The sequence below is a fragment of the Novosphingobium sp. BL-S-19 genome, assembly GCF_055521675.1.
Genome location: NZ_CM145498.1, coordinates 3,504,487 through 3,614,663, shown reverse-complemented (window position 1 = coordinate 3,614,663; position 110,177 = coordinate 3,504,487). Strand labels below are relative to the sequence as shown.

Annotated in this window: 114 protein-coding genes and 1 tRNA gene (2 of these 115 only partly in view); 64 read left to right on the top strand and 51 right to left on the bottom strand. The window is 65.3% G+C overall.

All coding sequences use genetic code 11. The features are described from left to right. On the bottom strand, nt 1–45 hold the 5' portion of the coding sequence (locus ACZ1JV_RS25295) for a methylated-DNA--[protein]-cysteine S-methyltransferase (protein ID WP_465151023.1). The gene continues 447 nt to the left of window position 1, outside the view; the window shows 45 of its 492 coding nt (coding positions 1–45); the start codon lies at nt 43–45; its stop codon lies off the left edge, out of view. 143 nt (nt 46–188) lie between these two features. Here ACZ1JV_RS25295 and ACZ1JV_RS25290 point away from each other — a divergent pair, with 143 nt between their 5' ends. Continuing rightward, nucleotides 189–611: a GNAT family acetyltransferase gene (locus tag ACZ1JV_RS25290; RefSeq protein ID WP_465151022.1), complete on the top strand. Its 423-nt coding sequence runs from the start codon at nt 189–191 to the stop codon at nt 609–611. A 77-nt stretch (nt 612–688) separates the two neighbouring features. On the opposite strand, the gene ACZ1JV_RS25285 is transcribed toward ACZ1JV_RS25290, so the two are convergent. The 4 genes from ACZ1JV_RS25285 to ACZ1JV_RS25270 form a co-directional block, all read right to left on the bottom strand. Beyond that, complete coding sequence (locus tag ACZ1JV_RS25285; RefSeq protein WP_465151021.1) at nt 689–1,111, bottom strand: hypothetical protein; 423 nt, start codon at nt 1,109–1,111, stop codon at nt 689–691. 117 nt (nt 1,112–1,228) lie between these two features. Further along, entirely contained in the window at nt 1,229–2,647 is a 1,419-nt protein-coding gene (gene tldD, locus ACZ1JV_RS25280; protein ID WP_465151020.1) for a metalloprotease TldD, read from the bottom strand. An 82-nt stretch (nt 2,648–2,729) separates the two neighbouring features. Then, nucleotides 2,730–2,942, bottom strand: a complete 213-nt coding sequence (locus tag ACZ1JV_RS25275; RefSeq protein ID WP_465151019.1) for a zinc-finger domain-containing protein — start codon at nt 2,940–2,942, stop codon at nt 2,730–2,732. Between the two features lie 201 nt (nt 2,943–3,143). Beyond that, the gene (locus ACZ1JV_RS25270; RefSeq protein ID WP_465151018.1) at nt 3,144–3,713 is read right to left on the bottom strand and encodes an FMN-dependent NADH-azoreductase; all 570 of its coding nucleotides are present in this window, start codon (nt 3,711–3,713) and stop codon (nt 3,144–3,146) included. A 129-nt stretch (nt 3,714–3,842) separates the two neighbouring features. On the opposite strand from ACZ1JV_RS25270, the gene ACZ1JV_RS25265 reads away from it, so the two are divergent. Then, nucleotides 3,843–4,268: a winged helix-turn-helix transcriptional regulator gene (locus ACZ1JV_RS25265; protein ID WP_465151017.1), complete on the top strand. Its 426-nt coding sequence runs from the start codon at nt 3,843–3,845 to the stop codon at nt 4,266–4,268. Nucleotides 4,269–4,402: 134 nt separating this feature from the next. Here ACZ1JV_RS25265 and ACZ1JV_RS25260 read toward each other — a convergent pair whose 3' ends face one another. Next, nucleotides 4,403–5,668, bottom strand: coding sequence for a cytochrome P450 (locus ACZ1JV_RS25260; protein WP_465151016.1), 1,266 nt, complete (start codon nt 5,666–5,668; stop codon nt 4,403–4,405). 166 nt (nt 5,669–5,834) lie between these two features. Between ACZ1JV_RS25260 and ACZ1JV_RS25255 the strand changes: the two genes are divergently transcribed. Together ACZ1JV_RS25255 and nadB are read left to right on the top strand one after the other, a co-directional pair. Further along, nucleotides 5,835–6,785: an ABC transporter ATP-binding protein gene (locus ACZ1JV_RS25255; protein ID WP_465152652.1), complete on the top strand. Its 951-nt coding sequence runs from the start codon at nt 5,835–5,837 to the stop codon at nt 6,783–6,785. Between the two features lie 108 nt (nt 6,786–6,893). Next, complete coding sequence (gene nadB / locus ACZ1JV_RS25250) at nt 6,894–8,495, top strand: L-aspartate oxidase (protein WP_465151015.1); 1,602 nt, start codon at nt 6,894–6,896, stop codon at nt 8,493–8,495. A 384-nt stretch (nt 8,496–8,879) separates the two neighbouring features. On the opposite strand, the gene ACZ1JV_RS25245 is transcribed toward nadB, so the two are convergent. Continuing rightward, nucleotides 8,880–9,125: a GlsB/YeaQ/YmgE family stress response membrane protein gene (locus tag ACZ1JV_RS25245; protein ID WP_465137084.1), complete on the bottom strand. Its 246-nt coding sequence runs from the start codon at nt 9,123–9,125 to the stop codon at nt 8,880–8,882. Between the two features lie 905 nt (nt 9,126–10,030). On the opposite strand from ACZ1JV_RS25245, the gene ACZ1JV_RS25240 reads away from it, so the two are divergent. Next, nucleotides 10,031–11,950, top strand: a complete 1,920-nt coding sequence (locus ACZ1JV_RS25240; RefSeq protein WP_465152651.1) for a ribonucleoside-diphosphate reductase subunit alpha — start codon at nt 10,031–10,033, stop codon at nt 11,948–11,950. Between the two features lie 372 nt (nt 11,951–12,322). Further along, on the top strand, nt 12,323–13,474 hold the full coding sequence (locus tag ACZ1JV_RS25235; protein WP_465151014.1) for a glycerophosphodiester phosphodiesterase: 1,152 nt from the start codon (nt 12,323–12,325) through the stop codon (nt 13,472–13,474). Nucleotides 13,475–13,674: 200 nt separating this feature from the next. Here ACZ1JV_RS25235 and ACZ1JV_RS25230 read toward each other — a convergent pair whose 3' ends face one another. The 3 genes from ACZ1JV_RS25230 to ACZ1JV_RS25220 all read right to left on the bottom strand — a co-directional run bounded on the left by ACZ1JV_RS25230 (nt 13,675) and on the right by ACZ1JV_RS25220 (nt 17,974). Beyond that, on the bottom strand, nt 13,675–15,189 hold the full coding sequence (locus tag ACZ1JV_RS25230) for an alginate export family protein (protein ID WP_465151013.1): 1,515 nt from the start codon (nt 15,187–15,189) through the stop codon (nt 13,675–13,677). Nucleotides 15,190–15,322: 133 nt separating this feature from the next. Further along, complete coding sequence (locus ACZ1JV_RS25225) at nt 15,323–16,630, bottom strand: MFS transporter (protein WP_465151012.1); 1,308 nt, start codon at nt 16,628–16,630, stop codon at nt 15,323–15,325. A gap of 81 nt (nt 16,631–16,711) precedes the next feature. Beyond that, nucleotides 16,712–17,974, bottom strand: a complete 1,263-nt coding sequence (locus ACZ1JV_RS25220; RefSeq protein WP_465151011.1) for a gallate dioxygenase — start codon at nt 17,972–17,974, stop codon at nt 16,712–16,714. Between the two features lie 138 nt (nt 17,975–18,112). Here ACZ1JV_RS25220 and ACZ1JV_RS25215 point away from each other — a divergent pair, with 138 nt between their 5' ends. After that, a complete protein-coding gene (locus tag ACZ1JV_RS25215) occupies nt 18,113–19,054 on the top strand; it encodes a helix-turn-helix domain-containing protein (RefSeq protein WP_465137089.1) in 942 nt (313 codons plus the stop codon). 164 nt (nt 19,055–19,218) lie between these two features. On the opposite strand, the gene ACZ1JV_RS25210 is transcribed toward ACZ1JV_RS25215, so the two are convergent. Genes ACZ1JV_RS25210 through ACZ1JV_RS25200 form a run of 3 tightly spaced genes read right to left on the bottom strand, consistent with a single transcriptional unit; the run spans nt 19,219 to nt 21,584 of the window. Further along, on the bottom strand, nt 19,219–20,337 hold the full coding sequence (locus tag ACZ1JV_RS25210; RefSeq protein WP_465151010.1) for an NADH:flavin oxidoreductase/NADH oxidase: 1,119 nt from the start codon (nt 20,335–20,337) through the stop codon (nt 19,219–19,221). A gap of 48 nt (nt 20,338–20,385) precedes the next feature. Beyond that, on the bottom strand, nt 20,386–21,063 hold the full coding sequence (locus tag ACZ1JV_RS25205; RefSeq protein WP_465151009.1) for a type 1 glutamine amidotransferase domain-containing protein: 678 nt from the start codon (nt 21,061–21,063) through the stop codon (nt 20,386–20,388). Between the two features lie 11 nt (nt 21,064–21,074). Then, a complete protein-coding gene (locus ACZ1JV_RS25200; protein WP_465151008.1) occupies nt 21,075–21,584 on the bottom strand; it encodes an SRPBCC family protein in 510 nt (169 codons plus the stop codon). 95 nt (nt 21,585–21,679) lie between these two features. Here ACZ1JV_RS25200 and ACZ1JV_RS25195 point away from each other — a divergent pair, with 95 nt between their 5' ends. After that, nucleotides 21,680–22,576 (top strand): LysR family transcriptional regulator, encoded by an 897-nt coding sequence (locus tag ACZ1JV_RS25195; protein WP_465151007.1) that lies wholly within the window; start codon nt 21,680–21,682, stop codon nt 22,574–22,576. 87 nt (nt 22,577–22,663) lie between these two features. On the opposite strand, the gene ACZ1JV_RS25190 is transcribed toward ACZ1JV_RS25195, so the two are convergent. From ACZ1JV_RS25190 to ACZ1JV_RS25180, 3 genes are all read right to left on the bottom strand, one after another. Next, a complete protein-coding gene (locus ACZ1JV_RS25190; RefSeq protein WP_465151006.1) occupies nt 22,664–25,090 on the bottom strand; it encodes a PQQ-dependent dehydrogenase, methanol/ethanol family in 2,427 nt (808 codons plus the stop codon). Nucleotides 25,091–25,323: 233 nt separating this feature from the next. Continuing rightward, complete coding sequence (locus ACZ1JV_RS25185) at nt 25,324–25,551, bottom strand: DUF2171 domain-containing protein (protein WP_465137095.1); 228 nt, start codon at nt 25,549–25,551, stop codon at nt 25,324–25,326. Nucleotides 25,552–25,700: 149 nt separating this feature from the next. After that, nucleotides 25,701–25,943, bottom strand: a complete 243-nt coding sequence (locus tag ACZ1JV_RS25180) for a DUF2171 domain-containing protein (protein ID WP_465137096.1) — start codon at nt 25,941–25,943, stop codon at nt 25,701–25,703. 317 nt (nt 25,944–26,260) lie between these two features. On the opposite strand from ACZ1JV_RS25180, the gene ACZ1JV_RS25175 reads away from it, so the two are divergent. Then, on the top strand, nt 26,261–27,313 hold the full coding sequence (locus tag ACZ1JV_RS25175; protein WP_395330319.1) for a ribonucleotide-diphosphate reductase subunit beta: 1,053 nt from the start codon (nt 26,261–26,263) through the stop codon (nt 27,311–27,313). Between the two features lie 74 nt (nt 27,314–27,387). Here ACZ1JV_RS25175 and ACZ1JV_RS25170 read toward each other — a convergent pair whose 3' ends face one another. The 4 genes from ACZ1JV_RS25170 to ACZ1JV_RS25155 form a co-directional block, all read right to left on the bottom strand. Beyond that, nucleotides 27,388–27,957, bottom strand: coding sequence for a thermonuclease family protein (locus ACZ1JV_RS25170; protein ID WP_465151005.1), 570 nt, complete (start codon nt 27,955–27,957; stop codon nt 27,388–27,390). 27 nt (nt 27,958–27,984) lie between these two features. Then, nucleotides 27,985–28,341 carry a PilZ domain-containing protein gene (locus ACZ1JV_RS25165; RefSeq protein ID WP_465151004.1) on the bottom strand — a complete coding sequence of 119 codons (357 nt, stop codon included), beginning with the start codon at nt 28,339–28,341 and terminating at the stop codon, nt 27,985–27,987. 155 nt (nt 28,342–28,496) lie between these two features. Next, nucleotides 28,497–29,087 (bottom strand): hypothetical protein, encoded by a 591-nt coding sequence (locus ACZ1JV_RS25160; protein WP_465137099.1) that lies wholly within the window; start codon nt 29,085–29,087, stop codon nt 28,497–28,499. 40 nt (nt 29,088–29,127) lie between these two features. Continuing rightward, the gene (locus tag ACZ1JV_RS25155) at nt 29,128–29,490 is read right to left on the bottom strand and encodes a DUF4870 family protein (RefSeq protein ID WP_465137100.1); all 363 of its coding nucleotides are present in this window, start codon (nt 29,488–29,490) and stop codon (nt 29,128–29,130) included. A gap of 224 nt (nt 29,491–29,714) precedes the next feature. On the opposite strand from ACZ1JV_RS25155, the gene ACZ1JV_RS25150 reads away from it, so the two are divergent. Further along, entirely contained in the window at nt 29,715–31,175 is a 1,461-nt protein-coding gene (locus ACZ1JV_RS25150) for a carboxylesterase/lipase family protein (protein ID WP_465151003.1), read from the top strand. Between the two features lie 176 nt (nt 31,176–31,351). On the opposite strand, the gene ACZ1JV_RS25145 is transcribed toward ACZ1JV_RS25150, so the two are convergent. Continuing rightward, nucleotides 31,352–32,674, bottom strand: a complete 1,323-nt coding sequence (locus ACZ1JV_RS25145; RefSeq protein ID WP_465137102.1) for a NupC/NupG family nucleoside CNT transporter — start codon at nt 32,672–32,674, stop codon at nt 31,352–31,354. Between the two features lie 102 nt (nt 32,675–32,776). Here ACZ1JV_RS25145 and ACZ1JV_RS25140 point away from each other — a divergent pair, with 102 nt between their 5' ends. From ACZ1JV_RS25140 to ACZ1JV_RS25110, 7 genes are all read left to right on the top strand, one after another. Next, entirely contained in the window at nt 32,777–33,454 is a 678-nt protein-coding gene (locus tag ACZ1JV_RS25140) for a queuosine precursor transporter (protein WP_465137103.1), read from the top strand. Nucleotides 33,455–33,638: 184 nt separating this feature from the next. Then, complete coding sequence (argB, locus tag ACZ1JV_RS25135) at nt 33,639–34,538, top strand: acetylglutamate kinase (RefSeq protein ID WP_465137104.1); 900 nt, start codon at nt 33,639–33,641, stop codon at nt 34,536–34,538. 49 nt (nt 34,539–34,587) lie between these two features. Continuing rightward, nucleotides 34,588–35,145: a hypothetical protein gene (locus ACZ1JV_RS25130; protein ID WP_465151002.1), complete on the top strand. Its 558-nt coding sequence runs from the start codon at nt 34,588–34,590 to the stop codon at nt 35,143–35,145. A 190-nt stretch (nt 35,146–35,335) separates the two neighbouring features. Further along, a complete protein-coding gene (locus ACZ1JV_RS25125) occupies nt 35,336–35,629 on the top strand; it encodes a YggT family protein (protein ID WP_465137106.1) in 294 nt (97 codons plus the stop codon). Continuing rightward, on the top strand, nt 35,629–36,525 hold the full coding sequence (gene folD / locus ACZ1JV_RS25120; protein WP_465151001.1) for a bifunctional methylenetetrahydrofolate dehydrogenase/methenyltetrahydrofolate cyclohydrolase FolD: 897 nt from the start codon (nt 35,629–35,631) through the stop codon (nt 36,523–36,525). Before ACZ1JV_RS25125 ends, folD begins: the two co-directional genes overlap by 1 nt. Continuing rightward, entirely contained in the window at nt 36,522–37,226 is a 705-nt protein-coding gene (locus ACZ1JV_RS25115; protein ID WP_465137108.1) for a hypothetical protein, read from the top strand. The genes folD and ACZ1JV_RS25115 overlap by 4 nt, the downstream gene beginning before the upstream one ends. Nucleotides 37,227–37,231: 5 nt before the next feature. Next, nucleotides 37,232–37,864 (top strand): MarC family protein, encoded by a 633-nt coding sequence (locus ACZ1JV_RS25110; RefSeq protein ID WP_465151000.1) that lies wholly within the window; start codon nt 37,232–37,234, stop codon nt 37,862–37,864. A gap of 244 nt (nt 37,865–38,108) precedes the next feature. On the opposite strand, the gene wecC is transcribed toward ACZ1JV_RS25110, so the two are convergent. The 3 genes from wecC to ACZ1JV_RS25095 all read right to left on the bottom strand — a co-directional run bounded on the left by wecC (nt 38,109) and on the right by ACZ1JV_RS25095 (nt 41,332). Next, nucleotides 38,109–39,428, bottom strand: coding sequence for a UDP-N-acetyl-D-mannosamine dehydrogenase (gene wecC, locus ACZ1JV_RS25105; protein ID WP_465150999.1), 1,320 nt, complete (start codon nt 39,426–39,428; stop codon nt 38,109–38,111). Nucleotides 39,429–39,680: 252 nt separating this feature from the next. Continuing rightward, nucleotides 39,681–40,811: a non-hydrolyzing UDP-N-acetylglucosamine 2-epimerase gene (gene wecB, locus ACZ1JV_RS25100; protein ID WP_465150998.1), complete on the bottom strand. Its 1,131-nt coding sequence runs from the start codon at nt 40,809–40,811 to the stop codon at nt 39,681–39,683. A 44-nt stretch (nt 40,812–40,855) separates the two neighbouring features. Further along, nucleotides 40,856–41,332 carry a hypothetical protein gene (locus ACZ1JV_RS25095; RefSeq protein WP_465150997.1) on the bottom strand — a complete coding sequence of 159 codons (477 nt, stop codon included), beginning with the start codon at nt 41,330–41,332 and terminating at the stop codon, nt 40,856–40,858. Nucleotides 41,333–41,484: 152 nt separating this feature from the next. Here ACZ1JV_RS25095 and dcd point away from each other — a divergent pair, with 152 nt between their 5' ends. Continuing rightward, entirely contained in the window at nt 41,485–42,039 is a 555-nt protein-coding gene (gene dcd / locus ACZ1JV_RS25090; RefSeq protein ID WP_465137113.1) for a dCTP deaminase, read from the top strand. A 190-nt stretch (nt 42,040–42,229) separates the two neighbouring features. Here the strand turns inward: dcd and ACZ1JV_RS25085 are convergent, their stop codons facing one another. The 4 genes from ACZ1JV_RS25085 to ACZ1JV_RS25070 all read right to left on the bottom strand — a co-directional run bounded on the left by ACZ1JV_RS25085 (nt 42,230) and on the right by ACZ1JV_RS25070 (nt 46,459). Further along, nucleotides 42,230–43,012: an enoyl-CoA hydratase/isomerase family protein gene (locus ACZ1JV_RS25085; RefSeq protein WP_465150996.1), complete on the bottom strand. Its 783-nt coding sequence runs from the start codon at nt 43,010–43,012 to the stop codon at nt 42,230–42,232. 1 nt (nt 43,013) lies between these two features. Beyond that, complete coding sequence (locus tag ACZ1JV_RS25080; protein WP_465150995.1) at nt 43,014–44,285, bottom strand: acetyl-CoA hydrolase/transferase family protein; 1,272 nt, start codon at nt 44,283–44,285, stop codon at nt 43,014–43,016. A 1-nt stretch (nt 44,286) separates the two neighbouring features. Further along, nucleotides 44,287–45,177 (bottom strand): HpcH/HpaI aldolase/citrate lyase family protein, encoded by an 891-nt coding sequence (locus ACZ1JV_RS25075; protein WP_465150994.1) that lies wholly within the window; start codon nt 45,175–45,177, stop codon nt 44,287–44,289. A gap of 115 nt (nt 45,178–45,292) precedes the next feature. Further along, complete coding sequence (locus ACZ1JV_RS25070; RefSeq protein ID WP_465150993.1) at nt 45,293–46,459, bottom strand: acyl-CoA dehydrogenase family protein; 1,167 nt, start codon at nt 46,457–46,459, stop codon at nt 45,293–45,295. A 151-nt stretch (nt 46,460–46,610) separates the two neighbouring features. Here ACZ1JV_RS25070 and ACZ1JV_RS25065 point away from each other — a divergent pair, with 151 nt between their 5' ends. The 3 genes from ACZ1JV_RS25065 to ACZ1JV_RS25055 all read left to right on the top strand — a co-directional run bounded on the left by ACZ1JV_RS25065 (nt 46,611) and on the right by ACZ1JV_RS25055 (nt 51,246). Next, on the top strand, nt 46,611–47,810 hold the full coding sequence (locus ACZ1JV_RS25065; protein WP_465150992.1) for a CaiB/BaiF CoA transferase family protein: 1,200 nt from the start codon (nt 46,611–46,613) through the stop codon (nt 47,808–47,810). Between the two features lie 143 nt (nt 47,811–47,953). Further along, complete coding sequence (locus ACZ1JV_RS25060) at nt 47,954–49,729, top strand: thiamine pyrophosphate-binding protein (protein WP_465150991.1); 1,776 nt, start codon at nt 47,954–47,956, stop codon at nt 49,727–49,729. Between the two features lie 95 nt (nt 49,730–49,824). Beyond that, nucleotides 49,825–51,246 (top strand): aldehyde dehydrogenase family protein, encoded by a 1,422-nt coding sequence (locus tag ACZ1JV_RS25055; protein ID WP_465150990.1) that lies wholly within the window; start codon nt 49,825–49,827, stop codon nt 51,244–51,246. Between the two features lie 302 nt (nt 51,247–51,548). On the opposite strand, the gene ACZ1JV_RS25050 is transcribed toward ACZ1JV_RS25055, so the two are convergent. Beyond that, complete coding sequence (locus ACZ1JV_RS25050) at nt 51,549–51,794, bottom strand: hypothetical protein (RefSeq protein ID WP_465150989.1); 246 nt, start codon at nt 51,792–51,794, stop codon at nt 51,549–51,551. 151 nt (nt 51,795–51,945) lie between these two features. Then, nucleotides 51,946–52,021, bottom strand: a tRNA-Val gene (locus ACZ1JV_RS25045). A 132-nt stretch (nt 52,022–52,153) separates the two neighbouring features. Between ACZ1JV_RS25045 and ACZ1JV_RS25040 the strand changes: the two genes are divergently transcribed. Continuing rightward, nucleotides 52,154–54,283 (top strand): transglycosylase domain-containing protein, encoded by a 2,130-nt coding sequence (locus tag ACZ1JV_RS25040; protein ID WP_465152650.1) that lies wholly within the window; start codon nt 52,154–52,156, stop codon nt 54,281–54,283. 22 nt (nt 54,284–54,305) lie between these two features. Here the strand turns inward: ACZ1JV_RS25040 and ACZ1JV_RS25035 are convergent, their stop codons facing one another. From ACZ1JV_RS25035 to ACZ1JV_RS25015, 5 genes are all read right to left on the bottom strand, one after another. Beyond that, on the bottom strand, nt 54,306–54,896 hold the full coding sequence (locus tag ACZ1JV_RS25035) for a DNA-3-methyladenine glycosylase I (protein WP_465150988.1): 591 nt from the start codon (nt 54,894–54,896) through the stop codon (nt 54,306–54,308). Nucleotides 54,897–55,066: 170 nt separating this feature from the next. Then, complete coding sequence (locus tag ACZ1JV_RS25030) at nt 55,067–55,558, bottom strand: nuclear transport factor 2 family protein (RefSeq protein WP_465150987.1); 492 nt, start codon at nt 55,556–55,558, stop codon at nt 55,067–55,069. Nucleotides 55,559–55,659: 101 nt separating this feature from the next. Further along, complete coding sequence (locus tag ACZ1JV_RS25025; RefSeq protein WP_465137125.1) at nt 55,660–56,229, bottom strand: DoxX family protein; 570 nt, start codon at nt 56,227–56,229, stop codon at nt 55,660–55,662. 82 nt (nt 56,230–56,311) lie between these two features. Continuing rightward, a complete protein-coding gene (locus tag ACZ1JV_RS25020; protein WP_465150986.1) occupies nt 56,312–58,147 on the bottom strand; it encodes a flavin-containing monooxygenase in 1,836 nt (611 codons plus the stop codon). Nucleotides 58,148–58,362: 215 nt separating this feature from the next. Continuing rightward, on the bottom strand, nt 58,363–59,289 hold the full coding sequence (locus ACZ1JV_RS25015) for an SDR family NAD(P)-dependent oxidoreductase (protein ID WP_465150985.1): 927 nt from the start codon (nt 59,287–59,289) through the stop codon (nt 58,363–58,365). A 238-nt stretch (nt 59,290–59,527) separates the two neighbouring features. Between ACZ1JV_RS25015 and ACZ1JV_RS25010 the strand changes: the two genes are divergently transcribed. The 6 genes from ACZ1JV_RS25010 (at nt 59,528) to ACZ1JV_RS24985 (ending at nt 65,656) form a co-directional block, all read left to right on the top strand. Then, entirely contained in the window at nt 59,528–61,144 is a 1,617-nt protein-coding gene (locus ACZ1JV_RS25010; protein WP_465150984.1) for an SMP-30/gluconolactonase/LRE family protein, read from the top strand. Nucleotides 61,145–61,271: 127 nt separating this feature from the next. Further along, entirely contained in the window at nt 61,272–61,685 is a 414-nt protein-coding gene (locus ACZ1JV_RS25005) for an EthD domain-containing protein (RefSeq protein WP_465150983.1), read from the top strand. Further along, on the top strand, nt 61,678–62,907 hold the full coding sequence (locus ACZ1JV_RS25000; protein ID WP_465150982.1) for an MFS transporter: 1,230 nt from the start codon (nt 61,678–61,680) through the stop codon (nt 62,905–62,907). The genes ACZ1JV_RS25005 and ACZ1JV_RS25000 overlap by 8 nt, the downstream gene beginning before the upstream one ends. Before the next feature lie 89 nt (nt 62,908–62,996). Continuing rightward, complete coding sequence (locus tag ACZ1JV_RS24995) at nt 62,997–64,355, top strand: aromatic ring-hydroxylating oxygenase subunit alpha (RefSeq protein ID WP_465150981.1); 1,359 nt, start codon at nt 62,997–62,999, stop codon at nt 64,353–64,355. A 16-nt stretch (nt 64,356–64,371) separates the two neighbouring features. Further along, entirely contained in the window at nt 64,372–65,283 is a 912-nt protein-coding gene (locus tag ACZ1JV_RS24990; protein ID WP_465150980.1) for a VOC family protein, read from the top strand. Between the two features lie 46 nt (nt 65,284–65,329). Next, on the top strand, nt 65,330–65,656 hold the full coding sequence (locus tag ACZ1JV_RS24985) for a YnfA family protein (RefSeq protein WP_465150979.1): 327 nt from the start codon (nt 65,330–65,332) through the stop codon (nt 65,654–65,656). A 107-nt stretch (nt 65,657–65,763) separates the two neighbouring features. On the opposite strand, the gene ACZ1JV_RS24980 is transcribed toward ACZ1JV_RS24985, so the two are convergent. Then, nucleotides 65,764–65,985, bottom strand: a complete 222-nt coding sequence (locus tag ACZ1JV_RS24980; RefSeq protein WP_465150978.1) for a hypothetical protein — start codon at nt 65,983–65,985, stop codon at nt 65,764–65,766. Nucleotides 65,986–66,064: 79 nt separating this feature from the next. After that, nucleotides 66,065–66,586 carry a TlpA family protein disulfide reductase gene (locus ACZ1JV_RS24975; RefSeq protein WP_465150977.1) on the bottom strand — a complete coding sequence of 174 codons (522 nt, stop codon included), beginning with the start codon at nt 66,584–66,586 and terminating at the stop codon, nt 66,065–66,067. A gap of 82 nt (nt 66,587–66,668) precedes the next feature. On the opposite strand from ACZ1JV_RS24975, the gene argH reads away from it, so the two are divergent. From argH to ACZ1JV_RS24935, 8 genes are all read left to right on the top strand, one after another. Next, nucleotides 66,669–68,042: an argininosuccinate lyase gene (argH, locus tag ACZ1JV_RS24970; RefSeq protein WP_465152649.1), complete on the top strand. Its 1,374-nt coding sequence runs from the start codon at nt 66,669–66,671 to the stop codon at nt 68,040–68,042. A 5-nt stretch (nt 68,043–68,047) separates the two neighbouring features. Further along, nucleotides 68,048–68,299: a hypothetical protein gene (locus ACZ1JV_RS24965; RefSeq protein WP_465150976.1), complete on the top strand. Its 252-nt coding sequence runs from the start codon at nt 68,048–68,050 to the stop codon at nt 68,297–68,299. 21 nt (nt 68,300–68,320) lie between these two features. After that, a complete protein-coding gene (lysA, locus tag ACZ1JV_RS24960) occupies nt 68,321–69,586 on the top strand; it encodes a diaminopimelate decarboxylase (protein ID WP_465150975.1) in 1,266 nt (421 codons plus the stop codon). A gap of 39 nt (nt 69,587–69,625) precedes the next feature. Beyond that, nucleotides 69,626–70,414, top strand: a complete 789-nt coding sequence (locus ACZ1JV_RS24955; protein WP_465150974.1) for a precorrin-2 dehydrogenase/sirohydrochlorin ferrochelatase family protein — start codon at nt 69,626–69,628, stop codon at nt 70,412–70,414. A 180-nt stretch (nt 70,415–70,594) separates the two neighbouring features. Next, a complete protein-coding gene (locus tag ACZ1JV_RS24950; RefSeq protein ID WP_465137139.1) occupies nt 70,595–70,774 on the top strand; it encodes a hypothetical protein in 180 nt (59 codons plus the stop codon). Between the two features lie 22 nt (nt 70,775–70,796). Continuing rightward, nucleotides 70,797–71,750 carry a hypothetical protein gene (locus ACZ1JV_RS24945; protein WP_465150973.1) on the top strand — a complete coding sequence of 318 codons (954 nt, stop codon included), beginning with the start codon at nt 70,797–70,799 and terminating at the stop codon, nt 71,748–71,750. After that, nucleotides 71,750–72,643, top strand: coding sequence for a transposase (locus tag ACZ1JV_RS24940; protein WP_465150972.1), 894 nt, complete (start codon nt 71,750–71,752; stop codon nt 72,641–72,643). Before ACZ1JV_RS24945 ends, ACZ1JV_RS24940 begins: the two co-directional genes overlap by 1 nt. Before the next feature lie 242 nt (nt 72,644–72,885). After that, nucleotides 72,886–73,077: a hypothetical protein gene (locus ACZ1JV_RS24935; RefSeq protein WP_465150971.1), complete on the top strand. Its 192-nt coding sequence runs from the start codon at nt 72,886–72,888 to the stop codon at nt 73,075–73,077. A 4-nt stretch (nt 73,078–73,081) separates the two neighbouring features. Here ACZ1JV_RS24935 and ruvX read toward each other — a convergent pair whose 3' ends face one another. The 7 genes from ruvX to pyrE form a co-directional block, all read right to left on the bottom strand. Then, nucleotides 73,082–73,567, bottom strand: a complete 486-nt coding sequence (gene ruvX, locus ACZ1JV_RS24930; RefSeq protein WP_465137143.1) for a Holliday junction resolvase RuvX — start codon at nt 73,565–73,567, stop codon at nt 73,082–73,084. Between the two features lie 31 nt (nt 73,568–73,598). Beyond that, nucleotides 73,599–74,720, bottom strand: coding sequence for an AI-2E family transporter (locus tag ACZ1JV_RS24925; protein ID WP_465150970.1), 1,122 nt, complete (start codon nt 74,718–74,720; stop codon nt 73,599–73,601). Beyond that, complete coding sequence (gene lepB / locus ACZ1JV_RS24920; protein WP_465137145.1) at nt 74,717–75,646, bottom strand: signal peptidase I; 930 nt, start codon at nt 75,644–75,646, stop codon at nt 74,717–74,719. Before lepB ends, ACZ1JV_RS24925 begins: the two co-directional genes overlap by 4 nt. A gap of 21 nt (nt 75,647–75,667) precedes the next feature. Continuing rightward, a complete protein-coding gene (gene acpS, locus ACZ1JV_RS24915) occupies nt 75,668–76,078 on the bottom strand; it encodes a holo-ACP synthase (RefSeq protein WP_465150969.1) in 411 nt (136 codons plus the stop codon). Between the two features lie 115 nt (nt 76,079–76,193). Next, on the bottom strand, nt 76,194–76,937 hold the full coding sequence (locus ACZ1JV_RS24910; protein ID WP_465150968.1) for a pyridoxine 5'-phosphate synthase: 744 nt from the start codon (nt 76,935–76,937) through the stop codon (nt 76,194–76,196). Continuing rightward, entirely contained in the window at nt 76,934–78,016 is a 1,083-nt protein-coding gene (locus ACZ1JV_RS24905) for a serine hydrolase domain-containing protein (RefSeq protein WP_465150967.1), read from the bottom strand. Before ACZ1JV_RS24905 ends, ACZ1JV_RS24910 begins: the two co-directional genes overlap by 4 nt. Before the next feature lie 13 nt (nt 78,017–78,029). Then, entirely contained in the window at nt 78,030–78,614 is a 585-nt protein-coding gene (gene pyrE / locus ACZ1JV_RS24900; protein WP_395330422.1) for an orotate phosphoribosyltransferase, read from the bottom strand. A 221-nt stretch (nt 78,615–78,835) separates the two neighbouring features. Here pyrE and coxB point away from each other — a divergent pair, with 221 nt between their 5' ends. From coxB to ACZ1JV_RS24825, 15 genes are all read left to right on the top strand, one after another. After that, complete coding sequence (gene coxB / locus ACZ1JV_RS24895; RefSeq protein WP_465150966.1) at nt 78,836–79,906, top strand: cytochrome c oxidase subunit II; 1,071 nt, start codon at nt 78,836–78,838, stop codon at nt 79,904–79,906. Nucleotides 79,907–79,934: 28 nt separating this feature from the next. After that, entirely contained in the window at nt 79,935–81,620 is a 1,686-nt protein-coding gene (ctaD, locus tag ACZ1JV_RS24890) for a cytochrome c oxidase subunit I (RefSeq protein ID WP_465137151.1), read from the top strand. A gap of 117 nt (nt 81,621–81,737) precedes the next feature. Next, nucleotides 81,738–82,670: a heme o synthase gene (locus ACZ1JV_RS24885; RefSeq protein ID WP_465150965.1), complete on the top strand. Its 933-nt coding sequence runs from the start codon at nt 81,738–81,740 to the stop codon at nt 82,668–82,670. Between the two features lie 11 nt (nt 82,671–82,681). Then, nucleotides 82,682–82,825 (top strand): hypothetical protein, encoded by a 144-nt coding sequence (locus ACZ1JV_RS24880; protein WP_465137153.1) that lies wholly within the window; start codon nt 82,682–82,684, stop codon nt 82,823–82,825. Nucleotides 82,826–82,827: 2 nt separating this feature from the next. Next, on the top strand, nt 82,828–83,445 hold the full coding sequence (locus tag ACZ1JV_RS24875; protein WP_465150964.1) for a cytochrome c oxidase assembly protein: 618 nt from the start codon (nt 82,828–82,830) through the stop codon (nt 83,443–83,445). Between the two features lie 89 nt (nt 83,446–83,534). After that, a complete protein-coding gene (locus ACZ1JV_RS24870; protein WP_465137155.1) occupies nt 83,535–84,356 on the top strand; it encodes a cytochrome c oxidase subunit 3 in 822 nt (273 codons plus the stop codon). Nucleotides 84,357–84,456: 100 nt separating this feature from the next. After that, a complete protein-coding gene (locus ACZ1JV_RS24865) occupies nt 84,457–85,023 on the top strand; it encodes an SURF1 family cytochrome oxidase biogenesis protein (RefSeq protein WP_465150963.1) in 567 nt (188 codons plus the stop codon). A gap of 249 nt (nt 85,024–85,272) precedes the next feature. After that, nucleotides 85,273–86,673 carry a threonine synthase gene (gene thrC / locus ACZ1JV_RS24860; protein ID WP_465150962.1) on the top strand — a complete coding sequence of 467 codons (1,401 nt, stop codon included), beginning with the start codon at nt 85,273–85,275 and terminating at the stop codon, nt 86,671–86,673. Continuing rightward, nucleotides 86,673–87,560 (top strand): class I SAM-dependent methyltransferase, encoded by an 888-nt coding sequence (locus tag ACZ1JV_RS24855; protein WP_465150961.1) that lies wholly within the window; start codon nt 86,673–86,675, stop codon nt 87,558–87,560. The genes thrC and ACZ1JV_RS24855 overlap by 1 nt, the downstream gene beginning before the upstream one ends. A gap of 20 nt (nt 87,561–87,580) precedes the next feature. Then, the gene (locus ACZ1JV_RS24850) at nt 87,581–87,952 is read left to right on the top strand and encodes a dihydroneopterin aldolase (RefSeq protein WP_132390624.1); all 372 of its coding nucleotides are present in this window, start codon (nt 87,581–87,583) and stop codon (nt 87,950–87,952) included. A gap of 2 nt (nt 87,953–87,954) precedes the next feature. Further along, nucleotides 87,955–88,281, top strand: a complete 327-nt coding sequence (locus tag ACZ1JV_RS24845; RefSeq protein ID WP_465152648.1) for a Rossmann fold domain-containing protein — start codon at nt 87,955–87,957, stop codon at nt 88,279–88,281. A 7-nt stretch (nt 88,282–88,288) separates the two neighbouring features. Continuing rightward, a complete protein-coding gene (gene moaA, locus ACZ1JV_RS24840; protein WP_465150960.1) occupies nt 88,289–89,305 on the top strand; it encodes a GTP 3',8-cyclase MoaA in 1,017 nt (338 codons plus the stop codon). A 2-nt stretch (nt 89,306–89,307) separates the two neighbouring features. Next, complete coding sequence (locus ACZ1JV_RS24835; RefSeq protein ID WP_465150959.1) at nt 89,308–89,568, top strand: MoaD/ThiS family protein; 261 nt, start codon at nt 89,308–89,310, stop codon at nt 89,566–89,568. Nucleotide 89,569: 1 nt separating this feature from the next. Then, nucleotides 89,570–90,016: a molybdenum cofactor biosynthesis protein MoaE gene (locus ACZ1JV_RS24830; RefSeq protein WP_465150958.1), complete on the top strand. Its 447-nt coding sequence runs from the start codon at nt 89,570–89,572 to the stop codon at nt 90,014–90,016. 70 nt (nt 90,017–90,086) lie between these two features. After that, nucleotides 90,087–90,518, top strand: coding sequence for a hypothetical protein (locus tag ACZ1JV_RS24825; RefSeq protein ID WP_465150957.1), 432 nt, complete (start codon nt 90,087–90,089; stop codon nt 90,516–90,518). A gap of 102 nt (nt 90,519–90,620) precedes the next feature. On the opposite strand, the gene ACZ1JV_RS24820 is transcribed toward ACZ1JV_RS24825, so the two are convergent. Next, a complete protein-coding gene (locus ACZ1JV_RS24820) occupies nt 90,621–91,136 on the bottom strand; it encodes a hypothetical protein (RefSeq protein WP_465150956.1) in 516 nt (171 codons plus the stop codon). Between the two features lie 402 nt (nt 91,137–91,538). Between ACZ1JV_RS24820 and rplU the strand changes: the two genes are divergently transcribed. From rplU to ACZ1JV_RS24800, 4 genes are all read left to right on the top strand, one after another. Continuing rightward, nucleotides 91,539–91,835, top strand: a complete 297-nt coding sequence (rplU, locus tag ACZ1JV_RS24815; protein WP_465137165.1) for a 50S ribosomal protein L21 — start codon at nt 91,539–91,541, stop codon at nt 91,833–91,835. Nucleotides 91,836–91,858: 23 nt separating this feature from the next. Continuing rightward, the gene (gene rpmA, locus ACZ1JV_RS24810; protein WP_395330454.1) at nt 91,859–92,128 is read left to right on the top strand and encodes a 50S ribosomal protein L27; all 270 of its coding nucleotides are present in this window, start codon (nt 91,859–91,861) and stop codon (nt 92,126–92,128) included. A 255-nt stretch (nt 92,129–92,383) separates the two neighbouring features. Next, nucleotides 92,384–92,986: a GNAT family N-acetyltransferase gene (locus ACZ1JV_RS24805; protein ID WP_465150955.1), complete on the top strand. Its 603-nt coding sequence runs from the start codon at nt 92,384–92,386 to the stop codon at nt 92,984–92,986. 197 nt (nt 92,987–93,183) lie between these two features. Continuing rightward, complete coding sequence (locus ACZ1JV_RS24800; RefSeq protein ID WP_465150954.1) at nt 93,184–93,747, top strand: GNAT family N-acetyltransferase; 564 nt, start codon at nt 93,184–93,186, stop codon at nt 93,745–93,747. Between the two features lie 15 nt (nt 93,748–93,762). On the opposite strand, the gene ygfZ is transcribed toward ACZ1JV_RS24800, so the two are convergent. Further along, a complete protein-coding gene (ygfZ, locus tag ACZ1JV_RS24795; protein WP_465150953.1) occupies nt 93,763–94,518 on the bottom strand; it encodes a CAF17-like 4Fe-4S cluster assembly/insertion protein YgfZ in 756 nt (251 codons plus the stop codon). 247 nt (nt 94,519–94,765) lie between these two features. On the opposite strand from ygfZ, the gene ACZ1JV_RS24790 reads away from it, so the two are divergent. Next, nucleotides 94,766–95,344 (top strand): nitroreductase family protein, encoded by a 579-nt coding sequence (locus tag ACZ1JV_RS24790; protein ID WP_465150952.1) that lies wholly within the window; start codon nt 94,766–94,768, stop codon nt 95,342–95,344. A gap of 122 nt (nt 95,345–95,466) precedes the next feature. Here the strand turns inward: ACZ1JV_RS24790 and ACZ1JV_RS24785 are convergent, their stop codons facing one another. Continuing rightward, nucleotides 95,467–95,808 (bottom strand): hypothetical protein, encoded by a 342-nt coding sequence (locus ACZ1JV_RS24785; protein WP_465150951.1) that lies wholly within the window; start codon nt 95,806–95,808, stop codon nt 95,467–95,469. 218 nt (nt 95,809–96,026) lie between these two features. Between ACZ1JV_RS24785 and ACZ1JV_RS24780 the strand changes: the two genes are divergently transcribed. Beyond that, complete coding sequence (locus tag ACZ1JV_RS24780; protein WP_465150950.1) at nt 96,027–96,674, top strand: HPP family protein; 648 nt, start codon at nt 96,027–96,029, stop codon at nt 96,672–96,674. 7 nt (nt 96,675–96,681) lie between these two features. Here the strand turns inward: ACZ1JV_RS24780 and rarD are convergent, their stop codons facing one another. Then, a complete protein-coding gene (gene rarD / locus ACZ1JV_RS24775) occupies nt 96,682–97,584 on the bottom strand; it encodes an EamA family transporter RarD (protein WP_465150949.1) in 903 nt (300 codons plus the stop codon). A 214-nt stretch (nt 97,585–97,798) separates the two neighbouring features. Between rarD and ACZ1JV_RS24770 the strand changes: the two genes are divergently transcribed. Then, nucleotides 97,799–98,233 (top strand): glycine zipper 2TM domain-containing protein, encoded by a 435-nt coding sequence (locus ACZ1JV_RS24770; protein WP_465137173.1) that lies wholly within the window; start codon nt 97,799–97,801, stop codon nt 98,231–98,233. A gap of 308 nt (nt 98,234–98,541) precedes the next feature. Further along, a complete protein-coding gene (locus tag ACZ1JV_RS24765) occupies nt 98,542–99,234 on the top strand; it encodes a hypothetical protein (RefSeq protein WP_465150948.1) in 693 nt (230 codons plus the stop codon). Nucleotides 99,235–99,237: 3 nt separating this feature from the next. Here ACZ1JV_RS24765 and ACZ1JV_RS24760 read toward each other — a convergent pair whose 3' ends face one another. Together ACZ1JV_RS24760 and ACZ1JV_RS24755 are read right to left on the bottom strand one after the other, a co-directional pair. Then, nucleotides 99,238–100,647: a succinylglutamate-semialdehyde dehydrogenase gene (locus ACZ1JV_RS24760; protein WP_465150947.1), complete on the bottom strand. Its 1,410-nt coding sequence runs from the start codon at nt 100,645–100,647 to the stop codon at nt 99,238–99,240. A gap of 150 nt (nt 100,648–100,797) precedes the next feature. Beyond that, nucleotides 100,798–102,204 (bottom strand): protein adenylyltransferase SelO family protein, encoded by a 1,407-nt coding sequence (locus tag ACZ1JV_RS24755; RefSeq protein ID WP_465150946.1) that lies wholly within the window; start codon nt 102,202–102,204, stop codon nt 100,798–100,800. A 65-nt stretch (nt 102,205–102,269) separates the two neighbouring features. On the opposite strand from ACZ1JV_RS24755, the gene ACZ1JV_RS24750 reads away from it, so the two are divergent. The 5 genes from ACZ1JV_RS24750 to ACZ1JV_RS24730 all read left to right on the top strand — a co-directional run bounded on the left by ACZ1JV_RS24750 (nt 102,270) and on the right by ACZ1JV_RS24730 (nt 108,104). After that, nucleotides 102,270–103,136, top strand: coding sequence for an alpha/beta fold hydrolase (locus tag ACZ1JV_RS24750; protein ID WP_465150945.1), 867 nt, complete (start codon nt 102,270–102,272; stop codon nt 103,134–103,136). 11 nt (nt 103,137–103,147) lie between these two features. After that, nucleotides 103,148–104,287, top strand: coding sequence for a glycosyltransferase (locus ACZ1JV_RS24745; protein WP_465150944.1), 1,140 nt, complete (start codon nt 103,148–103,150; stop codon nt 104,285–104,287). A 163-nt stretch (nt 104,288–104,450) separates the two neighbouring features. Further along, nucleotides 104,451–105,272 (top strand): tetratricopeptide repeat protein, encoded by an 822-nt coding sequence (locus ACZ1JV_RS24740; protein WP_465150943.1) that lies wholly within the window; start codon nt 104,451–104,453, stop codon nt 105,270–105,272. 17 nt (nt 105,273–105,289) lie between these two features. Further along, the gene (locus tag ACZ1JV_RS24735; RefSeq protein WP_465152647.1) at nt 105,290–106,657 is read left to right on the top strand and encodes an outer membrane protein assembly factor BamB family protein; all 1,368 of its coding nucleotides are present in this window, start codon (nt 105,290–105,292) and stop codon (nt 106,655–106,657) included. A 106-nt stretch (nt 106,658–106,763) separates the two neighbouring features. Beyond that, the gene (locus tag ACZ1JV_RS24730) at nt 106,764–108,104 is read left to right on the top strand and encodes a methyltransferase family protein (RefSeq protein ID WP_465150942.1); all 1,341 of its coding nucleotides are present in this window, start codon (nt 106,764–106,766) and stop codon (nt 108,102–108,104) included. 727 nt (nt 108,105–108,831) lie between these two features. On the opposite strand, the gene ACZ1JV_RS24725 is transcribed toward ACZ1JV_RS24730, so the two are convergent. After that, nucleotides 108,832–110,177, bottom strand: the 3' portion of a protein-coding gene (locus tag ACZ1JV_RS24725) for a glutamate--cysteine ligase (protein WP_465150941.1). It continues 28 nt past the right edge of the window; 1,346 of the gene's 1,374 nt are visible here — the last part of the coding sequence; its start codon lies off the right edge, out of view; the stop codon is at nt 108,832–108,834.

Here is a 110,177-nt window from a genome sequence, read left to right as displayed (position 1 = left end):
CAGCGTGCCTACCGGCGATGGCGTTTGGGAGCGGAACAGCGGCATCGGCAATCTCCAGGGACGGACCGGCGTTAGATAGTCCGGCGGCGGGCAACGGAAAGCCCTTCCGTCAATTATGTCGGGATTTCCTTGCCCTGGAAAATGCCACCGGCAACTTGAGCGGCGGTCTATCCGGAGAAGCAGCGCAAATGGCAGTGAATATAGTCGAAGCCCAGGGCGCCGATCGCGCCGAAGTGATCGCGCTCTGGCAGTCTGCCGGCCTGACGCGGCCGTGGAACGAGCCTTCGGCGGACTACGACCTCGCCCTCGCGCGGCGGGACCGAAGCACGATTCTCTGCGCCCGCAGCGCAGGGGTTCTTGTGGGCACGGTAATGGTAGGCTTCGACGGCCATCGCGGGTGGGTCTATTACCTGGGCGTGAGAGACGAGTGGCGCGGGCAGGGTGTCGCCCGCGCCCTGATGGGGGCTTGCGAAGAGTGGCTGGCCGCGCGCGGTTGCCCCAAGATCCAGTTGATGGTGCGCGGCGACAATCGGGTGGCGCTCGGTTTCTACGATGCCATCGGGTACGAGGTGCAGGATGTCGTCACGCTGGGCCGTCGCTTGGACGGATAGCCGGGGCAATGCAGAAGGCGACCGAAGCGCGAGGTTCCGGCCGCCTTCATCGGGGAAGCTGATCCCGGTTCGGGGGACTAGTTTCCGGGGGAAGCCTGCTGCTTCACGCGCGTATAGGGCACAAAGTCCTGCAGGCCGACAAAGCCGTTCCACATGCGCGTGCTGCGGTCATGCAGCTGGATCGTGTCCAGCCGGCAGAGCTGGCTGGAATAGAGCTTGGTGACGAGAATGCTGTCCGAATCCAGCTTGTCCGCATTGGTCGGCCGGTTGACGTAAAGTGTGCCGCCAATCCGGTAGACGATCGCGGTCTTGTCGACCACTTGCGTATCGTTCGACTGGTTGAGCGGGATGCAGTTTACCGGCTTGCCCGCCTCGCGCCCGTCGAGGATCTTGGCGAGTTGCTGCTCGCCCGTCAGCTTCGGTTTGGCGGAAACGGCGGCGGGGGTGGCGATGATGCTGGTCGCGATCAGCGCGGCAGCGACGACACGGTGGTATGGCATTGTCTTACCTTCCAGAAAGCCCGCCCTTGCCAGAACATTGGCATGGCGAGGCTTAACCCGCAATGACCGTCGCACGTGTGGGGCGCTTCGCCGTCGTCGCGTCAGTCAGGCACCGGCTCAGGCGGTACCGCCAACGGTGATGCCTTCCACCAGCAGGGTGGGTTGGCCGACGCCGGCGGGAACGCTCTGCCCGCCCTTGCCGCAGACGCCGACGCCGCGATCGAGTTCGAGGTCGTTGCCGATGCCGGTCACGCGCGTCAGCACCGTCGGACCGTCACCGATCAGCGTGGCGCCCTTGATCGGCGCGCCCAACTTGCCGTTCTCCACCTTGTAGGCCTCGTTGCACGAGAACACGAACTTGCCCGAGACGATGTCCACCTGGCCGCCGCCCATGGACTTCACGAAAATGCCGTTCTTCACGCGGGCCAGCAGTTCGGCGGGATCGTCGTTGCCGGCCTTCATGAAGGTGTTGGTCATGCGCACCTGCGGGGCATAGGCGTAGTTTTCGCGCCGGCCGTTGCCGGTCGATTTCACGCCCATCAGCCGCGCGTTCATGCGGTCCTGCATGTAACCCTTCAGGATGCCGTCCTCGATCAGCACGGTCTCCTGCGTGGGCGTGCCTTCGTCGTCGATGGAGAGCGACCCGCGCCGGTCGGAGATCGAACCATCGTCGATCACCGTCACGCCGGCGGCGGCAACGCGCTCGCCGATGCGGCCGGAGAAGGCGGAAGTGCCCTTGCGGTTGAAATCGCCTTCCAGCCCGTGGCCTACCGCTTCGTGCAGGATCACGCCGGGCCAGCCGGGCGCGATCAGCACGGTCATTTCGCCGGCAGGGGCATCCACGCTTTCCAGGTTCACCAGCGCCTGTGACAGCGCGGTGTCGATGGCGTTGTTCCAGTTCGCCGGATCGAACAGCGTATCGTAAAGGTGGCGGCCGCCCATGCCGAACGAGCCGGTTTCGCGCCGCCCGTTGCTTTCCGCGACGATCGAGACGGAAAGGCGCACCAGCGGGCGCACGTCGGTGGCGATGAAGCCGTCCGGCCGCACGATTTCCACCACCGACCATTGCCCGGTCAGGCTGGCGCTGACTTGCGAGACGCGCGGGTCGCGCGCGCGGGCGGCGGCGTCGATCTGCTCCAGCAGGCGTACCTTGTCCTCGAACGGAACGAGGTCGAGCGGGGAGGCATCGGTGTAGAGATGGCGGTTGCTGCGCAGCGGCGGCGCGGGGCGGATGCCGGTGGCGGGATCGAGCAGCTGCAGCGTCTCGCCCGCGCGGCGGATGGCGGTGCTGGAAATCTCGTTGGCGTGGGCGAAGCCGGTCATCTCGCCAGTCACGCCGCGCAGGCCGAAGCCGGCATCGCGCGAATAGTCGGCGGTTTTCAGGCGGCCGTCGTCGAAGCCGAACGCCTCGGTGGCGATGAACTGCATGTAGAGTTCGCCGTCCTCGCAGCGCTGCAAGGTCTCGCGGGCGAGGGCCTGGGCCTCCTCGGGCGAAAGCTGGCGATAGAGGAGCGAGCGCGGATCGGGGCTGGTCATGCCCACGGATATAGGGTGGCGATCCGCGGTATCAAACGAATAACGGGCCGGGTCGTTGGACCCGGCACGATAGGAAAACCGATCAGGCCGCCTGTTGGTCGGCCGGGCCGCCCTTCAGGACGAAGTGGCGGTCGCAATAACCGCAATCGACATAGCCCTTCTCGTCGATCTCCAGCCACACGCGCGGGTGGCCGAGAGCGGCAGCCTTGTAGGTGCCGTTCGAGCGGATGTCGGTGGCCCCGTCGCAGGAAACGCGGTGGGAATCGGTGATGACGGTTTCGGGCTGCGTGCTCATGGATCGGCCGATTACCAAGCCTTCAGAGGAATTTCCAGCGGGCAAATTTGTTTGAAATCCGCCGTGGGCGGATTTTGCGGCACCGGCCCTCTCCCTCACCCAACTACCCATAGGGTACTATCGTCGGGTGGTTGGGTGGGGAAGAGGGCCGGTGCCGCATTCCAAATGCGCTTTCGCGCATTTGGAATGAAACGCGCAATATCAGGCGGGAACAATCAGCGAGCCGGCTTCGGCGAGCGCGTCGGCCAAGGCCTTTTCGCGCACTTCCGGACCGATGGCGATGCCTTCGGCGAGCACGAAGATCGGATCGGTGATGCCGATGAAGCCAAGCACTGCGCGCAGGTAGCTTTCGGCGTGCTCGACGGCGGCGCCGGGCTGGCCTTCACCGTAGTAGCCGCCGCGCGACAGGGCGACGTAGACCTTCTTGCCGCCGGCCAGACCCTGCGGGCCTTCGGCGGTGTACTGGAAGGTCTTGCCGGCCACGAGCACGCGGTCGAACCATGCCTTGAGCTGGCTGGGGATGGTGAAGTTGTACATGCCGGCGCCGATCACGATCACGTCGGCGGCCAGGAATTCGGCGAGTTCGGGCGTGCCGGCCGGGTTGCCGAGGACGTCGAGCGTCAGGTGCGGCAGGGCTTCGGCAGCAAGGTCGCGGTAGCTGACTTCAAGCGAGGGATCGGCCTGAGTCAGGTTGCCGACGATGGCGGCCGAAACGGCGCGGCTGACCGAGTTTTCGCCGAGGATGCTGGAATCGAGGTGGAGAAGCTTCATGGGGGGTGTGCCTTCAGTTGGGAGTGGGTGGTCTGGAAAAATGCCGGTCTAGAAAAATGACTGGGTATAGCTATGTTGCACTGCGACGCCCGCCAAGAGCGCATTTTTTCAGGACCAGGTAACGTGAACATGACTACCCTAGAACTTGCCCCTGAGATCGCAGACGCACCGCAGCCCGCGCCTGTCGTCGAAGTCGTTCACTCCGCCAGCAGCTGCCGCATGGTCGGCGACATTCTGGCGCGCGTGGGTGATAAGTGGTCGATGCTCGTCGTCATGACGCTGCTGGAAGGCAACCGCCATTTCAACGAGTTGAAGCGCGGGATCGAAGGCATTTCGCAGCAGATGCTCTCTCGCACGCTGCGCGCGCTGGAGCGCGATGGGCTGGTGGTGCGGACGGTCCACGCCAGTGTTCCGGTGCGGGTCGAGTATTCGCTCAGCGATCTTGGCCGTTCGCTGGCGGAGCCGGTGAAGGCCCTGGGGGCCTGGGCCGTTACCAATCGTGTGTCGATCGAGGCGAGCCGTTCGATCTATGACAGCCGCAGCGACGGGGTTTGAGGGGAAAACCTCTCACCCCAGATAGCCGTCATCCCCGCGAAGGCGGGGATCCCGCTTGTTCCTGATGCGTAGCGCGAAGAAAGCGGGGCCCCCGCCTGCGCGGGGGCGACGGAGTTTGTTTGGAAGAGGGGGCGTCACTCCACCTTCAGATGCAGGTCCGCCAGTCCGCGAATGATGTAGCTGGGCTCATAGGCGATCCTCCGCGCGTCGGCCGGGCCGTGATATGCCTCGTCCAAGGTTATCGCGCGCGTCGCCGCCAACAGGCATTCGAGCAGCACCGCCACTTCCGCCCGCGCCAGCTGCGCGCCGGCGCAAGTATGCGCGCCGCGCCCGAAGGCCAGATGCTCCTTGATGCGCGGCCGGCCGATCACGAAGTCCGTGGGGTTCTCCCATCGGCGCGGGTCGCGGTTGGCGGCGGAGAGCGAGATGACCAGCCGCTGGCCGGCCGGCACCTCCACATCGCCGATCTTCGTCTTGCGCGCGGCGATGCGGAAGGTGGCCTTGGTGGAACCTTCGATGCGCAGCACTTCCTCCAGGAACGGGCCGATCTTCGACGGATCTTCGCGTAGCATCTGTTGCATCGGCTGATCCTCGGCAAGACGGCGCAGGGCGTTGCCGATCAGCTTGGCGCTGGTGTCCTGCCCGGCGGCGAAGAGGAACATGGCGGACTTCACCACTTCCATTGCGTCCGGCGTGGAACCGTCGGGATAAGTCGCCATGGCCATCTCGGTCATCACGTCGTCCTGCGGCTGGGTGCGGCGTTCGGCGACGTAGCGCGCGAAATAGCCGGCCATGGCGAGCAGCGGATGGATCGACTGGCCATCATCGCCCGCGTCCATGTTGCCCGGCGGCGGCGCGGCATCGATCAGGGCGCGGAAGGCTTCGCGGTCCTCGGCCGGCACGCCGAGCAGGTCGGCGATGACCATGGTCACGAAGGGCGTCGCCACTTCGCCCACCAGTTCGCAGCCACCCCGTTCGACGATGCCGCGCACCATGTCCTGCGCATAGCTGCGCATGAAGGCGGCGTTTGCCTTCAGGCGCGACGGCACGAACAGCGGATTGAGCAGTGCGCGGGCCGCGGCGTGGCGGTCTCCGTCGTAGGAGACGAGCAGTTCCATCTCGGTGCTGGGATGGCTGGCGAGCTGCTCCGAAATGTCGTCGCTCTCCACCGCGAAGGGCAGCGGCGTCAGCGGATCGGGATTGAGCCAGGACGAGAAATCGCGGGCATTGAGCAGCACGTCGAGCGATTCCTGAAAACCCGTGACCAGCAGGATGTCCCGCCCCGGCATCGGGCAGACCGGACCCTGCGCGCGCAGCCGCTCGAAATAATCGTAGGGATCCAGAAGCACCGCGTGATCGGTGAAATAGTCGTGTTCCGTGTTCAGCGTTGCCGTGGCCATGGCTGCTCTCCCGCCAGAGGCAGGTCGGACTCGCCTGCCTTTTATGATCTATAATGGATCGTATTTGTTCAGCGGAGCACCGTCAATCGGTCAATTGTTGCGCAATCGTACGGCAGCGACGCCGCGCGCCCTTTACTGGCAGGCGATCCTGTCCCACATGCGGCGCATGACCAGCACCACTTCCGCCGCCATCTCCATCCGCGACCTCAAGAAGCGTTACGCCCCGGCGGGCAGCGGAGAGGGCAAGCTGGCGCTGAAGGGCGTGTCGTTCGATGTGCCCGAAGGCGGCATCTTCGGCCTGCTGGGCCCCAATGGCGCGGGCAAGTCCACGCTGATCAACATCATGGCCGGTCTGGTGCGCAAGACCTCCGGCTCGATCGATATCTGGGGCTTCGATATCGACAAGCACCAGCGCAATGCCAAGCGCTCGATCGGGATCGTGCCGCAGGAAATCGTCTTCGATCCGTTCTTCACGCCGTATGAAGTGTTGGAGAATCAGGCGGGCCTCTACGGCGTCGCCAAGGCCCTGCGCCGCAGTGAAGACCTGCTGCGCGCCGTCCACCTGATGGATAAGCGCGATGCCTATGCCCGCACCCTGTCGGGCGGCATGAAGCGCCGTCTGCTGATCGCCAAGGCGCTGGTCCACCAGCCGCCCGTGCTGGTGCTGGACGAGCCGACCGCAGGCGTCGACGTGGAACTGCGCCGCCAGCTGTGGGAACTGGTCACCGAACTGAACCGCGAAGGCGCGACGATCGTGCTGACCACGCACTACCTCGAAGAAGCCGAGGAACTGTGCGACCGCATCGCCATCATCAATCATGGCGAACTGATCGCCAACAAGCCCACGCGCGAACTGGTGGGCATGGCGCGCGAGAAGATCCTGGTCCTGACGCTGGACCGCGACATGGGCGAACTTCCCAACCATCCGGGCTTCGTGAAGTGCGAGAAGGATGGCGAGCGCGTGCTGCACATTACCTATGACAAGGACCGCGCCAATGCGGGTGAGATTCTCTCGGCCGTGCAGGCCCAGGGCTTCTCCATTGTCGACGTGACCACGCGCGAGGCGGACCTTGAGGACGTGTTCGTCAGCCTGACGAGTTCCGCGCAGGCCGCCTGATCCGAAGCCAGATCTCAAGGTTGTGCTGCACTGCAACATGATTGCGGGGCAAGCACGAATGCAAAGCTAATTATTGCGCAGTCTGCATAGTCTCGGCATGGAGCCGGCATGACTACGGATTCTGTCGCTGCGCCCGCTCATGACGTCATCGTCGTCGGTTCCGGTGCCGCCGGCCTTACGGCCGCGCTGGCGCTGGCCGAAAAGCTGAAGGTGCTCGTGCTCGCCAAGGGCAGCCTGACCGGCGGGTCCACCGCCTGGGCGCAGGGCGGCATTGCCGCCGTGCTCGACGCCGGCGACACGTTCGAGGAGCATATTCACGACACCATGATCGCCGGCGCGGGTCTGAACCGCAGCGAGACGGTGGAGTTCGTGATCGAGCGCGCGCCGCACGCGATCGAGCGGCTGGTGGAACTGGGCGTGCCGTTCAACATGGACGGCAACGAACTGCACCTGACGCGCGAGGGCGGCCACTCGCACCGCCGCATCGTCCATGTGGCGGACGCCACCGGCTGGGCGGTGCAGAGCGCGCTGCTGAAGGCGGCCGAAGCCAATCCCAACATCACCCTGCTGCCCGGCCAGTCGTGCATCGACCTGATCACCGGGCGGCATGAATTGCGCTATTCGGGATCGGGCCGCGTCTGGGGCGTCTATGCGCTGGACGAGAATACCGGCCGGGTGGAGGCGCATACCGCGCGCGCCACGATCCTGGCCACCGGTGGCGCGGGCCGCGTCTATCAGTTCTCCACCGCGCCGCGCGGGGCGACCGGGGACGGCATCGCCATGGCCTGGCGTGCGGGCGCGCGCGTCTCCAACATGGAGATGATGCAGTTCCACCCGACCTGCCTCTACAATCTGGACGTCAAGAACTTCCTCATTACCGAGGCGGTGCGTGGCGAGGGCGGCCGCCTGATCAATCCGCGCACCGGCAAGCGCTTCATGGAATACTACGATCCGGAGCGGCTGGAACTGGCCCCGCGCGACATCGTTGCCCGCGCCATCGACTCGGAGATCAAGCGCTTCGGCCTCGATTTCGTCCACCTCGACATCAGCCACCAGCCCGAAGCGTTCGTGAAGGAGCACTTCCCGAACATCTACGAAAAGCTGCTGGGCCTGGGCATCGACATGACGAAGGAGCCGATCCCGGTCGTGCCCGCGCAGCACTATACCTGCGGCGGCGTGCTGATTGATCTGGACGGCAAGACCGACCTGCCGGGGCTCTATGCGGCGGGCGAATGCACTGAAAGCGGCTTGCACGGGGCCAATCGCCTTGCCTCCAACTCGCTGCTGGAATGCTTCGTCTTCGGCGAATCCTGCGCGGCGCACATCCTCGACCACTGGGACGCTTTCGATGCGCCGCCGCCGGTGCGCCAGTGGGACGAAAGCCGCGTGACCGACTCCGACGAGGAAGTCGTGATCAAGCAGAACTGGACCGAGATCCGCCGCTTCATGTGGAACTACGTCGGCATTGTGCGCACCACCAAGCGGCTGGAACGCGCCATGCACCGCATCCAGATGCTGAACGGTGAGGTGGAGGAATACTACCGCCACTTCCGCGTCTCGACCGACCTGATCGAGTTGCGCAACCTGCTTCAGACCGCCGAGCTGATCGTGCGCTCCGCCCTGCACCGGCATGAGAGCCGGGGGCTGCACTTCACGCTGGACTATCCGGTGACGGAGCCGGAGCCGCACGACACCGTGCTGGTGCCCTGAAGGGGGGCTCGCCAGCGGAAGTCCGCACCCTGCCAAGTCCGCACCCTGCCAAGTCTGTCCCAACCAAGTTCGTCATCCCCGCGAAGGCGGGGATCCCGCTTGTTCTGGGGGCGTGGCGCGAAGGCAGCGGGGCCCCCGCCTTCGCGGGGGCGACGAGGTGGTGAATATGAGCCACGCCCTTAGGGTCGACCGCTCTGCCGGGCAGGTTTCTCTTGCCCCTTAAGGGCGTACCAAACCACCCTCTTCGTCATTGCGAGCGTAGCGAAGCAATCCAGAGGTGGCGTAAACCGCACTGGATTGCTTCGCTACGCTAGCAATGACGACTTGTGAGGAAGGGAAGGGCAGGGCGAAAGCGCGCCTGAACGCCCCCCGCGCCTTGCAGCCTCACATCCCGATATGCAGCGCGCGGCCGATGAAGATCAGCGCCATCGCGCCCAGCACCGAGGCGAGGCAGCCCGCGCGCTGAAAGCCCGGATCGCCGCGCGTGGTGATCAGTCCGGCGGCGAAGGAACCGCCGATGCCCAGCAGGATCGTGGCGATCCAGCTCATATCCACGAAACCGGGATAGAGCCAACGCGCCAGCACGCCGATGATGAAGCCGCTGATGATGGCGCCGATCAGGTTGATCATGGAATTGAATGTCCTTGAGAATCGCAGGGTTGGCGACGCCTAGAAGCATCCAATGACGAGGTGGTTGCAAGTGGGGAATCGGCAAAGCGCGGATCGAGCCTGTCGAATACCCCGCCGCAAACGTTGCAATGGGTTGAGCCGCTTTGGCGGATCGATACGGGGAAAACGGCATCCAAGTCCTAGACAGATGGGAAAAGCGGTCTTTCGGCATGCTCATTTCACCGCAAATGCGATTCGGTTCGTCGCCGTTTTATGTGGAAAAATTTTTGTGCCGGGGGATCAGATAGGCCCTTGCGCCCAAGCCCGATGAAGGACTTCCCACGCGTCGCGGCAGGTGCCGCGATGTAAACCCCCGCCATGCGATTGACCTTCGGGCAGGGCACCCCCACTTGCGTTGGAAACCAGAAAGGGCACTATGGGTTGTGGCGCGTCGGTCGCGGGGCATCTAAACCTAGGTATTGTCGTTTTCAGGCTGTGGGGGCTGGGCGGAAACGATTCCAGGTTGGATTGCCGGGCTTCTCGAACAGGGCGCCGGGGTCGGTCAGGGAATTTTGTTCTCTTTTTGTGCCGTCCGTGCTAGCCGGGTCGATCCTTCGTCCCGGCGACTCGCGCGGATGGCCGGTCGGCCCTGAAGCTATGTTGTGAAGGCGCCGTGTGGCGCTTCGATGACGCCGATTTAAGCAACGGGGGCAAACGTGGATTTCAGGAACGGAAGCGACGCTGAAGTGAACAGCTCCGATGTAATTGATGATGGTCAGGTTGAAATGCCCGGCTTTGAAACGAGCCGCAGCAATGCCCCGAAGGCGCCCGCAAAGGCGCCCCAGAAGGCAATGCCAAAAGCACTTGGGCCAAAAGCACTTGGTCCGAAGCAGGAAAAGGAGGCGGGCGTGAGCCCGGCAATCGCCATGGACAAGACCGATACCGCTTCGGCCGCGCTGGTGGCTGACGCTCTCGCCGCGGCTGCCTTGGCCGCCGCCGTCGAAGCACCGAAACCGCGCGTGACCGATTCGAAGACGATCAACGATCGCCGCTTCACCGTCGTTACCGACGATGCACGCGATGCGCTGCTGACCGACTTCGGCAAGGAAACGCTGGACGACCGCTACCTGCTGCCGGGTGAAAAGTATCAGGACCTCTTCGCGCGCGTGGCCGATGCCTATGCGGACGATCAGGACCACGCCCAGCGCCTGTACGACTATATCTCGAAGCTGTGGTTCATGCCCGCCACGCCCGTTCTTTCGAACGGCGGCACCGGCCGCGGCCTACCCATCTCGTGCTACCTGAACTCGGTGGACGACAGCCTTGAGGGCATCGTTTCCACCTGGAACGAGAACGTCTGGCTCGCCTCGCGCGGCGGCGGCATCGGCACTTACTGGGGCAACGTGCGCGGCATCGGTGAGCCGGTGGGCCTCAACGGCAAGACCAGCGGCATCATTCCTTTCGTGCGCGTGATGGATTCGCTGACTCTCGCGATCTCGCAGGGGTCGCTGCGCCGCGGTTCGGCCGCCTGCTACCTCGACGTCTCGCACCCGGAAATCGAGGAATTCCTCGAAATCCGTAAGACTTCGGGCGACTTCAACCGCAAGGCGCTGAACCTGCACCACGGCGTGCTGCTGACCGACGAGTTCATGGAAGCCGTTCGTGACGGCAAGGACTTCGAGCTCAAGAGCCCGAAGGACGGTTCGGTGCGCGGCACCGTCCACGCCCGCTCGCTGTTCCAAAAGCTGGTCGAGGTTCGCCTGGCCACCGGTGAGCCCTATCTGGTGTTCTCCGACACCGTGAACCGCACGATGCCCAAGCATCACCGGGATCTGGGCCTCAAGGTCTCCACCTCGAACCTCTGCTCGGAAATCACGCTGCCCACCGGCCGCGACCATCTGGGTAACGACCGCACCGCCGTGTGCTGCCTCTCCTCGCTCAACCTGGAAACCTGGGAAGAGTGGAAGGGCGAAAAGCGCTTCGTGGAAGACGTGCTGCGCTTTCTCGACAACGTGCTGCAGGACTACATCGACCGCGCGCCGGACGAGATGGCCCGCGCCCGCTACTCCGCCGCGCGTGAGCGTTCGGTCGGCATGGGCGTCATGGGCTTCCACTCGTACCTCCAGAAGCGCGGCATCGCCTTCGAAAGCGCGATGGCCAAGGCGCTGAACATGCAGATGTTCCAGCACATCGCCGCCAAGGCGGACGAAGCCTCGCTGCTGCTCGCCAACGAGCGCGGCCCGTGCCCGGACGCCGCCGAAATGGGCGTGATGCAGCGCTTCAGCTGCAAGATGGCGATCGCGCCCACCGCGTCGATCTCGATCATCTGCGGCGGCACTTCGGCCTGCATCGAGCCGATCCCGGCGAACATCTACACGCACAAGACGCTCTCGGGCAGCTTCGTGGTGAAGAACCCGTACCTGGAGAAGCTGCTGGCCTCGAAGTCGAAGGATTCCACCAACGTGTGGAACTCGATCCTCGAACACGGCGGCTCGGTCCAGCAGCTCGACTTCCTCTCGCCGGAGGAAAAGGCGATCTTCAAGACCAGCTTCGAAATCGACCAGCGCTGGCTGCTCGAATTCGCGGCGGACCGCACGCCCTACATCGATCAGGCCCAGTCGCTGAACCTGTTCATCCCGGCGGACGTGGACAAGTGGGACCTGATGATGCTGCACTTCCAGGCCTGGGAGAAGGGCATCAAGTCGCTCTACTACCTGCGCTCGAAGTCGGTGCAGCGCGCGGGCTTCGCAGGCTCGGGCGGCGTCGAGGCGGACAATACGCCCGAAGCGCCCAAGTTCGAGATCGGCGAGACGACCGACTACGACGAATGCCTTGCTTGCCAGTAAAGGCAGGCTGACAGGATCACCGAGAGACGGCTCTCCGGCCTTGTGCCGGGGGGCCGTTTTCTTTTGCCCTGAACCCGCCCAAGGCCCTACCCGTCATCCCCGCGAAGGCGGGGATGACGCTTGTTTTTGCGGGCGCGGCGGAAGGAAGCGGAGCCCCCGCCTGCGCGAGGGCGACGAGGTGATTTGGGCTGCGTGAGGTGTTTCGGCCGGCGGTGATTATATGGCTGACAGAGATGGGCGCCGATGGGGCTTTGACCACAAGCTGTCATTCTCCGGGCCTAGCGACAGGCCCAAGGCCATGTCTCTGGTTATCCTTGTGAAAATGAGGTGAAACCGCGCATGACCGGTCTACGCCCGCCAAGGATACCCTCGATGATCGACAGCCGCCTATCCCGCCGTTCGCTTGTAGGTGCCGGATTGGGCGCCGGGTTGGGTCTTGGACTGGCGGCGGGCATCGCGCCCGGCGTGCTGGCGGCTCCGGCAAAGGCGCGCCCGGCGCGGCCGGCCAAGCCGCTGGTGATCGGGCATCGCGGTTGCTCGGCGTTGCGGCCGGAGCATACGCTCGGTTCCTATGCCAAGGCGATTGCCGATGGGGCGGACTTCATCGAGCCCGATCTGGTCAGCACCAAGGATGGCGTGCTGATCGCCCGGCATGAGAACAACATTGCCGAGACCACCGACGTTTCCGCCCACCCGGCGTTCGCGTCGCGCAAGACGACCAAGACCGTCGATGGCGAGCAGATGACCGGGTGGTTCACCGAAGACTTCACGCTGGCCGAGATCAAGAGCCTGCGCGCGAAGGAGCGGCTGGGCGCGCTACGCCCGGAAAGCCGCTCCTATGACGGCAAGTTCCAGGTCGTGACCTTCGAGGAAATTGCAGACTTCGTCGCCGCCGAATCTGCCGCGCGCGGGCGGGTGATCGGGGTGATCCCGGAACTGAAGCACTCGACCTACTTCGCCGCGGCGGGCCTGCCGCTGGAGCAGCGCTTTCTCGATCGGCTGCACGCCAGCGCCTATCTGCAGAGCGCGCCGGTGATTGTGCAGAGCTTCGAGATCGCCAACCTGAAGTGGCTGCGCGCGCGGCTGGAGGGCCTCGCCAATGTCCAGCTTCTGCAACTGACGATGCCGGGCACGATGAAACCGGCCGATGTCGTGGCGAAAGGATCGGGCCCGACCTTCGATGAGATGCACAGCGATGCGGGTCTGGCCGAGATGGCGACTTATGCCGACTGGATCTCGCCCTACAACATGGCGCTGCTGGGCCGGGACAAGGATGGGAAGCTGCTGGCGCAGGGCACCGGTCTGGTCGAGCGTGCCCATGCGGCGGGCCTGCTGGTTTCGACCTGGACGTTCCGGCCGGAGAACTATTTCCTGCCGACAGACTTGCGCGATGGTGGCGGGCAGGGTGCGCGCAATCCGGCGGGCAGTATCGCCGAAATCCGCCGCTATCTGGCACTGGGGATCGACTCGTTCTTCACGGATGATCCGGCGATCGGTCGTCAGGCCGTGGACGGGCGGGCCTGATACCAAGACTTCCGGGGGGCAGCAGTTCTCCACACCCGCTCATGTTGAGCTTGTCGAAGCTGGGGGAACCTCGCACCACGTTTCAGGGGGCTTCGACAAGCTCAGCCTGAGCGGGAGGAGCGCTTGCCTCGCCTAAGCCCATCGAAAAACAGGAAAAGGCAGGGAAGCCGTGCTCCCCTGCCTTCTTTCTTGAGTTTCCCTCAGAACTTGTAGTTCGCCATCAGGCCGAAGTAGTTGCCGTTCTTGCCGCCGTTTTCCTGGAAGGAATCGCTGGCGGTGAAGTAGGTTTCCCAAAGCCGGAAGGCCAGCCGGTCGGTGACCTGCCACGATGCTTCGAGGTTGAGATCGGTGCCGATCCGGCGGCTGCCCTCGTAAGGGGCGAAGCTCGATCCCGAGGGGCCGATGTAGACGCCGTCGCCCTCGCGCGCGCGCCACAGGAAGTCCGGCCCGGCCATGACGGTGATCGCCGGGGTCGGCTTCACGGTGACCGAGGGGTAGAGGTCCATCAGGTTGGAGAAGCTGAAGAACGCGGCCTCGCTGATCAGCGGCAGGCGGGCGGCGGCGGGGACGAAGGTGCCCACTTTGCCATCGGTCAGGTCCTTGTCGCCGCTGAAGTAGTTGGCGCGCAGGCCCAGGCGGGGCTTCATCAGGGCGTCGCCGAAGGTGTAGCCGCCTTCGAACATGGTGCCGAACGCCTTGATGTCCTTGTCGATGAACGTGCCGCTCTGATAGGTGCTCTCAAGGTCGAGGTCCCAGTGGGGCCCGCGCTTCCACAGGCGGCCGCCCCAGCTGTTGCGATCGTCCTTGCCGACGCCGGCGGCCAGCGTCGCGCGGTCGCGCTCCATCTCGTACCAATAGATGTCGGTGCCGAAGCCGGCGATGCGGTTGGGTGCGCTGATGTAGACGCCGTGGAAGTCCTGCGCGTGGTTCGGGCCATCGTCGAATGTGCCGGGATCGATCTGGATCGGCTTCACCGCGAAGACGTCTACCGAGACCTTGCCCGGCAGGATGTAGGTGGCGCGCACGCCCTGATAGGTGAAGCGCATGTTCAGGCCTTCGCGCACGCCCACCAGCTTGCCGTTGCCCAGCGGCATTTCGAAGCGGCCGGGGCGGAAGGTGACCTTGCCCGCCTTGCCCAGCGGCACCGTCACGTCGACGAAGGCCTGATAGATGTCCACCTTGTCGCGGTTGGGCACGGTGGCGAACTGCTCGCCATATTCGCGGTTATCGCCCAGTTCCAGATAGGCGCGCAGGTTCGGGCCGACATGCAGATCCGCCAGCAGGCGCAGGCGCGACTGGACCGGATCGTTGTTGTCGTTTGGCTTCAGACCGAGCGAGGAGTGGTGCCAGTCGGTGTAGTAGACACGCGCCTCGCCGCCGAGCGTCAGGTAGACGTCGTCATTGGCGATGGGGATGTGCTTGATCTTTTCCAGCAGCGGGGCGTCGGCGTCAGGCTTCTTCGACCAGTCCTCGGTCCAGCGGATCGCCTGCGGCTGATTGGCCGGGCCGGGGCGGCCGCCAGGCATGGCTTCGGCGGGGCGAGCCTGCGACTTGGCGGGGCGGATGCCGGGAGGGGCCTGCGTGGAAAGGGTGCCGGCCTCGTCGGTCTTGCTGGTGTCCGGCGGGACGGACTGGGCAAGGGCGGGCTGGAAGGCGAACAGGGCCGCAGCGGCAGTACCGCAGGCAAGCAGATTGAAGGCGCTGGGGGTGCGCATGGAAATTCCTCTCTGGAGCGTCTTGCTATTCTAGGCGGGGCGGCCGGCCGCACACGGCCGCCCCTTATCTTTTCTTGGCCGTTTAGGCCAATGGTCAGGCGCTGATGGTCAGCCGACGATCAGGCGCCAATGATCAGGCAATGGCGGATTCGCGGTAGCGTACTTGCGAAAGCACCACGGCGGCGATCAGCGTGCCGCAGGCCAGTGTCATGGCCACCGGGGCAAGGCCCCAGCCGGAGCTGAACAGCAGGCCGGCCACGATCGGACCCAGCGCCGCACCGGCGCGGCCCACGCCGATGACGAGACCCGTGCCGCCACCGCGCAGCGCGGCGGGATAGCTCTGGGCGATCACGGCATAGAAACCGGCGATGGCAGCGTTCAGGAAGAAGCAGGCCACGCAGGCGATCAGCGAAAGGCCGCTCAGCGTCGTGAAGCCCTGACCGAACAGCATGACGGCCCCGGCGCCCAGCACCATCGAAGCAACCACCAGCGGACGGATGCCGACCTTCTGGCTGAGCAGGCTGACGACCAGCGAACCGATCGCGCCGCCGACATTGGCCCAGACCAGCACCCCGCCCGCCGATGCCGGCGCAAAGCCAAGGTCGACGACGATCTTCGGGATCCACTTCACCAGGAAGTAGAAGGTCATCATGTGGAAGAAGCAGACGGCCGTCAGCATCACGGTCACGTTGGCAAGGCCCGGCGCGAAGAGTGCGGCCACGCTGGTGCGTTCCTTCACGGGTTCGGCAGGCGGCATCGCGGAAAGCGGCTGGCGGTTCTGCTTCACGAGCGTGCGGTTGATCTTCTCCAGCGCGCCGGCGGGGCGCTTCAGCAACAGGAAGGCCATGGTTTCAGGCACCAGCCAGAGCACCAGCGGGATGAAGCAGAGCGTGACGACGGCGCCGAATTCGAAGACCGACTGCCATTGCCCGGTCACGCCGAGCAGCCACGAGGCGATCGAACCGCCGACGATGGCGCCCATCGGATAGCCGCCTGCCATGATCGCGACGTTCAGGTTGCGGCGGCGCGCATTGGAGCATTCGGCGACGACCGCGTTGGTCGCGGCGAGCATGCCGCCGATGCCAAGGCCGGTGAACAGGCGATAGACCGAAAGCATCGGCACGCTGGTCGCGGTGGAAGCCAGGAACATGCCGCTGCCCATGATGACAAGGCAGGCGAGCAGCGTCGGACGACGGCCCATCTTGTCGGCCAGGCTGCCCAGAATGAAGGCGCCGATGCCCATGCCGAACAGTTCCATGGAAAGCACGAGGCCGAGCGCGGCGCGATCGATGCCCCAATCCTTGGCGATGCCGGGTGCAGCAAAGCTGATCGACAGGACATCGAATCCGTCGAGGGCGTTGAGCGCGGTTGCGATGCCTACGGCAATGATCTGCCGGTAATGCATCGGCTCGCGCGCGATTATGGCGCGTGGGTCTTCCATGCACTTCTCCTGTGGTTCCGCTGCCTTCTGTCAGGGCGCGGGAATTATTGGCGACGCGGGGGGGCGGCGCAGGGCCCGATCTCAGGCCGGCTGCGCCGCCACCGAGTAAGTGACCTGCTGGTTGCGGGTCTTCATGAAGTCCTCAAGCGTCTCTCCGCGCATTGAGGCATAAATGTGCAAATTGGATACCCCTGTCACCGCCGCCAGCTTCTCCAGAACGAAGAAGATTGCGCCGTAATGGATCAGCCCGCGCCAGTCGCGGCGGCGGACAAGATCCTGTTCCTGCTCGCTAAGTTCTGCGGCGGCGAAGGCCGCATCCTCGTCCGCCAGGAAGGCGGCGCGCGCTTCGGGCTCCACCAGCGTGTGGAGGAAGCGATTCAGGCGATAACCTTTGGCGCTGCGGTCCAGCGTATAGGGATACGTGCCCGCGAATCGCTCCGCGCCGGCCAGTTGCTCTTCCATGCGGGCGCGATGGGCGGTCAGAAAGCCCTCGTCCGGCGCCGGAGATTCGTTCTCGTAGACGGCCGTGGCAATGCCGGTCATCGAGGGGAGGTAGTAGCTGCGGTGCAGGCAGCGCACGCGGGCAGAGAGCGCGCCGCGCATGATTAGCCACATGATGACCTCGGCGCCTTCCATCCCGCCAAGCTCCGCATATTGGGCATGTGTCATGCGGCAGAGCGCTTCGGGATCGCTTTCCAGCAGATCCATGAAGCGGGCGTCCCATGCGGGGTTGTTGAACCCGCAGCGCTCGCCGTGAACCTGATGCGAAAGGCCGCCGGTAGCGACGAGCGCGACCTTCAGGTCTTCGGGATAGCTCTCGATGGCGGTGCGCAGCGCTTGCCCCAGCTTGAAGCAACGGCGTGCGGTAGGGATCGGGAACTGCAGCACGCCGACCTGAAGCGGCACGATCTGCACCGGCCATTCGCCATTCTCATGCGGCAGCAGCACCGAGAGCGGGGAGAAGCAGCCGTGGTCCAGCCCGCGATCGCGGAAAGTGCCGATGTCGAATTCGTCGGTCATCAGGCTCTGGACGATGTGGCGCGAAAGGCCGGCGTGGCCGCCGATGGCCGGCACATGACGCGCGCCGCCGCCTTCGTCCGCCACTTCGTAGCGGTCGTCCACGCCCAGCGTGAACGGGGCATAGTGGTCGAAGAAGAAGGAAGTGATGTGGTCGTTGTAGACGATCAGCAGCACGTCCGGCTGCTTGTCCTCCAGCCACGCGCGCACCGGTTCGTAAGCATCGAAGATCGGCTTCCACGCCGGATCGTCCTGCTTCTTCGCATCAAGCGCGAAGCCGATGGTGGGCGTGTGCGAACTGGCGATAGCGCCAATGATCCGGGCCATGCGCGGGCCGTCCTTCCTTCGAGCATCCATTCCATTGCGGGTCGGTTCCGGATGGTGCCCTAGGGCGTGCCGGTCCTGCCGCTTGTGCCCCAATCCACTTTAAACTAACTCGGGTCCATGTCGGAAATTGAAAATCGTTTGGACTTTTCGCCAAATGAACCTGCGCCGGACGAAACCGCCGTCGGCAGCGTCAGCGCCGCCGCGGTCCCGCGCTATGTGCTCTATGGAGAGACCGGCGCGCGGGCCGACTGGTTCGTCAATGTCGAGCGGCTGGACGAGCGCTGCCGCGAACGCGGCTGGGAGATCAAGCCGCATACCCATCCGCACTTCCTCCAGATCGGCGTCTGCACCGAGGCGGGGGGTGAGATCACGCTGGAAGGGCAGGTCCACCGCTTCCGCCCCGGCAGCGTCATGGTCGTGCCGCCCTACCGCATCCACGGCTTCCGCTACGAACCGAACGCCAATGGCTGGATGCTGACGGTGGAGAAGGGCTACCTTGAAGACCTGCTGGTGCGCGCGCCGGTGCTGAAGGGGCTGCTCGATGCGCCTCGCCTGTTCGATCTGCCCGAACCCGTGCTCAGCCGCATCGGCGGAGAGTTCGTGCAGCTTCGTGAGGAAATGGCCGAACAGCGCCACGGCCGCGCCATCGCTGCGGAAATCCACTTGCAGGCGATTCTGCTGCAATTGCTGCGCCACTGCCCGGAATCGAGCACCGCCTCACCCGCTGCCGGTTCGCGCTACGACATCGTCGAGCGGTTCAAGGCGCTGGTGGAGGCGCGCTATCGCCAGCAGCCGCTGCTGCCGGACATGGCCTCGGCACTGGGTGTCAGCGTTTCGCAGCTGCGACTGGCCTGTAATCAGGTGACCGGCCTTTCCCCCAATGCCCTGATTCACGAGCGCACCGTGGCCGAGGCCAAGCGCTGCCTGGCCTATACGGGCATGACGATCTCGGACCTGTCGGACTGGCTGGGCTTCAGCGATGTCGCCTATTTCTCGCGCTTCTTCACGCGCAAAGTGGGCGAGACGCCCAGCGGATTTCGCCGGGCGCAGCGGTTCGGATCGGTGGTGGTCGAGGGGTAAGGTAGCAACCCTAAGCTCGATTGCAGCCCTAAGTTCAGCATCACCCAACCCCGTCTCCCCGCGAAGGCGGGGATCCCGCTTGTCCTTCGCGCGCGTGGCAACAAGGAAGCGGGGCCCCCGCCTTCGCGGGGGCGACGATTGTTAGGTCGCGCGGGCTGGTGGCCTCAGTCGATCACCGCGCCATTCTGCGGCCCGGGATAGCGCGAGAGCCAATAGGCATATTGCTCCGGCAGCAGCGAGGAGGCCTTGGGCACGCCCAGTTCGCGCGCGGTGCGGAACGGATAGTGCGGATCGGCCAGCACACCGCGCCCGACCATCACCAGATCCATCTGCGCCTCCGCGATGGCCCGTTCGGCATCGGCGGGAATATCCATGCCCCATGCAGTGGCGACGGGAAGGCCGGTCTCGTTCCGCACGCGCTGAGCGATCGGCGCCATGAAGGCGGGCGCCCATGGCACATTGGCCTCGATCGTCGAAAAGCCCATCGAGACGTTGAGGAAGTCCAGCCCTTCCGCGCGCATGCGGTTCACCAGCGCGATGGACTCGACCAGCGTTTCCTCGTCCCGACCGTCGAATTCCAACACGCCGAAGCGGGCGGTAAGCGGCAGGTTTTCCGGCCACACTGCGCGCACGGCCTGAAGCGTTTCGATCAGGAAGCGGCCCCGGTTCTCGGCATTGCCGCCGTACTGGTCGGTGCGGGTATTGGCGTGGACCGAGAAGAAGCTCTGCGCAAGGTAGCCGTGGGCGAAGTGCAGTTCCAGCCACTGGAACCCGGCATCGAGCGCGCGCTTGGCAGCGGCAACGAAGTCCGCCTTGACGCGGGCGATGTCGTCCAGCGTCATTTCCTTCGGCACTTTGGGCAGGCCGCCGCCGAAGGCGATGGCGGAAGGCGAGATGGTGGGCCAGCCGCCGGGGGCATCGTCGGGGATATGGTCGTCGCCTTCCCACGGCTTGTTGGCGCTGGCCTTGCGGCCGGCATGGCCGATCTGGATGCCGGGCACTGCACCCGCCTTGCGGATTTCGGCGGCGATTGCGGCCATGCCGGGCACTTGCGCGTCATTCCAGAGCCCGGTGCAGCCCGGGGTGATGCGGCCCTCGGGCGAAACGCCGGTCGCCTCGACGATGACAAGGCCGGCACCGCCGCGTGCCATGCCGGTGTAGTGGGCAAGGTGCCAGTCGGTGGTGACACCGTCCTCGGCGGAGTACTGGCACATGGGCGGCACCGCGATGCGGTTGCGCAGGGTGACGTCCTTGAGCGTGAAGGGAGTGAAAAGCGCGGACATGCGTCCTCCGGTTGGGGGGAGAGAGAAAACGGAAGTGAATAGGCAGGCTCAGCCGATGGCTTCGAGCACCAGCTGCGCCACGCGCGTTGATGAGGCCGGGTTCTGCCCGGTGACGAGATTGCCGTCGCGCACCGCGTGGGGCTGGAAATCCGGCCCACGTTCGTAAAGCGCGCCCAACTCGCGGATGCGCGTTTCCAGCAGGAACGGCACGGCGTGAGTGAGGCCGGCGGCCTCTTCCTCGCTGTTGGTGAAAGCGCTGACCTTGCGACCGGCGACCAGCGGTTTGCCCTCGGTATCCTTGGCGTTCACGAGGCCGGCCGGGCCGTGGCAGACGGCGGAGACGACCTTGCCCTCGGCAAAGGTCGTGGTCAGCAGATCGGCCAGCGCGGTGCTTTCGGGCAGGTCCCACATGGTGCCGTGGCCGCCGGGCAGGAACACTGCATCGTAAGGTTCGGCGGTCAGGTCCGCGACCTTCAGCGAGTGCTTCAGCTTCTCCACCGCCGGGGCATCGGCGAGGAAACGCGCGACGCTTTCCGGACGGTCCGCCTCGGCCATCGAGCCGGGATCGACCGGCACTTCGCCGCCCGCCGTCGAGGCAAGGTCCACTTCGGCCCCGGCATCGATGAAGGCGTAATAAGGCGTGGTCAGTTCCTCGATCCAGACGCCGGTGGAGCGGCCGGTCTCGCCGATTTGCGCGTGCGAGGTGAGAACGATGAGGATCTTCATGCCGTTTCTCCTTAAGCCTTGGCTGCAAATGCGGCGGTGACAAGACCGTCGAGCCAGTCCTGATGGCCGTTGATCATCGGGTTGGGCTTGGCCTTGGCCAGTTCCCTGGCGGGTTCGCCCTTCTGGCTTTCCTGCGTCAGGATGCGCACGCGCCCGGCCGAGAGGTCCTCGATCAGCCAGGCGTGATGGACGTCTAGGCGGGTATCGCCTTCGCCCGACCAGCCATGCCACGCGATCCGCGCGGGCTGGCCTTCCACCGGCGGCACGCATTCGATGACCTGCGATTCGACGGGGAAGCCGAAAGTCTTGAAGAAGAACCGGTCACCCTGTTCGAGGACCGGGCCGGCGCCGTCGTGAAACGCCACATCGGAACTGTTGGCGTAATAGCCGGACCAGCGCAGCGGCTCGGCCAGCAAGGGCCAGACATCGGCCGTGGTCAGGCCTGCCACGATCACTTCGTTGGAACAGAAATTGTCGGTGAAGCCGGGCACATAGCCGGCCGGCCAGAGGATGTCGCTCACATGGGTCTCCTGCGCTTCGGGGGGAAAGCTTGACCGGGGAACAGATAAGCGGGCATTTGATATAAGAGAAATCAGGAAGTGGTATTTCCATCATCATGCAGGGTGATATCAGGGGGCTGGACCTCAATCTCCTCAAGGCGCTGGATGCGCTGCTGGAAACCCGCTCGGTCACGCGCGCCGCAGAGCGACTCGGGCTGACCCAGCCGGCGGTCAGCGGGATGCTGACACGCCTGCGCGAAGCCTTTCACGATCCGCTGTTCGTTCGAGCGCAGCGCGGCGTGCTGCCCACCCCGCGCGCCGAAGCGTTGGCGGGGCCGCTGAAGGCGGCGCTGCGCGAGATCGAGGTGCTGCTCCAGCCCGAGGCCTTCGATCCGGCCAGCGCCGAAATGACGATCAGCATTGCCGCCACCGACTATGCCCAGCGGGTGGTGATCCTGCCGTTCCTTACCGCGCTGCGGCGGATCGCGCCGGGCATCCGCGTTTCGATCCGCCCGGTCGACATGGCCACGCTGGCGCGGGACATGGAGCACGGCCAGCTCGATTTCGCGCTGATCACCCCGGAAATGGCGCCCGAGCATCTGCGCGCGCGGCGGCTGTTCGAGGAACGCTACGTCTGCGCGATGCGGCAGGGCCATCCGGCAACGCGGCGGCCGCTCGATCTCGATGCCTTTTGCGCGCTGGACCATGCGCTGATGTCGCATGACGGCACCCAGTTCCACGGTGCCACCGACCGCGCGCTCGATGCCATGGGGCGCCGCCGCCGCGTGGTGCTTTCGGCGCCGAACTTCAGCTTCGTGCTCGATCTGATCCGCGCCTCTGACACGTGCGCGGTGCTGCCCGAACGGCTGGTGCGCGGGCTGGAGGGGCTGTGCCTGCGCGATCCGCCGCTGGAGGTGCCGGGCTTCATCAAGCTGCTCACCTGGCACGAGCGGACCCAGCACGATCCCGCCATGGTCTGGCTGCGCGAACGGCTGGCGGAGCGAGCGGCCTGAACAGGCGATAACACGTGTGGCCCGTGTTGGAAAAAGGGCGCCGGCAGCTCTGCGCTGCCGGCACCCTTTTTCATTCCGCCAATGCGGTCAGGGGCGCGCGCCGGTCAGCGGGAAGGTGCCGAAGGGGCCGTTGGAATTCTCCCCGGTCATCCGGCCGTCCTTCACGGTCACATCGTAGCTGACCGTGATCGGCATCGGCATCGATGCCTTGCCCTCGAACTTCGCGCGGCCGTCCTTGATCCCGCCGGCGACATTGACGGTGCCCTGCTCGGCGCTGACTTTGCCGGTCACGACGTTGCCGTTCACCGCCAGGTCCATTACCGCCTTCTGCGGGCCGACCGGCGTCTGGATCACGATCGCCCACTTGCCCACGAAATCCTGCGGCTTGGCGGTGCTGGCGGCGGCCGCCTTGGCCTTGTCCAGCAGCGCCTGCTTTTCGGCCGGGGCGGCCTGCGCGCGGGCACGCAGGTAGAAGCGGATGGTCTCCAGATCGCTGTCCGAGATGTCCGGGAAGGGCGGCATGCCGTTCATCTTCAGGCCGCCGTCCTTGACGATCTGCCTGAACGTCGCCGGATCGGTGATGAGCGGCGAGTAACGCAGATCGGGCGCGGCGCCGCCGCCCACCGCATTCCAGCCGTGGCAGACGATGCAGGCCTTCGTCCCGAACAGCATCGCGCCGGCCTGTGCCTTGGCCAGATCGGGCTTGAAGGTGGGATCCTGCGGCGGTGTCGGCTCCACATAGGCATAGGGCGGGATCGTGTCCTTGCCATCCAGCGCGAACGTCAGCACGCGGCGCGGCAGGCGATAGTCGGTGCGATAGGCGGCATTGCCGATCGACTGCATGCCCGCGCCCTGGCCGCCCGCGCCGGTGATGACGGTGACGTATTGCTTGCCGTTCATGCGATAGGTGATCGGCGCGCCGACGATCGGGCTTTCGGTCTTGAACGACCAGAGTTCCTTGCCGGTCTTCGCATCGCGGGCGACGAATTTGCCGTCCACCTGCCCTTCGAACACCAGTCCGCCGCCGCTGGCCATCACGCCGCCGGGCCAGGTGCCGGGCAGTTCGACTTCCCACGCCAGCGTTTGCGTCCCCGGGTTCCAGGCACGCAGGAAGCTCTTGTGGCCGCCGGGCAGTTCCACTTCGGGGATCAGCGTCACGCCCATGCCCTTGCTGATCTCACCGCCGCCGGCACCGCCGTCACCGATCAGCGCGCCCATCTCCAGCACCGGGATGTAGACCAGACCGGTTTGCGGACTGTAAGCCTGGGGCATCCACGAATGCGCGCCGGTCGGCCCGGGCCACATCTCGAACATGCCGGGCTTTCCGGCATAACGGATACCGGGATTCTCCACAGGGCGGCCGGTCTTCTTGTCGATATGATCAGCCCAGCTGACCTTGGCGATCTTGTCGGCCGAGATGAATTCGCCGGTGGCCCGGTCGATCACGTAGAAGAACCCGTTCTTCGGCGCCTGCATCAGCACCTTGCGGTCCTTGCCGTCGATCTTCAGCGTCGCCAGCGACATGTCGGTGGTGGCGGTGCAGTCCCACTGCTCACCGGGGCAGACCTGATAGTGCCACTTATATTCGCCGGTATTCGCATCGACCGCGACGATCGAGGCGAGGAACAGGTTGTCCCCGCCGCCGGGGCTGCGCAGGTCCTGTTTGTAGGGGAAGCCGTTGCCGACGCCGAGGTAGATCAGGTTCAATTCGGGATCGTAGCTGAACGCGTTCCACGCCGTGCCGCCGCCGCCGCGCCGGGTGCCGTCGGGGTTCTTCCACCCGCTGGGCCATGTCTTGCGCATGACCGCTTCGGCCTTCTGGTTGCCGGGCGAAACCTCGTCCCCCGGCGTGGTGAAGAAGCGCCAGACCTGCTTGCCGGTCTTCTCGTCATAAGCGGTGACGAAGCCGCGTGCCGGGCTGATGTCCGCGCCGCCGAAGCCTACGATCACCTTGCCGCCGAACACGCGCGGCGCGCCGTTCGAATTGCGCGGGGCCTGATCGGGATAGTCGTAAGTCTTCCAGACTTCCTTGCCGGTCTTGGCGTCGAGCGAGATCACGTAGCCATCGGTGGTGACGAGGAAGACATGGCCGGCATCGTAGGCGATGCCCTTGTTGCCCCAACTCATCTGCAGGGCCGACTTCGCCCGTTCGCGCGTGCCGCCGTCGTATTCCCAAAGCTGCTTGCCGGTGACGGCATCAAGCGCGCGGATGTGGGAATGGCCGCTGGTGAGGAAGACCTTGCCCTCCGCCATCAGGGGCGTACTGGCGGTATAGCCCGGCTCCAGATCGTAGTGCCATGCCAGCTTCAGGTTGCCGACCGTGTCGGTATTGATCTCGTCCAGCGGGGAATAGTGCGTTTCGCCGGGGGTGCGGCCCCAACTGGGCCATTCGTCGGGATCGGCGATCATCCCCTGTTCGATGGGCTGCGCGGGCTTGTTGCAGGCGGTCAGCGCCACCGGCGCAAGCATTGCCAGCGCCAGTCTGAGCACAGTGGTAGCGGGACGTGCGTTCACGGCGTCTTCCCCCGGGATTGTCTTGTCTTTTCGGGAGAAGGGCTATCAGCCGGAGAAGGGCTTGGGAAGACTTGCTATATTGTGTGTATCATATCTTTGGGCGGTTCATCGCCCCTGCGAAAGGCAAGGAACGCGAAAGGGCGGGGAACGCGAAAGACCCTGAACGCGAAAGGCCCCGGCCTTCCCTGTGCGAAAGACCGGGGCCCTAGGGCTGTTTCGGTGCCCAAAGGGGATTAATGGGTACCGGCGCCCATGGGGATGGGGGTGCCTTCCTTCAGGTAAACGCGATTGTCTTCGATGCGATCGACATTATCGAAAGCGATGAAGTGGTGCGCGCCATCCGAACTGTCGGATCGGGTGAGCTTGATCTGGTCGTCCTTCACTTCATCGATAGTGCCGACATGCTGGCCGGCAGCGTCGGCGACTTCCATATGCTCACGGATTCGCAGCTTCTCAAACATGAGAATTCTCCCGTTTTTTGGCTTGGTATGCCTAATAAACGAGGGGCAACGGCCATCGTTCCGGCGTTCGTCCTGCCGGAGAAACGCTTCATGGGGAGGGCGTGAGCCGGTACTGCAAAATTCGCGTCTCGCGGATTTTCAAACCGGCTTTAGGGCGTGGCGCCCAGTCCGAAAGTGGCGTCTCCGCGCGGGGACAGCAGGATGCGGTCGCCATCGATGCCGTCGATCTCGCTCACGGCGATGAAGGGATGTCCGGCCTCTGCCAGCAGCACTTCCTGCCCGTCCACCCGGTCCACCACGCCCAGCACGGTTCCCTCCGGGCCGATCACCGTCATCCCCTTGCGAATGAAGCCCGATTCGGTGGGCCAGACGGTCTCGTTATCGTCGGTCATGACAGGTCTCCGCAAAGGCGAAAGGGAGGGGTTGAACCCCCGCAATCTGGCGCGATCCGGCGAGTCGCGCAATTCCCTCTGGTCTACCAGTGCTAGCGTCCCCATATTGGCGGAGGCGCTAGATATGCTGTTTTACCTGTGCAAACTTTCAGGGGTGCGGCTCCACTTATGGTGGAATTTGAGTATCGTGGCCCTCGTAGGTTCCCGGGTTCGCCCCGGGGCCGGAAATTTCAAGCGCCGCGAATGCCCGGAACGCCGCCGAATGCGGCCGCCAGCAGTCTCGGCGCGTCTGCACGAATCGCCATCGGAGTCCGCCCATGTCCCTTCTCGAAGCCCGCAAGACCTATAAGCCCTTCGAATACCCCTGGGCTTACGACTACTGGAAGATCCAGCAGCAGGTCCACTGGCTGCCCGAGGAAGTGCCGCTGGGCGAGGACTGCCGTGACTGGGTTCAGAACATCTCGGAGCATGAGCGCAACCTGCTGACGCAGATCTTCCGCTTCTTCACGCAGGCCGACGTGGAAGTGCAGGATTGCTACCACGAGAAGTACGCCCGCGTCTTCAAGCCCACCGAGATCAAGATGATGCTCACCGCCTTCTCCAACATGGAGACGGTGCACATCGCCGCCTATTCGCACTTGCTCGACACCATTGGCATGCCCGAAAGCGAATATGGCGCCTTCCTCGAATATGCCGAGTTGAAGGACAAGCACGACTACCTGCAGAAGTTCGGCGTCGACAATGACGAGGACATTGCCCGCACCCTGGCCATGTTCGGCGGCTTCACCGAAGGCGTCCAGCTGTTCGCCAGCTTCGCGATGCTGATGAACTTCCCGCGCTTCAACAAGATGAAGGGCATGGGCCAGATCGTCTCGTGGTCGGTCCGCGACGAATCGCTGCACTGCGAAGGCATCATCAAGCTGTTCCACACGTTCGTGCAGGAACGCGGCTGCCTGACCAAGGCGGTGAAGGACGACATTGCCGACCAGTGCCAGACCACGATCCGCCTGGAAGACAACTTCATCGATCTGGCCTTCGAACTCGGCCCGGTTCCGGGCATGACGCCGAAGGACATCAAGAAGTACATTCGCTACATCGCCGACTGGCGTCTGGGCCAGCTGGGCCTGAAGCCGATCTACCTGATCGACGAACACCCGCTGCCCTGGCTGCAGCCGCTGCTGAACGGTGTGGAGCACGCGAACTTCTTCGAGACGCGCGCCACCGAGTATTCGAAGGGCGCCACCCGCGGTGACTGGAACACCGTGTGGACGAACTTCGATTCGCGCCGGAAGGCCAAGGCCAACGATTCGGAGCCGCTGGTGGACCTGTCGGAGCCCGACATGTTCGGCAGCACGCAGGCCGCCGAATAAGCGCCTGCGATCCGCGCCTTATACGGCAAAGCGAAAACCCCGCATGTTCTGAGACATGCGGGGTTTTTCGTCTTTCAGCACCAGTTGCGGCGAAAGCCCTGCCAGCGTTCGGCCAGACCTTCGGCCACCAGCACTTCGCCCAGGCTCTGCCCGCCGCGCGTGATCACGCGCAGTTCGCGGCCATAACGATCGGTATCCCGCCCGTCGGTCCAGGGCTTCAGCGAGAATGGGCCATCGTTCAACAATTCGGTCATCCGCGCCGTGGCGCGATGGCCCAGTTTGGCTTCCGCCGGGCATTCGGGCTCGCTGGTTTCGGGCGTGTTGATGTCTGCGATGCGGATCTTCTTGCCTTCGTACCAGATGGTGTCGCCATCGACGACGCAGGTGCGGCGGGTGCGGCCGCTACAATGCGCGAAGTGCCCGGCCTCATGGTCGTCTGCCGAAGCGGTCAGTCTGGCGGAGGGTTGGGGCTGGGGGGCGGTCGCGGGCCAGAAGTACACCGCTGCGAAGGTTGCCAGCGGGGCGATTACCCAGATCGGCCAGAGACGGGAAGAGCGGCGCTTGGGGCGGGGGCGCGCAAAGCCGCGCTGCGCATCGCGCGCGCCGGCAATCGGAATGACATTCGATCGGCGAGAGAAAAGCATGGAACTCTGGGGATTTGGAAGGCCGGATCAGGTTCCGTATTCGCGCAGTTCCGGCTCGTCAAATTCACCGCGGCAGGTGCGCACAAGCAAATCCAGCTCGGCGCGGTGCAGCGCGCGGACCAGTTTCATGCCCAGCGTGCCGCCGCCCGTCCACCGCACCCGTGCCTCGATCGGCACGGCACCGTCCACCTTGATGGTCACCAGATCGTCGATGGCAAGGGCGGGGACATTGTTCTGCCCGGCGTCGGACAGGCAGCCGATCCGGCAACCTTCCTGAGACAGTTCGACCAGCAGGCCGCTGCCGATGCGGCGGCCTTCGCAATGGATACTGGCTTTTCTGCTTACGGCATAGCGCTGGTGGGCGCTGTATCTCAGTATCCTCACAGACGGCGCCCCCCGGTCGTTCCGTTCCTGATAGTCACGCCTTTCCGGCCTCTTTCGATATCGGCCAGCGTTTCGATCAGGAGCGAGCGTGCTCTCTCATGATTACCAATTGGTTATCTTATAGGCGATTGTACGCCAACTAGGTTTAAAAACGGTCAGCCCAGGATTTCGTAGATTCGCCCTATCCAGCTGAGCAGATAGGCAAGGAATGCCAAGGGCAGCACGATGTGGAAACGGCGGTTCGCGGTCCACGCGGCAATGGCGAACAGCGCGCCGCAGACGATCAGCCGGATCGGATATTCTGGCCCCAGCGCCTTCAGGTAAGCGGGCCCCTTGATCCAGGTGTCCACCCAGTCCGCCGCGCAGATGGCGACCAGCAGGCCGAAGAACCACGCGCGGCGGGAAAGGAAGTAATCCTCGTACCCCGCATAGTCGTCCATCCACTCAGGGAACAGCAGGCTTGCCAGCAGATAGTGCAGGAAGGCGTAGCCCAGCACGAAGGCGAACAGTTCGAATCGCCAACTGGTGATGTGCGCCAGCCCGAATTCCCACCACCAGAAATGGATGGTCATCACCAGCACCACCGCCACCCACGCCAGATGCGCGGGATAGAGCCGCCGCCGCCGTGGATGCTGGACGATGCCGGATATGCCCGAAAGCAGGCGGGTAAGTGCAAGGCCGAGGACAAGCCCGACCAGCACGCGAACGTGCAGGAAAACCTCACCCGTCGGCGCTACCTGGCCCATGCTCACCCTCCTTGCGAAGGTCGCGGAATCGGTTGGAGGGTCAGATCGTCCAGCTGGCCGGGTTGGGCATGGGCTGGTGCTTCTGCGCATTGAGCAGGCTCATCACGCAGCGCACGATCACCAGCACGCCCACCGCCGCCAGCACCAGCAGGCCGATCACCACGATCAGCAGCAGGCCGCCGATGATCGATCCGATCAGGCCGATCCAGAAGGTGTTGATCAGGTACTGGTAGTGGGAGGCTTCCCAATCCGCCTTCGCTTCGCCGCGCCAGACATAGGCAAGTACGATGCCGACGATGGCCGTGACCCCCGTCACGCACGAGGCGAGATAGAGCAGGCAGATGATCGTCGGGTGATTGAATTCGAAACTGGAACCGGTGCTGCTGCGATCGAGGTCGTCCATGGGGTCCTCCCTGATGGCCGGGCCCATGATGCTGCCTTCATTGGCGGCTGCGTGCAAGTATTGTTTCAAAAAGGGAAAAACGGTCATTCCACGAATACTTCCGGGTCACGAAAACACCACGGCGGCGAATTATATGATTTGCCCTCTGGTCTTGTCGCTTGCGGCGGTTACCACTGCCGTCGCGGGCCTTTAGTCATGGTGCGGGCCGCAGGGGGAGTGACGCCGTGACCGAGATCGTGATCGAAACGCGCAGTGGCACGCTGGCCGGCATCGGCGAGGCGGGGCTGACGCGCTTTCTGGGCATACCTTACGCAAGGGCCGGCCGGTTCGAGGCGCCGGAGCCCGCCGCGCCGTGGCAGGGCACGCGGGCGGCAGACCGTTTCGGCCGCCAGTGCCCGCAGCAGTTCGGCGGCAAGGTGCGCCGCGACGTGCTGGAGAGCGAGACGTACGGCGAAGATTGCCTCTACCTCAATGTGTACCGTCCCGAAGGCGGATCGATCGGGCCGAAACCGGTCATGGTCTGGATCCACGGCGGAGCCTTCCTGGCCGGCGGCGCCAATTCGTACGACGCATCGCGGCTGGCGCGGGAGGGTGACATCATCGTCGTCACCATCAATTACCGCATCGGCGTGCTAGGCTTCGTCAATTTCGCCGATGCGCTGGGCATTCCGGCGATCCCGTCCAACATCGGCCTGCGCGACCAGATCGCCGCGCTGGAATGGGTGCGGGATAACATTGCGGATTATGGCGGCGATCCGGGCAAAGTGACGATCTGCGGCCAGTCGGCCGGATCGATGTCGGTCTCGCTGCTGATGCTCTCTCCGCTGGCGCGCGGGCTGTTCCATGGCGCGGTGATGCAGTCGGGCGCGGTGAGCCTGATCCATGACCGTGAACGCTCGATCCGCGACGGCCGCCGTTATGCGGAAGCGCTGAAGCTGGACCAGTCGAGCCTGCAGCGGTTGAAGTCCATGGACATCGCCGAACTGATCGGTGCGCAGGCGACCGTGGGCAAACAGTTGAAGAACGCGATTCCCGCCGCGCCGTGGTACGATGGGGACGTGCTGCCTGCCTCCTTCGACGAGGCGGTGGCGACGCAGACGGTGCCGGTGCCGCTGCTGGCCGGTGCCACGCGCGATGAGGTGCGGCTGTTCGACCTGATGCCCGGCGATATCCTGCCGACCAAGTGGGACGATTTGCAGGGCCTGCTGCGCGACCAGTTCGGGCCCGAGCAGACCGCGCGAATCCTGGCGACTTATCCGCGCAACCGGAAGGGGCGCACGGCGCTGGGGTCCGACCTTACCTTCGTGATGCCCACGCGCCACTTTGCGGAGCGCCACGCGCGCACGAATCCAACGTGGTTCTACCGCTTCGATTATGAGCACCTGCTTGTCGGGGCCGCGCATGGCCTGGACCTGACGGTGTTCTGGCCGTTCTCCGGCCTGAAAATGGCGCTGGTGCGCGGCGGGCCGGACAAGGGGCGGCGCGCGGAACTGGGGCAGCGGATGCGCTCTCACGTCGCGCATTTCGTGCGGCATGGCGATCCGGGCGATATCTGGCCGCGCTATGAGGAGACCACGCGCAAGGTGCGCATCTACGATCTGGCCGATAGCTTCGCGGCGAATCCGGAGGCGGAGCGCTACGCGGCGTGGGCCGGCCGCGATGTGGAGCCGGGGCGGGGGAAGTAGGGGGGCGGCTTGAGCGGCGCTGGATACGGCCGCTCAATCCCACCTCGTCATCCCCGCGAAGGCGGGGATCCCGCTTTTCTTGCGGTACACGGTACGTCGCAGAAAGGAAGCGGGGCCCCCGCCTTCGCGGGGGCGACGAGACCTTTAAGCAGGGGGCGTGGGGCCCGGTTAGCCCCTCAGTTCAGCCCCAGAAACAGCCCAGCGAGCGCTGCACTCATCAGGTTGGACAGGCTGCCCGCGCAAAGCGCGCGAAGGCCGAGACGGGCGATGATCGGGCGCTGGTTGGGGGCAAGGCTTCCGGTGACCGCCATCTGGATGGCGATCGATGAGAAGTTGGCGAAGCCGCACAATGCAAACGTCACCACCGCCACGGTGCGCGCCGAAAGCTCCTTCATGTTGCCAAGGTCGATGAAGGCGACGAATTCGTTCAGCACGATCTTGCTGCCGAACAGGCTGCCGGCCTGCATCGCCTCATGCCAGTCGGGCGTGGCGAGCAGATAGAACACCGGCGCGAAGACATAGCCAAGCAGGCCCTGGAAGGTGACGCCGGCAAAGCCGAACAGGCTGGCGATCCAGCCGACCAGTCCGTTGGCCAGCGCAATCAGCGCCACGAAGGCCAGCACCATCGCGCCGACCGCCACCGCCAGCTTCACGCCGGTCTGCGCGCCTTGCGATGCGGCCATGATGATGTTGGCGGGCTTTTCCTCGTCATGCTCGACTGCCTCGGGCTCGTCGATATGCACGCCGGGAAGGTGCGTCACGTCCGCGCGGTTGAGCGCGGCGGCAGCGGCACCGGCGGGGGGCAGCGTGCTTTCGTGCACATCCGCCTCTTCGACCACCGGGCGCGGATCGGGCATGATCATCTTCGCCATGAAGATGCCGCCCGGGGCCGACATGAAGGCGGCGGCGACCAGGTAATCGATGCGGATGCCCATGGAGGCATAGGCGGCCAGAATCGTGCCGGCCACGCCCGCAAGGCCCACGCTCATCACGCAGAACAGCTGCGAGGGATTGAGGGCCGCCAGATAGGGGCGGATCACCAAGGGCGCCTCGCTCTGGCCCACGAAGATGTTGGACGCGGCGCAAAGGCTTTCCACTTTGCTGATCCCGGTCACCTTCTCCAGCGCGCCGCCGATCCAGCGCACCACCAGCGGCATGATCTTCAGGTAGTAGAGGATCGAGATCAGCGAGGCGAAGAAGATGATCACCGGCAGGGCCGAGATCGCGAACGAGTGTCCGCCGATTTCCGGGCTGGCCAGCGGGCCGAACAGGAAGTCCACCCCGGCATGGGCATAGCCCAGCAGGCTTTCCACGCCCGCCGCGGCGCCGCCCAGCAGGTCCTTGCCGAACGGAACATAGAGTACCAGCGCGGCCAGACCGGCTTGCAGCGCGAAGGCCGCCCCCACCACGCGCAGGCGGATCGCCCGGCGATTGGTGGAAAGAAGAAAGGCGGCGGCCATGATGAGAACGATGCCAAACAGGCTGTAGGCGACGTGCATCGTCCCCGGGTCTCCAAAAAACATGCTGAATCTGTGCGCAAACCTAGAGGCGCGCATTCGTGGCGGCTAGTGCAATTGTGCCAAGCCCGTTAGAGCATCGTCATGGAACCGCAAGCCCCGGCAAGCGCGCAGTCGCGCGCGATTCTCATGCCCCGTTCGATGTTCGTCTTCGCCACCCTCTATGGCGGGCTGGTGGTGCTGGCCGGTGTGCTGGGCATCAAGATCGCATCGCTGGGCCATTGGCCGGTGGTGGGCGACCTGGCGGTGGAATCGGGAATCTTTGCATTCCTGCTGCTGGTGGTGCTCTCCAGCGCGGTGGCCGAACTGCACGGCACCGTCGTCGCCAACCGTCTGGTGCGTTTCGGATTCATCCCGCTGATCGTATCGATGAGCCTGCTGACGCTGGTGATCCACGTGGTTCCGCCGGCGCCGTTCTGGCAGGATCAGGAGGCTTATGCCCGCCTGCTGGGGCAGGGCGCGCGGATGCAGTTCGCGGGGCTGGTTTCCTATGGCGTGTCGCAGACGCTGAACGTCATGGTGTTCTCGCGCCTGTCGGCCGGCCGCGAAGGCACCATGCTGATGGTCCGCGCCTGGATTGCCAGCCTGCTGTCGCAAGTGGTCGATACCCTGATCTTCATCACGATCTCGTTCGCGGGCGTGCTGCCGCTGTGGTCGATCATGGAAGGGCAGATCATCTCGAAGGTGCTGCTCTCCACGATCATGGTGCCGCCGTTCATCTGGCTGTTCGTGAAGCTGGGCCGCGCGCTGGATGGCGTTTGACTGAAAATCCGCGACACGCGGATTTTGCGGCACCAGCCCGCTCCCCCACCCGACCGCCCACGAGCGTACCCTGATGGGCGGTCGGGTGGGGGAGCGGGCTGGTGCCGCCAGCCTTCGACGGATGTCGAAGGCGCACCGCAAAAAAGCGGTTTAAAAACTGACGCAGGGGTCTAAAGCGCCACCCATGCCGAATCCGCACGATCCCGCCATGCTCTCGAAGGCCGAGACGCTCGTTGATGCGCTGCCCTACATGCAGCGTTATGCAGGTCGCACGTTCGTCGTGAAATACGGCGGCCATGCCATGGGCGATCCCGAACTGGCGCGAGACTTCGCGGAAGACGTGGTGCTGCTGAAGGCCGTGGGCATCAACCCCGTGGTCGTCCACGGCGGCGGCCCGCAGATCGGCGCCATGCTGAAGACAATGGGCGTCGAATCGCGCTTCGTGGACGGTCTGCGCGTTACTGACAAGGAAACCGCCAAAGTCGCCGAAATGGTGCTCTCGGGCGTGATCAACAAGGAAATCGTCGGCTGGATCGCCGGTGCCGGTGGCAAGGCCATGGGTATTTCCGGCAAGGACGGCGGCCTCGTTACCGCATCCAAGGTGCAGCGCACCGCCAAAGATCCGGACAGCAATATCGAGCGCGTGGTCGATCTCGGCTTCGTGGGCGAACCGGCGCGGATCGACACCAGCGTGATCGAGACGATCTCCGCCGCGGGCATGATCCCGGTGATCGCCCCGATCGCCCCCGGTGAAGACGGCCAGACCTACAATATCAATGCGGATACGATGGCCGGCGCCATCGCTGCGGCCCTCGGCGCCGCGCGCCTGTTTCTGCTGACGGACGTGCACGGCGTGCTGGACAAGCAGGGCGAACTGCTGACCGACCTGAAGCCGTCGGACATCAAGGTGCTGCAGGAAGACGGCACGATTTCGGGCGGCATGATCCCCAAGCTGGAAACCTGCGTCCACGCGGTGGAGGCGGGCTGCGAGGCGGCGGTCGTGCTTGACGGGCGTGTTTCGCATGCCATGTTGCTGGAAATATTCACGCAGGAAGGCGCCGGTACGCTAATCCGGGCCGGCTAAAATACCTGCAGCGGGGGGAAATTCCGGCAGAAAGGCCCTTTCGATCACAATGCGTACCAGTTTCCTTCTCGCCCCGGTTCTCTCTGTTTCGGCCCTCGCGCTTGTGCTGGCGGGCTGCACCAAGGAGCCGAGTGCCGAGCCTAGCGGCGCGGCGAGCATGGAAGCGAGCGAGGCGGCGGTTACCGACGATACGCCCAGTGACGATGCTACGGGCGCTGCTGCTGCCGGCGTCGCGGCCAAGCTGGACCTCGATGCGCTGAACGAACGCCGCGATCCGGAACGCCTGCTGCGCTTCTACACCAATGCCCTGCGCGTGGGTGACTGGGCGGATGCCGCCCGCGCCTGGACCCTGGATGCGCAGATGACGCCCGAAACGCTGGCCAAGGAATTCGGCGGCGATGCCGGCCCGAAGATCGCGGTGGGCAAGGGCGATGTCGAAGGCGCCGCCGGTTCGCTCTATTACGAAGCGCCGCTGGTGATCGATTTCGCCGATGGCCGCCCCTCGCGCCGGGGCACCATCGTCCTGCGCCGCGTCAACGACGTGCCGGGGGCCAGCGAAGAACAGCTGAACTGGCGCATCGAGCGCACGTCGACGCTCACGCAATAAGGTCGGTCCAGTAAGCGGCGACGGTCTGCGGGTTTCCGGGCCGTTTTGGCGCTCATCGATCTCTGTTGCACTGCGATGGACGCGCCCTTGCCCCGGCGCCGTCCATTCGGCTATCAGCACTTCAGAAATTTGCTGGAAAGTCCGCAGCTCGCGGGCATCTTCGCATTCCCACGTATCCAAGGAGCCGGCGTTGCTGTTCCTCACCCTCTACCAGATCATTTCCTACCTGATCAGCATCATCGTCTTCGTGGTGATCGTGCAGTTCGTGCTGGGCCTGCTGATCGCGTTCAACGTGGTCAACACCCACAACCAGTTCGTCTCCGCCGTATGGACCGCGCTCAACGCGATTCTGGAGCCGATGCTGCGGCCGATCCGCCGCATCATGCCGAACACCGGCGCGATCGATTTCTCGCCGATGGTGCTGATCATCGGCCTGAAGATCCTGCAGATCATTCTCGGCAACGTCGCACAGGCCTATTACTGATGGCGCAGGCAGATATCATCGACGGAAAGGCCTTCGCCGAAGGCCTGCGCGCCCGCGTCGGCACCGCTGCCGTCGGGTTCGAGGCGCGCACCGGCCGCAAGCCGGGCCTTGCCGTGGTTCTGGTGGGCGAAGACCCGGCCAGCCAGGTCTACGTGCGTAACAAGGGCAAGCAGACGCTGGCCGCCGGCATGAACAGCTTCGAACACAAGCTGCCCGCCGACACCAGCGAGGACGATCTGCTGGCGGTAGTGCGCCAGCTGAACGAAGACCCGAACGTCGACGGCATTCTCGTCCAGCTGCCGCTGCCTTCGCACATGAACGAGCAGAAGGTGATCGCCACGATCAACCCTGACAAAGACGTGGACGGTTTCCATGTCGTCAATGTCGGGCGTCTCGCCACCGGCCTGCCGGGCTTCGTGCCCTGCACGCCGCTGGGCTGCGTGATGCTGCTGAAGGACCGGCTGGGCTCGCTTTCCGGCCTCGACGCCGTGGTGATCGGCCGTTCGAACATCGTCGGCAAGCCGATGGCGCAGCTGCTGATCGCCGAAAGCTGCACCGTCACCGTCGCGCACAGCCGCACCAAGGATCTGCCCGAAGTCGTCCGCCGTGCCGATATCGTGGTGGCCGCCGTCGGCCGTCCGGAAATGGTCAAGGGTGACTGGCTGAAGCCCGGCGCCACCGTGATCGACGTGGGCATCAACCGCGTTCCGGGTGCCGAGGAAGGCAAGACCAAACTGGTCGGCGACGTCGATTTCGCCTCGGCTTCGCAAGTTGCCGGTGCCATCACCCCGGTTCCCGGCGGCGTCGGCCCGATGACGATTGCCGTCCTGCTGCGCAACACCATCGTCGCCGCCTACCGCAGTGCCGGTCTGGACTTCGACGAGAGCGCCCTTTGAGCCTCGGCCGGGCTCTCGCCGGAGCGGCGGCGCTGGCACTGGTGGCAACACCGGCGCTGGCACGCCGTCCTGATCGGGCGCCCGGCGTCGGCACCGCCAACCCCAGCGCGCTGATCGCGGCGGAGATCGCCTTCGCCCGCATGGCGCGGGAGAAGGGGCAATGGACCGCCTTCCGCGAAACCGCCGCCGAAGACGCGGTGATGTTCGTGCCGGAACCGGTCCGCGCGCAGACATGGCTCAGCGGCCGCAAGGATCCACCCGCCGCCGTGCAGTGGCAACCCGCGCAAGTGTGGATGAGCTGCGACGGCACCCTGGGCGTCACCAAGGGCGCATGGCAGCGGCCTGACGGTTCGGTCGGTTATTTCACGACGATCTGGCAGAAGCGCTGGAAGAAGACCGATTACCGCTGGGTGCTCGATCAGGGCGATACGCTGGCGCAGCCCTTGCCGAACAGCGACATGCTTTCGGCTTCCGTGGCGGACTGTGCGGGCGGAGGCGGCCCGCGCCCCGATACGCAGCGCCCCGAACCTGCCAAGGGCCCGCCCGGCATGACCGGCGAAGGCCGTTCGGACGACGGCACACTGACGTGGTCCTACCGTGTCGCCGCTGACCAGTCCCGCTCGCTCGTCGTCTCGCTGATGAAGAACGGCACCATGACCGAAGTGATGCGCAGCGATGTCGCCGCGCCGAAGGCCCCGTAACCCGCATGTACGAACTCTTTCTCAGCGCCTTCGTCACGCTCTTCGTCGTGATCGACCCGCCCGGCTGCGCGCCGATCTATGCCGGTCTTTCGGCCGAGGCGAACCGATCGCAGGCGATCTCCATGGCCGGCCGCGCCTGCCTGATCGCCACCGCCATCCTCGTCGTCTTCGCGCTGTTCGGCGAGCGACTGCTGCATTCGCTGCACATCGAACTCAACGCCTTCCGCATCGCCGGCGGCATCATGTTGTTCATGATCGCCATCGACATGGTCTTCGAAAAGCGCACCCAGCGCCGCGAGGAACGGGCAGAGAAGATCATCGCCCACAACATGGAAACGCCCGAGGTGGACGACGTTTCGGTGTTCCCGATGGCGATGCCGATGCTGGCGGGACCGGGATCGATCGCCACGATCATGCTGCTGACCTCACGCGCGCATGGTATGGAAGAGACGCTGGCGGTGCTTGCCGCGATGATCGCGGTGATGGTGCTCAGCTTCGCCGCACTGGCCGCCGCAGGCCCGCTGATGCGGGTGCTGGGTGACAAGGTTGAGGCGGTGATTACCCGTCTGCTGGGCGTGCTGCTGGCCGCTCTGGCCGCGCAGTACGTGATCGACGGTGTGAAGGCGCTTTTGCTTTGATCGCGGGGCGGGCGTGATGCCCACCGTCTGACACCGAGTTCGCCAACCACAACCCGTCATCCCCGCGAAGGCGGGGATCCCGCTTGTTCTTTTAAAGCACGCAGAGATGCGGAGACGCCGAGGGTGCGGAACCGCACGGCGTCTCCGCATCTCTGCGTGAACTCACAAAAGCGGGGCCCCCGCCTTCGCGGGGGCGACGGGTATGGACGAGGTAGGTGGACCGAAGGAAGCCGCCGGCTGGGCCTTACCCGGCCAAAGCCAGCTTCGCCGCTTCTTCCCGCACCACACGCGGCTGATCCGGCCAAATTCCGCGCGTGTCGTAGACCAGCTTGTCCGCACGCTCGGCCAGCGGGACCACGCGGAACACGTCGTGGTCGACCAGAACGATCAGGATCTGGCACGTCTCCAGCGCATCGTCGATGTCGATCTGTACCGCGCCGGTATCGGTGAATTCGATGGGAAGCTGCGCCGCGTAGGGCTCCACCACATGGATGCGGTTGCCGAACTTGCGGGCAAGGCGGCTGGTGACGAAGCGGGCCGGGCTCTCACGGAAATCGTCGATGTTGGCCTTGAAGGCGAGGCCGAGGCAGGCGACTTTCGCCTCCGGATTGGCCTCCAGCAGCGCTTCGGCCTTGGCGATCACGTGGTGCATCTTGTGATCGTTGACGCCGCGCGCGGTGCGGATCAGCGGGGTCTCCTCCGGCGCGCCGTGGACGATGAACCAGGGATCGACGGCGATGCAGTGGCCGCCGACGCCGGGGCCGGGGGTCAGGATGTTCACGCGCGGATGGCGGTTGGCGAGGCGGATCACCTCCCACACGTCCAGCCCCATGCGGTCTGCCACCATCGACAGTTCGTTGGCGAAGGCGATGTTGACGTCGCGGTAGGCGTTTTCGACCAGCTTGGTCATCTCTGCCGAGCGGGCATCGGTGGTCACGCATTCGCCGCGCACGAAGCGCTTGTAGAAGGCCAGCGCCTTGCGCGCGCAGCGCGGGGTGATGCCGCCGATCGAGCGATCGTTGTTGGTCAGTTCCTCAAGGATGCGGCCGGGCAGCACGCGCTCCGGGCAATAGGCGATCGAGATGTCGGGCGTATCGCGGGTGAGGCCTCCCTTATCACTATAGGGAATTTTCAGGTCCGGGCGCAGCTGCGCGATCAGGTCGCGCAATTGCTCGGTGGTGCCGACCGGAGATGTCGATTCCAGAATCACCACATCGCCCGCCTTCAGCACCGGCGCGACCGAACGGCCAGCGGCCAGGACATAGGAAATGTCGGGCGCGTGGTTCTTGTCGAACGGCGTCGGCACCGCGATAACGAACACGTCTGCAGGGGCGATCTCGGTCGAGGCCGAGAGCAGCCCGCGTGAAACAACGCCTTGCACAAGGCCGTCGAGATCGACTTCCTCGATATGGATTTCGCCGCGGTTGATGGTGTCGACCACCGCCTGCGAGACGTCGAGGCCCAGCACCTTGCACCCGGCGCGGGCAATCACTGCGGCGGTAGGGAGACCGATATAGCCCAATCCTACGACGCAGACGTCAGGCGGCGAACCTGTCCGGCTCATTGGGATACTCCGTGATTGGCATTGGAAGTTCGCTGGGTAGGAGCGGCGCGCCGGGCGGGCTGGTTGTCCCGGACAAGCGTCGTGACGCCCCCAGCGAACTTCCAATGCCAACCCCGAAGGGGCGGGCCAATTTTGGCCCATTGCTGCGTTACTCGTCGGTCACAATGGGCAGGCATTGCTCCCTCCTCGTGCCTTGCACTGGGCCAAAATTGGCTCCGTCCCGGAGCATCCCAATGAGCCGGACAGGTTCGTTTATCCGATTTCACTGGCAAGCAACTCCACGATTCGGCGCGAGGAATGCCCGTCCCCGAAGGGGTTGTGGGCGCGCGCCATGGACTCGTATGCCACTCTATCGTCCAGCAGGGTTGATAATTCGGTAACGATCGTATCGGCCGAAGTTCCAACCAGTTTCGCGGTTCCGGCGACGACGCCCTCGGGCCGTTCGGTCGTTTCGCGCATCACCAGCACCGGCTTGCCCAACGCCGGGGCTTCTTCCTGCACGCCGCCCGAATCGGTCAGCATGATCTCCGCAATGGAGATCAGGCGGGCGAAGTGCGGATAGTCGAGCGGTTCGATCAGCGCCACGTTGTCGAGGCCCGACAGGCGCTCGTTCATTACCTTGCGCACATTGGGGTTGAGGTGGACGGGGAAGATCACCGCCACATCGGGCCGCGCGGCGATCTGCCGGATGGCGCTGGCGATCTGCTCCATGCCTTCGCCGAAGTTCTCGCGCCGGTGGCTGGTGACGCCGATGATCCGCTTGCCGGCAAAGCGCGCTTCCAGATCGGCAAGGCCGGCGGCCAGCGCGGGCTGGCGTTCGATTTCGCCGACCACCCAGTGCAGCGCGTCGATCACCGTATTGCCGGTGACATGGACGCGCGCGGGGTCGACATTCTCACGCAGCAGCGCGGCCTCAGAGGTTTCGGTCGGCGCGAAGTGCAGGCTGGCCATGGCGCCGATGATCTTGCGGTTCACTTCCTCGGGCCAGGGGTGGTGGATATTGCCCGATCGCAGTCCCGCCTCGACATGATCGACCGGCAGCTTGCGGTAATAGCCGGCCAGCGCGCCGGCCATGGCGGTGGCGGTATCGCCTTGCACGATCACACGGTCGGGCTTCACGGCGTCCATCACCTTGCCGAGTCCGGTGAGCAGATTGGCGGTCAGCGCATCCAGCGTCTGGTCGGGCTGCATCACGTCCAGATCGTGATCGGGCACGATCCCGGCGATTTCCAGCACCTGATCGAGCATCTGGCGATGCTGCGCGGAGACGCAGACCACGCATTCGAAGCGCGGATCGGCCTTCAGCGCATGGACCAACGGGAAAAGCTTGATCGCCTCGGGCCGGGTGCCGAAGACGAGGAGGATGCGGGCAGGGCGAGTCATGGCGGGGTGGCTATCAGCCTAATGTTAAGCTTGGGATAAAGGGCTTATGCGGCGAGCAGAATCCCATGCGGGTCATCGTCGTTGGCGGAGGTCGGCCGAATGCGCGGACGCCGGCGCGTTCTGGCATTTCGCAGGCGGGAACGGCGGAAAGGCGCGCGCAGCAGGCTGGACACGAACGTGCCCATCGTCCGGATTCGCACTGTGGCCGCCATGATCGCCACGGCCGCCATGGCATCGAGTAGCGTCGAAATCTCGAACGTCATGGCCCAGGTGGTTACTTCCGGCAGCGCCATCGACGAGACACGCAGACCGTCTCCGCCCAAGAGCCAGACCAGCAGGCTGAAGAACGCGGCAAGGCCCACCGTCAGCAGCACATGCCCGCGCGTAATCCGCGAAAGCCGCCGGGCTAGAGGGATCACCAGCCCGTCATGCCAGATCCGCCCGCGCAGGCTACCTCGCGGTGCGGTGGCCAGTGTGAGTGCGGCGAAAAGGACCAGCATTTTCAAGGCAATCAGAATCACGGGCGAACTCGCAGACGGCAATGTCGATTGCAGCGTGCCCCAATGCACGAGGGCATTGGAAGTTAAATCGGCTCAAGCCTAAATGCCTTGCCCCGTGGACAAATAGAGAGCTGCCCCTTGCCCCGCCCCGTACCATCGGGAATGACGGAGGCATGTCTATCCTGAGCGACAAGTGGATCCGCGAGCAGGCGCTCGAACACGGAATGATCGAGCCCTTCGTCGAGGCCCAGCGCCGCGACGGATGCATATCCTACGGCCTTTCGTCCTACGGCTACGACGCGCGTGTGGCGCCCGAGTTCAAGATCTTCACCAATGTCGATTCGGCAGTGGTCGATCCGAAGGACTTCGCCGCCAATTCCTTCGTCGATCGCACGACCGACGTCTGCGTGATCCCGCCCAACTCCTTCGCGCTGGCCCGCACCGTGGAATACTTCCGCGTGCCGCGCGATGTGCTGGTGATCTGCCTTGGGAAGAGCACGTATGCGCGCTGCGGTATCATCGTGAACGTCACCCCGCTCGAACCGGGCTGGGAAGGGCATGTGACGCTGGAATTCTCCAACACCACGCCGCTGCCGGCCAAAATCTACGCCAACGAAGGCGCGTGTCAGTTCCTGTTCCTGAAGGGCAATGAGCCCTGCGAGACCAGCTATGCCGACCGTGCGGGCAAGTACATGGGCCAGCTTGGGGTGACTTTGCCGAAGCTTTGAGCCTCTGGGGCCTCACGCAGAGTTCTCGCCTCAGAGCCTCCAACACGCACAACCAACCTCGTCATCCCCGCGAAGGCGGGGATCCCGCTTGTTCCTTTCGGGCGTGGCGAGAAGGTAAGCGGGGCCCCCGCGTTCGCGGGGGCGACCGAGTGAGTTTGGGCGGGCCGGAGGTGGCCGCTTCGCTGGCCGCTTATTTACCCGACCACACCGCCTTGCGCTTTTCCGCGAATGCACGCGGGCCTTCCTGCGCATCGGCACTGTTGTAGGTGTGCTCATGCGCCGCACGCGCGGCTTGCAGCGCGGCGGAGCGGCCCATTTCGGTCGACAGCATCACCGTCTCGCGCGCGGCCTTTACCGAGAGCGGCGCGCCTTCCAGCACTTCCAGTGCCAGTTCGATGGCCGCGTCCAGCACCGCGCCGGGCTCGGCAAGGCGGTTGACGAGGCCGATCTCGTAAGCGCGGCTCGCGGTGATCGGCTTTCCGGTCAACATGATCTCCATCATGATCCGCTGCGGGATCATGTGGATCAGCGGCGAGGCCCAGGGGCTGCCGCGCCCGACTTTCACTTCGGTAATCGCGAATTTCGCATTGGTGCTGGCGACGCAGAGGTCGCAGGCCTGCGCGATCATCCAGCCGCCGGCGAAGGCATGGCCATTGACCGCGGCGATGGTCGGCTTGGTCAGTTCGATGGTGTCGTAGGGCAGCGCGTAGAGATCGCGCGGCGGCACCGCCATGCCGGTTTCGACCATCTCCTTCAGATCGCCGCCCGCGCAGAAGGCCTTGTCGCCGCTGCCGGTGAGGATGGCGATGCGGGCTGAGGCATCGGCCTCGAACGTCGCCCAGGCCTCGCGCAGCCCTTCGCGCACTTCGCGGCTGAGGCAATTGCGCTGTTCGGGGCGGTTGATGGTGATGACCGCGATGCCGTCGTCATGGGCATCGTAGATGACGGCCCGGCTTTCTTGCGAACTCGACACTTCAGAAGCCCCTTTTCTCGATCTCATGGGCGGTGCGCGACAGGTCTTCGCGGAAGTCGGGATGGGCGATAGCGACCAGTCGCTTCGCGCGTTCGGCCAAGGTCTGGCCCTTGAGCTGTGCCGCGCCGTATTCGGTGACGATCACGTCCACTTCGGTCCGCGCGGTGGTGACGGGGCCGGAAAGGGCGGGAACGATCTTGCTCAGCGTACCGCCCTTGGCGGTGGAGGCCAGCACGATCAGCGAGGCGCCGCCCGGCACGCGCGATCCGGCGCGGACGAAATCGACCTGCCCGCCGGTGCCGCCGAGATAGTTCGCGCCCGATTGCTCGGCATTGACCTGCCCGGTGAGGTCCACTTCCAGCGCGGAGTTGATCGTCACCAGCCGGGTCAGCTGGATGATCGGCTTCACGCCGTGGGTATAGCTGCTGGGCGCCATGCGGATCGCCGGATTGTGCGCGGCCCAGTCATAGAGCCGCCGCGTGCCGATCAGTGCGCCGTTGATCGAGATGCCCCGGTCGATCTCCTTGCGAGCATTAGTCAGCACGCCGGCTTCGGCAAGGTCGACAAGGCCGTCGCCCAGCATGCCCGAATGGACGCCTAGGTCGCGGCGGTCGTGCAGCAGGCGCAGGATCGCGTCCGGCACCGCGCCCACGCCGGTCTGCAGCACCGCGCCGTCCCCGATGAATTCGGCGCAGTGGCGGGCAATGGCTTCGTCAGTGGGGCCGATCTTGGCGGGGGCCACTTCCACGGGCGCACGGCTGACGTGGACGGCCACGTCGATCAACGCGCCGGGGATCGTCTCGCCCGGAACGTAAGGCACTTGCTCGTTGACTTCGGCGATGACGAGGCGCGCCTTGTCCACCGCCGCGCGCACGTAGTCGGAGATCAGGCCGCAGCTGTGGTTGCCCTGCGCATCCGCCGGGCTGACCTGAATCATCGCCACGTCGCAGGGCATGATCCCGGCCTCGATCAGGCAGGCGATCTGGCTGACGTGGACGGGGATCACGTCGAGAGCATTCGCCTTGGTCATGCTCCGCAGCGCGCCGATCGCGCCCATGCTGGAGAGGCGGAAGGCGCGCGCGCTTTCGGGCGTGAACAGGCCGGAAAAGCTGGTGGCGATGAAGGCGTGGAGGCCGCCGATGGCCTCCCCCTGTTCGATCAGCGCTTCCACCAGCGTGGTCGGCTCGCCGCAGGCCTGGCCGAACACGATGCGGTCGCCCGGTTTCAGGAACCGCGAAAGGTCGAGTTCGGATGCGGCAAGCCGAAGCGTCATCTTACAGCTTCCCTGCCTGCCGCAGCAGCCGTTCGGCACGGGCGAGGTAGGGACGATCGAGCATGCCGCCCTTCCAGCCGATGGCGCCCACGCCGGGATTGGCGGCGAATATATCGACGATTTCCTGCGCTTCGGCGATCTCCGCCTCGGTCGGCGTGAACGCCTCGTTGATCACCGGGACTTGCGCCGGGTGGATCGCCATCATCCCGCGATAGCCGTCGCGGCGGACCTTCTCGGCGCGGGCCTTGAGCGCTTCCAGATCCTTGAAGTCGGCGCTGATCGTCTCGATCGCGGTGACGCCGGCGGTCGCCGCACCCAGCACGGTCAGGCTGCGGGCCAGTTCGTACGTGAAAGAATACGATCCGTCCGCATTGCGATTGGACGATGCGCCGATGGAATCGGCTAGGTCTTCCGCGCCCCAGGTCAGCGCCACCACGCGCGGCGCGCCCTTGTAGTCGCCGGTGTGGAACATCGCTTCGGCCGTTTCGGTGATCAGCACGATCACCGGGGTCGACCCCTGTTCGATGCCGTTCGCCACTTCGAGCGCTTCGAGATAGCGGTCCAGCGTCTCCACATCCTGCCGGCCATAGACCTTGGGCAGCATGATCCCGCCGGGACGCGCCGGCATGATCGCCACAAGATCGTCCAGCGTATGCGGCCCGTCCAGCGGGTTGATACGCACCCAGAGGCGGCCGCGCTGTTCGGGGTTGGCCTTGATGAAGTCATGCACCATCGGGCGTGCGGCGGCCTTGGCATCGGGCGCGACAGCGTCTTCCAGGTCGATGAGGACGATGTCCGCCTCACCCTCCATGGCCTTGGTCATCTTCTTCTCGCTGTCGCCCGGCGCGAAAAGCCAGGAGCGGGCGGCGATAGGTTCGTGGGTTACGGGCATGTTCTCTCCAGTCGTCATCCCGGCGAAAGCCAGGATCGCGGGCGGCTATGTCCCGCGCTGCCGATTACGATCCCAGCTTTCGCTGGGATGACGGGCTTTCTCAAGTGGACTTGCCTCAATAACTCTTGGGCAGTTCCAAAACCCTCTCGGCGATGAAGTTCATGATCTGGTGCGGGCTGACCGGTGCGATGCGCGGGATCATCACTTCGCGCAGATAGCGCTCCACATGGTATTCCTGCGCATAGCCCATGCCGCCCATGGACATGACTGCGGTCTGGCACGCCTCGAACCCGGCTTCTGCAGCCAGATACTTGGCGGTATTGGCCTCCACGCCGCAGTCCAGCCCCTTGTCGAACAGGGTGGCGGCCTTGAACACCATCAGGCTGGCGGCCTCCACCTGCATCCACGCCTTGGCGAGCGGGTGCTGGATGCCCTGATTCTGGCCGATCGGCCGCCCGAACACCACGCGTTCGCGAGCGTAACGGGAGGCGCGCTGGATCGCGACGCGGCCCAGACCCGTCGCCTCCGCACCCAGCAGCACGCGTTCGGGGTTGAGGCCCTTGAGCAGGATGCGGAAGCCCTGGCCTTCTTCACCGATCAGATCCTCGTCCGGGATGAACAGGTCGGTGATGAACATCATGTTCGATCCCACCGCGTGGCGGCCCATCTTCGGGATGATCCGCGTCTCGATGTGGTTGCGGTCGAGCTTGGTGTAGAAAAGGCTGAGGCCCTCAGTCTTCTTCTTCACCTCTTCCAGCGGGGTGGTGCGGGCGATGATCAGCATCCGGTCGGCCACATGGGCCTGCGTGATCCACACCTTCTCGCCATTGACGCGGTAGCCGCCCGGCACCTTTTCGGCGCGGGTCTTGAGGCTGGTGGTGTCGAGGCCGGTGTTCGGCTCGGTCACGGCGAAGCACATCTTCTCCTCGCCCGAAAGGATCGGCGGGATCATGCGCTGCTGCTGTTCCTCGGTGCCGAACAGCATCACCGGCTCCAGCCCGAACACGGGTAGGTGAATGGAGGAGGCCGCGCTCATGCCGCCGCCACTTTCCGCCACGGCCTGCATCATCACTGCCGCCTCGGTAATGCCCAGCCCTGCGCCGCCCACGCTTTCGGGCATGGCGACGCCCAGCCAGCCGGCATCGGCCATCGACTTGTGAAACTCGGTGGGGAATTCGCCGCTGCGATCCTTTTCCAGCCAGTACTCGTCAGAGAACTGCGAACAGTGCTTGAGAACCGCCTCGCGGATGTTCTGCTGGTCGTCGGTAAAGGCGAAATCCATGGCAATCCTCTTGTCTTCCCACTCACGGGACTAGCAGCGCGGCCCATCGCTCACAACCATCATCGTGCCGATATGCGTCCATCAAACGCAAATACGAATGGTTTTCGCTCCGGCGGTGCGTTACCCATAGGCCAACGAGAAGGAGAGGGCCTTGACCGCGAGCAAGGAAAACAAGGGCAAGGGGGCGGCAAGTGGACCGCTGGCGGGACTGCGCGTGGTGGACCTTACCAGCGTGGTCTTCGGCCCCTATGCCACGCAGATCATGGCGGACATGGGCGCCGAAGTGATCAAGGTGGAGCCGCCGGAGGGCGACAATACCCGTTGGATCACCAAGGGCCCGGTGCCCGGCATGGGCGGCATCTACGTCAATGTGAATCGCGGCAAGCGCGGGCTGATGCTCGATCTGCGGCAGGAGAAGGACCGCGAATCGCTACGCCGGCTGATCGCCACGGCGGATGTCTTCATCCATTCGATGCGCGGCAGCGCGATCCGCAAGCTGGGCTTCGATTACGAAGCGGTGCGCGCGATCCGGCCCGACATTATCTACACCAATTGCTACGGCTATTCGCGCCGTGGGCCGGAGGGCGACAAGCCCGCCTATGACGATACCATCCAGGCCGAATGCGGCATTCCGCATGTGCAGGGCCTGATGAATGGAGAGCCCGGCTATGTCGCCACGATCATGGCGGACAAGGTGGCGGGCCTCCACGCGCTCTACGCGACGATGATGGCGCTCTATCACCGCGAGCGGACCGGGGAGGGGCAGGAAGTCGAAGTCACCATGTTTGAGGCGATGACCTCGTTCATGCTGGTGGAGCACGCCAACGGCGCGATGTTTACGCCGCCGACCACGCCCGCGCACTATCACCGCGCGGTCGAGCCCAATCGGCGGCCTTACAAGACCAAAGACGGCTACGTCGCCGCGCTGGTCTACAACGACAAGCACTGGAGCGCCTTCGTCGAATCGGTGCAGCCGGAATGGGCTACAGATGAATTTTCGACGCTGGAAAAGCGCGCGCGTCAGATCGGCCGGGTTTACGGCCTGCTGGGCGAGACGTTCCTGACCCGCACCACGCAGGAATGGCTGGATACCCTGCGCGGCTTGCACATCCCGTGCGCGCCGCTGCGCTCCACCGACGAGCTTTTCGACAACGCGCATCTGAACGCCATCGGTTTCTTCGAAGACGTCGAGACCGAGCAGGGCCAGGTACGCTTTCCCGGCGTGCCGACGTGGTTTTCGGCCACCCCCGGCAAGGTCCGCGGACCCGCGCCGACGCTTGGGCAGGACAACGAAAGCGTCCTGTCTGAACTCGAAAGCGTCGCCCCAGCGATAGCAGTCGATTCGAAGTAAACAGTACTGTTGATTTCACCTGACAGCGTCCCGAGGCTTGCGCTAACCACCTGTTCAAGCCGGGCGCTGCGATAGCGGTGGAGGGGCAGGTCCCCCCGAGAACCGCCGGCAACGAGATTGGGATCGAGAAGGAAGGCACCACCATGTACGACGATCAACCGCAGGCCGAAGCACCGGCAAAGGCGCGCAAGGGCACCCCGGTCTACAAGCGCATTCTCGACCTGTTCGAGGCTGAGGGCATCAAGACCCTGTTCGGCATTCCCGATCCCAACTTCGTCCACCTGTTCCTGGAAGCGGAAGCGCGCGGCTGGACCGTCGTTTCGCCGCACCATGAGGCGTCCGCCGGCCACATGGCTGCCGCTGCCGCCCGCATCACCGGCAAGCCGGCACTCTGCATCGGCACCCTCGGGCCGGGCATGGCGAACATGATGCCGGCCGTGCAGTGCGCCAAGGTAGAGAACGATCCGGTGATCTTCATGGGCGGCCAGCGCGCCCGTATCACCGAGCGCCGCGTGCGCCGCGGCCGCATCCAGTTCGTCCGGCAGGAGCCGATGATCGAGGATTCGGTGAAATTCTCCAGCTCGATCGAATATGCCGACCAGACCGATGAAATCGTCCGCGAGGCGATCCGCGTCGCCATGTCGGGCACGCCGGGGCCGGCCTATATCGAATACCCCGCGCACATCATTCTCGAAGAACTCGACCTGCCGCCGGTGCTGCCGCCGCATCGCTACCGCCTGACCATGCAGGGCGCCGATGGCGACCGCATTGCCGAAGCGGCCGAGATCATCCGCAATGCCAAGAACCCGGTGCTGCTGGTCGGCCACGGCGTCTACACCGCCAAGGCGGGCGCTTCGGTCAAGGAACTGGCCGAACTGATGCAGTGCCCGGTGATCCAGACCTCGGGCGGCACCTCGTTCATCGACGGGATCGAGGATCGCACTTTCCCCTATGGCTTCTCGGAAGCATCGATCGACGCCGTCGTCGAAAGCGACTGCTGCGTGGCGCTCGCCACCGAACTGGGCGAGCCGAGCCACTATGGCCGCTGGCGCCACTGGGTGGACAACGAAGCCAACCGCAAGTGGATCTACGTCCAGCAGGACCCGACCGCGATCGGCGTCAACCGCCCGATCGACGTGCCGCTGGTGGGCGACGTCCGCGCCGTGGTGCCGCAGCTCGTCCGCGCGCTGAAGGATACCCCGCGCAAGGCGGCGCCGTCGCTGGCCGAATATATCCAGCGCGATGCCGATCAGCTTGTCGAACTGGCAGAAGAAGCCGCGACCAAGCCCGACGGTTCGACCGCGAAGATGCACACCAGCCAGTTCGTCACCGAAGCGACCAAGGCCTTCCCGAAGGACGGCATCCTGATCCGCGACGGCGGCGCCACCGTGATCTTCCAGTGGACCTATTCGCAGGCCAAGCCGCATGACGTGATCTGGAACCAGAACTACGGCCACATCGGCACCGGCCTGCCCTATGCCACCGGCGCCATGCTCGCCGACCAGGCAGAGACGGGCAAGGTCCGTCCGGGCATGTTGCTCACCTCGGACTCCTCGTTCCTGTTCCACGTCGGCGAACTCGAAGTTGCCGTGCGCAAGAACCTGCCGCTGGTGATCGTGGTCGGCGTCGACTTCCAGTGGGGCCTCGAAGTGGGCGTCTACAAGCGCACTTTCGGCAAGGGCACCAAGGAAACCGGCGTGCACTGGTCCGACAAGGTTCGCTTCGACAAGATCGCCGAAGGCTTCGGCGCGGCGGGCGAATATGTCGAAAAGGCGGCGGACATCGGCCCGGCCATCAAGCGCGCTTACGAGCGTGGCGGCTGCACCGTGATCCATGTGCCGATCGACCCGGCCGCGAACTCGGAAGAAATGCCGAACTATTCCGAATTCCGCACCTGGTACGCCGAAGGAACGCAGTAATTCCGAAACGCCGGAAAACACATGCAGACCTGAGCGAAACCGCCCCCTCTCAACCCGAGAGCGGGGCGGTTTTGGCTTGGGAACGGGAGAGAACGATGCGCAATTACACCCAGTTCTACATCGACGGTCAGTGGGTCGATCCCATCGCGCCGCGCACCGCACACGTCGTCAATCCGGCGACCGAGGAAGTTTCCGGCACGATCTCGCTCGGCACGGCCGCCGATGTCGACAAGGCCGTCGCCGCCGCGCGCCGCGCTTTCGCCACGTTCGGTGAGACCAGCGCCAAGGAACGCCTCGACATGCTCGAAGCGATCCTGGCCGAATACCAGAAGCGCGAGACCGAACTGGGCGAGGCGGTCAGCGAGGAAATGGGCGCGCCGATGTCGCTCGCCTGCGGGTTCCATACGCTGCTGGGCAAGGGCCACCTCTCCACCGCGATCGAGGTGCTGAAGGAGTTCAAGTTCGAGGAACAGCGCGGCGTCACCCTGATCCGCAAGGAGCCGATCGGCGTCTGCGGGCTGATCACGCCATGGAACTGGCCGATGAACCAGACTTGCGTGAAGATCTTCCCGGCACTCGCCGCGGGCTGCACGATGATCCTGAAGCCGCCACAACTCGCGCCTTATTCGGCGCAGATCCTTGCCGAAATCCTGCACGCAGCGGGCGTTCCGGCGGGCGTGTTCAACATGGTACAGGGCAAGGGCAGCGAGATCGGCACTGCGCTCTCCACGCATGAGGACGTGGACATGATCTCCTTCACCGGGTCCGAACCGGTGGGCGTGCAGATCCAGAAGGACGCCGCCGATACCGTGAAGCGCGTCGGCCTCGAACTCGGCGGCAAGTCGGCCTGGATCGTGCTCGACGATGCCTCACTCGCCGCCAATGTCGCTGCTGCGACCGGGGGCATGATGGGCAATTCCGGCCAGACCTGCTCGGCCGGTTCGCGCCTATTGGTGCCGAATGCCCGCATGGACGACGCCATCGCCGCCGCCACCGAGGCCGCGAACGGCGTCACCGTGGGCGATCCCAAGGGCAACTTCGCGATGGGCCCGGTCGTCTCGAAGAGCCAGTACGAGATCATCCAGGGCTACATCGAGAAGGGCGTCGAGGAAGGCGCACAGCTGATCGCTGGCGGCCCCGGCAAGCCCGAGGGGCTGGACAAGGGCTACTACGTCAAGCCCACCGTGTTCGTCGGCACCAATGACATGGTCATCGCGCGCGAGGAAATCTTCGGCCCGGTGCTCGTCATCATTGGCTATGACGATGTCGATCATGCGGTCGAAATCGCCAACGATTCCAACTTCGGCCTGGGCGGCTACGTCTCGGGCGAAGACCTCGATGCGGCCCGCGCAGTTTCGCGCCGGATGCGCACCGGCGCGATCTGGGTCAACGGCGGCTTCGACTTCCACGCGCCCTTCGGTGGCTACAAGCGCTCCGGCAACGGCCGCGAGTGGGGCGAGCATGGTTTCGCGGAGTATCTGGAAACTAAGGCGGTGATCGGCTGGAGCGCAGCCTGAGGCGCTAAGTCAGTTGAAGGTCAGCTGAAAGGAAAGGCCCGGAGGCATGCTTGAACCATCAAGCATGCCGTCGCCCCCGCGAAGGCGGGGGCCCCGCTTTTTTGGGGCGCGCGGGGGCTTTGCGGCGGGCGTTACGCCACAAAAGAACAAGCGGGATCCCCGCCTTCGCGGGGATGACGGGGAGTTTTGGGGGGAGGTTCTTGGGTTCCTGAGTTCCCGCCGTAGTCGCGGTTACCGAGGCTCCCGATGTTTTGGCGGAGCCTGACGTTCCCAGCGCCCCAACCTCACTGTCTGACGCTGCCTCAGGCGTGGCCGTTCTGGGCCAGCGTGGCGGAGGCCATCAGGCGCCAGATATTGGCGGCGTCGTTGCGATAGGCATCGTCCGATTCGTCCGGTCCGACATGGCGCACGATCTCGGCGCCGGCTTCCATCATGAATTCATCGGGTTCGTGCAGCATTTCCAGCACCGCGCGCGCGGCCGTCCGGAAGCGCTTTTGAAGATTGGCGTCCAACGAATCCCAGTCGCGGCCATCCAAGGATGCCGCCAAAGCCCGTGCCGCCCGTTCCATAAATGCCATCGCACCCGTCCATGCCCAGTGGAAAGATCGGGCAAGCGGACACTATTGCGCGTTCGAATGCAATCGCGATTGCAGCCGGGTGCGCACTAAGCGCAAGATTTTATATTCAGAATGAAGGGAATGGTGGGCGATGACGGGCTCGAACCGCCGACCCTCTCGGTGTAAACGAGATGCTCTACCAACTGAGCTAATCGCCCAAACGCGCTGTAACGCGACTGGAGGGCCGCATTTAACGCCTTTGCCGCACGGGTCAAGCGGGTGTCTTGCGGCAAGTTGTGCGTAGAGCGCTTTTCGTGAGGCGCGGCAGCCAGTATAGCGACGCGCTGACGATGGATAACCTTCAGCCTCTCCCTTCTGCCGCCAAGTCTCCGATTCTGGCCCCGGAAGCGCTGCCCAACCAGTCTGTTTCTGGCGCGCCGCTCGATTCGCAGGTGCCGCTGCGCAAGGGGCGCACGCGCCTGTGGTGGATCACGCGCGGGATCGCCGCGATGCTGCTGGCGTTCTTCCTGCTGATCGGCTGGCTGGCGATTACCGCGCCGCTGTCCAAATCGCTCCAGCCGATCTCGCCGCCGCAGATCACTCTGCTCGCCGCCGACGGCACGCCGATTGCGCGCAACGGGGCGATCGTGGACGCGCCGGTGGAGATCAAGACGCTGCCGATCCACGTGCCGCAGGCCTTCATCGCCATCGAGGATCGCCGCTTCTATTCGCACTGGGGCATCGATCCGCGCGGCATCGCCCGCGCCCTATGGAGCAATGTCACCGGCGGCAGCACGCAGGGCGGCAGCACGATTACCCAGCAGCTGGCCAAGTTCACGTTCCTCAGTTCGGAACGCAGCCTGACGCGCAAGGGACGCGAGATGCTGATCGCCTTCTGGCTTGAGGCGTGGCTGACCAAGGACCAGATCCTCGAACGTTATCTGTCCAACGCCTATTTCGGCGACAATTGCTACGGCTTGCGCGCCGCGGCGATGCACTACTTCCACCGCCGGCCAGAGAACCTGACGCCTGCGCAGGCGGCGATGCTGGCCGGGCTGATGAAAGCGCCATCGCGCCTTGCGCCCACCACCAATTACGACGGTGCGGCGGACCGCATGAAGCTGGTCGTCCAGTCGATGGTGGAGGCCGATTTCCTCACGCCGGCGCAGGCCAAGGCGATCCGTCCCCCCCGGCTGGACGTGCGCGTGCAGAACGAATTGCCGACCGGCACCTACTTCGCCGACTGGGCGCTGCCACAGGCGCGCATGATCGATGAGGCGAGCTACGCCGCGCAGACCTACCGCACCACGCTCGATTCGCGGCTTCAGGCCGCTGCGCGCCGCGCGATCGAGGGTTCGGGGCTGGGCTCCGCGCAAGTCGCGCTGGTGGCGATGCGCCGCAATGGCGAAGTCGTCGCCATGGTCGGCGGGCGGGACTATGCCGCATCGCCGTTCAACCGGGTGACGCAGGCCCGCCGCCAGCCGGGTTCGACGTTCAAGCTGTTCGTCTACCTCGCCGCGCTGGACAAGGGCTGGAAGCCGACGGACACGATCGAGAACACCCCGATCGAGACGGGCTATTACCGTCCGCAAAACGCCGGCGGGAACTATTCGCAGACGATCACGCTGGAGGATGCCTTCGCGCGGTCCAGCAATGTTGCCGCCGTGCGCCTGTTCCAGAAAGTGGGCGATACTGCGGTGATCGACATGGCCCACCGCCTTGGCGTCACCTCGCCGATGCCGCAGGGCGATCCCAGTCTGGCGCTGGGCACCTCGACGATGTCGCTGATGGAACTGACCGCCGCCTATGCCGGCGTCGCCGCCAACCGCTTCCCGGTCGAACCGCGCGCCTTCCCGGTGCCGGAAGAGGGCTGGTTCGACTGGCTGTTCGATGGCCGCCATTCGATGTCTGACGGAGAGCACGAGAATATCGAGACACTGCTGCGTGCGGTGGTCAACAAGGGCACCGGGCGCGGCGCGATGCTGAAAGCGGCGAACTTCGGCAAGACCGGCACCAGCCAGGAAAACCGCGACGCGCTGTTTGTCGGCTATGCCGGCGATTACGTCGTTGGCGTGTGGGTCGGCAATGACGACAACAAGCCGCTGAAGGGCGTGTCCGGCGGATCGATCCCCGCGAAGATCTGGCGCGACTTCATGCGTCAGGCGCTGCGCGAAGGTGGCGCTCCGGCCCCGTCCAGCAAGCCCAGCCCGAATCCCAGCGGCCCGATCCAGCCGCTCGACGTGCCCGATATCGGCGATATCCCGACCGCAATTCCTACCGCGCTGCCCAGCGGCGTGACGCCGGACGTCAGCGTGGGCGACGTGAAGGTGGAGAACAACGGGGCGACGCTGAACGGCCAGATCAATGGAATGCCGGTGGAAGTGAAGCTCGACCAGAAGGGGCTTCAGATCAACGGGCAGCGGCTGGGCGACCAGCCGCCCACCGCGCCGCCCGCGGGGGCCACGCCCAAGGGCAACTGAGCGCGGTTGACGGCTGTGTCGGTCAGGCCGGAACCGCGTTCCGGCGGAAGCAGTCGGGGTGATGGTCGTTCACCATGCCCACGGCCTGCATGAAGGCATAGACGATCGTCGGCCCGACGAACTTGAACCCTTCGGCCTTCAGCGCCTTGGAAAGCGCCTGCGACGTTTCGGTTTGTGCCGGCACGGTGATGCCATCGTTGACGACGGTCGATCCGCCCACGAAGGACCAGACGAACTGCGCGAAATCGCGGCCGCTTTGGTGTCCTTCGGCCTGAAGCCGAAGATAGGCGCGGGCATTGCCGATGGTCGCCTCGATCTTGGCGCGGGCGCGGATGATGCCCGGGTCCTGCATTAGTTCCTCGATCTTTTCCGGTCCGTACCGGGCGACCGCTTCGGGATCGAAATGGTCGAAGGCCCGGCGGAACCCCTCGCGCCGGTGGAGGATCGTGCGCCAGGACAGCCCGGCCTGGAAGCTTTCCAATACCAGCATTTCCCAAAGCGTCCGGGAATCGCGCAGCGGCACGCCCCATTCGGCATCGTGATAGGCTTCCATCAGCGGATCGCCGTTCGTCCAGGCACATCGAGTGAGGGCGCTTTGCGTGGACTGGGGCATCGGGCAGAATTCTCGATATCGGTTCGCGGGAGCCGTTAGAACGGTCGATCCGATTGCATCGGATCGACCGTTCTAAGTTTTTGGTTTGTCGTATTTTCCGAGTCATCAGGTGATTCCACCTGATTAGAAAATACTCTAGCATAGACCCTGCGCGATCGAAATCTTCTGCTCTATGCTACGCCGCGCATTCCGGTGCTGCGGGCGATGGCGGGCTTGAACAGACTGGCCTCGGCCTCCCAATCCATCCGCACGCGGCGGTGGGCGATCAGCCAGTGGCCGTTCACGCGGCGCAGATCATCCAGATAATAGCCGGCATGATCGGCGCCGATGCGCGTCCAGGCCTGCCAGTAAGTGCGAGCGGTGGCATCGTCGCGCGTCACCAGGTCTATCTGCGAGGTGGTGAGGTGGTGGCGCACGAAGTTCGCATCGTGGACGGGGGCGCCCGCTGCGGCACGGTCAAGCCACTGGGTCTGCCATTCGCGGATCGCCTCGCGGCCGACGAAGCGGAACGCCCGGTCTGCGGGAACGCGGTCGCTTTCCAGTATCGCATCGTGGGTAAAGCAGGCGACGAAATCGTCGATCCGCAGCCGGTCGCCGGCCATGTTGTAGCGGGCGATCACATCGCGAATCCCTTCGCGCGCCAGCACGTCTTCGTTGGTCATCCTCGGCCTCTCCCGCCGCTTGTTATGTGGATCAGGGTCTCGCGGCGGGAGAGCCGCGTCAAGGGTATTCGTGGGCGATCAAATCCCAATCTGGCAGCGGCTTACCAGTCGAACCAGCGGCGGCGGGTCACCGGAATGGTGCCGCGATCGTAGTCGGACAGGGCAGAAACGGGCACGGTTTCCCCCGCGACATGGGTTTCCGCCAGCACATCGGCGCGTGCCTCGGCCCGGGCGGCGCGCAGTTCGGCCTCGCGCACGCGGGCATCGGCATCGCGCGCGGCCAGTTCGCCGCGCCGCTCGCTGGCGATGGCGTAGTAGTGGTTCCACATCTGGCTATGTGCGAAGGCCAGACAGAGGCCGCCGATGATGGCCACGTTCTTCAGCGCCATGATCTGCTGCATCGGATCGGTGAACTGGCGGTGGAAGAACAGGATCGTCAGGGCCACGAAGCCGATCAGCAGCACCGAGACCAGCCGCACCATGAAGCCGGCAGCAAGACACAGGCCGGTGATCAGTTCGAACAGCCCGGTGGGTATGGCAAGGCCGGCAGGCAGGCCGGCGGCGACGATCAGGGTTTCGGTGGCGGAAACGTCCATCAGCTTGGACGCGCCGGATGTGATGAAGATCAAGGCGATCAGGAATCGCCCGATGATGGCGGCGATCTTGGACATGTCTGCTCTCCCGACAGGTCTTTATACCTGCCGGGAGTAGCGGGCGGGAACGCGGTTTGTTCCCGCCCTGAGGTTTGTTCGCTTAGTCTTCGAACTGCACGCCTTCGAGCTTCTCGCTCTTGCGCCAGTCGCCCAGCATGTCGCGGAAGGCGTCCCAGCCGGGCAGATAGCCGCGGAACAGCGCCCACTTCAGTTCCTTGTCGCCTTCGTTGTTGAAGTAGCTGGGCGTGCAGTCGTTCTGGAAGCCGGACATGTCGACTTCGTTTTCCTTGCAGTGCGCGCAGTAGCCTTCGACGCCCTGCTTGGTGGCGGCGATGGTGCTGGCGCCCCGGCGCAAGGTCTCGCCCACCATGAAGCCGATGTGCTCGGCCTGACGCCCGAACTGCTCGGTGGTGGAGGAGTTCGTCGCGCCCTGGATGTAGCCCATGTAGAACATCGCCGGGAACTCGTCGGTGATCACGCCGTGGAACGTGCTCGCGCCATTGGTCCAGTGGTCGTAGATCGACTTGCCGCCGCGTCCTTCCACCGTGTCGATGCCCCAGCGGCGCTTGAGGTCGCTGGTCACTTCGAAGCCGGAGGCGAAGATCATCAGGTCGACTTCGTGCTCCACGCCATCGGCGATGAAACCCTTCTCGGTCATCCGCTCCACGCCCTGCGTGCCGGACACGTCGATCAGCGTGACGTTGGGCTGGTTGAACGCGGGGTAGTAATCGTTGTTGGACAGCGGCCGCTTGCACATGAAGCGGAAGTAGGGCTTCAGCTTTTCCGCCGTGTCCTTGTCCTCGACGATGGAGTCCACGCGGCGACGCAGGCGTTCCATCACCTGGAAGTCCACCACTTCGCGGCGATCCATGAATTCCAGCGGATCGAGCGCGGGCCAGCCTTCCTCGCCCAGTTCAATGGCAAGGTTGCGGCTGATCTCGGTCCAGATGTCGCAGATCAGGTCGGGCTCGCCGGGGATGAAGAACTGCTGCGCGGCGCGGTGGAAGTTCGCCATGCGCTCCTGCTGCCAGCCGGGCTGGAGCGAGGCGGCCCACGCCGCATCGGTCGGCGGATTGGGCCGCTCGTCGATGTTCGACGGGGTGCGCTGCAGCACGTAGAGGTGCTTGGCGTATTTGGCGAGATAGGGCACCGCCTGGACCGAGGTCGCCCCGGTGCCGACGATGGCCACGCGCTTGTCGCGCAGCTTTTCCAGCTCCGGCGCGGTCCACGAACCACCGGTATAGTCATGCTCCCACCGGCTGGTGTGGAACATCTTGCCCTTGAAGTCGTGAATGCCGGGGATGCCGGGCAGCTTGGGCATGTTCATCACGCCGCCCGCCATCACCACGAAGCGCGCGCGGATGTCGTCGCCGCGATTGGTGGTCACGTGCCAGCGCTTGATGCTCTCATCCCAGCGGATGCCGGTGACCAGCGTGTGGAACAGGGCCTTGTCGGCAAGGTCGAACCGCTCGGCCATGTCCTGGCAGTACTGCTGGATTTCCCAGCCGTCCGAGAACTTCTTGCTGGGCATGAAGCCCGTTTCTTCCAGCAGCGGCAGATAGCAGTAGGCATCGTTGTCGCACTGCACGCCGGGATAGCGGTTCCAGTACCACACGCCGCCGAAGCCGCCGGCATGATCGATGTTGCGCACATTGGAAACGCCTGCCTCACGCAGGTGATAGCCGGCCAGAATGCCCGAGAACCCGGCGCCGAGGATGGCGACGTCGATATCCTCCACCAGCGCCTCGCGCTCCGCCACCGGGGTGAACGGATCGTGGGCATAGCTGTCGGAAAAGTCGTCGGTCGGCCGCACGTACTGCTCGCCGCCCTCGCGCCGCATGCGCTTGTCACGCTCCTGACGATACTTGGCCTTCAGCGCTGGGATGTCGAGTTCCTCAGGGCTTGGCACGTCGGACTTGAGGCAGGTCATTTCCATCGAATGGGCATCCTCTTGGCGGCGACTCTGCTCCGGTCGCCCGTTACCGCTGAATCTGGCGCAGTGGCCAGTTAGTTGTCAACAGTGTTGTTCATTAGTGGGGTGCACCTTCGACATCCGTCGAAGGCTTGCGGCGCCGGCCCACTCCCCCACCCGACCTCCCAGAGTATGCCCCGTAGAGAGATCGGGTGGAGGAGTGGGCCGGTGCCGCATCTTCAGGCATCCGCGCCAGCAGTCGCCATCTTGAACGAGTAGCCGATGTGATCGACATGCCCGTGCAGGCCGAAATCGTGCAGCTTCGCCTTGTCGTGGAAGGCTTCCGAAGCCGCCGCGACATCCTCGATCGTCCAGTGCGGGCGGTAGACGCCCTCGGTTTCCGCCACGAACATCCGCGCCACGCGGCCCGCCATCGATGCGATTATCTCGCCGGTCACCGGGCATTGCTCGTGCGCGAGCCAGCCGACCACCGGGGCCACCAGTTCGGGCTCCATCGGCGGATACTGCGAGATGTCGAGCCCCTCGGCCATGCGCGTCACCGCGCCGGGCACGATCACGTTGCACTTCACGTTGTGCGCTTCACCCTCCAGCGCGGCGATGTTGTTCAGGCCCAGCATCGCCGACTTCGAGATGCCGTAGTTCACGCAGCGCTCGTTGCCGTAGAGCCCGCCGACCGAGCTGGTGAGCACGATGCGGCCGTACCCGGCATCGCACATCGGCCCGAACGCCGCCTGCACCACATGGAACGCGCCGAGCAGATGGACGTCGAGCACGGCGTGCAGGTCGCCGCTGGAAAGCTCGCGGATCGATCCGTAGCGCACGTTGCCGGCATTGTGGACCAGCACGTCGATCCGGCCCCACTGGTCCAGCGCGGCCTGGACGATGGCCTTGCCGCCTTCGGGGGTGGCGACGGAATCGGTGTTGGCGATCGCCTCTCCGCCGGCCGCCACGATCTCGTCCACCACGCTCTGCGCCACACTGACATCCGCGCCCGGCGCATCGAGATCGCCCCGGATCGCGCCGCCCAGATCGTTGACCACCACTTTGGCCCCGCGCGCGGCCAGCAGCAGCGCATAGGCGCGGCCAAGCCCGCGTCCGGCTCCGGTGATCACGGCCACGCGGCCGTCGAAACGCATCTCTTCCATGGAACTCTCCCGGCTGACCGTCCCTGAACAGGCCGGTCTCTTTTCCGTCTGATGATCGAATATGCGCACGGGGGAGGGCGGGGCAATCGAACAAAGCCCGCCGAACGTCGCCGGGGCGATAGTGCGCGCCCGAGAGGCTCTGGCCCGGGTCCTCGCGTTGCCTGCTTCGGATGTGCTGGATAGGCTCGAAGGGAAAAGAACGGCCGCAAGAGCGCCGGACGAGAGGACGATTTCACCGATGCTCGAACCCGCAGGACGCAACCACGGCGTCGTCTCCGCCCGCCCGGCCGAAGGCTGGATGCTCCACCGCATGACCCCGCCGACGCGGCTCTACAGCGCCAATGGCCTACGCACCGGGGCGGATGGGCGGATCTACGTCGCACAAGTGGGCGGCAGCCAGATCAGCGCGGTCGATCCGGACAGCGGCGCGGTGGAAGTGATCAGCCCGATGGGCGGCGGCATTACCGCGCCTGACGATCTTGCCTTCGATGAGGAGGGCAACCTCTACGCCACCGAAATCACCGAGGGCCGCGTTTCCGTGCTGCGCCCGAACGGCACCAGCGCGGTCGTCTACGGCGACTTGCCCGTCGCCAACCCGATCACCTATTCGCAGGGCCGCCTGATCGCGGGCGGCTGCGAAATGGGCGCGCAAGTGCTCGAACTCGATCGCAACGGCGGCGCGCCGCGCGTGATCGCGGACAATGTGCCGATGCCCAACGCTTTCGAAGTGGGCCCGGACGGCAAGCTCTACATGCCGGTGATGGGCGCCAATGCGATCTGGCGCGTCAATCTGGACGGCAGTGGCGAGCCCGAAGTGGTCTGCGGTGATCTTGGCGTGCCCGATTCGGTGAAGTTCGATGCAGAGGGCATGATCGTCTCCACCCAGGTCGCCAGCGGGCAAGTGCTGCGCATCGATCCGCGCACCGGCGCCAAGACGGTGCTGGCCGATATCGGCGCCGGGCTCGACAACTGCACGTTCGTGGGTGACCGGCTGTTCATCTCGCACATTCTCGGCTCGATCCATGAGATCACCACGCCCAAGGCGGCGGGCGGGCTGGTGAAGCCGCTGATCGAGAAGGGCCTGCAATGGCCGCTCGATGTCTCGATGGGCGCGGATGGGGTGCTGTGGATCGCCGACGGCGGCTTCGTCTTCTCGCTGCGCGCGGGGGAGGCGGTGAAGCTGGAAGGCATGCTGTTCAGCCCGAACTTCCCCGGATATTCGCGCGGTGTCGTCGCGGCGGGAGCGGGCGAGATGATCGTGACGACCGCCAATGGCGAAGTCGCGAAGTTCCATCCCGCCGGGCCGTCGATGGAGCTGCTGGCCAGCGGGTTCGACCAGCTGATGGGCGTGGCCATTGCCCCCTCTGGCGCGGTGGTCTTCGCCGAATATGGCACCGGCAAGGTCCATTCGGTTGCGGGCGGCAAAGTGGAAGAACTGGTCTCCGGGCTCGACCGTCCCAAGGGCGTGGCGGTGGCCGGGGACGGCACGGTCTATGTCGCGGAAAGCGGCGCGGGCCGGGTGGTCAAGCTGGTCGGCGGGCGCGCGGAAGCGGTGATCGAGGATCTGGTCCGGCCCGAGGGGCTGGCGATCCGCGACAGCCGGATCACCGTGCTCGACGTGAAGCGCCGCGAAGTGGTGCAGTCGGACCTTTCGGGCGGCGCGCGCGAAGTGATCGCGCAGGGTCTGCCGGTCGGGCCGCCCGAGGGCACCGATCCCAAGCCGCTCGGCGGTGTGGGCCACATGTGCGGGCCGATGGGCAACATGACCGGGCTCGACGTGGGGCCGGACGGCACGGTGTGGATCTGCGGCGATCTCGAAGGCAGCGTTCTGGCACTCAGGAGCAAGTCTTCGTGAAGGGTTGCGGCACCGGCCCGCTCCCCCACCCGACCTCCCATCAGGATACACTCGTGGGTGGTCGGGTGGGGGAGCGGGCCGGTGCCGCTTCGATCCGGCTGCGCCGGATCGTCAAAGGAGGGTAATCATGCTCAAACAGCTATGCTTCTTCAGGAAGCGTGCGGACATGACCATGGACGAGTTCATGGACTACTACGAGAACCAGCACTCGCAGCTTGCCAAGAAGATGGGCGCGGCACCGGCGATCCCCGGCGCGGTGCGTTATGTGCGGCGCTATCTGGTGCCGGAGAAGAACCCGATCACCGGCGAAGTGCACGATCCGGGTTACGACTGCGTGATGGAAATCTGGTGGAACAGCCGCGAGGATTTCGAACGCTCGCAGGCGATCATCAGCGATCCCGCGCGCCTGCCGATGACCAAGGCGGATGAGGAGAAGCTGTTCGCCAGCCACGCCAATCCGGTCTGCACCTGCATCGAATACGATTCGCCGATGGGGCCCAATGGCGAGGCGACTTCGGTCGAGCTACGCTACGGTGACTGACGTGACGGCGCGTGACGAGTGGCGGCAGTTCGGGCTGGTGCCGGTGGCGGCCGGGCTCGGCTACGCGACCAGCGTGATCCACATCTACGGCATCGGGCCCTATATCGGCCCGGTGGCCGAAGCGATGGGGTGGAGCCGCACCGAAGTGACCTTCGGGCTGACCATCGCGACACTGGTGCAGGCTATCGGCGGCATTTTCATCGGCCTTGCGGTCGACCGCTTCGGCCCGCGCCGTTTCGGCGTGATCGGCATCGTGCTGTTGACTGTGGCTTTCGCGCTGCTCGGCACGGTGGGGGGCAGCCTGTCGCAGTGGTATCTGCTCTGGGGCCTGATCGCGATGGTCTCGCTGCCGGTGCAGGCCTCGGTCTGGACCAGCGCGGTGGCTTCGCGCTTCGAACTTTCGCGCGGGCTGGCGCTGGCGGTGACGCTATGCGGCGCGTCGATCGCGGCGGGCCTGTTCCCGATCCTGGGGACATGGGCGATCAAGACATTCGGCTGGCGCATGGCCTTTGCGGTGCACGGCGGACTGTGGTTCGTCGTGGCCGCTCCGGTGATTTTCCTGTTCTTTCGCGGCGCGCATGATCGCGGGGCGCGCAAGGAACCGGCGCCTGCCAAGCGTGACCTTCCGGGCGCGACATTGGGTGAGGGGCTGCGCTCCAGCGTCTACCACCGCCTCTTCATGGCCAGCCTGCTATTCACCTTCACGATCATCGCCATTGTCGTCCACTTCGTCTCGATCCTGGGGGACCGGGGCGCGGATGCGATGACGGCGGCGGCGATCGCCTCTTTCGTCGGCTGGTTCTCGCTCGCCGGGCGCCTGGGCACGGGCGTGCTGCTCGACCGCTTCCCCGCCTCGCTGGTGGGCGCAGCGGTGTTCATGCTGCCGGTGATCGGCTGCCTTTTGCTGCTGGGATCGGGCAGTTCGTTTCTGGCACTGGTGCTGGCTTCGGGGCTGATCGGGTTGACGCTGGGGGCGGAGATCGACGTGGTGGTCTATCTGATCACCCGGCACTTCGGCCTCAGGAACTTCGGCGGGCTCTACGGCGGCGTGCTGGCGGCGCTCTCGATCGGTACGGCGGTCGGCCCCCTGGTGGCGGCGCTGATCCATGATCGGACGGGCAGCTACGAGATGTTCCTCTATCTGGCGATCGGCACGATGGCGGCCAGCAGCCTTGCCATCGGCACCTTGCCGCGCGGCAGCCGCAAATACGCACCGGCATGACGGCGGGTAGCGCCACGGCGATTGGCCTGGCGTGCGAATAATGGGATAACGGCCGCAAATCGGCGCGATAGCAATTTGGGAAAAGAGCGATGGGTGAAGAAGGCAGGATCGTGCAGGCTCCCGAGGACCTGACCGTCCCGGTCCGCGTCCCGGCCGAGGCCTACATCTCGCCGGACTACGCCAAGGCGGAGCGTGACAGGCTGTGGCGCAAGGTCTGGCTGCAGGCCGGGCGACTGGAAGACATCCCGGAGGTGGGCGATTTCATCACGTTCGACATCATCGACGATTCGGTGATCGTGGTCCGCGCCTCCGAAACCGAAATCCACGCCTTCCACAACGTCTGCCCGCATCGCGGTCGCAAGCTGGTCGATACCCCGGCCGGAAAACGCAATGCGCGCGGCACCCGTCGCAGCTTCATCTGCGGCTATCACGGCTGGACCTTCGGGCTCGACGGCGGCAACACTTATCTGGAGCATCAGGAGGACTGGCAGGGCCATCTCTGTGCCGGCAAGGCCGACTTAGGTGTCGTTAAGGTCGACACCTGGGGCGGCTGGATCTGGGTCAATCTGGACCCCGATTCGATGCCGCTGGCCGACTATTTGCACCCGGCGGCGGGCATGCTCGATCCCTACGGCCTGCAGAACATGCGCCCGCGCTGGCGCAAGTGGGTGGTGTTCGAATGCAACTGGAAGGTCGCGATGGAGGCCTTCTGCGAGACCTACCACGTCGCCACCACGCACCCGGAATTCATGGAATTCGGCCAGTTTCGCGGCTGGGCCCGCAATCAGGGGCTCCATTCCAACATCGGCTATGACGCGCCGAAGGGGCAGGAGGAGGACTCCGGAAAACTCCGCCTCGGCGCCGGTGAGGATCCGCGCCTGACCACGGCGGAAATGCAGAACTTCACCTGGGCCAACGCCAATACCAACACGACGATGACCTTGGTCGGCGTCGCCAACCGCCTGAAGGACGAACTGCCCGAAGGCACCCCGGCGGCGGAAGTCTCCGCCTACTGGATCGGCACCGCGCGCAAGGAAGATGCGGAACGCGGCGTGGTCTGGGCGCAAGTCGATCCGCAGCACACCGCGCAGGCGGGCACGGCCTGGCAGATCTTCCCGAACTTCCAGATCGGCCACGCGGTCAACAACATGCTTTGCTATCAGGCGCGGCCCTACGGCACCGACCCGGACAAGTGCATTTTCGAAGCCGCCGTCTACGAACTCTGGCCAGAGGGCGAGGCGCCCGAGACCGAGTGGGATTATACCCCGCCTGCCGATTGGCCGCCGGTGCTGCAGCAGGACTTCGCCAATATGGCCGCCGTCCAGCAGGGCATGAAGAACGTCGGTTTCCGAGGCGCGCAGCCCAATCCCTATATGGAGCGGTCGGTGGCATCGCTGCACATGAACCTTGCCAAGTTCATGGGCACCGGCTCCCCGGAAAAGTACTAGGACTTCCGGCCGGAACATGCAGTTTCCGCTGGTCCACGTAAGCTGGTCGCTGGCCGATAATGTCGAGCGGCCGGCCTGCGACGCCTTCTTTCGCGAGGTGTTCGGGGCGGGCACCGCGCATGAAATCCTGATCACGCCGGAAACCGAGAAAATGGGGCTCGACCGCGAGGAGAGCCTGCTGATGATCGGCGACACCATGGTGATCCCCATCGCCCCGGCCGGGCGCGGGGCGCAGGAAGGACACCCGCTGGGCGACATGCTGCGCCGCTCGGCCGCACCGCATCGCTGGATCGGCGTGGCACTGAAAGTCCGCGATCTGGCCGAGGCCGACGCATGGTTCGCCGCGCGCGGGTTCAAGCGCCATTACGATCCGGGGATGGAGGCGTTCTATTTCCTTGTCCCGCGCGGGCAGGCGCTGGGGATGCGGCTGGAGATCGTCCGGCAGGACATGCCTGGCGATCCGCGTCGCGATCCCGCATGGCGGCCTACCACGGATCATCCGCTGGGGATCGAGGGACTTCAGGCCATCGGCCTGTCCACGCCCTCGCTGGAAGAGGCCCGCGCGCTGTTCGCGGAAACGCTGGAATGGCCGGAAATCGGCACGCGCGATGTGCCCGAGGCCCGCTGTGCGGCCTTCGCCATGGGCGATACGGTGCTGGAAGCGCTCGAAGGCCCCGAAGGCTCACCCGTCGCGGCCCATGCCCGCGATGTGAAGGGCATCTGCCATCTCGTCTTCAAAGTCCGCGATGCGGAGGCGACCGCGCAAACCCTCCGCGCGCGTGGTCTGCCGCTGATCGGCGACACCGCTACCCGCTTCGCCATCGATCCCGACGCCGCACATGAGCGGCTTATCTGGTTTACCGATAAGGTGCCGCAGGGCTACCCCACGGCAGGATCGCGGCTGGGCGAAATATCGCTGCCGGCCTGAGCTTTACGGGGAAGACGGCGCGCCTCGGCCGCGCTAGGCAGGCCAGATGCAATCCATTCTCATCTACTTCGGCGCGGCGCTGGCGGAGATCGCCGGGTGCTTCTCGTTCTGGGCATGGCTCCGCATGGAGAAGTCGCCGTGGTGGCTGGTGCCGGGATGCGGATCGCTGGTGCTGTTCGCCTGGTTGCTGACGCTGGTGGACAGTTCGCAGGCCGGCCGCGCCTATGCCGCTTACGGCGGCATCTACATCACCTTTGCGCTGCTGTGGCTCTGGATGGCGGAAGGCGTGCGGCCAGACCGGTGGGATCTTGGCGGTGTGGCTTTATGCCTTGTCGGCGCGGCCGTGATCCTGTTCGGACCGCATCGCGCCTGACCGATTGGAGCAGTTTCCGATCCGATTGCATCGGATCAACTGCTCCAAGCTTTTGGTTTTCCGCGTTTTCCGAGTCATCAGGTGATTTCACCTGATTAGAAAACGCTCTAGCTGCGAGCCGCTCGCCCGCGCAAGCTGCGGGCCAGCCCGAAGCCGATGCCGACCAGCGCGAAAGCGCCGGTCAGCAGTATCGCGATCTTCGCCAGCCCAAGAAATTCCGGGCCGACAGCCACGATGAGGACCGCTGCGGTTCCCATCAAAAGCATCAGCAGCATGGCCGCGACGAACATCATCGTCACCGCGGGATCGCGTCCCAGGAAGTTTCGCATGAGGGCGCTCCTTCGATGAAGGCGCAGTGTCTCATGCCACGCGGCGGCAAGCAAGACGCCTGCCACCGCATCGCACCCCTTACTTGGCCTCGGCGATCAGCTTCTTCGCCTCGTCGCTGGTCCAGTCGTTGCCGCCTACGAAGCGCCAGACTTCCTTGCCCTGACTGTCGAACAGGATCGTGATCGGCAGGTTGCCGCCATACTGGAAGCCCAGATCGCCATGCTCGTCCTGCCAGGGTTCGATATGGTCCAGCTTGCGGCGGTGGAGGATTTCCACGACCTTGCCCATGTCCGCCGTGTCTTCGGAGATCGGCAGGATCTGCACCGGCGAATCGGGATTGGCCGCCAGTTCGTTCAGCGTCGGCATCTCGGCGATGCAGGGCGCGCACCAGGTGGCCCAGAGGTTGACCAGCAGCGGCTTGCCCTTGAGCGAGGTGAGGTCGAGGCTCTCCCCCGTATTGTCCACCAGGGTCACGTCCGGGATCGGCTCACCCTTGTGCGAACGGTCCAGCTTTTCGTTGGATTTCGGCGCCTGAGCGACGGATTCCGTAGCCCGCGGTTGCGCCTCCTTCCCGCTTTGCCTATCGCAACCCGCGATCATGAGGGCCGACGCCCCCGCCAGTGAACACAGGACAAGCGACTTGAGCGAAGTGGACGACAGCAAGGGGGCAGGCTCCAACCAGATGTGGGGCGGACGGTTCGCGGAAGGACCGTCGGCGATCATGCGCGAGATAAATGCCTCGATCCCCTTCGACAAGGCGCTCTGGCGGCAGGACATCGCGGCCAGCAAGGCGCACGTCGCGATGCTGGCGGCCTGCGGCGTGGTGACTGAGGCCGATGCCGTGTCGATCCGCGACGGCCTCGATACGGTCGCCGCCGAGTACGAAGCCAGCGGCGTGCCCGAAAACTGGAACCTCGAAGACATTCACATGACCACCGAGGGCCGCCTTGCGGAGCTGATCGGCCCGGCGGCCGGTCGTCTGCACACGGCCCGTTCGCGCAACGATCAGGTGGCGACCGATTTCCGCCTTTGGGTCCGCGATGCGATGGACCAGGCCGATGCCGGCCTCGACGCGCTGCAGAAGGCGCTGGTGATCCGCGCGGGCGAGCATGCCGATTCGATCATGCCCGGCTTCACCCACCTGCAGACCGCGCAGCCGGTGACGCTGGGCCATCACCTGATGGCCTATTACGAGATGATCGGGCGGGACCGTTCGCGCTTTGCCGATGCCCGCAAGCGCATGAACAAGTCGCCGCTCGGCGCGGCGGCACTGGCCGGCACTGGTTTCCCGATCGACCGGCACATGACCGCGCAGGCGCTGGGCTTCGACGCGCCGACCGACAACAGCCTCGATTCGGTGTCGGACCGCGACTTCGCGCTCGATTACCTGATGGCGGCCAGCCAGTGCTCGCTGCACCTCTCGCGCCTGGCGGAAGAGTTCATCATCTGGGCCAGCCAGCCCTTCGGCTTCGTGGCGCTGCCCGATTCGCTGTCCACCGGCAGCTCGATCATGCCGCAGAAGAAGAACCCGGATGCGGCCGAGCTGGTGCGCGGCCATTCGGGCCGGATCGTCGGCTGCCTGACCAGCTTGATGATCACCATGAAGGGCCTGCCGCTGGCCTATTCGAAGGACATGCAGGACGACAAGCCGCCGGTGTTCGAGGCGGCCAGCCTGCTGGCGCTTTCGATCGCGGCGATGACCGGCATGGTCGCCGAAACCCGCTTCCGCACCGATCGCATGCGCGGCGCCGCCGAACTCGGCTTCGCCACCGCCACCGATCTGGCCGACTGGCTGGTGCGTGAGGGCAATATTCCCTTCCGCGAAGCGCACCACATCACCGGCTCGGCGGTCAAGCTGGCTGAGCAGCGCGGCGTCGCGCTCGATCAATTGCCGCTGGAAGACCTCAAGGCCATCGACAGCCGCATCGACGAGCGCGTATTCAAGGCGCTCTCGGTCGAGGCTTCGGTTGCCGCGCGCAAGTCGCACGGCGGCACGGCGCCCGATCAGGTACGCCTGCGCGTGGCCGAAGCCCGGCTCGCGCTCGGTCTGGAGTGAGCTTGATGCGCAAGACTGCCGCCCTGATCCTGTTGCCGGTCCTTGCCGCCACGCTGGCGGGCTGCGGGCAGCGCGCGCAGTTGACGGTCAAACAAGGCGAGCAGTTGCCGCCGGCGCCTTATGGGCGCGCGGTGCAGCCCAAGGCGGCGGAACTGCTGACGCCGCCCACGCTGGCCATCCCCGAACGCAGCGTGGAACTGCGCACCCGCTCCGAGGAACGGCAGGACGACCCCTACGATCTGCCGCCGCCCGAATGAACTCCTGACGCCGAGAACACCATGGACCATTTTGCCCTGAACAACGGCGAGCTTTTCGCCGAAGACGTCTCGCTGGCCGCCATTGCCGCCGAAGTCGGCACGCCCGTCTACGTCTATTCGCGCGCGACGCTCAGCCGCCATGCGCGCGTTTTCCGCGCCGCGCTGTCGGCGCTGCCCAGCGTGCACATCGCCTTCGCCGTGAAGTCCAACCCCAACCTTGCGGTGCTGCGCCTGCTGGCGAACGAGGGCTATGGGGCGGACGTCGTTTCCGAAGGCGAGATGAATCGCGCGCTGGCTGCCGGCATTCCGGCGGCGGACGTGGTCTTCTCGGGCGTCGGCAAGACGCGCCGCGAACTGACGGCGGCGGTGAAGGCGGGGATCGGCCAGTTCAACCTCGAAAGCGAGGAGGAGGGCGTCGAACTCGCGGAAATCGCGGCGGAACTGGGGCTGGTTGCCGCCTGTGCGCTCCGCGTGAACCCGGATGTCGACGCGCGCACCCACGCCAAGATCTCCACCGGCAAGGCGGAGAACAAGTTCGGCGTTTCCTACGACAGCGCCGCCGGCATCTATGCGCGGCTTTCGGCGCTGCCCGGCCTCGATATGCGCGGGCTTGCCGTGCACATCGGCAGCCAGATTTCCGACCTCGAGCCTTCGCGTCAGGCCTTCATCAAGATGGGCGCGCTGATGGAGGAGATCCGCGCGGTGGGCCACAAGGTTACCCACATGGACCTCGGCGGCGGCCTTGGCGTGCCTTACAAGGCGAGCGATGTGCTGCCGACGCCCGAGGACTACGGCGCGATGGTCGCCTCGGTCGCGAAGGACTGGGGCGTGACGCTAATGTTTGAACCCGGCCGCGTGATCACCGGCAATTCGGGCGTGCTCGTCACCGAAGTCGTGCGCGTGAAGCAGGGCACGGTGAACCCGTTCGTGGTGGTGGACGCCGCGATGAACGACCTTGCCCGCCCCGCGATGTACGATGCCTGGCACGATTTCGCGGCGGTGAAGCCCAGCGGTAAGACGATCACCGCCAATATCGTCGGCCCTATCTGCGAAAGCTCCGACACCTTCGCGATGGGCCGCGAGATCGACGAAGTCGCTGCTGGCGATCTGGCGATCTTCCGCACTGCCGGCGCTTACGGCGCGACGATGGCGAACACCTACAACAGCCGCGCGCTGGTGCCGGAGGTCATGGTCGACGGCGACAAGTGGGCGGTCGTCGCCGAGCGTATCGAGCCGGCGACGATCCTGGCCGCCGAAACCGTGCCGGAGTGGCTGAAGCAAGGGTGAGCGGTTGCGCGCAGCTTCGACAGGGTTAGGATCGGCGGCATGATCGCCAGCGTGCCCCTGTTCCACCGCCTCGCCGACAGCCCAGTAATCGTGCTGGGTGAGGGCGAAGCGGCGGAGGCGAAGCGGCGGCTGGTCCTGCGCGCCGGGGCCGTGCCGTTCGACGATCTGGAGGCGGGCTGCCGGGCCGGTGCCCGGCTCGCTTTCGTCGCGCATGAGGATACCGCTGCAGCCGAAGCCGATGCCCGGCGGGCGCGGCAGGCGGGGCTGCTGGTCAATGTCGTCGATCGGCCGGCGCTATGCGATTTTACCGTGCCCTCGGTGCTGGACCGTTCGCCGGTGCTGATCGCGATCGGCACCGGCGGGGCTTCGGCCGGCTTGGCAAAGCAGCTGAGGCTGCGGCTCGAAGCATTGCTGCCTGCCTCGCTGGGGCAATTGGCCGATGCGCTTTATGCGGCGCGCGCGGCCTTGCGCGCCCGCTTTCCCGACGCGGGTGATCGCCGCCGCGCACTCGATGCCGCGCTGGGATCGGGCGCGGTGCTGGACCCATTGAGTGCGACTTCCGCTGCCCATGTCGAGAGCTGGTTGGCAGGTGCGGGGACGGAGGCTGGCGGGCGCGTCGAAATACGGCTGCGCAGCCACGATCCGGAAGACTTGACGCTGCGTGAGGCGCGCCTGCTCGGCTCGGCCGATCTGGTGCTGCATGACGCCGGCGTGTCCCCTGCCGTGCTGGACCGCGCCCGCGCCGACGCCGCACGCGGCGTGCTCGGCGAACATCGCGAGGATGCCGACGAGCGCGCGCTGGTCATCGTCCTGCTGGCGCCGCAATAGGTATTTCATCTTGGCCGCCGCGATCGGCAGAGGGGCGGTTTTTGCGCGAAGCCGGCTTGAATAGCGGGTTATTCAAAGTTAATTATGCATTTATAATTGCAAGGAATTAATTCACGCTGCCCGATAGCCTGCGGCAATTTCGTGCGAACGGCGGTGGCCTATCATGCCAAGGGGAACATTGTGCAGCAGACGGATTTTCCGATACCCATCCTGCCTCGCATCGACATCTCCCGGATACCCGAATTCGGCGATCTGACCGGTTTGTTCGGCGTGTCTGCCGATGCCGCACGGCGGTATTCGCTGGACGATAACCGCGCCGAACTGCTCGACTGCCTTTACCCCTTCCATCCCGGCGCATGAAAGACGGGTCGCAGAGCTGGGAATGACAGGTTTCGAAATGAATGGGATGGATTGGCAGTCCGGGCAGCGCCGGCTGGCCGCTGTCGTCAGGACCTGGCGCGCCGATGAAGGGACCGCGTCGATGCTGGCGGCACTGGGTCGCTTCGCCGATGGCGTGCCGATCGACGATTGCCCGGCGCTGGCGGATCTTTTCGGCGAGGACGGATCATCCGCCGCGCGCCTGGTGGGCGCCCTTGTCGAAGCCGTGGTGCCGGCACTTCGCGAAAATCCGCTGGGGCAATTGCCGCTGCGCAATGCCCGCCGAAAGGCGGCTCACACGCTGCTGCTCGCGCGGGAAAAGGGCGCCAGCCTTGCCGTAACCGTGCATGACGGGGCAGCGCTGGCGGCGCGGCCGACGCCGCACAGCGCGGAATTCGCGCCGGTCGAGACTTGGGTGCGGGTTCTGATCGGAACGGGCATGGCCGAAGCGTGCCTGCGCGATCCCTCGCGGCCGGACGAGGTCCTTCGGCAGGACATTGCTTTGGCAGCGGGGACGGTGCTGCGCCGTGACGGCCGAAGAGAGGCGATGGAGGTGCGTTCCGCGCAAGGCGCGCTGGTGGTCCTGCGCCTTCAGCGCCGTCTGGATGATGGCGATCCCGTGTGCGAATTCGCCTTTGAAGACGGCGCCTTGCTGCACCGGGCGGCGGGGCGGGCGGAAGATAGCCGGCTGGAACTGGCGGTCGCGGTGCTGGCCGCGCAGGGCCGCCGAGACGCGGTGCCCGCGCTGGGGCGGATCGTTTCGGGTTCATCCGCGCCCGCGCTGCGCTGGTCGGCTCTGCGGGCGGTGCTGGCGCTGGATACCCGGGCTGGGCTGGTGCTGCTGGGCGAGCTTGCCGATGGCGACGATCCGGCGCTGGCGGCGGCGGCCGCGGGGGTCCTGCGGGACTTGCTGGCCGAATGGCCCGAACTGGAAAAGGTGGCGCAATGGCGCGGGTAATGACACGGCGCGATCCAACCGATGCTTCGCTGGCCGAATGCACCGAGGCGCTGGCCACCTGGGGATTCGATCCGGACGACGAAGTCAGCCTTTCGCACGCGGCCAACTGGCTGCAGCGGTTGGGCAACGATCGTCTGTTTCTGGGCGATGTTCTGGTGGACCTGCTTGCCGGACTGGCTTCGGTGCCCGCCGATGCCGAAGGTCTGGCCACGGGCGGTCCGCAGACGGTGATGCTGGTGCCGCCTGGGCGCGGCAATTTTTCGATCCGGGCGCGCATCTGGCCGTCGCCGAGAGAGGCCGTCTATCGCGCCAGCGGCCCGATCGCCTGCGGCTATGGCGAAGCGCACGATTTCGCGGGCGATGTGCTCTCGCTCGGCTATTTCGGCCCCGGCTATCTGGGCGAGGACTACGAATATGACCCCGAAGCGGTGATCGGCCACGCGGGAGAGCGGGTGGAACTGCGTCTGGTGGGCCGCGGGCCGCTCGACGAAGGGCGCATGGTCCACTACCGCGCTCGGCGCGACGTGCTGCTGCGCCAACCGCCGGAGGCGCTTTCGGTGTCACTGGACCTTGTTCACACCGATCCCACGCAAGGCTGGGAAAGCCGCCATGCCTTCGATGTTACCCGGGGTGAGATTACCGACCTGCTGGGCCACGGCCCTTCGGAAAGCTTCCTGCGCGTGGCGGTGGCACTGGGCGGGGAAGAGGCGGCGGACCTTGCCATCCGCTTCGGCCGGACCCACCCCAGCGACCGCATGCGGCTGGTCGCCTGGCAGGCACTGGCGGCACAGGCGGACGATCTTGCTGCGCGCGATGCCGTGTGGGCAGCGGCGGAGCGCTCCGGCAGCCGCTTGGTGGAGCGGGAAGCCAAAGCACGGCGCACCGGGACGTGAAGGTGCCAACGCGGCCGCAACTGCGCCGATGGCTTCGCAGAGTCGCAAGGGCGGCAACCGGGATGGGGCTCGGGGCCTGGCTGATGTTGTCGCTTGTCGTTTGGCAGAAGCCAGACTTGGCGCAGCCACTACACCCCTATTGCAATGCCGCCTACTTCATCATGATGCTCGGCGTATTCGGAGTGCAAGCCACTGGCCGTGCGCGGGCGGTCAATCGTCAGGGGGCGGACTGGAGCGGAGCGATGACCGTGCTGCTTTGCGGGGCAGCGGGCGTGATCGCGATTTGGTGGAGCGCATTGCCGGCGCGTATTTTCGTCATGATTGCCGTGGCAGTCGTGACATTGATGCTCGCGGCGGGGGCGGCGTGGTTCGCTTGGCGCCATCGCGGCGAGATCGGCGAACTGCGCTTCGAAACCAAACGGTCGCCGGAATGAAAGCTTAGAACATCCCGCCGGCCAGCGCATCGATCGCGCCTTGCAGGATCACGGCGGCGGCGGCGGAATCGATGCGGGTGGCGCGCTTGGCCCGGCTCATGTCCTGTTCGATCAGCCCGCGTTCCGCGCCGCTGGTGGACCAGCGTTCGTCCCACAGCAGAATCGGCAAGCCCAGCGCGGCAAGGTTGCGGGCATAGGCGCGGCTCGATTGCGAACGGGGGCCTTCGGAACCGTCCATGTTGAGCGGCAGACCGATGACCAGGCCCTTGATCGATCGTTCGCGGATCAGTTCTTCCAGCAGCACTTTGTCCGCGCCGAACTTGCCGCGTTTCAGCGTCTTGCCGGGCGAGGCGAAGCGCCAGCCGGCGTCGCAGAAAGCAGTGCCGATAGTCTGGGTGCCCAGATCGAGCCCGAGCAGGGCGCCGCCCGTTTCCGGCAATGCGTCCCGGTATTCGAGCGCGCCGGTGGTGATCACTGTGCCGTCTGCCATCAAGGCCGTCCTCTTCGCGAATGGACGGCCCTCATAGAGAGGTCATGTGCTCCGGGGAAGCGGGGGCGAGATCGTCGTTCAGCTGGGCCTGGCGTTCCAGCCAGATCTTGATCATCGCCACCAGCGGATCGGCCAGTGCCAGCCCCAACAGGCCGAACAGCACGCCCATGATCAGCTGCGCGGCCAGCACCAGCGCGGGCGGCAGGTCCACGGCCTTGCGGGCGATGACCGGCACGATCAGATAGCCGTCGATCAGGTGGATCAAGGCGTAGACGAAGATCGTGTAGAGCCCCATTTCATAGCTGCCGGAAAAGCCGACGAGGATCATCAGCAGGCCCGAAATCGGCGCGCCGATGTTGGGCAGGAAGGCCAGCAGGCCGGTGATCAGCGCCAGCAGCGTCGCCATCGGCACGCCGTAGATTTCCAGCATGACCCAGGTGAAAAGGCCCTCCACCGTCATGCCGATCACGCGGCCGAGCAGCAGGCGGCGCAAAGCCTGACCCATGATCCCTGCCGTTTCCTCGAAATGTTCGCGGCGGTCGTGGGGCAGCATCCAGCCCACCCCGCGCCGGTACAGCAGCGGTTCGAGCGCGAAGTAGATGCCCAGCACCAGTATCAGGAACAGCGTGGTGAGCCCGCCGATCAGGCCGCCGACCATGCGCGTGACTTGCCCGATGCCGCCGCCCACGCCGCTGACCGCCTCCTTGGCGAGCGAGCGCATGTCGGTGACGCGCAGCCCGAAACCGTGGCTTTCCAGCCAGACGGCGCCGCGATGGAACTGGCTTTCCAGGGTGGCGGGAAGTTCCGCGGCCTGCGCGGCGATCTGGCTGCCGGCGAAATCGCCCATCCAGATCACGAAGGCCAACGCCAGCAACAGCACCAGCGCGACGCGCCAGCCGCGCGGGATCTTCAGCACTTTGCCAAGCAGGCGGGCGCCGCCGTCGATCAGCGCGGCAACCACCACGCCGCCGAAGATCACCAGCAACGATTGCGAAAGGAACACGACCAGCGCGAAAAGCGCGGCCATGCCGATCCACACGAAGGCCTTGCGCGCCTCTGTGCGGATCAGCGGGTCGGCAATGTCGGTCGGCCCGGTGCGCTCCTCAAGGGGGACGGCCCCGTCCGGGGGCGAGGAGTGACCCGGTCCGCTCACTTCCAGGCCTTGGCGGGATCGACCGGCGGGCGCAGGCTGGAGAAGGCACGGCCTTCACGCAGGGCCCGCCACCAGCTCAGCGGATTCCAGGTCTGGGTACCGTCCAGCGAGAAGGTGATGAATTCGGCGCGGCCGCCGATATTGGTCAGCGGCACCGGGCCGCCAAGCCCGCCGCTGGGCTGGCCGAACATGTCCAGTTCGAACGGGGCGCGGCTGTCGGCCGAGCGGTCGCGGTCGTCGCCCATCAGGAAGACATGGCCTTCGGGCACCTTGATCTCCGGATAATTGTCCAGCTCCTGATCGATGTAGTCGATCACATCGTAACTGGCGCCGTTGGGCAAGGTTTCACGATAGGTCGGCAATTCGTACACTTCCTTGCCGCTGGGCAGGCGAGTGCGGAACTGTTCGAAGCCGTCGTAGCAGTGGCCGGGCTCCGCATCGCCTTCGCAGCGCAGCGAATCGTCGGCGGGAATGCGCACCGGCGGCTCCATCTCACGCGGGACGAAGGTGCCGTTCAGGCGGATGCGGCCGTCGATCACCGCGATCCGGTCTCCCGGCCGCGCGACCACGCGCTTGATCAGGTCGGCCGTGCGGTTGCCGGGCACGACGATCACGATGTCGCCGTATTCGGGCGTGCGTTCGAAGATATGCCAGGTGCTGCGCGGAAGCAGGTGGAAGCTGATCGACGACCAGTTCCAGCCATAGGGGTACTTGGAAACCACCAGCCGGTCGCCCACCAGCAGGTTCGGCATCATCGAGATCGACGGGATGTAGAACGGCTTGGCGATCAGCGAGTGGAACGCCAGCACGCCCAGCAGCATCAGCGCCAGCCCGCGCAGTTCCTGCAGCCAGTTGACCTTTTCCTTCTCGGCCGCTTTGGCAGGCGTGTTTTCAGGTGCGGAGGTCTGGGGAAGGTCTTCTGCCATGGTGAGGGCGCAGAACTCGAATCAGGATTGGGGGAGGGGACGGGCTTCGATGATCACGAAGGCCTGGGCCCATGGGTGATCGTCCGTGAGCGTTAGGTGAATGATGGCCTCATGACCAGCCGGGATCAGGCTTTCCAGCCGGGTTTTTGCGCCGCCGGTCAGCGCCAGGGTCGGCGCGCCGGAGGGGGCGTTGACCACGCCGATGTCCTTCATGAACACGCCGGCCTTGAATCCGGTGCCCACGGCCTTGGAGAAAGCCTCCTTGGCGGCGAAGCGCTTGGCCAGCGTGCCGGCTATGGTGTGCGGGCGGCGGGCGGCCTTGGCCCGCTCGACTTCGGTGAAGACGCGCTGAAGGAAACGCTCGCCATAGCGGTCGAGCGAATTCTGGATCCGCTCGATATTGCAGAGGTCGGAGCCCAGGCCGATGATCACGACGATCCTCCCAACTCGTCACCCCAGCGCAAGCTGGGGCCGCTCTCAATCAAGCACTGCGCCAGCGGCACGCGATCCCGGCGTTCGCTGGGATGACGGGGGAAGCATCGGTCCTTCACCGCACTTCGTCCATCAGGGCGCGCATCTTCTTCACGCTTGCCTCCAGCCCGCAGAAAATAGCCTCACCGATCAGATAGTGACCGATGTTGAGTTCCGCGAGTTGCGGAATCGCGGCAATCGGCTGCACATTGTCGTACGTGAGCCCGTGGCCGGCGTGCGGCTCGATGCCGTTCTTGGCGGCCAGCGCGGCCATGTCGACGATGCGGCGCAGTTCCACCGCGACTTGCTCGCCTTCGGCATGGGCATATTCGCCGGTGTGGAACTCCACCACCGGCGCGCCCAGCTTCATCGCCGCCTCGATCTGGCGCGGTTCCGGCGCGATGAACAGGCTGACGCGCACGCCGGCATCGGCCAGCCGCGCGACGATGGGGGCAAGGCGGTTGTGCTGCCCGGCCGCGTCCAGCCCGCCCTCGGTCGTGCGCTCCTCACGCCGTTCGGGCACGATGCAGGCGGCGTGCGGTTTGTGGCGCAGCGCGATCTCCAGCATCTCGTCCGTCGCGGCCATTTCCAGATTGATCGGCAGGCCGGTGGCGGCGGCCACGCGCTCCAGATCTTCGTCGCGGATATGCCGGCGATCCTCGCGCAAGTGGACGGTGATGCCGTCGCCCCCCGCCGCTGCGACGATCTGCGCGGCGCGGGCCGGATCGGGATGTTCGCCGCCGCGCGCATTGCGGATGGTGGCGACGTGGTCGATGTTCACGCCAAGGCGCAGGCGGGACGGATTGAGCACGGAAGTCATCGGCAGTTCACCATGGAAAGCACGTCATAGGCAAAACCCTCTTGCTTCCAGGGATCGCCATAATTCGCGGGACGGTGGCGCGAAAAGAAGATCACCGCGCGCCCGGTGCGGGGAAGCAGATAATTGCGATGTTCGAAACCGGCAATAAGTCCTTGCCGTTCGACCACGCGTTCTTCGGTGGCGCAGCCCGAAAGCCGGCTGGGAAAGATCCACTGGAAGAAGCCGTAAAAGCCGTTTTCGCGGGTCGATTGCCACATCGCCTCCCGCTCCGGCGCCTTCAGCAAGGCGCCCGAGAGTAGGGCGTGGTCGAAGCGCCAGAGATCGCGAATCGTCCCATAGGCGCCGCCGGACGCGCCGTAGACGCCCAGATTCAGCAGCGGATCGATCGCGCTGTACGCGCCATTGGGCAAGACTTGCCCGGCCGGACGTGGGCCGAGGGAATAGAGGCCGATGCTCTTCGCGCCGGTCGGGCGGGAGATTCGCTCGGTCAGCAGATCCGCGAACCGCTTGCCGGTTACGCGGTGCAGTACTTCGGCCAGCACGATGGTGTCGCAATTGTTGTATTCGAAGCCGGCCGGCGGCGCGGCGCGGGCGGGGCCGGCGCAAAAGGCACTGGCGGCGGCTTCCGGCGTGGCTGCGGCGGAACCGTAGAAGGCGGGCACGCCCTGGGCGTCGGCCGGGCTCTCGTCGGGCTGCGGCAAGCCGCTGTCATGGCGCAGCAGGTCGCGAATGCGGATATGCGCGGCCTGCGGGGCCTGCCACTCGGGCCAATAGCGCGTGACGGGCGCGTCTAGGTCTATCCGGCCCGCGGCCACTTCCTGCATGGCGATCACGGCGGCGAATTGTTTGGTGATCGAAGCCCAGCGCCAGACAGCATCGGCTGGCACCGGATCGGGGCCGAGGGTCAGGATCTGAAACGTGCCGTCCTGCTCACCGATCAGGATTGCGCCGTCGAATCGTTCGGTCTCGGCGCGATCACGGATTCGGTCCGGGAGAGAGGGGGTGGACGCCCATGCAGTGACCGGGAAAGCGAGTATCGCCAGAGCGATAGCCAGCTTGCCGGGAAGCCGCATGGACATCGTTTGGCCGCTCTCAGGCCTGCGCGCGGCTGCCCGGCTTGACGGCCTGGGTGGCAGCCAGTTCCGGCGGCAGTTCATCCGGCGCGTAAGTCGGGAAATTGAGTGCGACGAGCGGGAAATAGGGCACGCCCAGATCCACCGAGCCGCCCGAACGGTCCACCAGCGATGCGGCTGCGATGACTTCGCCGCCGGCTTCCTCGATCGCCTTGATCGCCTCGCGGCTGGAAAGGCCGGTGGTGACGACGTCTTCCACCATCAGCACCTTGTCGCCCGGTTCCAGCGCAAAGCCGCGGCGAAGCTCGAAAGTGCCGGTGGGGCGCTCGACGAACATCGCGTCAACTTGCAGCGCGCGGCCCATTTCCTGGCCGATGATGACGCCGCCCATGGCCGGCGAGACGACCTTGTCGATCGACTTGCGAATATCGTGGGGGAGTTTTGCAGCCAGCGCCACGGCGAGTCGCGCGGCGCGATCGGGGTTCATCAGAACCCGGGCGCACTGCAGGTAATGCGCGCTGTGGCGGCCCGAGGAAAGCAGGAAATGCCCCTCAAGCAAGGCCTTGCTGGCGCGGAACTCGATGAGGACGTCTTCTTCCTGCATGGCGGCGTAATCCTTTGGTGCAATTTGCAATGTTCGGGCGCGATATCGCGCCATGGGGGAGCGAAAATCCCCTAGAGGCGCTTGAGACCAGCGGCAAGGCCGCGTATAGCCCCCTGAGAAGGGGGGCAAAAGCCTCCGCAACAGGGGTGCGCGCTTGGGAGGCGACTCTTTCTGGAGAGGTCACTCCAGGCGCGAATAAGAAACGGGAAAGCGCTGAATCCATGACATTGGGCAAGACCGTTCGTAATTTGGGTGAGGCTGCAAAGGCCTTTGGATTGGCAATTTCCGCGTTCGGTGCCGTTTTCGGCGCCTCTGCCGCTGCTTACGCGGCGGAAGCGGCTGCGGCCGGACCTGTAACTGCGCCCGCCGCCGGATACACGCCGATGAAGCCGACGCCGGGTATCGGCATGCCGGTGGACGGCGCGATCGGCCTGCAACACGAATATTCGAAGATCGGCGAATATGGTGAGTGGATACACGACATCGTGTTGATGCCGATCATCACGATCATCACCGTGCTGGTGCTGTTCCTGCTGCTCGTCATCGTGGTGCGTTTCAACCGCCGCGCCAATCCGGTTCCTTCGAAGACCAGCCACAACACCGTTCTCGAAGTGGTGTGGACGCTGCTGCCCGTGCTGATCCTGATCGGCATCGCGGTTCCCTCGATCGACCTGATCGCCAAGCAGTACAAGCCGGCCCCCAAAGGCGCGCTGACCATCAAGGTCACCGGCAACCAGTGGTTCTGGACTTACGGCTATCCCGACAATGGCGATTTCGAAGTCGTTTCGAACATGCTCAACATCCCCGGCCAGCCGGTGATCAACAACGGCGTGCGCGAAGTGGGTTCCAAGCCCTGGGACGGCCCCTCGCATCTTGAGGTGGACAACCGCATGGTCGTGCCAGTGGGCGAACCGATCCGCCTGCAGATCACCGCGGCGGACGTTATCCACTCCTTCGCGGTGCCCTCGCTCTGGTTCAAGCTCGACGCGGTTCCCGGCCGCATCAACGAGAAGGTCCTCCTGGTCGAAAGGCCGGGCGTCTACTACGGCCAGTGCTCCGAACTGTGCGGTGCCAAGCATGGTTACATGCCGATCGCGGTCGAGGCGCTGCCCCGTGCGCAATACGATGCCTGGGTCCTGACCCACGCCGGCGGCGTGATCGACGGACAGGCCAAGCCCGCAGCGGCTCCGGCCGCTGCCGCCGGCGCGGCACCGGCAGCGACTGCCACGGCGGAAGCTTCCGAAGCTGCCCCCACGGCCGGCGCAGCCGACGCCAACGCAGCCGCCGAATAAGAGCGAATTGAAGGACAGGGTCCCGACCATGGCTACCACCGCAGACCACTTCCAGGGCCACGCCGAAGGGCACGGCCACTCGGATCACGATCACAAGCCGGCCTTCTTCGCCCGCTGGTTCATGTCCACCAACCACAAGGACATCGGCACGATGTACCTGATCTTCGCGATCATCGCGGGGATCATCGGCGGCGCCGTTTCCGGCGTCATGCGCGCCGAACTGGCCGAACCCGGCATTCAGTATCTGGGCTTCTTCGCGAAGCTGGTGGGTGACAATCCCGACGATTTCAACGCCACGCTGCACATGTGGAACGTGCTGATCACCGCCCACGGCCTGATCATGGTGTTCTTCATGGTCATGCCCGCCATCATCGGCGGCTTCGGCAACTGGTTCGTGCCGCTGATGATCGGCGCGCCGGACATGGCCTTCCCGCGCATGAACAACATCTCGTTCTGGCTGACGGTGGCGGGCTTCTGCTCGCTGATGTGCTCTGCCTTCGTGCCGGGCGGCACGGGCATGGGCGCCGGCACCGGCTGGACGGTCTATGCGCCGCTTTCCACTTCGGGCTCGGTCGGCCCGGCGGTCGACTTCGGCATCTTCGCGCTGCACCTTGCCGGTGCCGGCTCGATCATGGGCGCGATCAACTTCATCACCACCATCTTCAACATGCGTGCCCCGGGCATGACCATGCACAAGATGCCGCTGTTCGTGTGGTCGGTGCTGGTCACCGCCTTCCTGCTGCTGCTGGCGCTGCCGGTGCTTGCCGCCGCGATCACCATGCTGCTGACCGATCGCAACTTCGGCACGACTTTCTTCGATCCCGCCGGTGGCGGCGATCCGGTGCTCTACCAGCACCTGTTCTGGTTCTTCGGCCACCCCGAAGTCTACATCATGATCCTGCCGGGCTTCGGCATCATCTCGCAAATCGTTTCCACCTTCTCGAAGAAGCCGGTGTTCGGCTACCTCGGCATGGCCTACGCCATGGTCGCGATCGGCGTGGTCGGCTTCATCGTCTGGGCGCACCACATGTACGCCACCGGCATGTCGGTGAACACGAAGATGTACTTCACCGCCGCCACCATGGTCATCGCGGTGCCCACCGGCATCAAGATCTTCTCGTGGATTGCCACGATGTGGGGCGGTTCGGTCGAGTTCAAGAGCCCGATGGTCTGGGCGATCGGCTTCATCTTCCTCTTCACCGTCGGCGGCGTCACTGGTGTCGTTCTGGCGAACGGCGGCGTCGACGACGTACTGCATGACACGTATTACGTGGTCGCCCACTTCCACTACGTGCTCTCGCTGGGCGCGGTGACCGCGCTCTTTGCCGGCTTCTACTACTGGTTCCCGAAGATGAGCGGGCGGATGCATTCGGAGTTCCTGGCCCACGTCCATTTCTGGATCTTCTTCGTGGGCGTGAACATGATCTTCTTCCCGATGCACTTCCTGGGCCTGCAGGGCATGCCGCGCCGTTATCCGGACTATGCAGAGGCCTATCACTACTGGAACCACTTCGCGACGATCGGCTACATGATCATGGCCGTCAGCATCGTGGTCTGGCTGATCAACATCGTCTACGCCTTCGCCGCCGGCAAGAAGGCCGAAGACAACTATTGGGGCGAAGGCGCCACCACGCTGGAGTGGACGCTGAGCAGCCCGCCGCCGTACCACCAGTTCGAGACGCTTCCCGTCATCGGCGAAACGGCGCACCACTAAGCCGCTATCGAACGCCGCCCGGACCCGGTTCCGGGCGGCGTTTCGGTATCGGCGTCCCGCGTTGCTCCACGCAGGCCCTCGCTTTTGCGGCGCTTGCGGGTGTATGGGCCCAAGACCATGACCACCACGAGTCCCTCTTCCACGGCCGCCGCACCGGCCGCAGCTCCTTTGCCCGCCGATTGGCGCGACCTTTTCGCGCTGACCAAACCGCGGGTGATGACCCTTGTGATCTTCACGGGAATCTGCGGGCTTCTCGCCGCGCCGGAGCGCATTCACCCGATTCTCGCCTTCACGGCGATCCTCTGCATCGCCATGGGTGCCGGCGGTGCCGCCGCGCTCAACCAGTGGTGGGAAGCCGATCTCGACGCCGGGATGAAGCGCACCGCCAATCGCCCGCTGCCGCAGGGCCGCATCGATCGCACCACCGCGCGTGACTTCGCCGGCGTGCTCTGCGCCGCCTCCGTCTTCCTGATGGGCTTCGCGGTGGGCTGGCTGCCCGCGGCGATCCTGGCGATCTCCATCTTCTACTACGCCGTCGTCTACACGATCTGGCTGAAGCCGCGCACGCCGCAGAACATCGTGATCGGCGGCGGCGCCGGCGCGTTTCCGCCGCTGATCGGCTGGGTGGCGGCCACCGGGCACGTCTCGCTGATGCCGGTGCTGCTGTTCGCCATCATCTTCTTCTGGACGCCGCCGCATTTCTGGGCGCTCGCGCTGTTCGTGAAGAGCGATTACGCCAAAGTCGGCATCCCGATGATGCCGGTGGTCGCGGGCGAAAAGTCCACGCGCCGCCAGATCCTGGTTTACGCCGTGCTGCTGCTGCCTCTGGCGGCGCTGCCCTGGTGGATCGGCGGCACGCACGCGATCTACGGCATTTCGGCGCTGGTACTTTCCAGCCTGTTCCTCCTGCTCTCGATCCGCGTGGGCCTGCGCGAACGCAGCGGCCCGGAAGATACGATGAAGCCGGAGAAGCAGCTGTTCGCCTTCTCGATCGTCTATCTCTTCGCCCTGTTCGGGGCGCTGGTGGTCGATCGCTTCATCGTCCTGTGAAAAGAGGCCCCATGACCGAATCGCACATCGAACCCGGCCAGCCTGACCCGCGTAACCCGCAGGACATCCGCCGCAGCCGAAACAGGGTGCTGGGGCTCGGTCTGGCGGCTTTCGTGATTCTGGTGTTCTTCATCTCCATAGCGAAGATGAGCTGATCATGGCCCAGGGGACGGCCGGCGGGACGGCCACGGAAACGCGCAGCAACAAGCGCGTCGCGTTCATCGCCCTGTCGATGGCTGTGGGGATGCTGGGGCTGGGTTTCGCCTCCGTCCCGCTCTACCGGATCTTTTGTCAGGTGACCGGGTATGACGGCACCACCCGCCGCGTGGACGAGGCGCAGGCCGCCGCCGTGCAGGTGACAGACAAGACGATGTCGATCCGCTTCGACGCCAATGTCGAACGCGGGATGCCGTGGCAATTCAAGCCGCTGCAGCGCACCGACACGGTGACCATCGGAGAGCGCGACATGGCGCTTTTCTGGGCCAAAAACGATTCGGACAAGGTGATCACCGGCACCGCCAGCTTCAATGTGGAGCCGGAACAGGCGGCCCGCTATTTCAACAAGATCCAGTGCTTCTGCTTCACCGAACAGACCCTTCAGCCGGGTGAGGCGGTGAAGATGCCGGTGATCTATTACGTCGATCCGGGCATCCTGAACGATCCCGACAACAAGGACGTGCAGCAGATCACCCTCAGCTACACCTTTCACGTGACCGGCATCGCCGATGCGGGTGCGGACGCGAAGGCACTGGACCGCAAGCAGACAGGCGGTTAAGGCCTTACACAAGAAATAAATCACGGGGGAACGAACAGCCCCCGCAAAGATTCGAACAGGCAGATTCGAGCAACGGGGACGAAGGCGCCATGGCCGGTACCAAGAACCACGATTACCATATTCTTCCGCCGGACATCGCGCCGCTGGCGACCACTATCGGTGCGTTCACTTTCACGACCGGCATGGTCCTGTTCATGCACAAGATGCCCGGCGGCGCTTTCGTGCCGTGGCTGGGCCTCTCCATCCTGCTCGCCTCGATGTTCATGTGGTTTTCCAAGATCATCAAGGAAGCGCACGCGGGCGATCACACGCCGATCGTGCAGCTGCACCAGCGCTACGGCATGATCCTGTTCATCGCTTCGGAAGTGATGTTCTTCGTCGGTTGGTTCTGGGCCTTCTTCGACTTCTCGCTGTTCCCGTCGACCATTGCCGAGGTGGTTGGTGGCCAGTGGCCGCCCAAGGCGATCGAGGCGGTGATGGATCCGTTCGATCTGCCGCTGCTGAACACGCTGATCCTGCTCTGCTCGGGCACCACGGTCACCTGGGCGCACCACTCGCTGATCCACGGCGATCGCGACGGGCTGAAGAAGGGGCTTTGGGCGACGGTGCTACTGGGCCTGCTGTTCACCTCGATCCAGGCTTACGAGTACATCCACGCCCCGTTCCCCTTCGGCCAGAACACCTATGGTTCGGCGTTCTACATGGCGACCGGGTTCCACGGCTTCCACGTGATCGTCGGCACCATCATGCTGATCGTCTGCCTGGTGCGCGCCTACAAGGGCGACTTCACGCCGCGCCAGCACTTCGGCTTCGAAGCGGCGGCCTGGTATTGGCACTTCGTCGACGTGGTGTGGCTGTTCCTGTTCGTCGCGATCTACATCTGGGGCGGCTGGGGCCACCCGACGCACTGATCGCCGCAGGACGGCATTCGCATTATCCCCGAGGGGCAGTCGGACAGGTATCGGCTGCCCCTTTTGGTTTCTGGCCTTCCGCTTTCCTATGGGTGACCGCTTGCCCCGTATCCCGATCGTTCCGACCATTCTCGTCCTTGCCGCCGTCGGAGTGATGGTCTGGCTCGGCTTCTGGCAGCTACGTCGGCTGGACGAGAAGGAATCGCTGCTGGCCCACTATGCCGCCGCCCAGACGATGCGCGCGGAAGTCGTCTGGCCCAAGGGGGAGGCGGCGGAGAAGGATCTGCTTTACCGCCATGCGCGGATCGACTGCGTAAGCGTCACCAACCGCTCCAGCATGGCCGGTCGCAATGCGCAGGGCGAATCGGGGATGGCGCAGACGGTGCAGTGTGTGCAGGCGGATGGATCGAAGGCGCTGGTCGTGCTCGGCTGGTCGCGCCTGCCGATGGCGGAGGGCGGCTGGACCGGCGGCACGCTGCACGGTGTGATCGCGCCGGGGCCGCGTCTGGTTGCCGTGCCGGCCGTGGCGGGACTGGAGGCCAATGCCATTCCCGATCCGTCCGAAATTCCCAACAACCACTTTGCCTATGCGGTCCAGTGGTTCGTCTTCGCGGTAACGGCGCTGGTGATCTATGCGCTGGCGCTGATGAAGCGGGGGCGGAAGTAAACACGCGGTCGTTGAGACAAAGCGCAGACAAGCCCCTCTTCAAATGCCTGATCCCGTCATCCCCGCGTAGGCGGGGATCCCGCTTTTCTTTCGGCGTCCGGGTGAGAAGGAAGCGGGGCCCCCGCCTTCGCGGGGGCGACGAAGAGATGCGGGTATCGTCGCAGAACTACACGCCCCTTTAGGAATTGTTCGCGCGTCAGCCTAACGACAGGCTTTTCATTTCGCGCCCCTACGGCTAACCGCGCCCCCATGGACTATATCAGCACCCGCGGCAGCGCACCGGCGCTCGACTTCGAAGGCGCCACGCTCGCCGGTCTCGCATCCGACGGCGGCCTTTACGTGCCGCGTGAGTGGCCGCGCTTCTCGGCCGAAGAGATCGCCGCGATGGCAGGGCTGCCCTATGCCGAGCTGGCCGCGAAGATCATGTTCCCCTTCGTCGAAGGCAGTCTGACCTATGACCGCCTGCTGGAACTGACGACTCAGGCTTACGGCCGCTTCGCGCACAAGGCGGTGACGCCGCTGAAGCAGCTGGACGAGCAGCAGTGGGTGCTGGAACTGTTCCACGGCCCGACGCTGGCGTTCAAGGATGTGGCGCTGCAACTGCTGGGCCTGCTGTTCGAGGAATTCCTCGGCCGTTCGGAGCGTAACCTGACCATCGTCGGCGCGACTTCGGGCGACACCGGCTCGGCCGCGATCGACGCGGTCGCCGGCCGTGCCAAGGTCGATATCTTCATGCTGCACCCCAAGGGCCGCGTGTCCGACGTGCAGCGCCGCCAGATGACCACGGTGCTGGCGCCCAACGTCCACAACATCGCCATCGAAGGCTCGTTCGACGACGCGCAGGCCACCGTGAAGCGCATGTTCAACGACAAGGCGATGACCGACCGCTTCGCCATCGGCGCGGTGAACTCGATCAACTGGGCGCGCCTGATGGCCCAGGTGGTCTATTACTTCGCTGCCGGACTTCAGCTGGGCGCGCCGCATCGCAAGGTCGCCTTCTCGGTGCCGACCGGCAACTTCGGCGATGTCTTCGCCGGCTATGTCGCCGCGCAGATGGGCCTTCCGATCGAGAAACTGATCGTCGCCACCAACGTCAACGACATCCTCCACCGCGCGCTGGCAGAGGGCGACTATTCGCAGGGCACCGTTACGCCGACCGCCGCGCCCTCGATGGACATTCAGGTCTCGTCGAACTTCGAACGCCTGCTGTTCGACCTGAACGGTCGCGACGGCAAGGCACTGGCCGAGCAGATGGCCGGGTTCGAAGCGACCAAGGCCATGCAACTGACGAACGCGCAGCGTGAAGGCGCCGCGGCACTGTTCTCTTCCGCCCGCACCGATGCCGACGAAATGGCGCAGGCCATCCGCTGGGCCTGGGAGAACTGCGGCGAACTGATCGATCCGCACACCGCCTGCGGCCTCTTCGCCGCGCGCACTGCCGGCATCGACGCCAGCATCCCCGTCGTCACGCTCGCCACCGCACACCCCGCCAAGTTCCCCGACGCCGTCGAACGCGCCACCGGCCAGCGCTCGGGCCTGCCCGCGCGCGTCGGCGACTTGTTCGAGCGTGAAGAGAAGTGCGTCGACCTGACCGGCGACTACGACTCGATCGCCACCTTCGTGGCCCAGCACGCGAGCCCGAAAATCTGATGGCACGCCTGGAAACCCAACCCGTCATCCTCGCCGGAGAGGGCTGGGACGATTACGGCCTTGTCGATTCGGGCCACGGTCGCAAGCTGGAACGCTACGGCGACTACCGCTTCGTGCGCCCCGAACCGCAGGCAATGTGGACGCCGCGCCTTGAAAACTGGGGCGCGCACGGCGAATTCGTGCCCGGCTCGGACGAGGACGGCGGCGGCAGGTGGCAGTTCGACAAGCCGGTGCCGCGCGATGGCTGGCCGCTGGCGTGGAACGAAGTCAGTTTCACCGCGCAGTGCACGCCGTTCCGCCATCTCGGCTTCTTCCCGGACATGGCACCGGTGTGGGACTGGATGCGCGAAATGCTCGCCGGCCGCGACGATGCCAATACGCTGAACCTGTTCGGCTATACCGGCGTCGGTACGCTCGCGCTGTCCGCGCATGGCCCGGTCACCCATGTCGATGCTTCCAAGAAGTCGGTCGGCCAAGCGCGTGAGAACGCGGCGCTGGCGGAGCTGGAGGATCGCCCGGTCCGCTGGCTGATCGACGATGCCGCGAAGTTCACGGCGCGCGAAGTACGCCGGGGCAAGCGCTACGATGGCATCATACTCGATCCGCCCAAGTTCGGTCGCGGGCCGACTGGCGAAACCTGGCGTCTGGAAGAAAACCTGCCCGGCCTGCTCGCCGATTGCCGCCAACTTCTAGATGGCGACAGCAAGTTCCTGTTCCTCACCGTCTACGCCGTGCGCATGTCCTCGCTGGCGCTGGCCGGACTGATGGAAGAACTGTTCCGCGATCTGCCCGGAACCATCGAACATGGCGACCTGTCCGTGCGCGAGGACAATGATGGCCGCCTGCTGCCGACAGCAATCTTCGCACGCTGGCGCAATAACGGCTAAAGCCCGCCGCCATGACCCCCATCACCGATTCGCTCATCCTCGAAGTCGCCGATTTCGAACACGACGTCCTCACCGGGATCTACTCGGAAGAGACCGGTAAGCCGCAGCCGCTGCGCTTCACCATCCAGGTCTCGATGAAGCCGATCGACCGCTACACGCCCGATACGCCGCTGACCGAGAGCAAGAACTACATGGACCTCAAGTTCGCGGCCAGCGATGCGCTGCCGCAGGGTGTCCATTTCAAGCTGATCGAGGCGGTGGCCGATCACGTCTGCGAAACGCTGTTCCTGCAGGACGCGCGGATCGAGGCGGTGACGGTGAAGATCGTCAAGCTGGCGATTGCCGAAGCGGGCGAGAAGATCGGCATCACGCTTACCCGGCAGCGCCGTTGAGCGTGATCCTGCGCGTGGGGCCGCTGGCGGACAATCCGCTGGATGCAGCCGTGCAGTTCCATGCCGAAATCCTGCCCCGCGCCCGCGAAACGCTTTCGCATGGGCACACGCTGACGCTGGTTTTCGCCGCTGCCGATCATACCCACCGGGCCTGGCGCCTTGCTGCCGTGCAAGGGCTGGCCCGCGATCATGCGCCGGCGCGAATCAACGCGCTGGAAGGCGACGACCCATCCGCCGTCGACGCTGCGGCGATCTACTTGTCGTCGGCGGAAGGCGTGACGGGACAATTGCTGCGCATCGATGGAACGGGCGCCGGAGCAATGCTATAGCAGAGGCATGAGCGCACCAACGCCCGCACTAACGCCTCTGGTCGATCAGTTCCGGCGCCGCATCACCTACCTGCGGCTTTCGGTGACCGATCGGTGCGATCTGCGCTGTTCCTACTGCATGCCCGAACGCATGACCTTCCTGCCCAGGAAGGACGTTCTTTCGCTCGACGAACTGCACAAGCTGGCGCTCGGCTTCATCGGCCGCGGCGTAACCAAGCTGCGCCTGACCGGCGGCGAACCGCTGGTGCGGCGTGACGTGATCGAGCTTGTCCGCGCCCTTGGCCGCAAGCTGGGAGACGGGTTGGAGGAACTGACGCTCACCACCAATGCCACGCGCCTTGCGGAATTCGCGGACGATCTGGCAACGGCCGGCGTGCGGCGGATCAACGTCTCGCTGGACACGCTGGACCGTGCGACGTTCGAACGCATTTCGCGCCGCGATTCGCTGCCGCAAGTGCTGGACGGGCTGGCGGCGGCGAAGGCGGCGGGGTTGGCGGTGAAGCTCAATACCGTGGCGCTGAAGGGGCTGAACGAGGGCGAGATTCCCGACATCGTCGCCTGGGCGCATGGACAGGGCTTCGATTCCACGCTGATCGAGGTGATGCCGCTGGGCGATGTGGAGGAAGACCGCATCGACCATTACCTGCCGCTCACCAAAGTGCGGGCAGATATTGAACGGCGCTGGACACTGACCCCCAGCGATCACCGCACTGGCGGCCCGGCGCGCTATTTCGATGTGGCGGAAACGGGCGGCCGGATCGGCCTCATCACCCCGCTGACCGAGAATTTCTGCGAAAGCTGCAACCGCATCCGCGTCACCGCCACCGGGCAGCTCTACGCCTGCCTTGGCGGGAACGAGCGCGTGGACTTGCGCGCGGCGCTGCGCGGCGATGAGCCTGAGGCCGCGCTGGACGCTGCGCTCGATATGGCGATGCGGATCAAGCCCGAACGGCACCATTTCGCCATCGATGCGCGCGGCGCAGCGCCTGCGCTGGATCGCCATATGTCGATGACGGGGGGCTGAGGGTGCGGGCCAAGGTGGTGTTCCTCGGCCGTCTGGAGGATCTGGCAGGGCGCGCGGGTCACGATGTTGCCGCCGATGCGCCGCTCGACTGGTATGACGTGATCGGCTGGCTGGGCGATCATTTTCCGCCGGAACTGGCCGATGCGGTCGCCGGCGAAAAGGTGCGGGCGGCGATCAACGGCGCGCTCGTTGCGGACAAGCACATGCTGGTGCTTGCCGATGGCGACGAGCTGGCTTTTCTGCCGCCGGTTTCGGGAGGCTGAGATGGACAGCAATGTTCATCTGTTGACCGGGACTTTCGACCCTGCGGCCATGCTGACCGGCTTCACCGCTGCACTTCCGCATGCCGGCGGCGTCGTCAGCTTCCTGGGGCAAGTGCGTGCGGGAGAGGGCGTGGAGGCGCTGGAACTGCGGCATTACGATCCCCTCACGCTGCCGGCGATGCGCGATCTGGCCGTGCGCGTGCGCGGGCGCTGGGATCTGGATGGACTGCTGATCGTCCACCGCAGCGGGCAGATGGCGCCGGGCGAGCCGATCGTGCTGGTTGCCGCCGCCGCCCGCCACCGGCGGGACGCCTTCGCCGCCGCCGACTTCGCGATGGACCACCTCAAGAGCGAATCGTGGTTCTGGAAGCGGGAGAAGCGTGCCGGCGCATGGCACTGGATCGAACCGCGCGAGCAGGATTTCGAGGATATCGCCCGCTGGGGCTGACGATCGGTTTGATCCGCGTCAATGAATCGAAGGCTTCTCTTCTGCATGGCAGGCGCAGGAGGCCATCGCCATGTCACAGCGTCTCAGCCAGCAGCAAGTCCGTGAACTGATCGTCGAAACGCCGGCATTGCCGGAACAGCCTCTGGCCCGCGCGATGGACCGAAGTTTCGGGCTGCCGACGGGGCTCTATGCGGCCACGGTAGCGCTTTACCTCGCCTTTATCGGCGTCATGGCCGGGCTGTTCCTCAATCCGGAACTGGCCATTCCCATGGTGATCTTCGCCAGCTTCGTGATCTTTGCCTTCGGTCTTGCCGGCTGGTGGACGTGGATGAAGCCGGCAAACGACAGCGCGCCGCCCAGCTGGGCGCGGTTTCGCGCAGAAGGAATAGAAACTCCAAGCGGATGGCTGACGGCCGGGGAGGCGACCGTTCAGGTCCTCCTCCTTCCTGTGCTGATCCTGGGATGGGGACTGGGCGTTGCCCTGATCGTCGCCTTGACCTGATTTTCCGGCCCCCGCCGGGGGGCTTCTCGGGCCGAAAATCGGTATCGCTTGGATACCCCTCCCTCTGCAACGGGGGAGGGGTTTTCGTTGATGCGGGGCGGTTCAGTTACCCAGCCGGGCGTCCAGTCCGGAAACGACGGCGTCTTGCGCGTCCACTTGCGCCTGCACTTTTCCGCGTGCCGCATCGATGCTTTGCGCTGTGGGCGATTCCCGGTCGGGCGAGGCGTCGCGCGCGGCCGCGAACATCGTGTCCAGTTCCGCCAGCGCGGCGATCGCGGGATCGCGGCTTGCCTGCAGCGTGGAGACGGCCACTTGCGCGTTCAGCCACGAATCGCTGCCTTTCGATCCGGCCGCGGCAACCGCACGCTCGGCAGCCGGGCGCTTCGTGCCGAATGCGCTGTCCGCTTGTCCGGCCGTGGTGAGAATACCGTCGATGCGGCTGACGAGGTCCGCGCTTGGCGGTGGCAGCGGGGCAACCGCGTCGGCAGGATCGGGCGCGACCGGAGTGGCCCGCTCTACCGGACGGTAGGCCAGCGAGGGATATTGGCTGGCCGAGGAACAGGCGGCGAGACCTGCAGCGAGGAAAAGCGGCAGCAGGCGGGCTTTTGCGCGGATCATCCCCGTGCCATAGCACGCGCGCCGATAATCGCGAGCGGCAATCGCATGAGGCAGGCGCACGAAACAGGCGCATAAGTAGGGCCGAAGGCGACGGGCGCGATACACGCGCACTCGCCAGTTGCCTGACTCTTGCCTATAGGCGGTGGCGCATCCGGTATCCGGTCATGCAAGAGTCGCATTTCTGCGGCTTAGGGCCAAGTTCCTGCCCACGCTTTGGCAAAGTCCTTGGTTGACACGAATCAGCCGTTGCACTAACGGCACCCACTCTTTCCGGTACCTCGTTCGTGACGGGGGATCGGCGCGTCGCCCGCAAGGCTCCACGGTTCCTCGTCGGACCTGAGCGGCCGGGGCAAGTTTGTTTCGGCCCATCACGGGCACACATAGAGATTAGGTAAGGGCACCATGTTCGCAGTTGTGCGCACGGGCGGCAAGCAGTACCGGGTTGCCGCCGGAGACAAGATCGCGGTTGAAAAGCTGGCTGGTGAAGCCGGTGAGACCATCACCCTGGGCGACGTTCTGCTCGCTGGCAAGGACGGCGAAGTCGTCGACGCCGCAAAGATCTCGGTTTCGGCCGAAATCATCGCGCAGGCCAAGAGCGAAAAGGTCGTGGTGTTCAAGAAGCGCCGCCGCCACAACTATCGTCGCAAGAACGGCCACCGCCAGCAGATGACTCTGCTGCGCATCGTGTCGGTCGCCTGAGCCAAGATCGGAAGGACTGAACAATGGCACATAAGAAAGCTGGCGGTTCGTCGCGTAACGGTCGCGACTCTGCAGGCCGCCGTCTTGGCGTGAAGAAGTTCGGCGGTCAGGAAGTGATCGGCGGCAACATTATCATCCGTCAGCGCGGCACCCGCGTGTATCCGGGCGTGAACGTAGGCATGGGCAAGGATCACACCCTGTTCGCCACCGCCGAAGGTCGCGTGCGCTTCCACGATGGCAAGCAGGGCCGTAAATACGTCTCCGTAGACGTAATGGCAGCAGCCGCCGAATAATCGGATGGTCGATAAAAGGGCCATCCCTGCGGGATGGTCCCGCCGATCCTCACGGGTCGGCTGAACGAGGGAGAGGGGCCAGCCCGTCTCCCTCTTTTCGTGTCTCCCTCACTCACGGCTCGCGATCCGGCGGACGTGAATCTCGCGCATTTTTCCGTAAAATGTGCCTGATTTCCGCCAATTGACCGCGCGCGTAATCGCAATGTCACGCGTCCTTCCTATGAAGGCAGCGGGGCTGATGAGTGGAGATACACTATGTTCATTCGCAGCGAACGCCTGTTCCTGCGGCCAGGCTGGCCCGAGGATCGGGACGAGCTTCTGGCGCTGGTTGCCGACGAATCCGTCGTTCGCAACCTTGCACGCGCACCCTGGCCCTATACGGCCGACGATGCCCGGCGCTTCCTCGACATGCCGCAGGATCATTTCCTGCCGCGCTTCCTGATCACTCACCCCGGTGCCGGCGGCGCCCGGTTGCTGGGCTGCATCGACTTGTCCGAAATGCATGGCGAGGCCAATCTCGGCTATTGGATTGCGCGCGAGCACTGGGGGCAGGGTTTCGCCAGCGAGGCGGCCCGCGCCGTGCTGTCTCTGGCGCGCTCGATCGGTCACAAGCGGATCGTCGCCAGCCACTTCGTCGACAACCCGGCGTCCGGCCGGGTGCTTGAAAAGGCGGGCTTCGCGCGCACCGGCCGAATCGTCGAGCGGTTCAGCCAGGGCCGCGGCATGTCCTATCCGTCGCGTGAATATGCGCTGGAGTTCGACGCCCCCAGCGATTGCGACGACGATTCGGGCAATCGCGGCGCGTCTTCCGCCCGAATGTCCCCTGCGCGGCTGACGCCCCGCCGCCGGGCTGCGTGATTCGCCGATGGCGGGACGGGACTCTACGGAGCCTGTCCCGCAGCGGAATTTAATCCGCACCCAGCATGACCGTGCGTGAATGGTGGAATGCCCGGATTTGGCGGCGGCGGAAGGACGGCGCATCGCAAAGTCCGTGCAACGCGGGCCCGCATCATGCATGGTGAGGCTGCGGGACAAAAACAACGGAGAACCGTGACATGTTCGTCCGCACGGAGAGGCTCTTCCTCAGGCCCGGTTGGCCCGAGGATGTCGACGAACTGCTGGAGGCCATTTCGGACGAAGCGGTGCAGCGCAGTGTCGGCGTCAGCACGCTGCCGCGCACGGCGCAGGCCATGCGCGATTACCTGACGCTGGATCGCGATCCGCGTCTGCCTCATTTCTTCATGTACTTGCGTGCGCCCGACAGACCGCGGCTGGTGGGCGGCATCGGCCTGGGTCGGTTCGGCGACGACGTGGAGATGGGCTACTGGATAGCCCCGGCCTATCGCGGCAGGGGCTATGCGCGGGAAGCGGTGCGTGCCCTGTTGGAGCAGGCCCGCGCGTTGGGCCATCGCCGCGTGCTCGCGAGCTATTTCGAGGAAGCGCCGGCGACGCGGAGCGTGCTCGAATCGACCGGCTTCAACGATAGCGGAGAGTATCGAGAACGCTTCAGCCAGACGCGCGGCGCACCGATTCGTGCGCGTATCTATGTCGCGGCGCTGGGCGGAGACGGCGATTCACGGCACGCGCCCGATCAGGCGCCAGTCAGTTGCCTGGGATAGGCACGATGCCTCGGATCAGGCCTCGTCGTCAGGCTTCAGCCAGGCGGGCCTGAGTGCGGGATCGATATCCTCCACGCGCAAGTGGTCGATCGCGAAACCGAGGTCGGGATAGGCCACGCGGCGGCGCTTCTCGTCCGATCGCGCGAGCGGTACCACGATCAGGCGGCGATTGACCTTCTGCCGCCAATTCATCCGCGCGGTATTCTCCTGCCCGACATAGCAGCCCTTGGTGAAGCTGACGCCGTTCAGTTCCACCGCATTGCATTCCAGCCAGAGCGTTTCGCCCTCACCCAGTTCGGCGCGGCCTTCGGGCACGCCCATGCGCAGGCGATGCGCGCGCCAGGCGGCATCGGCGCCGGGTTCGTGCTCGGCCGGGTCCATCTCGTCGATACGGCCAACCCAGCGTTCGCCAAGGGCATGAAGGCGCGGATCCGGCGCGGCGCCATCGCCCACATGCGGGCGCCAGTGGACCGAGAGCCGCTCGTCCCGCGCGATGTCGATGGCGCGGCGCAAGCGATACATCGACAGGCGCTTCACCAGCGCATCGGCGTGTTCGGCCTCGCAGTCGATCAGAAGGTCCTTGCCTGACGGCCAGACGATGAAATCGAACAGCGCCTTGCCCTGCGGGGTGAGCAGCGCGGCCCAGCAGGGCAACTGCGTCCTGACGTCAGACGTCACCAGTCCTTGCAGGAAATCGGCGACATCTTCTTGCGAATCGGGGCGGGGAGAAAGCCGGATCACGGCGCGGTCGAACAGGCGGCTGGCGGTCATGGCCGTTAAGTGGGGGAACCGGCGCCCGCGTGCAAGACACTGGATTCGGCAAAAAAGCACCAGTTCCGCTAACAGGGACGAAAGGGCGCGGACGATCAAGACCCGGCGCGGCGGCCGGTTCATGGGCAGGATGACGGCTTTTCCACTTAGTGGAACAGTTCAGTCGAAATTATCCCGATTTCCCGATAGCCCTTCGCGGGCTATCCCACTTTTCAAGAATTCCACTTCTCTTCCAAGGATACCTGAGATGACCGGACGCATTGCCCACCCCAAGGTCGAAAAGCTGATCGTCGATCGCTGGTCGCCGCGCGCCTTCGACGGCAGCGAGATCCCGCAGGAAGACCTCGACGTGATCTTCGAAGCCGGCGGCTGGGCGCCTTCTGCCTATAACGTGCAGCCCTGGACCTTCCTCTATGCGAAGAAGGGCGATGCCAACTGGGACCTGTTCCTCTCGCAGCTGATCGAGTTCAACCAGGGCTGGGCCAAGGATGCCTCGGCGCTCGTCTTTGTGGTTTCGGACAGCCAGATGCGTTCGGACAAGGGCAATTCGAACAACCACAGCCACAGCTTCGATGCCGGCGCGGCATGGGCGCTGGCAGCCCTGCAGGCGCAGGCGCTGGGCTATCACACCCATGGCATGACCGGCCTGAAGTTCGGTGAGGCCGAGGCTGCGCTGGGCATCCCGGCCGATCACCGCCTGGAAGCCGCCTTTGCGATCGGCAAGATGGGCGACAAGGCCTCGCTTCCCGAATTCCTGCAGGAGCGCGAAGTGGCCAGCAACCGCAAGCCGGTGGCGGAGATCGCCAAGGCCGGCAAGTTCGCCTGAATGAAGATCGCCTGATTTCCCCCCCATCAGGCTGAAGGCGCCCCGTCCTCCTCCCTCGCAAGGGGCGCTTCAAGAACCCGGTCCGCTTTCCTCCCGGCGGACCGGGTTTTTTCGTGCCCGGATCAGAACCCGATCTTGACGCCCGTCATGACCCGGTTGCTGACAACGCCGCCCGGCATCGTCACCGAATCCATGTGAACATCGGCAACAACGCCCGGCGCGATCTGCCGTTCGGCGCGGCCGAGGCCTTCGGTCACTTTGTAGGTATCCGGCAGCTCCCGCAGGCGATTCGCCTCGGGATCGGGCGCGCAGACCACGATCTCTCCCGGGCGGCCTTCGGGGCAGCGGCGGGACACGACCACGATGCCGTTCCGTTCGGAGGTGCGCAGCTGGGCGAGATCGAACGCGTCGAGCGTCTGTTCGGCGGCGACGGGCGGAGGGGCAGGCGCATCGGCGGTCGGCATCAGGGTCGCACTCCTGCTGTTCGGCGTCGAACCGGATGGGAGCAGACAACCATCTGATCGTGGCCGATTTGCGGCAGGAGCGTGACGCCGTGCCGCACGTGACAGCGCGACTTGTCCGCCACAAAGATCTCCCGCGTGGATCGCCCGGCGCAATGGGCTATAGGCGCACCGGTTCTTGCAAGGAGGTTGGCGCGGCGGTGGCGTTGAGCAGCATTATTATGACCCAGGCCGGCGGCAAGCGTCGCTTCGCCCCTTTGCGTGCGGCACTGGGCGCGCTTTTCGGGATCGCCATGGCCGGCGCGCTGACGCGGTTGCTGGAAAGCGGGTACGATCCGGCGCTGCCGTTCCTTGTTGCCCCGCTGGGCGCATCGGCGGTGCTGGTCTTCGCGGTGCCGGCCAGTCCGCTGGCCCAACCCTGGCCGGTGATGGGGGGTAACCTGCTTTCGGCCGTGGTCGGAATCGCGGTGGGCAAGCTGGCCGGCGATCCCTGGCTGGCGGGTAGCCTTGCCGTGGGGCTGGCCATCGCGGCCATGACCGCGACCCGCAGCCTGCATCCGCCGGGCGGGGCCTGCGCGCTGCTCTGTGCCCTGGGCGCAACCGGAACGCCGGCGTGGGGCTGGGAGCATCTGCTGCCTTTCGCAGTCAACGTGGTGACGCTCTGCGCGGTCGGCTGGATCTACAACAACGCCACCGGCCACGCCTGGCCGCACCATGCGCCCCCCGTCGCGCATCAGCCGGGCGAGCCTTATACGCGCGCCGATATCGAGGCGCTGCTGGCAGAGTGGGATGAGACGCTGGACGTCGATGCAGACGATCTGGATGCGTTCGTGCAGGAACTGCTGAAGCGAGGGAAAAAGCCGGCCTGATCGGTGCTCAAGCCGCTGGGGCCGCGGTGCGGCGGCGCTTCAGCAGATCCCAGCAGAACACGGCGATCGCCACCCAGATGAACAGGAAGCACACGAGCTGCGAGGATCTTAGCGGCTCGTTGAAGGCAATCAGCCCCATCAGGAACACGCCGGTGGGAGTCACGAACTGGATGAAGCCCAGCAGGGAGAAGTCCAGCTTCCGCGCCGCGCTGGCGAACAGCATCAGCGGGATTCCCGTGATGGGCCCGGCGAAAGCCAGTAGCAGATCGATCCGCAGCGACGATCCCATCGAGAGGCCGGCGGCGCTGTTCGCCTGCCAGATCAGCATGCCGATGGCCGGGACCGTCAGCACCATCGTCTCCACCGTCAGGCCGGGCAGCGCCGTCACCGGCGCCAGCTTGCGCGTCAGGCCATAGCCGCCGAAGCTGAGCGCAAGGCCGGCGCTGATCCACAGCGTGTCCAGCGCATCGCGCGCCAGCATGGCAACGCCGATCGCCGCAAGCCCCACCGCCAGCCATTGCAGGCGCGACAGCTTCTCGCGCAGGAAGATGGTGGCTGCCAGCACATTGACCAGCGGGTTGATGTAATAGCCGAGGCTGGCCGCCAGCACGTGCCCGCTCATCACCGCGATGACGTAGATCGACCAGTTGATGCCGATCAGCAGACCGCTCAGCGCCAGTGCGGCGACGATGCGCGGGTTGGCCAGCGCAGTACGCAGTTCGCTGCCCTGCTTAAGTACGGCGGTCATCACCAGGCAGAACGGCAGCGTGAACAGGATCCGCCAGGCCACGACCTCGAAGGCTGCGACTGCGTGCAGCAGCGCAAAATAGAGCGGGAACAGGCACCAGACGAAATAGGCACCCAGCGCTTGCGCAAGGCCGCCGGAGCGGCGGGGGGGAGTCGGCTGCATTATAATCGGGCCCCGAGGCGGAAAATCGAGCCGGTTCGATAGGGGGGCGGGCCAACAGCGGCAAGCGGTTCGTCGCATTCTGCCCTTCGCCTTGTCGATATTGGCAATTCTGACGACCGCGTTGCAGTGTGTTCAGGTTCAGCGTCTTAAAGATGAATGCATGCAGCGGAGACCGGGTTGCGACTGCCCTCCGCCAGACTGAAGGAGAATGACAATGCGTGCACTGACCAAGGCCACCGCCCTTGCCGCTGCCGCCGTCGCCACCGTCTCGCTGGCGGGTGCGATGCCGGCCAATGCGGCTCCGACCTTCCATGCAGCCAGCGAATTCGTGGCGCCGGGGCAGGAGACCAATGCCCATAGCCGCCAGCGCTATTCGCGCGACGATTACCGTCGCGGCTACGGTTATCGCGGCGGCTATCGCGGCGAGCCGGTCTATCGCGACACCCGCGTGTGGCGGGGCGACAATGGCCGCTATTACTGCCGCCGCCAGAACGGCACGACCGGCCTGCTGATCGGCGGCGCGGCGGGTGCCCTGCTGGGCCGCGAGGTTGACCAGCGCGGCGATCGCACGCTCGGCACCGTGCTGGGCGCAGTAGGCGGCGCGCTGCTGGGCCGTGAGATCGATCGCGGCGGTTCGTCCTGCCGCTGATGCCAGCGCACCATACCCCCTTTCCCCGCGCTGACGGCGAAGCGCGGGGAAGTCCGCCTGACCCCCTGGGGACCGGGTGGAGAGGGCGTCCGCGGCAACCCCGCGGGCGCCCTCGACACGTTGGCAACACGTTTCCGCCGCGCCTTAAGCATTGGCGCGCGACTATTCCCGCTTTGGCACAAGCGCCTGATCGGAGGCTTCTCACCCTTGTCTTTCGGGGCAGCCGGGGGGAAGGCTTGCGCGATAGTCGTTGAAAATCAGCAGTGCGGGCCGCGATTCTCCCGCCGCCGGGGTCGGAAAGGGCCGCCATGAACAAAGCTTCTGCAAGCGCCGTGGGCATGATGCTCGCCGTAACCGTGGTCCTCGCCGGGTGCTCGAAGGCGGGCAAGACCGAAGCCGACAAGACGCAGGCCGCGCTGGGGGACGAGATCGTAGTCGATCCCACCATGACCGCCGAAAGCGGTGCGGCCGGGGCGGAGAAGGGCGTGGTCCTCTCTCCCGACAGCCGTTCGCCGCAGGCTATCGAGGCCACGCGCAAGGCGGCGGCCGATCTGGCCGGCGAGCTGCGCGAACTGCCGGCACCGGTAAAGGGCAGCGCATCGCAGCTTTCCGAAATCGCCGCTGCCGCCGCGCAGGCCACGCCCGCTGCCAAGGCGGCGAAGACCGATTGCACCACCAAGGTCCAGTACGGCCGTGACTGGGCGCAGAAGCTGCCGGCCGAACTGCCGCTCTATCCGCGCGCCGCCGTGCAGGAAGCGGCGGGCACCGACAGCGACGGTTGCGCGCTGCGCGTGGTCAGCTTCGGCACCCCGGTCGCCCAGCAGGACGTGATCGGATTTTACCGCGCGATGGCGCTGAAGGCGGGTTACTCGGCCGATTACCGTCTTGATGGCGGCGATCAGGTGGTGGGCGGCAAGAAGGGCGGGCAGGCCTATGTGGTCTTCGCGCGCAAGCAGGCCAACGGCGTGACCGAAGTGGACCTGATCACCAGCGGCCACTGATCCTTATTTGAGGCCGACCCCGATCATCGCGCGCGGCTGTTCCATCTCGCCCGAGGCGACCGGATAGGCGCAGTAATCGGCGGCGTAGTAGCCGCTGGGCCGGTGGTTGCCGGAAAGGCCGATACCGCCCATCGGCGCCGAATGGCTGGGGCCGGTGGTGGTGCGGTTCCAGTTGATGATCCCGGCGCGCACATGCGCCCAGAAGCGGTTGTAGTCCTGCGGGCTGCCGCCGATCAGCGATGCCGCCAGACCGAAACGCGTGTTGTTGGCCTCGGCAATCGCCTCGTCGAAATCGTCGACGCGGACCACTTGCAGGATCGGGCCGAACAGTTCGACGTCGGGCCGGTCTTTCAGCGCGGTGGTGTCGATGATCGCCGGGCTCAGGAACGGCAGGTCGTCATGCTGGCGAACCAGGTGCTTGATCGCCTTGCCGCCATTGCTCAGCAGATAGAGGAAGCTTTCGGAAAGCCCGTCGGCCGCGGCATTGTCGATCACCGGGCCCATGAACGGGGCAGGCTCGTCGAACGGCGCGCCGACGATGATGCGATCGGCCAGCGCCTTGATCTCGGCCATCATCGCATCATGGATCGATGCCTTGACGATCAGCCTGCGCGCTGCCGTGCAGCGCTGCCCGGCGCTGGCGAAGGCGGATTGCACCACCAGCGCGGCGGCGTCCGTCACCTTGGGCGTATCCCAGAGCACGATCGGATTGTTGCCGCCCATCTCCAGCGCGACGACCTTGTCCGGACGCGTGGCAAGGCGGCGGTTGATCGAGATGCCGGTGTTGGCGGAGCCGGTGAACAGCACCCCGTCCACGCCTTCATGTGCCACGAACTCCTGCCCTTCCAGCGGACCGCCGATGGCAAGCTGGACGACGCCGGCGGAAATTCCGGCGCGGTGGAAGCAGCGGGCGAGCAGTTCGCCGGTGGCGGGGGCCTTCTCGCTCGGCTTGAAGATCACCACGTTGCCCGCAATCAGTGCGGGCACGATGTGGGCGTTGGGCAAGTGCGCGGGGAAATTGTACGGACCCAGCACCACCATCACGCCATGCGGCTTGTGGCGTACGGCCATACTGCCCTGCAAGGCGCTGTCCAGCTTTCGCTGGCTGGTCCGTTCCGCATAGGCGCGGATCGAGACTTCGACCTTGGCGACCACCGATTCGACTTCGGCGCGGGCTTCCCACAGGGGTTTACCCACTTCGCGGGCGATCAGGTCTGCCAGCGCCTCGGCTTCCTTGCGCACTTCGTTGGCGAAGCGGCGGACCAGTTCCATGCGCGTGGACAGCGGCTGCGCGGCCCAGGCCGGCCATGCACGGCGGGCGCGGTCGACCACGTCGTTCACGTCGCAAGGCATCCCGCGCCAGATCTCCGCGCCCGTTGCCGGTTCGCAGGAAACGATCTGTTCAGCGCTCACAGTATCGACGGGTCCTCGTTTGTGGTTGCCCGGAAGGGCGGGAAGCGGGGCCTTGGTTGCGGTTGTGGCTGCACCGTGCATGACGGGGTCTGTCCGTTGCGGGTAGATCAAAGCGAGACAGAGCTATGCACGCTTATCCCTAATGAGAGCCTAACGAATGTGCCCCGCCGGCACCGGCGCCGGGCCCAGTTGGCGGCCCAATTCGCGGATCGCGGCAACCTTTTCGTGAAGTGGGGTCCAATCGTCATGCTCGTCGATGGCGGACCAGATGCGCTCCACCTCCTCGATCAGAACCCCCGGCGGGGCCGGTTCGTGCCAGATAGATGCATCCGTATCGGAGCTTGGGCGGCGCGTCCTGAGCAGATCACCGAAGGCGTCGTCACCCGCATTGCGACCGGCGCGATGGCGGAAATAGAACGTCTCCGGCGCATCGCCGCTGGCGACCATGGCCTTTTCCGCCGCCTGAATCAGCGCAAGGTCGGCCGCGTCGTCCTGTTGCTCGACGCCGAGACGCCAGCAGAAACGGCGATACATCGCCTGCTGGTAAAGCGGCGCGAAGCGATCGAGCGCGGCGACCAGCGGCTCGGTTTCCGCCAAAAGCCGCAGCGCCACGGCCAGTTGCCCGCAGTCCCACAGCACCGCCTCGGGCTGTCGGCCGAAGGCATAGAGGCCGGCATGGTCGAAATAGGCAGCGGTGAAGCCCGGTTCCCAGCGCGGTAGCCAGCGCCAGGGGCCGTAATCGAAACTCTCGCCCGACACATTGATATTGTCGCTGTTGAGCACGCCGTGAACGAACCCGGCGACCATCCAACTGGCCGCGGTATCGGCCATGCGCTCCACCACCTGATGCAACAGGATCACCGCCGGCTCGTCGCGGCCGGGCATGTCTTCGGGCGGCAGCGGGCCGGGGAAAGTGGCCAGGCAATAGTCGACCAGCGCCGCCATGTGCTCTGCATCGTCCATCGCCAACAGGCGCTGAAAGCTGCCTATCCGCACATGGCCGTGACTGAGACGCACCAAGGCCGCCGAACGCGTGGGCGAAGGCTCATCCCCGCGCCACAGCGATTCTCCGGTCTCCACCACCGAGAACGTCTTGCTGGTGTTTACCCCCAGCGCCTCCAGCATTTCGGTGGCGAGAATCTCGCGCACCGCGCCTTTCAGCGTCAGCCGGCCGTCACCGTCGCGGCTGTAGGGCGTCTGGCCCGAACCCTTGGTGCCAAGGTCCAGCACCCGGCCTTCACCGTCCAGGATCTGCGCAAACAGGAAGCCGCGCCCGTCGCCGATATTGGGGTTGTACACGCGGAACTGGTGGCCGTGGTAGCGCAGCGCCAGCGGCCGGGGCAGGTTGTCCGGCAGTGGTTCGAAACGTCCGAAATGGGCGATCCATTGCGCATCGTCCAGGTCGTCCAGACCGACCGCGCGGGCCCACCTGTCATTGCGGAAACGCAGGATATGTTTGGGGAATTGGGCCGCATCCACCGGACTCGCGATCCAGTCGGAAATAGCCTCGATACGGGGGGCAGGGCGGTAGGCACTTGCTTGCGGTTCGCTTCGCATCGGGCGATAGTGGCGATGGATGGCCCGTCGATCAAGGTGGGTGCAGGAGGTCGCAGGCTTCACAGATGACGGGTTTTGAAGATCGGTTCTGGTCGAGCCGCGATGGATTGAAGCTGCATTTCCGCGATTATGCCGGGCCCGAAGGCGTTCAGGACGGTCCTCCGGTGATCTGTCTTCCAGGGCTGACGCGCAATGCCCGCGATTTCGAGCGGCTGGCCCCCCGCCTTGCCCAGCAGCGCCGGGTGATCTGCCCGGACATGCGCGGTCGGGGCGACAGCGAATATGCGCGCGATGCCGCCAGCTACAATCCGGTGCAATATGGCGAGGATCTGATGGCCCTGCTGGAGCAGGAGGGGATCGACCGCTTCGCCGCCATCGGCACGTCGCTGGGCGGGCTGATGATCATGGGCCTGGCCACGATGATCCCGGACCGCCTGGCCGCCGCCGTCATCAACGATGTCGGCCCCTATCTCGAACCCGTGGGGATGGAGCGGATCAAGGATTACGTCGGTCAGGGGCGCAGCTTTCCCACCTGGGTCCATGCCGCGCGCGGGATCGAGGATACGCAGGGCGACGCCTATCCCGGCCACACGCTGGATTTCTGGATCGGCATGGCCAAGCGGCTGATGACGCTTTCCGGCAATGGCCGCATGGTGTTCGATTACGACATGAAGATCGCCCAGCCGCTGGACGCCTATGACGTCGACACCCATCCCGATCTCTGGCCGGCCTGGGAAGCGCTGGCGGACCTGCCCGTGCTGGTGCTGCGCGGCGAACTGTCGGACCTGCTCTCGGCCCCGACGCTGGAAAAGATGCTGCGCCGCGTGCCCAGTGCCGAAGCGCTGACGGTGGCCGATGTCGGCCACGCGCCGACGCTGGATGAGCCCGAGGCGGTCGCCGCGATCGAGGCGGTGCTGGCGCGGGCAAGCTGACCCACCGAACCATGCGCATCCTCCACCTCCATTCCAGTTTCGCGGCGGGCGGCAAGGAACTGCGCGCGGTGCGGCTGATGAACGTCTTCGGGCGGGGCATCGGGCATGAAGTGGTCTCCGCACAGCCCGGCGCGCTGGGGGCGGCGGCAGCGCTCGATCCCGCGCTGGACGTCGGCTTTCCCGAAGACTTTCCCAGCCTGCAGGGCCGCCCCACGCCGGCGCGGCTGTGGCGGATCGCGCAGGCCATGCAGGGCTACGACCTTGTCCTCACCTACAACTGGGGGGCGATGGACGCGGTGCTGGCGCATCGGCTCTATGCCGGGGTGTTGCAATTGCCGCCGCTGGTCCACCATGAGGACGGCTTCAACGAAGATGAGGCCCATGGCCTGAAGTCCTCGCGCAACCTGTTCCGCCGCGTGGCGCTGGCCGGGGCGGCGGCGCTGGTCGTGCCGAGCCGCCGGCTGGAGGCGATTGCGCGGCAGGCATGGCGTCAGCCGCCCGAACGCCTGCGCTTCATTCCCAACGGCATCGATTGCGGCGCCTTCATCGACAAGCCCCGGCCCGATGTGCTGCCGGGCATCGTCAAGCAGGAGGGGGACCGCTGGGTGGGCACGCTGGCGGGGCTGCGCCCGGTCAAGGACCTGCCCCGGCTGGTGCGTGCCTTCGCCGGCCTGCCGGACCCATGGAAGCTGGTGATCCTGGGCGAAGGCCCCGAACGCAGCGCCATCATGGCCGAGGCGGAGCGTCTGGGCGTGGGCCACCGCGTGCATCTGCCGGGCTTCGTGGCCGATCCCTCGCGCGCGGTCGGCCTGTTCGACCTGTTCGCGCTCTCTTCGAAGAGCGAGCAGTTCCCGATCTCGGTGGTGGAGGCGATGGCGGCGGGGCTGCCGGTGGCCGCGCCGGCCGTGGGCGACGTTGCCGACATGGTCGCGGGGGAGAATGCGCCCTTCATCGTCCCGGCGGAGGACGATGCCGCGCCTGTTGACGCTCTGGCCGCCGCGCTGGCCACGCTGGCCGATGCGCCGGCATTGCGGGCCCGCGTCGGCGCGGCCAATCGTGCGAAGGCGCAGGCCGAATACGACGAGGCAGCAATGATTTCCGCCTATCGCACGGTCTACGGGCAAGCAATGGGAGCGGAGGAACTGGCCTGACGGTGCCTCGTTAGTGTTGTTCCCTCGCGTATTATTCTGGGGCAAAGCACCGTTCAGCCGGGCTTCACCCCTTGCGGTCCACGCCAGATCATCGTTGAAAAGCCGCCACCATTCGCTAAACAGCCCGGCAACCATTCAGACATCCGCAGAAAGCGCCCGCAAATTGGCCCTGCCTCCTTCCGATAGTTCGACCTCCAATACCGTGTCTGCCCAGCGACTCGCCGCGCAGCAGGATGTATTCCTGCGCGAAGTCGACGATGCGCTGCGTCACGATCAGGTTGAAGGCTTCTTCAAGCGCTTTGGTCTGCCGCTGCTGGCGGTGGTTTTGCTGGGCCTTGCCGCGTTCGGCGGCTTCCTGTTCTGGCAGCACCGACAGGAAGAGGCGCGCGCCGCCAATTCCGAGGCGTTCACCCAGGCGATCGACGCGCTGAAGGCGCAGAATTTCGACAGCGCCAAGGAAAAGCTGAACGCGATTGCCGACAGCGGTTCGGACGGCAGCGCCACGTCGGCCAGGCTGCTGCTGGCGGGCATTGCCCTGCAGCAGAACAAGCTCGCCGATGCGCTGAAGCTTTACGATGCCGTCGCCAACGACGCCAAGGCGCCGCAGCCGATGCGCGATCTGGCGGTGATCCGCGGCACGGCCGCCAACTTCGAGGCGATGAAGCCCGAAGACGTGGTGGCCAAGCTGAAGCCCTATGCCGCGCCCGGAAACCCGTGGTTCGGCCCTGCCGGCGAACTGGTGGGTATGGCCTACCTCAAGATGAACAAGACCGATCAGGCCGGTCCGCTCTTCGCCGCCATCGCGAAGGACGAAACGGTCGAAGACGGTCTGCGCAGCCGCGCGCGCCAGCTGGCCGCCGCGCTGGGCGTCGATGCCGTGGACGATATCGTTGACGAGCGCGGCGAACCGCTGGGCAAGGGCCAGAACGGCCAGCCGAGCACACTTCCGGCGGCTCCCGCCGCTGCCGCGCCTGCCGGAGAATGACGATGTCGATTGAAAACATGCGCATGACCGCTGCCGATTCGAAACCGCGTGCTGCGCGGGGCCGGCAGGTTCGCGTTGCCTCGCTGATCGCGCTGGCGCTGGTGGCGGGCCTTTCCGGCTGCAAGTCTGGCGGCAAAGGCCCGAAGACGCCGACCGTGGGCGAACGCGTGCCGATCCTTTCGCGCATCGAAGCCGGCGCCAAGGTCGACCCCGCGCTGGAAGCCGTCTCGGTGATCCTGCCGCCCGCCACTGCCAATGCCGAATGGGCACAGGGCGGCGGCAATGCCGGCAAGTCCTATGGCCACCTGGCGCTGGCGGAAAACCCGCAGCGCGTCTGGACCGCGCAGATCGCCGGTTCCACCACGCGCCAGCGTCTGGCCGCCTCGCCGGTGATCGGCGACGGCAAGCTCTTCGTGATGGACACCGACGGCGTGGTGCACGCCTTCGATGCCGAGAAGGGCAGCCAACTCTGGACCAAGAATTTCGCGGTTTCGGGTGACAACACCAAGGCCATCTTCGGCGGCGGCGTCAGCTTCGATTCGGGCAAGCTCTACGTCACCACCGGCCTTGGCGAAGTGGCCGTGCTCAACGCCAACGACGGCACGCAGGTCTGGACCAAGAAGCCCGGCGGCCCGCTGCGCGGATCGCCCACGGTCAGCTTCAACGCCGTCTATGTGATGACGCAGGACAACCAGATCATCGCGCTCAACGCGGCCGATGGCGAAGTCCTGTGGAACGAATCGGCCTCGCTCACCCAGTCGGGCGTGTTCGGCGTGGCGACGCCGGCGGCCGGGCAGGGCACCGTGATCGCCGGCTATGCCTCGGGCGAGCTGGTGGCCTACCGTTACGAGAACGGCCGCCAGCTGTGGTCTGACGCGCTGGCCCGCACTTCGATCTCCACCGAAGTGGGCAGCATCACCGACCTTGACGCCGACCCGATCATCGATCGTGGCCGCGTCTATGCGCTGGGCCAGGGCGGCCGCATGGCCGCGTACGAACTGGTCACCGGCCAGCGTATCTGGGAACTCAACCTTGCCGGCATCTCGACCCCGGCGATCGTGGGCGACTGGATCTTCACGCTGGACGACCATGCCGAAGTGCTGGCCATCGCCCGCACCAGCGGCAAGGTGCGCTGGCTGACCCAGCTTACGCGCTACCAGAACGCGAAGAAGCGCAAGGGACCGATCTTCTGGGTGGGCCCGGTGCTGGCCGGCAACAAGCTGTGGATCGGCAATTCGCGCGGCGAAATCGGCACGATCGATCCGGGTACCGGCGCCTATACCAAGTTCCAGGAGCTGAAGGATCCGATCTCGCTGGCACCGGTGGTCGCCAACCAGACGCTTTATATCCTCGACGATTCGGGCCAGATCAGCGCCTTCCGCTGATCGCACGGACTGCGCGCGAAAAGGACAATGGGCCGCCGGTATCTTCCACGATGCCGGCGGCCTTTCCTTTGCGGCCGTTTAACCATTTGCCGCTAGGCCTCCTGCGATGACCGGCAGCCCTTCCAGACCAGCAAGCGACGTTTCGGCAGGCGTGGGCCTGACCGGGCTGGCGGCGCTGCTCGGCTGGCTGCTGGTGTGCCGCAATTGGGCGGCGATTGCCGATAGTTTCGCGCTTCCGGGCCCTCACGCGCCGATGAGCGGTCCTTACGCCGCCGTCGCCACCTTGTTCCTCACCGGCCTTGGCATGAGCCTTTACTCGCTGCTGGTGGACAAAGTGCACCGCCGCCCGTCGACCGGCATCGATTGGACCCGCACGCGGCCCTTTGCCGAAACGCTGGACATTTCCATCACCAAGCTGGCCGGGCTCTGGGCCACATGGGCGTTGATCGCGGGCTACTACTGCATCGGTCGCTGGTATTGGGACGGGCAGTACCTCTTCGCGATGGAAGTGATCGGCGCCGCGGCGGTGCCGCTGCTGGTGCTCTCGATCCCCTATGTGTTCTGGCTGGACCGCCATCTGGTCGAGCCGCGCGACGCGGCATGGCACTTCGGCGCGCTGCTGATCGGGCGCGAGGCTTGGGACATCGATCAGGTGAAGCGCCACGGCCGCGCCTGGGCGGTCAAGGCTTTCTTCGGCGCCTTCATGATCTCCATCCTGCCGGGCGGCTTCGCACAGATCGTCAACGCCGATTTCGCAAGCATGGCAGGCGATCCGGTCCGACTGGGGCTGACGCTGATCGCGCTACTGTTCCTGATCGACGTGCAGATCGGCACGGTCGGCTACATTTTCACCTTCCGCCCGCTCGACGCGCATATCCGCAGCGGCAATCCCTTGCTGGCGGGCTGGGTGGCGGCGCTGATGTGCTACCCGCCCTTCGTCTGGGGCACGATGGGCCGCGCGGACGTGCTGGGCTACGAAGTGAACACGCCGGGCTGGGCCTACTGGCTGCAGGGCCATACGGCTCTCCTGTGGCTCTGGGCGGCGCTGCTGATCACACTGACGGCGATCTATGCCTGGGCGACTTTCGCCTTCGGCCTGCGCTTCTCCAACCTCACCTATCGAGGCGTGCTGACGAACGGCCCCTACCGCTTCACGCGGCACCCGGCGTACTTGTCGAAGAACCTGTTCTGGTGGTGCTCGACGCTGCCGTTCCTCGTTTCCAACCACGCGCTGACCGATATGGTGCGCAACACCGTGCTGCTGGGCGTGGTGAGCGCGATCTACTACTGGCGCGCGCGGACCGAGGAAGCGCATCTGCTGGCGGAGGACGCCAAGTACCGCGCCTATCACGCATGGATGGCGGAGAACGCGCTGATCACGCGAACGCTGACGAAGCTGGGCGAAAGGCTGCGGCCGGGCGCGCGGGAGCCGCAGGCGGCGGAATAAGTATGAAAGAGAGCTGATCTCCTTCTGTTGGGAGATCTTTGATGCGGGCAATTGCGGTTTTTAAATCGTTCTTCCAGAGCGAAGTCGGAAGGAAATCGTTTTGGCATTGAGCAAAATTGCTTGGACGCGAAAGGGTGTAATTGTCATTGTCATATGTGTGATTGCAGTTTCATATCTAATATTGACTGCAATAGCGTTTTATGGCCGCGTATATATATGCCCTTCTCCGCTCCACCGTGTTTCTGAGGGCGAGATTTTGCGTAATGTCGCCGAGTACGTGCGTTCACGATCCGATTTTCCGGACGAAATTCGCGATATCGACCCAAAAAATTGCTGTGAAGTTGTTAACGAGCGGAGTTCGCCGGAAGATGCCGTACGTTTCAAAACTGTATTATTGAACAAATGGGTCGACATTGTTCGAGTAACATACGGCAATGATCCGAAAAAACAGCTCTACTTTCGGATAAATCAGTGTGGCCGTGTTGTTGCAGGCGACCAATAATGAGCGTTTTCTAAATAGCGAGAATTTCGCAGAGTCTTGGGGGATGATCCCCCAGACCCTCAAAGCGTCTTCGTCGTGCCTTGCCTATCCGTCCTGCGCTCCTTGCTGCGCGGCCAGTAAGTCTTCCGACGCAGCCATGGGCGTGTAACCGATAGGGCTGGGCGCTACGGGGACGGTATTGGGGGTGCAGGGGGGCTATGCTCCCCTGCTTTTTCCTTCAAACCTTCAGAAGCTCTTCAGCGCGTAGATCTTCGACAGATCGCCGCCCCACTCGCCATTGTAGAGGTCGAGCAGGCGCTGCGCCGGAACTTTGCCGGACGCGACGATCTCGGCCAGCGGTTCCAGATAGCCGGTCTCGTTGTCGCCGCCCGCGTTGAGCCGCGCGCGCGCTGCGAGGCCCGAACGCGAGATGTTCAGCACTTCGCCCGCGATATCGCGCAGGGTGCCGCCGCCCGGAAGCGGGGCGTCCAGCGCCAGCTTGGGTACGGAGTTGCGCAGCAGTTCGCGGCCTTCCATGTCCCAGTCCTTGACCAGATCCCATGCGGCGTCGAGCGCGGTCTGGTCGTAGAGCAGGCCCACCCAGAACGCGGGCAGGGCGCAGATGCGGCCCCACGGACCGCCATCGGCGCCGCGCATTTCGAGGAAGGACTTCAGGCGCACTTCGGGGAAGGCGGTGGAAAGGTGGTCCTGCCAGTCCGACAGGCGCGGCTTTTCACCGGGGAGCACCGAAAGCTCACCCTTCAGGAAGTCGCGGAAGGACAGGCCGGCGGCGTCGATATACTTGCCGTCACGGAACACGAAGTACATCGGCACGTCGAGCATGTAGTCGACATAGCGCTCGTAGCCGAAGCCATCCTCGAACACGAAGGGCAGCATGCCGGTGCGCGCGGGATCGGTGTCCGACCAGATGTGGCTGCGGTACGAGAGGTAGCCGTTGGGCTTGCCCTCGGTGAAGGGCGAGTTCGCGAACAGCGCGGTCGCCAGCGGTTGCAGCGCCAGCGAGGTGCGGAACTTCTTCACCATGTCCGCCTCGCTCGAATAGTCGAGGTTGACCTGGATGGTGCAGGTCCGCAGCATCATGTCGAGGCCCATCGTGCCCACGCGCGGCATGTGCCGCAGCATGATCTCGTAGCGGCCCTTGGGCATGATCGGCAGTTCGGCGCGGGTCTTGTCCGGCCACATGCCCAGGCCGAGATAGGCCTTGCCGATGTGATCGCCGATGGTCTTCACTTGCGCGAGATGACGGCCGGTTTCGGCGCAAGTCTGGTGCAGGTTTTCCAGCGGCGCGCCGGAAAGTTCCAGCTGGCCCGCCGGTTCCAGGCTGACGTTGCCGTCGCTGCCCTTCAGGGCGATGACGTTTCCGCCTTCGATGATGGGTTCCCAGCCGAACTGGGTCAGCGCGTTCAGCAGATCGCGGATGCCGCCTTGCTCGTCATAGGACGGGGCATGGTGGTCGGCGGTGTCGTAGACGAATTTCTCGTGCTCGGTGCCTATGCGCCACGCCTCGCGCGGCTTTTCGCCCGCAGCCATCGGCGCGGCGAGTTGATCCAGGCTTTCGATCACCGGATCTT

Bases quoted from the DNA above. Each gene is read 5' to 3' on its own strand.
- ACZ1JV_RS25290 (WP_465151022.1), top strand. From the start codon at position 189: ATGGCAGTGAATATAGTCGAAGCCCAGGGCGCCGATCGCGCCGAAGTG.
- ACZ1JV_RS25285 (WP_465151021.1), bottom strand. From the start codon at position 1,111: ATGCCATACCACCGTGTCGTCGCTGCCGCGCTGATCGCGACCAGCATC.
- tldD (WP_465151020.1), bottom strand. From the start codon at position 2,647: ATGACCAGCCCCGATCCGCGCTCGCTCCTCTATCGCCAGCTTTCGCCC.
- ACZ1JV_RS25275 (WP_465151019.1), bottom strand. From the start codon at position 2,942: ATGAGCACGCAGCCCGAAACCGTCATCACCGATTCCCACCGCGTTTCC.
- ACZ1JV_RS25270 (WP_465151018.1), bottom strand. From the start codon at position 3,713: ATGAAGCTTCTCCACCTCGATTCCAGCATCCTCGGCGAAAACTCGGTC.
- ACZ1JV_RS25265 (WP_465151017.1), top strand. From the start codon at position 3,843: ATGACTACCCTAGAACTTGCCCCTGAGATCGCAGACGCACCGCAGCCC.
- ACZ1JV_RS25260 (WP_465151016.1), bottom strand. From the start codon at position 5,668: ATGGCCACGGCAACGCTGAACACGGAACACGACTATTTCACCGATCAC.
- ACZ1JV_RS25255 (WP_465152652.1), top strand. From the start codon at position 5,835: ATGACCAGCACCACTTCCGCCGCCATCTCCATCCGCGACCTCAAGAAG.
- nadB (WP_465151015.1), top strand. From the start codon at position 6,894: ATGACTACGGATTCTGTCGCTGCGCCCGCTCATGACGTCATCGTCGTC.
- ACZ1JV_RS25245 (WP_465137084.1), bottom strand. From the start codon at position 9,125: ATGATCAACCTGATCGGCGCCATCATCAGCGGCTTCATCATCGGCGTG.
- ACZ1JV_RS25240 (WP_465152651.1), top strand. From the start codon at position 10,031: ATGGACAAGACCGATACCGCTTCGGCCGCGCTGGTGGCTGACGCTCTC.
- ACZ1JV_RS25235 (WP_465151014.1), top strand. From the start codon at position 12,323: ATGATCGACAGCCGCCTATCCCGCCGTTCGCTTGTAGGTGCCGGATTG.
- ACZ1JV_RS25230 (WP_465151013.1), bottom strand. From the start codon at position 15,189: ATGCGCACCCCCAGCGCCTTCAATCTGCTTGCCTGCGGTACTGCCGCT.
- ACZ1JV_RS25225 (WP_465151012.1), bottom strand. From the start codon at position 16,630: ATGGAAGACCCACGCGCCATAATCGCGCGCGAGCCGATGCATTACCGG.
- ACZ1JV_RS25220 (WP_465151011.1), bottom strand. From the start codon at position 17,974: ATGGCCCGGATCATTGGCGCTATCGCCAGTTCGCACACGCCCACCATC.
- ACZ1JV_RS25210 (WP_465151010.1), bottom strand. From the start codon at position 20,337: ATGTCCGCGCTTTTCACTCCCTTCACGCTCAAGGACGTCACCCTGCGC.
- ACZ1JV_RS25205 (WP_465151009.1), bottom strand. From the start codon at position 21,063: ATGAAGATCCTCATCGTTCTCACCTCGCACGCGCAAATCGGCGAGACC.
- ACZ1JV_RS25195 (WP_465151007.1), top strand. From the start codon at position 21,680: ATGCAGGGTGATATCAGGGGGCTGGACCTCAATCTCCTCAAGGCGCTG.
- ACZ1JV_RS25185 (WP_465137095.1), bottom strand. From the start codon at position 25,551: ATGTTTGAGAAGCTGCGAATCCGTGAGCATATGGAAGTCGCCGACGCT.
- ACZ1JV_RS25180 (WP_465137096.1), bottom strand. From the start codon at position 25,943: ATGACCGACGATAACGAGACCGTCTGGCCCACCGAATCGGGCTTCATT.
- ACZ1JV_RS25175 (WP_395330319.1), top strand. From the start codon at position 26,261: ATGTCCCTTCTCGAAGCCCGCAAGACCTATAAGCCCTTCGAATACCCC.
- ACZ1JV_RS25170 (WP_465151005.1), bottom strand. From the start codon at position 27,957: ATGCTTTTCTCTCGCCGATCGAATGTCATTCCGATTGCCGGCGCGCGC.
- ACZ1JV_RS25160 (WP_465137099.1), bottom strand. From the start codon at position 29,087: ATGGGCCAGGTAGCGCCGACGGGTGAGGTTTTCCTGCACGTTCGCGTG.
- ACZ1JV_RS25155 (WP_465137100.1), bottom strand. From the start codon at position 29,490: ATGGACGACCTCGATCGCAGCAGCACCGGTTCCAGTTTCGAATTCAAT.
- ACZ1JV_RS25145 (WP_465137102.1), bottom strand. From the start codon at position 32,674: ATGCACGTCGCCTACAGCCTGTTTGGCATCGTTCTCATCATGGCCGCC.
- ACZ1JV_RS25140 (WP_465137103.1), top strand. From the start codon at position 32,777: ATGGAACCGCAAGCCCCGGCAAGCGCGCAGTCGCGCGCGATTCTCATG.
- argB (WP_465137104.1), top strand. From the start codon at position 33,639: ATGCCGAATCCGCACGATCCCGCCATGCTCTCGAAGGCCGAGACGCTC.
- ACZ1JV_RS25130 (WP_465151002.1), top strand. From the start codon at position 34,588: ATGCGTACCAGTTTCCTTCTCGCCCCGGTTCTCTCTGTTTCGGCCCTC.
- folD (WP_465151001.1), top strand. From the start codon at position 35,629: ATGGCGCAGGCAGATATCATCGACGGAAAGGCCTTCGCCGAAGGCCTG.
- ACZ1JV_RS25110 (WP_465151000.1), top strand. From the start codon at position 37,232: ATGTACGAACTCTTTCTCAGCGCCTTCGTCACGCTCTTCGTCGTGATC.
- wecC (WP_465150999.1), bottom strand. From the start codon at position 39,428: ATGAGCCGGACAGGTTCGCCGCCTGACGTCTGCGTCGTAGGATTGGGC.
- wecB (WP_465150998.1), bottom strand. From the start codon at position 40,811: ATGACTCGCCCTGCCCGCATCCTCCTCGTCTTCGGCACCCGGCCCGAG.
- dcd (WP_465137113.1), top strand. From the start codon at position 41,485: ATGTCTATCCTGAGCGACAAGTGGATCCGCGAGCAGGCGCTCGAACAC.
- ACZ1JV_RS25080 (WP_465150995.1), bottom strand. From the start codon at position 44,285: ATGACGCTTCGGCTTGCCGCATCCGAACTCGACCTTTCGCGGTTCCTG.
- ACZ1JV_RS25075 (WP_465150994.1), bottom strand. From the start codon at position 45,177: ATGCCCGTAACCCACGAACCTATCGCCGCCCGCTCCTGGCTTTTCGCG.
- ACZ1JV_RS25070 (WP_465150993.1), bottom strand. From the start codon at position 46,459: ATGGATTTCGCCTTTACCGACGACCAGCAGAACATCCGCGAGGCGGTT.
- ACZ1JV_RS25060 (WP_465150991.1), top strand. From the start codon at position 47,954: ATGTACGACGATCAACCGCAGGCCGAAGCACCGGCAAAGGCGCGCAAG.
- ACZ1JV_RS25055 (WP_465150990.1), top strand. From the start codon at position 49,825: ATGCGCAATTACACCCAGTTCTACATCGACGGTCAGTGGGTCGATCCC.
- ACZ1JV_RS25040 (WP_465152650.1), top strand. From the start codon at position 52,154: ATGGATAACCTTCAGCCTCTCCCTTCTGCCGCCAAGTCTCCGATTCTG.
- ACZ1JV_RS25035 (WP_465150988.1), bottom strand. From the start codon at position 54,896: ATGCCCCAGTCCACGCAAAGCGCCCTCACTCGATGTGCCTGGACGAAC.
- ACZ1JV_RS25030 (WP_465150987.1), bottom strand. From the start codon at position 55,558: ATGACCAACGAAGACGTGCTGGCGCGCGAAGGGATTCGCGATGTGATC.
- ACZ1JV_RS25025 (WP_465137125.1), bottom strand. From the start codon at position 56,229: ATGTCCAAGATCGCCGCCATCATCGGGCGATTCCTGATCGCCTTGATC.
- ACZ1JV_RS25020 (WP_465150986.1), bottom strand. From the start codon at position 58,147: ATGGAAATGACCTGCCTCAAGTCCGACGTGCCAAGCCCTGAGGAACTC.
- ACZ1JV_RS25015 (WP_465150985.1), bottom strand. From the start codon at position 59,289: ATGGAAGAGATGCGTTTCGACGGCCGCGTGGCCGTGATCACCGGAGCC.
- ACZ1JV_RS25010 (WP_465150984.1), top strand. From the start codon at position 59,528: ATGCTCGAACCCGCAGGACGCAACCACGGCGTCGTCTCCGCCCGCCCG.
- ACZ1JV_RS25005 (WP_465150983.1), top strand. From the start codon at position 61,272: ATGCTCAAACAGCTATGCTTCTTCAGGAAGCGTGCGGACATGACCATG.
- ACZ1JV_RS24995 (WP_465150981.1), top strand. From the start codon at position 62,997: ATGGGTGAAGAAGGCAGGATCGTGCAGGCTCCCGAGGACCTGACCGTC.
- ACZ1JV_RS24990 (WP_465150980.1), top strand. From the start codon at position 64,372: ATGCAGTTTCCGCTGGTCCACGTAAGCTGGTCGCTGGCCGATAATGTC.
- ACZ1JV_RS24985 (WP_465150979.1), top strand. From the start codon at position 65,330: ATGCAATCCATTCTCATCTACTTCGGCGCGGCGCTGGCGGAGATCGCC.
- ACZ1JV_RS24980 (WP_465150978.1), bottom strand. From the start codon at position 65,985: ATGCGAAACTTCCTGGGACGCGATCCCGCGGTGACGATGATGTTCGTC.
- ACZ1JV_RS24975 (WP_465150977.1), bottom strand. From the start codon at position 66,586: ATGATCGCGGGTTGCGATAGGCAAAGCGGGAAGGAGGCGCAACCGCGG.
- argH (WP_465152649.1), top strand. From the start codon at position 66,669: ATGTGGGGCGGACGGTTCGCGGAAGGACCGTCGGCGATCATGCGCGAG.
- ACZ1JV_RS24965 (WP_465150976.1), top strand. From the start codon at position 68,048: ATGCGCAAGACTGCCGCCCTGATCCTGTTGCCGGTCCTTGCCGCCACG.
- lysA (WP_465150975.1), top strand. From the start codon at position 68,321: ATGGACCATTTTGCCCTGAACAACGGCGAGCTTTTCGCCGAAGACGTC.
- ACZ1JV_RS24955 (WP_465150974.1), top strand. From the start codon at position 69,626: ATGATCGCCAGCGTGCCCCTGTTCCACCGCCTCGCCGACAGCCCAGTA.
- ACZ1JV_RS24945 (WP_465150973.1), top strand. From the start codon at position 70,797: ATGACAGGTTTCGAAATGAATGGGATGGATTGGCAGTCCGGGCAGCGC.
- ACZ1JV_RS24940 (WP_465150972.1), top strand. From the start codon at position 71,750: ATGACACGGCGCGATCCAACCGATGCTTCGCTGGCCGAATGCACCGAG.
- ACZ1JV_RS24935 (WP_465150971.1), top strand. From the start codon at position 72,886: ATGACCGTGCTGCTTTGCGGGGCAGCGGGCGTGATCGCGATTTGGTGG.
- ruvX (WP_465137143.1), bottom strand. From the start codon at position 73,567: ATGGCAGACGGCACAGTGATCACCACCGGCGCGCTCGAATACCGGGAC.
- lepB (WP_465137145.1), bottom strand. From the start codon at position 75,646: ATGGCAGAAGACCTTCCCCAGACCTCCGCACCTGAAAACACGCCTGCC.
- ACZ1JV_RS24910 (WP_465150968.1), bottom strand. From the start codon at position 76,937: ATGACTTCCGTGCTCAATCCGTCCCGCCTGCGCCTTGGCGTGAACATC.
- ACZ1JV_RS24905 (WP_465150967.1), bottom strand. From the start codon at position 78,016: ATGTCCATGCGGCTTCCCGGCAAGCTGGCTATCGCTCTGGCGATACTC.
- pyrE (WP_395330422.1), bottom strand. From the start codon at position 78,614: ATGCAGGAAGAAGACGTCCTCATCGAGTTCCGCGCCAGCAAGGCCTTG.
- coxB (WP_465150966.1), top strand. From the start codon at position 78,836: ATGACATTGGGCAAGACCGTTCGTAATTTGGGTGAGGCTGCAAAGGCC.
- ctaD (WP_465137151.1), top strand. From the start codon at position 79,935: ATGGCTACCACCGCAGACCACTTCCAGGGCCACGCCGAAGGGCACGGC.
- ACZ1JV_RS24885 (WP_465150965.1), top strand. From the start codon at position 81,738: ATGACCACCACGAGTCCCTCTTCCACGGCCGCCGCACCGGCCGCAGCT.
- ACZ1JV_RS24880 (WP_465137153.1), top strand. From the start codon at position 82,682: ATGACCGAATCGCACATCGAACCCGGCCAGCCTGACCCGCGTAACCCG.
- ACZ1JV_RS24875 (WP_465150964.1), top strand. From the start codon at position 82,828: ATGGCCCAGGGGACGGCCGGCGGGACGGCCACGGAAACGCGCAGCAAC.
- ACZ1JV_RS24870 (WP_465137155.1), top strand. From the start codon at position 83,535: ATGGCCGGTACCAAGAACCACGATTACCATATTCTTCCGCCGGACATC.
- thrC (WP_465150962.1), top strand. From the start codon at position 85,273: ATGGACTATATCAGCACCCGCGGCAGCGCACCGGCGCTCGACTTCGAA.
- ACZ1JV_RS24855 (WP_465150961.1), top strand. From the start codon at position 86,673: ATGGCACGCCTGGAAACCCAACCCGTCATCCTCGCCGGAGAGGGCTGG.
- moaA (WP_465150960.1), top strand. From the start codon at position 88,289: ATGAGCGCACCAACGCCCGCACTAACGCCTCTGGTCGATCAGTTCCGG.
- ACZ1JV_RS24830 (WP_465150958.1), top strand. From the start codon at position 89,570: ATGGACAGCAATGTTCATCTGTTGACCGGGACTTTCGACCCTGCGGCC.
- ACZ1JV_RS24825 (WP_465150957.1), top strand. From the start codon at position 90,087: ATGTCACAGCGTCTCAGCCAGCAGCAAGTCCGTGAACTGATCGTCGAA.
- ACZ1JV_RS24820 (WP_465150956.1), bottom strand. From the start codon at position 91,136: ATGATCCGCGCAAAAGCCCGCCTGCTGCCGCTTTTCCTCGCTGCAGGT.
- rplU (WP_465137165.1), top strand. From the start codon at position 91,539: ATGTTCGCAGTTGTGCGCACGGGCGGCAAGCAGTACCGGGTTGCCGCC.
- rpmA (WP_395330454.1), top strand. From the start codon at position 91,859: ATGGCACATAAGAAAGCTGGCGGTTCGTCGCGTAACGGTCGCGACTCT.
- ACZ1JV_RS24805 (WP_465150955.1), top strand. From the start codon at position 92,384: ATGTTCATTCGCAGCGAACGCCTGTTCCTGCGGCCAGGCTGGCCCGAG.
- ACZ1JV_RS24800 (WP_465150954.1), top strand. From the start codon at position 93,184: ATGTTCGTCCGCACGGAGAGGCTCTTCCTCAGGCCCGGTTGGCCCGAG.
- ygfZ (WP_465150953.1), bottom strand. From the start codon at position 94,518: ATGACCGCCAGCCGCCTGTTCGACCGCGCCGTGATCCGGCTTTCTCCC.
- ACZ1JV_RS24790 (WP_465150952.1), top strand. From the start codon at position 94,766: ATGACCGGACGCATTGCCCACCCCAAGGTCGAAAAGCTGATCGTCGAT.
- ACZ1JV_RS24785 (WP_465150951.1), bottom strand. From the start codon at position 95,808: ATGCCGACCGCCGATGCGCCTGCCCCTCCGCCCGTCGCCGCCGAACAG.
- ACZ1JV_RS24780 (WP_465150950.1), top strand. From the start codon at position 96,027: ATGACCCAGGCCGGCGGCAAGCGTCGCTTCGCCCCTTTGCGTGCGGCA.
- rarD (WP_465150949.1), bottom strand. From the start codon at position 97,584: ATGCAGCCGACTCCCCCCCGCCGCTCCGGCGGCCTTGCGCAAGCGCTG.
- ACZ1JV_RS24770 (WP_465137173.1), top strand. From the start codon at position 97,799: ATGCGTGCACTGACCAAGGCCACCGCCCTTGCCGCTGCCGCCGTCGCC.
- ACZ1JV_RS24765 (WP_465150948.1), top strand. From the start codon at position 98,542: ATGAACAAAGCTTCTGCAAGCGCCGTGGGCATGATGCTCGCCGTAACC.
- ACZ1JV_RS24755 (WP_465150946.1), bottom strand. From the start codon at position 102,204: ATGCGAAGCGAACCGCAAGCAAGTGCCTACCGCCCTGCCCCCCGTATC.
- ACZ1JV_RS24750 (WP_465150945.1), top strand. From the start codon at position 102,270: ATGACGGGTTTTGAAGATCGGTTCTGGTCGAGCCGCGATGGATTGAAG.
- ACZ1JV_RS24745 (WP_465150944.1), top strand. From the start codon at position 103,148: ATGCGCATCCTCCACCTCCATTCCAGTTTCGCGGCGGGCGGCAAGGAA.
- ACZ1JV_RS24735 (WP_465152647.1), top strand. From the start codon at position 105,290: ATGCGCATGACCGCTGCCGATTCGAAACCGCGTGCTGCGCGGGGCCGG.
- ACZ1JV_RS24730 (WP_465150942.1), top strand. From the start codon at position 106,764: ATGACCGGCAGCCCTTCCAGACCAGCAAGCGACGTTTCGGCAGGCGTG.